This is a genomic window from Demequina soli (assembly GCF_000971195.1).
GTDB lineage: Bacteria > Actinomycetota > Actinomycetes > Actinomycetales > Demequinaceae > Demequina > Demequina soli.
On sequence record NZ_BBLZ01000004.1, the window covers coordinates 282,153 to 396,279 of the forward strand.

Annotated in this window: 106 protein-coding genes, 2 tRNA genes and 1 pseudogene (2 of these 109 only partly in view); 37 read left to right on the forward strand and 72 right to left on the reverse strand. The window is 71.7% G+C overall.

Annotation, left to right across the window (positions count from 1 at the left end; translation table 11 throughout):
* Nucleotides 1-288: the 5' portion of a hypothetical protein gene (locus tag AOM04_RS14985; RefSeq protein ID WP_062464716.1), read on the reverse strand. It extends 150 nt beyond the left edge of the window; 288 of the gene's 438 nt are visible here — the first part of the coding sequence; it begins with the start codon at nt 286-288; its stop codon lies beyond the left edge, outside the window.
* A 151-nt stretch (nt 289-439) separates the two neighbouring features.
* Here AOM04_RS14985 and AOM04_RS10405 point away from each other — a divergent pair, with 151 nt between their 5' ends.
* On the forward strand, nt 440-2,788 hold the full coding sequence (locus tag AOM04_RS10405; protein WP_062464717.1) for an ATP-binding protein: 2,349 nt from the start codon (nt 440-442) through the stop codon (nt 2,786-2,788).
* On the opposite strand, the gene AOM04_RS10410 is transcribed toward AOM04_RS10405, so the two are convergent.
* Nucleotides 2,754-3,419, reverse strand: coding sequence for a hemerythrin domain-containing protein (locus AOM04_RS10410; protein ID WP_062464718.1), 666 nt, complete (start codon nt 3,417-3,419; stop codon nt 2,754-2,756). The genes AOM04_RS10405 and AOM04_RS10410 overlap by 35 nt on opposite strands.
* Nucleotides 3,420-3,574: 155 nt before the next feature.
* Between AOM04_RS10410 and AOM04_RS10415 the strand changes: the two genes are divergently transcribed.
* Together AOM04_RS10415 and AOM04_RS10420 are read left to right on the forward strand one after the other, a co-directional pair.
* Nucleotides 3,575-4,420, forward strand: coding sequence for a Sir2 family NAD-dependent protein deacetylase (locus AOM04_RS10415; RefSeq protein WP_062464719.1), 846 nt, complete (start codon nt 3,575-3,577; stop codon nt 4,418-4,420).
* 36 nt (nt 4,421-4,456) lie between these two features.
* Nucleotides 4,457-5,410: a hypothetical protein gene (locus tag AOM04_RS10420; protein WP_062464720.1), complete on the forward strand. Its 954-nt coding sequence runs from the start codon at nt 4,457-4,459 to the stop codon at nt 5,408-5,410.
* A 13-nt stretch (nt 5,411-5,423) separates the two neighbouring features.
* Here the strand turns inward: AOM04_RS10420 and AOM04_RS10425 are convergent, their stop codons facing one another.
* Nucleotides 5,424-5,867 (reverse strand): MarR family winged helix-turn-helix transcriptional regulator, encoded by a 444-nt coding sequence (locus AOM04_RS10425; protein WP_062464721.1) that lies wholly within the window; start codon nt 5,865-5,867, stop codon nt 5,424-5,426.
* A gap of 70 nt (nt 5,868-5,937) precedes the next feature.
* Here AOM04_RS10425 and AOM04_RS10430 point away from each other — a divergent pair, with 70 nt between their 5' ends.
* Together AOM04_RS10430 and AOM04_RS10435 are read left to right on the forward strand one after the other, a co-directional pair.
* Nucleotides 5,938-6,315 carry a VOC family protein gene (locus tag AOM04_RS10430; RefSeq protein WP_062464722.1) on the forward strand — a complete coding sequence of 126 codons (378 nt, stop codon included), beginning with the start codon at nt 5,938-5,940 and terminating at the stop codon, nt 6,313-6,315.
* 123 nt (nt 6,316-6,438) lie between these two features.
* Nucleotides 6,439-7,557, forward strand: a complete 1,119-nt coding sequence (locus AOM04_RS10435; protein ID WP_062464723.1) for a class I SAM-dependent methyltransferase — start codon at nt 6,439-6,441, stop codon at nt 7,555-7,557.
* 11 nt (nt 7,558-7,568) lie between these two features.
* Here AOM04_RS10435 and AOM04_RS10440 read toward each other — a convergent pair whose 3' ends face one another.
* Nucleotides 7,569-8,288 (reverse strand): SDR family oxidoreductase, encoded by a 720-nt coding sequence (locus AOM04_RS10440; protein WP_062464724.1) that lies wholly within the window; start codon nt 8,286-8,288, stop codon nt 7,569-7,571.
* Nucleotides 8,289-8,418: 130 nt separating this feature from the next.
* Between AOM04_RS10440 and AOM04_RS10445 the strand changes: the two genes are divergently transcribed.
* Nucleotides 8,419-8,778, forward strand: a complete 360-nt coding sequence (locus AOM04_RS10445; protein ID WP_062464725.1) for a winged helix-turn-helix transcriptional regulator — start codon at nt 8,419-8,421, stop codon at nt 8,776-8,778.
* A 69-nt stretch (nt 8,779-8,847) separates the two neighbouring features.
* On the opposite strand, the gene AOM04_RS10450 is transcribed toward AOM04_RS10445, so the two are convergent.
* Nucleotides 8,848-9,207, reverse strand: coding sequence for a UBP-type zinc finger domain-containing protein (locus AOM04_RS10450; RefSeq protein ID WP_062464879.1), 360 nt, complete (start codon nt 9,205-9,207; stop codon nt 8,848-8,850).
* 362 nt (nt 9,208-9,569) lie between these two features.
* On the opposite strand from AOM04_RS10450, the gene AOM04_RS14610 reads away from it, so the two are divergent.
* From AOM04_RS14610 to AOM04_RS10465, 3 genes are read left to right on the forward strand one after another with little or no spacing between them, the layout of a single operon-like run.
* Entirely contained in the window at nt 9,570-10,058 is a 489-nt protein-coding gene (locus AOM04_RS14610; RefSeq protein WP_156160694.1) for a GNAT family N-acetyltransferase, read from the forward strand.
* Nucleotides 10,059-10,091: 33 nt separating this feature from the next.
* Nucleotides 10,092-10,508 (forward strand): MarR family winged helix-turn-helix transcriptional regulator, encoded by a 417-nt coding sequence (locus AOM04_RS10460; RefSeq protein WP_062464727.1) that lies wholly within the window; start codon nt 10,092-10,094, stop codon nt 10,506-10,508.
* 12 nt (nt 10,509-10,520) lie between these two features.
* The gene (locus tag AOM04_RS10465) at nt 10,521-11,090 is read left to right on the forward strand and encodes a YbhB/YbcL family Raf kinase inhibitor-like protein (RefSeq protein ID WP_062464728.1); all 570 of its coding nucleotides are present in this window, start codon (nt 10,521-10,523) and stop codon (nt 11,088-11,090) included.
* 99 nt (nt 11,091-11,189) lie between these two features.
* Here the strand turns inward: AOM04_RS10465 and AOM04_RS10470 are convergent, their stop codons facing one another.
* From AOM04_RS10470 to AOM04_RS10490, 5 genes are all read right to left on the reverse strand, one after another.
* Complete coding sequence (locus AOM04_RS10470) at nt 11,190-13,955, reverse strand: ATP-binding protein (RefSeq protein ID WP_156160695.1); 2,766 nt, start codon at nt 13,953-13,955, stop codon at nt 11,190-11,192.
* 38 nt (nt 13,956-13,993) lie between these two features.
* Complete coding sequence (locus tag AOM04_RS10475; protein ID WP_062464730.1) at nt 13,994-16,573, reverse strand: AAA family ATPase; 2,580 nt, start codon at nt 16,571-16,573, stop codon at nt 13,994-13,996.
* Nucleotides 16,570-17,913: an NAD(P)/FAD-dependent oxidoreductase gene (locus tag AOM04_RS10480; RefSeq protein ID WP_062464731.1), complete on the reverse strand. Its 1,344-nt coding sequence runs from the start codon at nt 17,911-17,913 to the stop codon at nt 16,570-16,572. Before AOM04_RS10480 ends, AOM04_RS10475 begins: the two co-directional genes overlap by 4 nt.
* Nucleotides 17,913-18,728 carry an alpha/beta hydrolase gene (locus AOM04_RS10485; protein WP_062464732.1) on the reverse strand — a complete coding sequence of 272 codons (816 nt, stop codon included), beginning with the start codon at nt 18,726-18,728 and terminating at the stop codon, nt 17,913-17,915. Before AOM04_RS10485 ends, AOM04_RS10480 begins: the two co-directional genes overlap by 1 nt.
* 110 nt (nt 18,729-18,838) lie before the next feature.
* Nucleotides 18,839-19,804 carry an NADP-dependent oxidoreductase gene (locus AOM04_RS10490; protein ID WP_228373683.1) on the reverse strand — a complete coding sequence of 322 codons (966 nt, stop codon included), beginning with the start codon at nt 19,802-19,804 and terminating at the stop codon, nt 18,839-18,841.
* A 193-nt stretch (nt 19,805-19,997) separates the two neighbouring features.
* Here AOM04_RS10490 and AOM04_RS10495 point away from each other — a divergent pair, with 193 nt between their 5' ends.
* The 3 genes and pseudogenes from AOM04_RS10495 to AOM04_RS10505 all read left to right on the forward strand — a co-directional run.
* On the forward strand, nt 19,998-20,777 hold the full coding sequence (locus AOM04_RS10495) for an SDR family NAD(P)-dependent oxidoreductase (protein WP_062464733.1): 780 nt from the start codon (nt 19,998-20,000) through the stop codon (nt 20,775-20,777).
* Nucleotides 20,778-21,126: 349 nt separating this feature from the next.
* Entirely contained in the window at nt 21,127-23,358 is a 2,232-nt protein-coding gene (locus AOM04_RS10500; protein WP_062464734.1) for a hypothetical protein, read from the forward strand.
* A gap of 191 nt (nt 23,359-23,549) precedes the next feature.
* Nucleotides 23,550-24,737 (forward strand): annotated as a pseudogene (locus AOM04_RS10505) (ISL3 family transposase); the annotation flags it as partial.
* 128 nt (nt 24,738-24,865) lie between these two features.
* Here AOM04_RS10505 and AOM04_RS10510 read toward each other — a convergent pair.
* Nucleotides 24,866-25,264 (reverse strand): hypothetical protein, encoded by a 399-nt coding sequence (locus tag AOM04_RS10510; RefSeq protein WP_062464736.1) that lies wholly within the window; start codon nt 25,262-25,264, stop codon nt 24,866-24,868.
* A 244-nt stretch (nt 25,265-25,508) separates the two neighbouring features.
* Here AOM04_RS10510 and AOM04_RS10515 point away from each other — a divergent pair, with 244 nt between their 5' ends.
* The gene (locus tag AOM04_RS10515; RefSeq protein WP_062464737.1) at nt 25,509-25,940 is read left to right on the forward strand and encodes a single-stranded DNA-binding protein; all 432 of its coding nucleotides are present in this window, start codon (nt 25,509-25,511) and stop codon (nt 25,938-25,940) included.
* 20 nt (nt 25,941-25,960) lie between these two features.
* Here the strand turns inward: AOM04_RS10515 and AOM04_RS10520 are convergent, their stop codons facing one another.
* From AOM04_RS10520 to AOM04_RS10530, 3 genes are all read right to left on the reverse strand, one after another.
* Entirely contained in the window at nt 25,961-27,142 is a 1,182-nt protein-coding gene (locus tag AOM04_RS10520; protein ID WP_062464738.1) for a tyrosine-type recombinase/integrase, read from the reverse strand.
* Between the two features lie 4 nt (nt 27,143-27,146).
* A complete protein-coding gene (locus tag AOM04_RS10525; RefSeq protein WP_062464739.1) occupies nt 27,147-27,377 on the reverse strand; it encodes a helix-turn-helix domain-containing protein in 231 nt (76 codons plus the stop codon).
* Between the two features lie 192 nt (nt 27,378-27,569).
* Nucleotides 27,570-27,643, reverse strand: a tRNA-Pro gene (locus AOM04_RS10530).
* A 175-nt stretch (nt 27,644-27,818) separates the two neighbouring features.
* On the opposite strand from AOM04_RS10530, the gene AOM04_RS10535 reads away from it, so the two are divergent.
* From AOM04_RS10535 to AOM04_RS10550, 4 genes are read left to right on the forward strand one after another with little or no spacing between them, the layout of a single operon-like run.
* Nucleotides 27,819-29,099 (forward strand): flavin-containing monooxygenase, encoded by a 1,281-nt coding sequence (locus tag AOM04_RS10535; RefSeq protein WP_228373684.1) that lies wholly within the window; start codon nt 27,819-27,821, stop codon nt 29,097-29,099.
* Nucleotides 29,096-29,983: an SDR family NAD(P)-dependent oxidoreductase gene (locus tag AOM04_RS10540; RefSeq protein ID WP_062464740.1), complete on the forward strand. Its 888-nt coding sequence runs from the start codon at nt 29,096-29,098 to the stop codon at nt 29,981-29,983. Before AOM04_RS10535 ends, AOM04_RS10540 begins: the two co-directional genes overlap by 4 nt.
* 42 nt (nt 29,984-30,025) lie before the next feature.
* Nucleotides 30,026-31,003: a pyroglutamyl-peptidase I gene (locus AOM04_RS10545; RefSeq protein ID WP_062464741.1), complete on the forward strand. Its 978-nt coding sequence runs from the start codon at nt 30,026-30,028 to the stop codon at nt 31,001-31,003.
* A 26-nt stretch (nt 31,004-31,029) separates the two neighbouring features.
* Nucleotides 31,030-31,638, forward strand: coding sequence for a nucleoside deaminase (locus tag AOM04_RS10550; protein WP_062464742.1), 609 nt, complete (start codon nt 31,030-31,032; stop codon nt 31,636-31,638).
* Nucleotides 31,639-31,803: 165 nt separating this feature from the next.
* Here the strand turns inward: AOM04_RS10550 and AOM04_RS10555 are convergent, their stop codons facing one another.
* Nucleotides 31,804-33,156 carry an MFS transporter gene (locus AOM04_RS10555; RefSeq protein WP_062464743.1) on the reverse strand — a complete coding sequence of 451 codons (1,353 nt, stop codon included), beginning with the start codon at nt 33,154-33,156 and terminating at the stop codon, nt 31,804-31,806.
* A gap of 89 nt (nt 33,157-33,245) precedes the next feature.
* On the opposite strand from AOM04_RS10555, the gene AOM04_RS10560 reads away from it, so the two are divergent.
* Nucleotides 33,246-34,172: an alpha/beta hydrolase gene (locus tag AOM04_RS10560; RefSeq protein WP_062464744.1), complete on the forward strand. Its 927-nt coding sequence runs from the start codon at nt 33,246-33,248 to the stop codon at nt 34,170-34,172.
* Nucleotides 34,169-34,948 carry a glycerophosphodiester phosphodiesterase family protein gene (locus AOM04_RS10565; RefSeq protein ID WP_062464745.1) on the forward strand — a complete coding sequence of 260 codons (780 nt, stop codon included), beginning with the start codon at nt 34,169-34,171 and terminating at the stop codon, nt 34,946-34,948. Before AOM04_RS10560 ends, AOM04_RS10565 begins: the two co-directional genes overlap by 4 nt.
* Before the next feature lie 180 nt (nt 34,949-35,128).
* Here AOM04_RS10565 and der read toward each other — a convergent pair whose 3' ends face one another.
* The 11 genes from der to AOM04_RS10620 are packed head-to-tail and all read right to left on the reverse strand — an operon-like array spanning nt 35,129 to nt 44,368.
* A complete protein-coding gene (der, locus tag AOM04_RS10570) occupies nt 35,129-36,610 on the reverse strand; it encodes a ribosome biogenesis GTPase Der (RefSeq protein WP_062464746.1) in 1,482 nt (493 codons plus the stop codon).
* The gene (locus AOM04_RS10575; protein WP_228373685.1) at nt 36,607-37,305 is read right to left on the reverse strand and encodes a lysophospholipid acyltransferase family protein; all 699 of its coding nucleotides are present in this window, start codon (nt 37,303-37,305) and stop codon (nt 36,607-36,609) included. Before AOM04_RS10575 ends, der begins: the two co-directional genes overlap by 4 nt.
* Nucleotides 37,302-38,030 carry a (d)CMP kinase gene (cmk, locus tag AOM04_RS10580; RefSeq protein WP_062464748.1) on the reverse strand — a complete coding sequence of 243 codons (729 nt, stop codon included), beginning with the start codon at nt 38,028-38,030 and terminating at the stop codon, nt 37,302-37,304. Before cmk ends, AOM04_RS10575 begins: the two co-directional genes overlap by 4 nt.
* Nucleotides 38,027-39,073 (reverse strand): prephenate dehydrogenase, encoded by a 1,047-nt coding sequence (locus AOM04_RS10585; RefSeq protein WP_062464749.1) that lies wholly within the window; start codon nt 39,071-39,073, stop codon nt 38,027-38,029. The genes cmk and AOM04_RS10585 overlap by 4 nt, the downstream gene beginning before the upstream one ends.
* Nucleotides 39,074-39,081: 8 nt before the next feature.
* Complete coding sequence (gene aroH, locus AOM04_RS10590; RefSeq protein ID WP_062464750.1) at nt 39,082-39,444, reverse strand: chorismate mutase; 363 nt, start codon at nt 39,442-39,444, stop codon at nt 39,082-39,084.
* Nucleotides 39,445-39,492: 48 nt separating this feature from the next.
* Nucleotides 39,493-40,242: a pseudouridine synthase gene (locus AOM04_RS10595; protein WP_062464751.1), complete on the reverse strand. Its 750-nt coding sequence runs from the start codon at nt 40,240-40,242 to the stop codon at nt 39,493-39,495.
* The gene (scpB, locus tag AOM04_RS10600; RefSeq protein ID WP_174447674.1) at nt 40,242-40,778 is read right to left on the reverse strand and encodes an SMC-Scp complex subunit ScpB; all 537 of its coding nucleotides are present in this window, start codon (nt 40,776-40,778) and stop codon (nt 40,242-40,244) included. The genes AOM04_RS10595 and scpB overlap by 1 nt, the downstream gene beginning before the upstream one ends.
* 5 nt (nt 40,779-40,783) lie before the next feature.
* Nucleotides 40,784-41,644 carry a segregation and condensation protein A gene (locus AOM04_RS10605; protein WP_062464753.1) on the reverse strand — a complete coding sequence of 287 codons (861 nt, stop codon included), beginning with the start codon at nt 41,642-41,644 and terminating at the stop codon, nt 40,784-40,786.
* A 1-nt stretch (nt 41,645) separates the two neighbouring features.
* A complete protein-coding gene (locus AOM04_RS10610; protein WP_062464754.1) occupies nt 41,646-42,461 on the reverse strand; it encodes a ParA family protein in 816 nt (271 codons plus the stop codon).
* A 32-nt stretch (nt 42,462-42,493) separates the two neighbouring features.
* Nucleotides 42,494-43,411, reverse strand: a complete 918-nt coding sequence (gene xerD, locus AOM04_RS10615; RefSeq protein ID WP_062464755.1) for a site-specific tyrosine recombinase XerD — start codon at nt 43,409-43,411, stop codon at nt 42,494-42,496.
* Nucleotides 43,412-43,414: 3 nt separating this feature from the next.
* Nucleotides 43,415-44,368, reverse strand: a complete 954-nt coding sequence (locus AOM04_RS10620; RefSeq protein WP_082104576.1) for a heme o synthase — start codon at nt 44,366-44,368, stop codon at nt 43,415-43,417.
* 156 nt (nt 44,369-44,524) lie between these two features.
* Between AOM04_RS10620 and tkt the strand changes: the two genes are divergently transcribed.
* From tkt to pgl, 4 genes are all read left to right on the forward strand, one after another.
* Entirely contained in the window at nt 44,525-46,588 is a 2,064-nt protein-coding gene (gene tkt, locus AOM04_RS10625; RefSeq protein ID WP_228373686.1) for a transketolase, read from the forward strand.
* A 280-nt stretch (nt 46,589-46,868) separates the two neighbouring features.
* A complete protein-coding gene (zwf, locus tag AOM04_RS10630; RefSeq protein ID WP_228373687.1) occupies nt 46,869-48,386 on the forward strand; it encodes a glucose-6-phosphate dehydrogenase in 1,518 nt (505 codons plus the stop codon).
* A complete protein-coding gene (locus AOM04_RS14990) occupies nt 48,383-49,303 on the forward strand; it encodes a glucose-6-phosphate dehydrogenase assembly protein OpcA (RefSeq protein ID WP_062464758.1) in 921 nt (306 codons plus the stop codon). Before zwf ends, AOM04_RS14990 begins: the two co-directional genes overlap by 4 nt.
* Complete coding sequence (pgl, locus tag AOM04_RS10640) at nt 49,300-50,043, forward strand: 6-phosphogluconolactonase (RefSeq protein WP_228373688.1); 744 nt, start codon at nt 49,300-49,302, stop codon at nt 50,041-50,043. The genes AOM04_RS14990 and pgl overlap by 4 nt, the downstream gene beginning before the upstream one ends.
* Nucleotides 50,044-50,178: 135 nt before the next feature.
* Here pgl and AOM04_RS10645 read toward each other — a convergent pair whose 3' ends face one another.
* The 11 genes from AOM04_RS10645 to uvrA all read right to left on the reverse strand — a co-directional run bounded on the left by AOM04_RS10645 (nt 50,179) and on the right by uvrA (nt 62,211).
* Nucleotides 50,179-50,460 (reverse strand): SelT/SelW/SelH family protein, encoded by a 282-nt coding sequence (locus AOM04_RS10645; protein ID WP_062464759.1) that lies wholly within the window; start codon nt 50,458-50,460, stop codon nt 50,179-50,181.
* Between the two features lie 157 nt (nt 50,461-50,617).
* Nucleotides 50,618-50,980: an RNA polymerase-binding protein RbpA gene (locus tag AOM04_RS10650; protein WP_062464760.1), complete on the reverse strand. Its 363-nt coding sequence runs from the start codon at nt 50,978-50,980 to the stop codon at nt 50,618-50,620.
* A 19-nt stretch (nt 50,981-50,999) separates the two neighbouring features.
* Nucleotides 51,000-51,245, reverse strand: a complete 246-nt coding sequence (gene secG / locus AOM04_RS10655; protein WP_062464761.1) for a preprotein translocase subunit SecG — start codon at nt 51,243-51,245, stop codon at nt 51,000-51,002.
* Nucleotides 51,246-51,335: 90 nt separating this feature from the next.
* Entirely contained in the window at nt 51,336-52,124 is a 789-nt protein-coding gene (tpiA, locus tag AOM04_RS10660) for a triose-phosphate isomerase (protein ID WP_062464762.1), read from the reverse strand.
* A gap of 5 nt (nt 52,125-52,129) precedes the next feature.
* A complete protein-coding gene (locus AOM04_RS10665; RefSeq protein WP_062464763.1) occupies nt 52,130-53,320 on the reverse strand; it encodes a phosphoglycerate kinase in 1,191 nt (396 codons plus the stop codon).
* A 106-nt stretch (nt 53,321-53,426) separates the two neighbouring features.
* Nucleotides 53,427-54,431, reverse strand: a complete 1,005-nt coding sequence (gene gap, locus AOM04_RS10670) for a type I glyceraldehyde-3-phosphate dehydrogenase (RefSeq protein WP_062464764.1) — start codon at nt 54,429-54,431, stop codon at nt 53,427-53,429.
* Nucleotides 54,432-54,601: 170 nt separating this feature from the next.
* On the reverse strand, nt 54,602-55,585 hold the full coding sequence (gene whiA, locus AOM04_RS10675) for a DNA-binding protein WhiA (protein ID WP_062464765.1): 984 nt from the start codon (nt 55,583-55,585) through the stop codon (nt 54,602-54,604).
* Between the two features lie 20 nt (nt 55,586-55,605).
* Entirely contained in the window at nt 55,606-56,553 is a 948-nt protein-coding gene (locus AOM04_RS10680; RefSeq protein ID WP_062464766.1) for a gluconeogenesis factor YvcK family protein, read from the reverse strand.
* Nucleotides 56,550-57,470 (reverse strand): RNase adapter RapZ, encoded by a 921-nt coding sequence (gene rapZ / locus AOM04_RS10685; RefSeq protein WP_082104578.1) that lies wholly within the window; start codon nt 57,468-57,470, stop codon nt 56,550-56,552. The genes AOM04_RS10680 and rapZ overlap by 4 nt, the downstream gene beginning before the upstream one ends.
* Nucleotides 57,467-59,350, reverse strand: a complete 1,884-nt coding sequence (uvrC, locus tag AOM04_RS10690; protein ID WP_062464767.1) for an excinuclease ABC subunit UvrC — start codon at nt 59,348-59,350, stop codon at nt 57,467-57,469. The genes rapZ and uvrC overlap by 4 nt, the downstream gene beginning before the upstream one ends.
* A gap of 20 nt (nt 59,351-59,370) precedes the next feature.
* Nucleotides 59,371-62,211, reverse strand: a complete 2,841-nt coding sequence (gene uvrA / locus AOM04_RS10695; protein ID WP_062464768.1) for an excinuclease ABC subunit UvrA — start codon at nt 62,209-62,211, stop codon at nt 59,371-59,373.
* On the opposite strand from uvrA, the gene AOM04_RS14615 reads away from it, so the two are divergent.
* From AOM04_RS14615 to AOM04_RS10710, 3 genes are read left to right on the forward strand one after another with little or no spacing between them, the layout of a single operon-like run.
* Complete coding sequence (locus tag AOM04_RS14615; RefSeq protein ID WP_156160698.1) at nt 62,173-62,907, forward strand: hypothetical protein; 735 nt, start codon at nt 62,173-62,175, stop codon at nt 62,905-62,907. The genes uvrA and AOM04_RS14615 overlap by 39 nt on opposite strands.
* Nucleotides 62,904-63,230, forward strand: coding sequence for a transcriptional regulator (locus tag AOM04_RS10705; protein ID WP_062464770.1), 327 nt, complete (start codon nt 62,904-62,906; stop codon nt 63,228-63,230). The genes AOM04_RS14615 and AOM04_RS10705 overlap by 4 nt, the downstream gene beginning before the upstream one ends.
* A gap of 4 nt (nt 63,231-63,234) precedes the next feature.
* On the forward strand, nt 63,235-63,519 hold the full coding sequence (locus AOM04_RS10710; RefSeq protein ID WP_062464771.1) for a YciI family protein: 285 nt from the start codon (nt 63,235-63,237) through the stop codon (nt 63,517-63,519).
* Nucleotides 63,520-63,670: 151 nt separating this feature from the next.
* Here AOM04_RS10710 and AOM04_RS10715 read toward each other — a convergent pair whose 3' ends face one another.
* From AOM04_RS10715 to polA, 6 genes are all read right to left on the reverse strand, one after another.
* The gene (locus tag AOM04_RS10715) at nt 63,671-64,666 is read right to left on the reverse strand and encodes a TerC/Alx family metal homeostasis membrane protein (RefSeq protein ID WP_062464772.1); all 996 of its coding nucleotides are present in this window, start codon (nt 64,664-64,666) and stop codon (nt 63,671-63,673) included.
* 56 nt (nt 64,667-64,722) lie between these two features.
* Complete coding sequence (gene uvrB, locus AOM04_RS10720) at nt 64,723-66,783, reverse strand: excinuclease ABC subunit UvrB (protein ID WP_174447671.1); 2,061 nt, start codon at nt 66,781-66,783, stop codon at nt 64,723-64,725.
* 61 nt (nt 66,784-66,844) lie between these two features.
* Entirely contained in the window at nt 66,845-67,438 is a 594-nt protein-coding gene (gene coaE, locus AOM04_RS10725) for a dephospho-CoA kinase (protein ID WP_062464774.1), read from the reverse strand.
* A gap of 100 nt (nt 67,439-67,538) precedes the next feature.
* On the reverse strand, nt 67,539-69,044 hold the full coding sequence (gene rpsA / locus AOM04_RS10730; protein WP_062464775.1) for a 30S ribosomal protein S1: 1,506 nt from the start codon (nt 69,042-69,044) through the stop codon (nt 67,539-67,541).
* A 163-nt stretch (nt 69,045-69,207) separates the two neighbouring features.
* A complete protein-coding gene (locus AOM04_RS10735) occupies nt 69,208-70,287 on the reverse strand; it encodes a 6-phosphofructokinase (protein WP_369401363.1) in 1,080 nt (359 codons plus the stop codon).
* Nucleotides 70,241-72,901 (reverse strand): DNA polymerase I, encoded by a 2,661-nt coding sequence (gene polA, locus AOM04_RS10740; protein ID WP_082104579.1) that lies wholly within the window; start codon nt 72,899-72,901, stop codon nt 70,241-70,243. The genes AOM04_RS10735 and polA overlap by 47 nt, the downstream gene beginning before the upstream one ends.
* Before the next feature lie 18 nt (nt 72,902-72,919).
* Between polA and AOM04_RS10745 the strand changes: the two genes are divergently transcribed.
* From AOM04_RS10745 to AOM04_RS10765, 5 genes are all read left to right on the forward strand, one after another.
* Complete coding sequence (locus AOM04_RS10745) at nt 72,920-73,336, forward strand: PaaI family thioesterase (protein WP_062464777.1); 417 nt, start codon at nt 72,920-72,922, stop codon at nt 73,334-73,336.
* A 159-nt stretch (nt 73,337-73,495) separates the two neighbouring features.
* A complete protein-coding gene (locus AOM04_RS10750) occupies nt 73,496-74,566 on the forward strand; it encodes a branched-chain amino acid ABC transporter permease (protein ID WP_062464778.1) in 1,071 nt (356 codons plus the stop codon).
* A 1-nt stretch (nt 74,567) separates the two neighbouring features.
* On the forward strand, nt 74,568-75,542 hold the full coding sequence (locus AOM04_RS10755) for a branched-chain amino acid ABC transporter permease (protein ID WP_062464779.1): 975 nt from the start codon (nt 74,568-74,570) through the stop codon (nt 75,540-75,542).
* Entirely contained in the window at nt 75,535-76,374 is an 840-nt protein-coding gene (locus AOM04_RS10760; RefSeq protein WP_062464780.1) for an ABC transporter ATP-binding protein, read from the forward strand. The genes AOM04_RS10755 and AOM04_RS10760 overlap by 8 nt, the downstream gene beginning before the upstream one ends.
* Nucleotides 76,374-77,105 (forward strand): ABC transporter ATP-binding protein, encoded by a 732-nt coding sequence (locus AOM04_RS10765; protein WP_062464781.1) that lies wholly within the window; start codon nt 76,374-76,376, stop codon nt 77,103-77,105. Before AOM04_RS10760 ends, AOM04_RS10765 begins: the two co-directional genes overlap by 1 nt.
* A 375-nt stretch (nt 77,106-77,480) precedes the next feature.
* Here AOM04_RS10765 and AOM04_RS10770 read toward each other — a convergent pair whose 3' ends face one another.
* Both AOM04_RS10770 and AOM04_RS10775 read right to left on the reverse strand, forming a co-directional pair.
* Nucleotides 77,481-78,755, reverse strand: coding sequence for an ABC transporter substrate-binding protein (locus AOM04_RS10770; protein WP_062464782.1), 1,275 nt, complete (start codon nt 78,753-78,755; stop codon nt 77,481-77,483).
* Nucleotides 78,756-78,915: 160 nt separating this feature from the next.
* Complete coding sequence (locus tag AOM04_RS10775; RefSeq protein ID WP_062464783.1) at nt 78,916-79,545, reverse strand: ANTAR domain-containing response regulator; 630 nt, start codon at nt 79,543-79,545, stop codon at nt 78,916-78,918.
* Between the two features lie 21 nt (nt 79,546-79,566).
* Here AOM04_RS10775 and AOM04_RS10780 point away from each other — a divergent pair.
* Nucleotides 79,567-79,640 (forward strand) — tRNA-Leu (locus AOM04_RS10780).
* A gap of 64 nt (nt 79,641-79,704) precedes the next feature.
* A complete protein-coding gene (locus AOM04_RS10785) occupies nt 79,705-80,175 on the forward strand; it encodes a methylglyoxal synthase (RefSeq protein WP_062464784.1) in 471 nt (156 codons plus the stop codon).
* Between the two features lie 73 nt (nt 80,176-80,248).
* Here AOM04_RS10785 and pyk read toward each other — a convergent pair whose 3' ends face one another.
* From pyk to AOM04_RS10890, 21 genes are all read right to left on the reverse strand, one after another.
* Nucleotides 80,249-81,670: a pyruvate kinase gene (gene pyk / locus AOM04_RS10790; protein ID WP_062464785.1), complete on the reverse strand. Its 1,422-nt coding sequence runs from the start codon at nt 81,668-81,670 to the stop codon at nt 80,249-80,251.
* Between the two features lie 15 nt (nt 81,671-81,685).
* Nucleotides 81,686-83,152 (reverse strand): glutamate synthase subunit beta, encoded by a 1,467-nt coding sequence (locus AOM04_RS10795; RefSeq protein ID WP_062464786.1) that lies wholly within the window; start codon nt 83,150-83,152, stop codon nt 81,686-81,688.
* Entirely contained in the window at nt 83,145-87,680 is a 4,536-nt protein-coding gene (gltB, locus tag AOM04_RS10800) for a glutamate synthase large subunit (protein ID WP_062464787.1), read from the reverse strand. Before gltB ends, AOM04_RS10795 begins: the two co-directional genes overlap by 8 nt.
* Nucleotides 87,681-87,802: 122 nt before the next feature.
* The gene (gene lgt / locus AOM04_RS14620; protein WP_062464788.1) at nt 87,803-88,732 is read right to left on the reverse strand and encodes a prolipoprotein diacylglyceryl transferase; all 930 of its coding nucleotides are present in this window, start codon (nt 88,730-88,732) and stop codon (nt 87,803-87,805) included.
* Nucleotides 88,729-89,517 carry a tryptophan synthase subunit alpha gene (gene trpA / locus AOM04_RS14625; RefSeq protein WP_062464789.1) on the reverse strand — a complete coding sequence of 263 codons (789 nt, stop codon included), beginning with the start codon at nt 89,515-89,517 and terminating at the stop codon, nt 88,729-88,731. Before trpA ends, lgt begins: the two co-directional genes overlap by 4 nt.
* Entirely contained in the window at nt 89,514-90,722 is a 1,209-nt protein-coding gene (gene trpB, locus AOM04_RS14995; RefSeq protein ID WP_062464790.1) for a tryptophan synthase subunit beta, read from the reverse strand. The genes trpA and trpB overlap by 4 nt, the downstream gene beginning before the upstream one ends.
* Nucleotides 90,719-91,528, reverse strand: coding sequence for an indole-3-glycerol phosphate synthase TrpC (trpC, locus tag AOM04_RS10820; protein ID WP_062464791.1), 810 nt, complete (start codon nt 91,526-91,528; stop codon nt 90,719-90,721). Before trpC ends, trpB begins: the two co-directional genes overlap by 4 nt.
* 78 nt (nt 91,529-91,606) lie before the next feature.
* Nucleotides 91,607-91,843 carry an HGxxPAAW family protein gene (locus AOM04_RS10825; protein ID WP_062464792.1) on the reverse strand — a complete coding sequence of 79 codons (237 nt, stop codon included), beginning with the start codon at nt 91,841-91,843 and terminating at the stop codon, nt 91,607-91,609.
* 32 nt (nt 91,844-91,875) lie between these two features.
* Nucleotides 91,876-93,423 (reverse strand): anthranilate synthase component I, encoded by a 1,548-nt coding sequence (locus AOM04_RS10830; RefSeq protein WP_062464793.1) that lies wholly within the window; start codon nt 93,421-93,423, stop codon nt 91,876-91,878.
* Nucleotides 93,420-93,785 (reverse strand): phosphoribosyl-AMP cyclohydrolase, encoded by a 366-nt coding sequence (hisI, locus tag AOM04_RS10835; protein ID WP_062464794.1) that lies wholly within the window; start codon nt 93,783-93,785, stop codon nt 93,420-93,422. Before hisI ends, AOM04_RS10830 begins: the two co-directional genes overlap by 4 nt.
* 156 nt (nt 93,786-93,941) lie before the next feature.
* Nucleotides 93,942-94,331: a hypothetical protein gene (locus tag AOM04_RS10840; RefSeq protein ID WP_156160701.1), complete on the reverse strand. Its 390-nt coding sequence runs from the start codon at nt 94,329-94,331 to the stop codon at nt 93,942-93,944.
* 135 nt (nt 94,332-94,466) lie between these two features.
* The gene (locus AOM04_RS10845; protein ID WP_062464796.1) at nt 94,467-96,242 is read right to left on the reverse strand and encodes an ABC transporter ATP-binding protein; all 1,776 of its coding nucleotides are present in this window, start codon (nt 96,240-96,242) and stop codon (nt 94,467-94,469) included.
* Nucleotides 96,239-98,107 carry an ABC transporter ATP-binding protein gene (locus AOM04_RS10850; RefSeq protein WP_062464797.1) on the reverse strand — a complete coding sequence of 623 codons (1,869 nt, stop codon included), beginning with the start codon at nt 98,105-98,107 and terminating at the stop codon, nt 96,239-96,241. The genes AOM04_RS10845 and AOM04_RS10850 overlap by 4 nt, the downstream gene beginning before the upstream one ends.
* Complete coding sequence (hisF, locus tag AOM04_RS10855) at nt 98,104-98,874, reverse strand: imidazole glycerol phosphate synthase subunit HisF (RefSeq protein WP_062464798.1); 771 nt, start codon at nt 98,872-98,874, stop codon at nt 98,104-98,106. The genes AOM04_RS10850 and hisF overlap by 4 nt, the downstream gene beginning before the upstream one ends.
* Nucleotides 98,874-99,797: an FKBP-type peptidyl-prolyl cis-trans isomerase gene (locus AOM04_RS10860; protein ID WP_062464799.1), complete on the reverse strand. Its 924-nt coding sequence runs from the start codon at nt 99,795-99,797 to the stop codon at nt 98,874-98,876. The genes hisF and AOM04_RS10860 overlap by 1 nt, the downstream gene beginning before the upstream one ends.
* Nucleotides 99,798-99,838: 41 nt before the next feature.
* Nucleotides 99,839-101,248, reverse strand: a complete 1,410-nt coding sequence (gene pafA / locus AOM04_RS10865; protein WP_062464800.1) for a Pup--protein ligase — start codon at nt 101,246-101,248, stop codon at nt 99,839-99,841.
* Between the two features lie 19 nt (nt 101,249-101,267).
* Nucleotides 101,268-101,456: a ubiquitin-like protein Pup gene (locus tag AOM04_RS10870; protein WP_062464801.1), complete on the reverse strand. Its 189-nt coding sequence runs from the start codon at nt 101,454-101,456 to the stop codon at nt 101,268-101,270.
* 10 nt (nt 101,457-101,466) lie between these two features.
* Nucleotides 101,467-102,981 (reverse strand): depupylase/deamidase Dop, encoded by a 1,515-nt coding sequence (gene dop, locus AOM04_RS10875; RefSeq protein WP_062464802.1) that lies wholly within the window; start codon nt 102,979-102,981, stop codon nt 101,467-101,469.
* Nucleotide 102,982: 1 nt separating this feature from the next.
* Nucleotides 102,983-104,392, reverse strand: coding sequence for a proteasome ATPase (gene arc, locus AOM04_RS10880; protein WP_062464803.1), 1,410 nt, complete (start codon nt 104,390-104,392; stop codon nt 102,983-102,985).
* Complete coding sequence (locus AOM04_RS10885) at nt 104,392-105,387, reverse strand: tRNA (adenine-N1)-methyltransferase (protein ID WP_062464804.1); 996 nt, start codon at nt 105,385-105,387, stop codon at nt 104,392-104,394. Before AOM04_RS10885 ends, arc begins: the two co-directional genes overlap by 1 nt.
* Before the next feature lie 67 nt (nt 105,388-105,454).
* The gene (locus tag AOM04_RS10890; RefSeq protein WP_062464805.1) at nt 105,455-106,555 is read right to left on the reverse strand and encodes a M50 family metallopeptidase; all 1,101 of its coding nucleotides are present in this window, start codon (nt 106,553-106,555) and stop codon (nt 105,455-105,457) included.
* A 111-nt stretch (nt 106,556-106,666) separates the two neighbouring features.
* Between AOM04_RS10890 and AOM04_RS10895 the strand changes: the two genes are divergently transcribed.
* On the forward strand, nt 106,667-107,500 hold the full coding sequence (locus tag AOM04_RS10895; protein ID WP_062464806.1) for a RecB family exonuclease: 834 nt from the start codon (nt 106,667-106,669) through the stop codon (nt 107,498-107,500).
* Nucleotides 107,501-107,514: 14 nt separating this feature from the next.
* Here AOM04_RS10895 and AOM04_RS10900 read toward each other — a convergent pair whose 3' ends face one another.
* On the reverse strand, nt 107,515-108,204 hold the full coding sequence (locus AOM04_RS10900; protein WP_062464807.1) for an HAD family hydrolase: 690 nt from the start codon (nt 108,202-108,204) through the stop codon (nt 107,515-107,517).
* Nucleotides 108,205-108,228: 24 nt separating this feature from the next.
* Between AOM04_RS10900 and AOM04_RS10905 the strand changes: the two genes are divergently transcribed.
* Nucleotides 108,229-109,095, forward strand: a complete 867-nt coding sequence (locus tag AOM04_RS10905) for a PAC2 family protein (protein ID WP_062464808.1) — start codon at nt 108,229-108,231, stop codon at nt 109,093-109,095.
* 59 nt (nt 109,096-109,154) lie between these two features.
* On the opposite strand, the gene AOM04_RS10910 is transcribed toward AOM04_RS10905, so the two are convergent.
* Complete coding sequence (locus AOM04_RS10910; RefSeq protein WP_062464809.1) at nt 109,155-110,015, reverse strand: undecaprenyl-diphosphate phosphatase; 861 nt, start codon at nt 110,013-110,015, stop codon at nt 109,155-109,157.
* Nucleotides 110,016-110,082: 67 nt separating this feature from the next.
* Here AOM04_RS10910 and AOM04_RS10915 point away from each other — a divergent pair, with 67 nt between their 5' ends.
* Nucleotides 110,083-111,045: an aldo/keto reductase gene (locus AOM04_RS10915; protein ID WP_062464810.1), complete on the forward strand. Its 963-nt coding sequence runs from the start codon at nt 110,083-110,085 to the stop codon at nt 111,043-111,045.
* A gap of 70 nt (nt 111,046-111,115) precedes the next feature.
* On the opposite strand, the gene AOM04_RS10920 is transcribed toward AOM04_RS10915, so the two are convergent.
* Nucleotides 111,116-111,436 carry a hypothetical protein gene (locus AOM04_RS10920; protein WP_062464811.1) on the reverse strand — a complete coding sequence of 107 codons (321 nt, stop codon included), beginning with the start codon at nt 111,434-111,436 and terminating at the stop codon, nt 111,116-111,118.
* A gap of 42 nt (nt 111,437-111,478) precedes the next feature.
* Here AOM04_RS10920 and AOM04_RS10925 point away from each other — a divergent pair, with 42 nt between their 5' ends.
* Nucleotides 111,479-111,736 carry a DUF5703 family protein gene (locus AOM04_RS10925; RefSeq protein ID WP_228373689.1) on the forward strand — a complete coding sequence of 86 codons (258 nt, stop codon included), beginning with the start codon at nt 111,479-111,481 and terminating at the stop codon, nt 111,734-111,736.
* Between the two features lie 113 nt (nt 111,737-111,849).
* On the opposite strand, the gene AOM04_RS10930 is transcribed toward AOM04_RS10925, so the two are convergent.
* The 3 genes from AOM04_RS10930 to AOM04_RS10940 form a co-directional block, all read right to left on the reverse strand.
* A complete protein-coding gene (locus tag AOM04_RS10930; RefSeq protein ID WP_062464812.1) occupies nt 111,850-112,437 on the reverse strand; it encodes a GNAT family N-acetyltransferase in 588 nt (195 codons plus the stop codon).
* Nucleotides 112,434-112,916, reverse strand: coding sequence for a hypothetical protein (locus tag AOM04_RS10935; protein ID WP_156160702.1), 483 nt, complete (start codon nt 112,914-112,916; stop codon nt 112,434-112,436). The genes AOM04_RS10930 and AOM04_RS10935 overlap by 4 nt, the downstream gene beginning before the upstream one ends.
* A 101-nt stretch (nt 112,917-113,017) precedes the next feature.
* Nucleotides 113,018-114,127 carry the 3' portion of a M20/M25/M40 family metallo-hydrolase gene (locus AOM04_RS10940; protein WP_062464814.1) on the reverse strand. The gene runs 189 nt beyond the window's last position, so only the last 1,110 of its 1,299 coding nucleotides appear in the window; its start codon lies beyond the right edge, outside the window; the stop codon is at nt 113,018-113,020.

Below are 114,127 nucleotides of genomic sequence, written 5' to 3' on the forward strand. Positions count from 1 at the left end.
CCCGAGCAGGAGCGTAAGGTAGCCGAGCACGGTCGCCTGCGCCCAGCGGGCCCGACGGCCCGCGAGCCACGCGATGGCGAACGCTACGGCGTAGAACGCCCAGGTGAGCGGCGTGGTCACCGTGAACGTGGGGTCCTCGATCCCCGCGGCCCATGCGTAGACCGTGTGGCCGGCGGACAGGGTGAACGCAACGAGCAGGATGCCGCGGAGGTGGCGAGCGTAGGCGGCGGTGCGGCGGGCGCCGGGTGCGGCGTGAGCCTGGGCGGCCGGTGTGGAGACGGCGGACATGATGGGTTCCTCTCGTATGACGGCGGCACCGTGCCGCTCGGATCCCAGCCTTCGCGTCGGGCCGGGGACAGCACACCCACAGCGCACCCACACCGCAACCACACGGCCGCCGGCCCTCGCCGCGGGACGTCCGCCCTGTTAGCGTGCCGACGTGGGCCACGACTACACGGCCGAGGGGGTCGGCGCCGTCCTGCGACGCCTGCGGGAGTCGCGCGCCCTCACCCAGGAGGAGCTGGCGGAGCTCTCCGGCATCACCGCGAAGGCGATCGGGGCGCTCGAGCGGGGCGAGCGCCGGCGGCCCTACCCTCACACCGTTCGCGCGCTCGCCGAGGGCCTCGGGCTGACCGCGGACGAGCGGGCCGTCCTCGTCGCCGCAGTCCCCGCCCGCGCCGAGGCGGCGCCCGCGCCCGATCCGGACGTCGTCGCGGCCACGCCGCTCGTCGCCGGCGGCGACCTGATCGGCCGGGAGCCCGAGCGCGCGGAGCTCCGCGCGCTGGTCGCCGACGGACACCACCGCCTGGTCACGCTCACCGGTCCCGGAGGCATCGGCAAGACGCGGCTCGCGCTCGACGTGCTCGCGTCCGAGGCGCACCGGTTCGACGGCGGCGCGGTCGCGGTCGACCTCGCCCCCGTCCGTCAGGCCGTGCACGCGCTCCCCCGCATCGCGGCGGCTCTCGGCCGGCCGGACCTGGTGGCCGAGGACGCCCTCGGCGAGCTGGCGCGCCACCTCACCGGTGCCCCGGTGCTGCTGGTCCTCGACAACCTCGAGCAGGTCGCGGGCGTCGCACCCGTCCTCGCGGAGCTCCTCGCACGGTGCCGCGGACTGGTGGTGCTCGCCACCAGCCGCGCCGCTCTGAGGATCCGCGTCGAGTTCGAGTACGCGGTGCCGCCCCTGCCGCTCCCCGCCGCCACGACGATCGACGCCGTGACGTCCTCGCCGGCCGTGCGCCTCCTGCTGGACCGCGCCGGGGCCGCGGCGCGCGGCCTGCCCCGCACCCCCGAGGACGCCGACGCGCTCGCCTCCATCGCACGACGGCTGGACGGGATCCCGCTCGCGCTCGAGCTCGCGGCGTCGGGCCTGAGGCTCCTCACGCCTACCGCGCTGGCCGCCATGCTCGGCCGCGTCGACCTCGGCGGAGCGCCCCAGGACCTCCCCGCGCGGCACCGGACCATGGGGAGCGTGCTCGACTGGAGCATGGACCTGCTCGAGCCCGAGGAGATCGCCCTCTTCGCGAGGCTGTCGGTCTTCGTCGGCGGCTTCTCGCTCGACGCGGTGGACGAGGTCGCAGGAGATGCCGTCTCGGGGGGCGCGTCGTCATGGCCGATGCTCGCGACGCTCGTCGAGCAGTCGCTGGTGATGCGTGCCGACGCGCCCGTCGGCGAGCCGCGCTTCCGGATGCTCGAGCCCGTGCGTCAGCACGCGAGGGCGCGGCTGCACGTCACGGGAGGCGCGCAGGCCGCCGCGGATGCGCACGCCGCACACTTCCTCGCGCTCGGGGTCGCCGCCGCCGGTGCGCTCGAGGGCGCGGGCCTGGTCGCCACGCTCGATCGGCTCGACGCGGACCACGGCAACCTGCGCGCCGCGTTCCTGCGCCTGGTGGAGCTCGATCGCGACAACGATGCGGGCGAGCTGGCGGCGCGCCTGTGGCCGTACCTCGCGCTCCGCGGCCACGCCCGCGAGGGCCTCGAGTGGCTTGACCGGATCGGTGTGGGCGTGCCGGATGCCACCCGCTGCCGGGTCCTCACGGCACGGCTGGGCCTGCTGCTGCTCACCGGCGAGCGCGTCGCCATGGCGCGCGAGGCGGACCGCGCCGCCGCCGCATGCAGGCGTGTCACGGATCCGGCGATCACGTGCGCGACACTGACGCTGCTCGCGCAGGCGGCCGTGTTCGCGGGTCGCCTCGACGAGGCCGCGGGCGCGCTCGGCGAGGCCGAGGCCCGCGCACGGGAGGCGGAGAACCGTTGGGTGCAGGCGCACGCCCGGATCGCGCGGGCTCAGCTGGCGCTCGCATCGGGCGATCTCGCGGCCGCGGACGCAGTGATCCTCGACGCGGTCCGGCTCGCGCGCGACCTCGGCAACCCGTTCACGCTCGCGACCGCGCTCAACGTGCATGCGACGCTCGCGGAGGTGCGCGGCGACGACGGCGCCGCGGCTGCGCTTCTCGGCGAGTCCGTGGCGATCTCGGCCGCGGGTCGGCTGAGCTGGACGCTCGGCTATGCCCTGCCCGCGCTCGCGGGCGTCGCGCTGCGCGTCAGCGACCCGGAGACGGCAGCCTGGCTGTTCGGCGCGGGTGCCGCGATCTCGGTGGCCGATGCGGTGGACCCGACGTTCCCCGTCGCGCGCACCCTTGCCGACCGCGGGCTCGAGCGGACGCGGGCGACGCTGGGACCGGCGGCGTTCTCGCGCGCATGGGCCGCCGGTCGCGCCGCCGACGCGGCGGCGATCACGGCACGAAGCGCGGCCGTCATCGACCGCGCAGGCGCCGCACGTACCGGCTGAACTGCCACGCGCCGACGGTGCGCAGCAGCAGACGGACGGGCACCGGCAGGGTCGCGAGCATGCGGGCACGCTCGTCGGCGTCCGCGTCCTCGAGGACCAGGCCGAACATGATCGGCAGCTCGCTCCTCGACATCACCTCGGTGCCGTGCTGGCCCATCTGCCGCCACTCCGCATCGGTCACGTGGCGGTACGCCAGCGGCAGGATCTCGCGCTCCTCGAGGTCGAGGTGCTCGAACAGCGCGGTGCTGAAGCCCTCGACGAGCATGGCGAGCCGTTCGCCGCCGGCCGCGGTGGGGTGCTCCTCCCAGGCCGCGAGGGCGGGCTGGACGGCCTCGATGTGCGCATCCACCCCGTGGTGCTGCGCCTGCATGGTCTCGACCAGGCCGGTCGACGGCGCGGCGCGCTCGAGCAGCAGCGGCCACAGCACGATGTCCTCGCCCGTGTGATGCATCTCCAGCCCGGCCATGCACAGGCGCAGGTGCCGCGCGACCACGGACGCGCGGGCCGTGTCGCCGTCGGCGGTGGCGCGGATGTAGGCGGGGACGATGCCGAACTCGCGCCGGAACGCGCGGTGGATCACCACCATCTCCTGGATGTCGGGGCGCTGGTCGGGAGGGACGGTGGCGGTCATGGCGGCTTCTCCTTGAGAGGTGTGCGGGTGCCACCAGGCTCACGCGCCCCGCCGGCGCACCCCACCCACACCGCACCCACGCATCGTCCACACCCACGCGGGCGTGCGACCATCGTGTGCACAGCATCGTCCGACGGACCGCCAGGAGGAGCCGCGTGACAACCGTGGGCGCACAGGATCCCGATCTCGAGGCGCCGGCGACCTCGCGCGCGGTCGAGCTGCTCGCGGGCCGCACCATCGCCGTCCTCACGGGCGCGGGCCTGTCGACGGACTCCGGGATTCCCGACTATCGGGGCGCGAGCTCCCCGCGTCGCACGCCCATGACCTTCCAGGACTTCGTCGGCGACGAGGCCAAGCGAAGGCGCTACTGGGTCGGCTCCCACCTGGGCTGGAAGGCGTTCTCCGCCACGCAGCCGAACGCGGGGCATCGCGCGCTCGCCGCGCTCGAGGCCGCCGGCGCGGTCTCCGGCTTGGTCACGCAGAACGTCGACGGGCTCCACCTGCGCGCGGGCTCACGCGAGGTGGTCGAGCTCCACGGCCACATGCGCGCCGTCGCATGCCTCACCTGCGGCACCAGCTTCGCCCGCGAGGAGGTCGCCGCGCGGCTCGAGCGCGACAACCCGGAGCTGGCGCTCCCCGACGGCGTGCGGCTCGGGCCCGACGGAGACGTGCTGCCGGAGTCCTGGGAGAGCGTCGCCGTGCCCGACTGCACCGCGTGCGGCGGGCTCCTCAAGCCCGAGGTCGTGTTCTTCGGGGAGCTCGTGCCCGCCGCTCGCACCCGGGCGGCCGAGCGCATCGTCGACGACGCCGCGGCGATGCTGGTCGCCGGCTCGTCGCTCGCCGTGAACTCGGGGCTGCGTCTCGTGGAGCGCGCGCACCGCCGAGGCCTGCCGATCGTGATCGTCAACCGGGGCGCCACCAAGGGCGATCGGCGCGCGGACGTCAAGATCGATGCAGGCACGTCGGAGACCCTCGCGGCGCTCGCGGCCGCGCTGACGTAGCGCGTCGCGCCCGGACACCTGTGGCACAGTGGTCGGGTGAGCGAGTCATCCCTGGTAGCGCACGCGGAAACCGTCCGGGCCGCCGCGGAGTCGCGAGCGCATCGGCGGCGGACGGCCGTCCAGCTCGAGACCACCGCGGCGCTCGTGGCGACCCGTCGGGACGAGCTGGCCTCGCTGGAGCGGGCGCTGGCGGAGGAGCAGGCGGGTGTCCGCCGGCTCGAGCAGCTGTCACCCACGAAGGTCTGGGCCGCGCTGCGCGGCAACACGGCCGATCGCCTCGCCACGGAGCGCGCGGAGGCGGATGCCGCCGCACTTGCGGTCACCGCGGCGCGGTCGCGCCTCGACAGCGCCGTCGCCGAGGACGCGCGGGTGCGGCGCGAGCACGATGCGCTGAGCGGCGCCGATCGCGCGTACGACGAGGCGCTCGTCTCCTACGAGGAGGCGATCCTCGCCTCCGGCGGCCCCGACGCGGCCGAGCTGACGGAGCTCGCGGAGCGGTGGGGCGTCGCCCAGGCCCGTCGACGCGAGATCGGGGAGGCCGTCGAGGCGCTGCGCGGCGCGAGGAGCGCGCTCGACGGCGCTCTCGACAAGCTGGACAGCGCGGGCGGCTGGTCGACGTACGACACGTTCTTCGGCGGCGGCCTCATCGCCGACATGGTCAAGCACTCGAGGATCGACGACGCCACCGAGGCCTTCACCGCGGTCAACCGGGCGCTCGAGCGGCTGTCGGTCGAGCTCGCCGACATCGGTGGTGCGGCGATCGACGGTGTCGACGTGTCGCAGACGCTGGCCGTCTTCGACGTGCTGTTCGACAACATCGTCAGCGACTGGATGGTGCGGGACCGCATCGCCGAGGCCCAGGGACGCGCAGAGGCACTTCGGCGTCGGCTCTCCGAGCTCGCCGCGGAGCTCGACACCGAGGCCGCCGAGGGCGCGGCGCGGATCACCGAGCTGCAGCGACGGCGCGAAGCGATCCTCACCACGCCCTGAGCAGTGGGCGCCGTCACCCGTCCAGCAGCGCGTCGCGGCACGCCGCGAGCAGCCGCGCGAGCGTGTCGCGCTCGGACTGCGGCAACGGTGCGACCATCCGGCCCACCACCTCGGACACGGCGCGGTCGGCGTCGTGAAGCGCGGCCTCGGCCCGGGGCGTGAGCGACATGGCGCGCTCGCGCCGTGGTCCCTGCTCCTCCGCCCGGGCCACCAGGCCCTGCCGCTCGAGCCCCTGCAGAAGCACGCTCATGGCCTGCCTGCTCACGAACGCTCGCCGCGCGAGGTCGGAGGCGGTGATCCCGGGCGCCTGGTGGAGGTGATGCAGGCACGCGTACTGGGAGACGCTCAGCCCGAGGGGACGCAGGCACTCGTCCATCCGCAGGTGCAGGACGGACTGCGCACCCTTGAGGAGGACTCCGAGCTCCTCAGGGCTGGCCGGGGACGTCGCGACGTTCATGTCAAGAGTTTGACACACAGCGGCGCGAAGTGTCAGTATGTTGACACTTGATTCGCGAAAGGACCCCACCATGACCGCCCCCACCTCCGGCCCGGACTTCGTCTCGATCCAGGTCCGCGACATCGCCGCCTCCGCGGACTTCTACGAGCACGTGGTCGGCATGCGACGCCTCCCGGCCCCGAACCCCCACGCGCAGATCTTCTCCGCCGGCGGCGCCACGTTCGGCGTCCGCACGCCGCTGCCGGGCGTCGACCTCGACGCCATCCCCGAGCTGGGGACCGGCATCGCCCTGTGGTTCCATCGCGAGGACGCTCTCACCGTGCACGATGCGCTGGTGGCCCACGGCGCCACCGTCACGCAGGCGCCGTTCGACGGCCCGTTCGGCACCACCTTCGCCTTCCGCGACCCCGACGGCTACACGATCACCCTCCACTCGCGCGCCGCCTGACGCGTCGCGTCCGGACGCGATCGCGGGGATCGCCCTCGCGACCCGCGACTAGGCTCGCTTCGTGACCGTCCCCCACCCGCGCATCGTCCCCAGGCGCCCCCTCCCCCGCGTCCCGGCAGACCGATGAGCGCGATCTTCGATGCGCTGCGGCGCTGGCCCGACGTCGAGGCACCCGACCTTGTCGCCGTCGACGCGGCCGATCGCCTGATCCTGGACGAGTCGGCATCGTTGCGCGCGACCGCGGTGCCGGGCGACATCGCGGTGATCAACGACGCCTACGGCGCGCTCACCCTCGGGGCCGCCGAGGACGGCGCGAGCGGGATCCGCACGCACATCGACGCGATCACCGGGGAGCGCGCACTTACGACGAATGCCGCGCGCGCGGGGCTCACCGGCCACTTCCGCCCGCTCCCCCTCGACGCGGGCCTGGTGAGAGGGGCGCGCATCGTCCTGCTCCGCCTGCCCCGCACCCGCGACGCGCTGCGCGACATCGCCGGCCTGATCGCGGCGCACGCCGACCCCGCCGTGGTCGTGGTCGCGGGCGGGCGGCTCAAGCACATGTCGGTGTCGATGAACGCGGTGCTGAGCGAGCACTTCGGGCCGCTCGACATCAGCCATGCCCGCCAGAAGTCACGAGTGCTGATCGCCCGTGCGCCTCGGGATGGTCGCGACCCCGTGCCTGCCGCCGCGCGGGTCGAGGGCCTCGAGGTGCGGGCCTACGGCGGGGCGTTCGCGGGCGCCAAGCTCGACATCGGCACCCGCCTGCTGCTCCAGAACCTTCCCGGCGCCCCGGCCGGCGGGACGCCGAGCGATCCCTTGATCGATCTGGCCTGCGGCACGGGGATCATCGGCGCACGGATGGCGACGAAGTTTGGCGGCGCGCACGTGTACGCCTGCGATCAGTCGGCGATCGCGGTCGCGTCGGCGCGGGCGACGATGCGCGCCAACGGCCTCGAGGAGCGCGTCACCGTGGCGCGGGACGACATGCTCGGCGCGAGGCCCTCCGCGAGCGCATCGTTCATCACGCTGAACCCGCCGTTCCACTCGGCCGCTGCCGTGACCGACCTGCTCGCGCCGCGGATGTTCGCCGACGTGGCGAGGGTCCTGCGGCCCGGGGGTCAGTTGTGGTGCGTGTGGAACTCCGGGCTCAGGTATCGGCCGCTGCTCGAGCGTGCGATCGGCCCCACCGAGCAGGTCGCACGCAACACCAAGTTCACCGTCACCGTGTCGACGCGTCGCTGATGTAGCAGCACCTATGCGAGTCGCGCTCCGCCCTCGACGTGGATCGTCTCGCCCGTGACGAAGCCCGCGCCGAGGAGCCAGAGCGCCGCATCGACGATGTCGTCGCTCGCACCGGCTCGGCCCGCGAGGTTCGATGCCGCCACGCCCTCGAGGAATCGCCGCTTGCCCTCCGCTCCCAGTCCATCCCAGCTCCCGGAGTCGACTATGCCCGGCGAGATGGCGTTCACCCGCACCGGCGCGAGCTCATGCGCGAGGTGGCTCGCCAGGAAGGAGACGGCACCGTTCGAGACGCCCATGACGGAGTAGGGCGCCCCCGGCGACCAGGCGGCGATCCCCGCGAACAGCGTGATCGAACCGGTCGACGGAAGCAGCGCCCCGAAGTGCTTCGCGACCAGCAGCGGCCCGACCACCTTCGCATCGAAGGCGGCGAGGACCCCATCCTTCTCGAGCTGCGCGACGGGCACGTTGTGATGGGCCGATGCGGTGATCACGATGTGGTCGACGGCGGTGAGCGTGGTCGCCGCCTCCGCGATGGTCGCCTCGTCCGTGATGTCGAGGCGCAGTGCGCGGCCGTCCGGAAGCGAGCCGACTACCCGCTCGGCGTGCTCCAGGTCCCGCGCCCCGATCACGACCTGCGCACCGGCCGCGGCGAGCCGGCGGGCGATCGCCTCGCCGAGGAACTTCGAGCCGCCGATGATGAGCACGGTCCGCCCGTTCAGGGTCTCGTTCATGATGGTGTGGTCCTTTCCAGTGGCGTCACCACCCACGGGTGATCGCGGTGAGCATCGCGCCGTTCGCGAGCCCACGATGGGAACGGTATGGTTTTGATACCGGTCACTTCAACGAAACTGGGGACCCTCGATGGGCAAGGCCTACGACGTGATGGCGGCGACGTGCCCGAGCCGGACCGTGCTGCACCGGATCGGCGCACGGTGGACGGTGTTCGTGGTCACCGCGCTGGAGGAGCGCCCGATGCGCTTCGTGGAGCTCAAGACCCGCATCCAGGGCATCACGCCCAAGGTCCTCACGGAGACCCTTCGCGCGCTCGAGACCGATGGCCTCGTGAAGCGCATCGACCGCAGCGGCAAGCTCCCGCACGTCGAGTATGAGCTCACGGATCTGGGACGCTCGCTCGGGGTACCGCTGCAGGCGGTGAGGGAATGGGCCGAGAGCCACGTGCCCGAGATTACCGAGGCGCAGGAGCGCGCGGCACGGTCGTAGGTGCCCGTGCCGCGAGGAGCGCCGCGACCCAGGTGAGGCGGCTCGGCGCAGCGATCCGCGGCATCGCGGCTATCGGCGCGCGAGGATGTCCCACCAGTCGTCCGGGACGCGTCCCGCGGGTCCGGGCGCCGGCTGATCCTGCGGGTGGCTCGTGGGTTCGGCGAGCGGCGGCCCCTCGAGGAACGTCTCGCCCGCATAGTCCCAGTACCAGTCCTCCCCCGGCTCGTAACTCTGGATCACGGGGTGGCCCGTCGCGGCGGCGTGGCGGCGGGCGTGGGTGCTCAGCGATCCGTCGCAGCACCCGACATGTCCGCACCGCGCACAGCGACGCAGGTGCCACCACCAGCCGCCGGTCTGCTCGCACTCGAGGCAACCGGACCCGCTCGGCGGCACGGCGGTGTCGAAGGCATCGTCTCCTGCGGCCAGCATCGCTACCTCCATATCGAGCGGCGACCAGGGCATCGCACGGAGGTGCCCACCGTGCGGGCGTGAAGGCGGGCGGACCGCTCATGGCGAGCGTAGCCAGTCACGCCCTCCCTCGGGCGGCGGGCGGGTCTGCCCCGTTGCTGGTTGACGTCAACCGACGCTGGGGCAGACCCGCTCATTCCGCCTGTACCCGGTCGTTTCCGGTTGGTCGCGGTTGAATCTGATCGGTTCTCGAAGCGTTCAGCCCCGAGCTCAACGTCAGGCTGCACAAGCATGCGCGCGGATCTCACAACGGTGGTCATACCCGCGTCGCCGTCGTCACGGAAGCCGATAGCCAGACGGTGGTCGCGTATCACGCGATCACGATGGGTTCCGTCGCACCGGCGAACGCCACCGCTCGCATGAGCGCCGACGGCGGTCGCCACCCCGTCCCGTTCATCGTGCTGGCGCGTCTCGCGGTCGACGAGCGCCACACCGGACAGCGCCTCGGCCGAGCGCTGCTGCTCGACGCCATCCGCCGCTCCATCGCGGCCTCGAGCGACATCGGCGCCCGCGCGATCATCGTCCCCTGCAAGGACGCCGCAGCCAAGAACTTCCACCTCAACACCATCCCCGAGTTCGACGAGCCCCCACGACCTGATGATGCTCACGTCGCCGCTCAAGGACGCGCGGGCCTCGCTCGGTATCGGCTGACCCCACCCACGGCAATGTACCGGGGCTGCCAGTCCCGCGCCCCGTGGACGTCGACCATCGCCGAGGCGAACCCCACCGCGCAGCCGAGGCTGCCGAAGTTCGGGGCGCAAGAATGTCCGCCGAGGCCGCCTCAATCCTTAGTAATACTAAGCATCTGCTAAAGTCGAGCGCGTATCCACCAGGGAGGCCGACCCATGACGGACAACGCGAGCACCGAGCTACGCCAGGCGGTCGTTCGGCTCTACAGCCGCTTCCGATCCGAACGCGCGGAGGGCGAGGTCCCCGATGCGGCACTGCTTGTGCTGCTGGCCCTGGACAAGAAGGACCAGATGAGCCTGAGCGATCTGGCGGACTCGGCACGAGTCACACTCGGATCGATGAGCCAAACGGTCCGCCGCCTGGAACAACTCGCCTACGTCGCCAAGTCCCGATCCGAACACGACCGCCGCAAGGTCGTATTCGCCCTGACCCGTGAGGGCCGCGCGGCCGCAGCCGCCTCCCGCAAGCATCGCCGCGACTGGCTCGACACCAAGCTTGCCGACCTCACACCGACCGAACGAGCGGACATCGCTCGCGCCGCTCCAATCCTGCTCCGCATCGCGAACTCATAACCAGGAGAACCCATGCATCCCATCGACATCGTGCTGCGCCCCCTCGGCTGGGCCTTCAGCAGTCGCCGCGCCGGGGAAACGAACAGCCTCGCCAACGCCCCCGCATTCGCCACAACAGGGCGTCTCACCCTCACCTCGCCCAACTTCCTCGAGGGCGAAGAGATCCCTGCGAAGCACTGCGGAAAGTTCATCGGACAGAACGTCTCGCCCGCCCTCGACTGGAGCGCGCTTCCCGACGAAGCCTCCAGCCTGCTGCTCATCGTCGAGGATCTCGACAGCCCCGGCACCAGCCCCCGCCTCCATGCCGCCGCCGCATTCCCGGCCACCGTCGAGAGGCTCACCGAGGGGGCACTGACCCCGGACGCGACCGACGTCCAATTCTTGGCCGGGAAGCGCGGACCCTTGACCTACGCCGGCCCGCGCCCGCTCCCAGGACACGGCCCGCACCACTACCGCTTCCACCTCTACGCCCTCGACGCTCAGGTCGACCTGGCGACAATCCCAGCTGCCGAGCACCTTGCCCCGCAGCTCTCTGGGCACGTCCTGGCGTCCGGTACGCTCACCGGCACTCGGACCGCCTAAGGCCGACCGACAACTACGAGGCGCCAGCCACGTGCAGCGAGCCGCGCTGGTGGCCACGTTGAGCTCGACCAGGATCGCGCGCCTCGTCCGGCGCGCGCTTCACGCGGGCCGGCCCGCATCCGCGTCGGTCGTGGCAAGCCGGGAGGCGAGCTGGGCCCTCGAGGTGACGCCGAGCTTGGGGAAGATCCGGTACAGGTGGGAGCCGACCGTGCGTGGCGACAGGTAGAGCCGCGCGCCGATCTCACGGTTGGACAACCCGTCCGCGGCCAGGGTCGCGATCTCCCATTCCTGGGGCGACAGCGCCGCGTGCCGCTCACGGTCGGGGCCTTCTGCGGCGCGGCTGCCAGCGGCTCGCAGCTCGACCGCGGCGCGTTCCGCCCAGGCCGACGCACCCATCGCGTCCAGCGCGGCGTGCGCGTTGCGGAGCGGGTTGCGCGACTCCCCCACCCGGCGGTGGCGGCGCAGCCATGAGCCGTAGGCCAGCTCGAGGCGTGCCCGCAGCAGCGGCCACCGCACGAGGCCATGGCCGAGCGCCTGCCGGAACAGCTCCTCAGCCGCGTCGTCGGCGGCGAGCACGGCGCGCGCGTAGAGCAGCTGATGCGTGAGCATCGGCGAGTCGATCCGCGCGTCGAGCCGCTCGAGGTCGGCGACGATGCGTCGGGCATCGTCCTCCTCGCCGCAGTGCGCCGCGGCCTCGGCGAGATACATCAGTCCGTGGAACCGCTCCATGGGGTGGAAGGCGACGTCGTCGGGGTCGAAGACCCTGCGGAGCGCGCCGTAGGCCTCGTCGTAGGCGCCCTGGCTGCAGCTCGCGATGCCGCGCGCGAGCTGCACGCACGCCAGGAGGTTGTTGAGGCTGCGCCCGTTGGCGAGCTGCTCGGCGCGCGCGGCGGCCGCGTGCGCCGACTCCGCCTCGCCCAGCACGCCGAGCAGCATCGCGTGCTGGGAGAGGTTCCCGATGTCCCAGATCGGCTGGCCCGTGTCGCGCGCGATCTGTTGCCCTTCGCGCGAGGACTCCCGCGCACGTGCGAGGTCACCTACCTCCAGCCTGTCGCCGATCGCCATGGTGATGACATGGGACAGCAGCCCCAGCCTCCCCTGGTCACGCAGCCTCACCTCGGCGCGCTCGAGGAGGTCGATCGCGAGCACGGGGTCCCCGATCGCGTGCGCGGCCATCCCGAGCAGCCGCAGCTGGTCGGCGTCGGTGGCGGTCTCGAGCACCACCGCCGTGAGGGCGCGTCGGACGCGGGCGCTCTGGCGATTCGGCTCGGCCACCGCGAGGGTGGCGACGAATCGCGGGTCGTCCCCGCATGCCGCGGGAAGATCGTTCGCAGCGGCGACGACGGCCGCGGACGCCTCCTCTCCGGCGTGTGCCCACCAGCACCTCAGCGCCGCGCCGAGCAGCAGGTCGAGGGCCAGCGCGGGGTCACCTTGCTCGGCGGACCGCCGCGCGATGGTGCACAGCTCGAGGACGCGCGCCGCGTCCCCTGGCACGCCGTCGTTGAAGATCTCGCGCAGCCATTCCATCCGCGCGCGCTCGAGCTCGCTCAGCGGGGTGAGCGCCGCCTGAGCGAGCAGCGCATCGACGGTGTCGGCCCGGCCGAGCCCGAACGCGAGCTCCGCGGCGAGCAGCAGCCTCCGGCCGCGCACGCCGGCATCGGTGGTGAGGTCCGCCGCCCGCTCGAGCGCCGCGATCGCCGAGGCCACCGACCCCCGCCTCAGGCCCACCAGGTGGTGGCGTTCGAGCGCGTCCGCCACCGCATCGTCCTTGCCGAGGATGGACTCGGCGCGATGCCACACCGAGCGGAACGGCTCGTCGGTGAGGACCTCGGCGAGCGCGAGGTGCGCCGCCTGCCGCCGGGGCAACGGCTCCGCCTGCACGACCCCCGAGCGCACGAGGGGGTGACGGAACACCACGTCACCGCCATCGACGCGGATCAGGCGTGCCGCGATCGCCGCGGCCACCGCATCGGCGGTGGCGGCCCCGGAGCCCAGCAGGGTGGACGCCGCGAGGATCTCGCGCAACGAGGCACCGTCGTCGACGGCGGCGACGAGGAGCACGTCGCGCGCCTCCGGTGGGAGGTCGCCCAACCGTGCGGCGAAGGTGCGCTCGAGACGCGCGCTGAGCGTGATCGGCGGCATCGGCAGACCCGGCACCGGCGTCGTGTCCGCCGGTTGGCTGGCGGGCAGCTCCACGAGCGCGAGCGCGTTCCCCTGCGCGTGGCGCAGGATCCGTTCGCGCGCGGCCGCGCCCAGATGGGGGCCGTGGCGCTCCACCAGCTGGCGCGCCACCGGGTCGGCCAGGGCGCCCACGTCGAGCTGGGCCAGGCCCGCAGCCGCAAGCACCGCGTCGTGACCGTCGCGCAGGACGGCCACCATGCCGACCGGCGCATCGCCCAGGCGCCGCGCCACGAACGCGAGCGCCTCGTGCGACGGATCGTCGAGCCACTGGACGTCGTCGACGGCAACGAGGACCGGCGCCGTGGCGCTCGCCGCGACGAGCAGGTTGAGAGCGCCGAGCGCGATGAGGAACGGTTCGGGCGGTCGCCCCAGCTCGGCCTCGCCGAATGCCGCCAGCAGCGCCGCACGCTGCGGCGGGGCGAGCTCGCCCGCCAGATGCAGGACGGGCCGCAGCGCCTCGTACAGGCCGGAGTACGGCAGGTAGGCCTCGGCCTCGAGTCCCGTCGCGGCCACCACCGTCATCCCCGACCGCCGGGCGTGGTCACGCGCGGCCGCCAGCAGGACGGTCTTGCCCATGCCGGCCTCGCCGCGCATGAGCAACGCACCGCCGGCATCGGGCAGCCCGTCGATGAGGGCGCGCAGCCGCGCAAGCTCGACCGCGCGGCCCACGATGCTCTCGTCCACGTCACCAGTGTCCACGGCGCGACGCTTGTAGGGACGGGTCATCGCGCCACCACGCGTGGCGCCTGAGGATCGACGGACCTCGCGTCGCCCTCGACTCGCGTCCCCTCGAAGCCGTCGCGGGCGGCGGCGAGGTGCGCGGCTGCTTCGTGCGAGCGGCCGCGAGCCTCGAGCCAGGTTCCGTACGAGGCGTGCGTCTGCGCCCGGACCCACCGCCACTCGCCGCCCACGCGGGCGAGCGCCTCCCGGTACAGGCGCTCCTGGTCCGGCTCCTCCGCGAGCGCGGCGCGCGCATAGGCCAGGTGGGCGTGAAGCAGCGGTGACGGGGTGACGCGCGCCGTCCGCTCGAGGTCGCCGATCAGGTCGACGATCTCGTGTCGCGTGCCGGCGAGCGCGGCCGCGCGTGCGAGCGGCATCACCCCGTCGAACCGCTCCCGCTGGTGGAACGCGGGGCTGCCCGGCATGAACATGGCGCGCAACGCGTCGTAGGCGGTCCGCGGCTCGCCCGCGTCGAGCGCGGCGAGGCCCCGCACCATCTGGACGCACGCGAGGAGGTCGTTGAGCCCGGCCCGGCCCGCGGTGACCTCGACCCGTGCTGCCATGTCGAGCGCCGCTGCGGCGTGCCCCGCCATGACCTCGGCACGGGCGGCGCACACGAGAGTCCCCGCGCTCCAGATGGGCTGGCCGGTCAGCTCTGCGAGGCGCAGACCCTCGTCGACCGCACCCCGCGCGCGGGGAAGGTCCCCGAGCTCGAGGCGCACGATGACCAGCATGCTCAGGACGTGGGCGAGCAGCCCCTGGCGTCCATGGAGCCGCAGGTCCTCGGCGGACCTGTCGAGCAGTGCGACCGCGCTCACGCTGTCTCCGATCGCGTGCGCCGCCATCCCGAGCAGGCGCCACGCCTCCCCGCCCGTCGGGCCGGAATCGGCGCCCCCTGGATGCGCGACTGCGTGCAGGAGGCCCGTCACCTGGCGCGCCCTCAGCACGGGCTCGGTCACCGCGAGCGCGGCGATGTAGGCAGGCTCGCGCATCAACGCACGCCGCGCGTCCCCGTGCGCCTGAACGCGGAGCGAGTCGAGCGCGTCGATGACGGCGCCACGGGCGCGCCGACCCGTGTCGGCCCACCAGCAGCGCAGGCCGGCGGCGAGGAGCAGGTCGACCGCAAGGCGCGTGTCGCCGGCTTGGCCCGCGTGGCCCGCGGCGTCGACGAGGTCGTGCACGCGGCCCGCGTCGGCGGCGTCGGTGTCGCGGAAGGTCTCGGCGACTCCCTGGAGGCGTGCCGCGTCGACGGTGGAGAGGTTCTCCCGGCGCGCACGATCCACCAGGGCGCGCACGCCGTCGGTCGCACCCATCTCGGAGGCGTGCTGCGCCGCGACGAGCAGCCGACGCCCTCGCAGCGCCGACGTGGTCGTGAGGTCCGCGGCGCGTTCGAGCGCGGCGACGGCCGACGCCAGCGCCCCCCGCGCGAGCGCGACCTCGGCGGCCGCCTCGAGCCGGTCGGCGACCGCATCGTCCGGCCCGAGGATCGACTGCGAGAGGTGCCACGCCTGTCGCACGGGGTCCGCGACGATGCGCGCGAGGGATGCGCTCGCGACCTTGCGGCGCGCCAGTGCGGCGTCGGCGAGGATCCCCGAGCGTACGAGCGGGTGACGCATCACGGGGACGTCGCCGTCGAGCGTCACGAGTCCCGCATCGACGGCCGGCGCGAGGACCACGGTCCTGGCGGGTTCGTGGCGCATCATGGCGACGGCTTCGCCGAGGGCGTCGATACCGACCATCGGGTCGAGGGCGGCGAGGAGAAGCGCGTCGCGGGTCCATGCGGGCAGCTCGTGGAGGTGCGCGGTGAACGCGGCCTCGAGCCGTGCGGGTAGCGGGACAGCTGGGGACGATGCGCCGCCGGCGGCCCGCACGACGTCGAGCGCGTGGGGCAGCTCGACAAGGGCGAGCGGGTTCCCTCCGGCGCTTGCGAGCACCGCCGCGGTGTCGGGCGCCGACAGGCCCGGGGCCGATGCGGCGAGCAGTGCTCGTGCGTCGTGCTCGTCGACAGGGCCGACCTTGCGCACCTCGGCCGACAGGTCCGCAGCCGGGTACCCCGGCCGAGTCGCTGCGACCAGGACGACCGGCGCGTGACCGATCCGACGCGCCACCATGGCGAGCACGTCGCGCGTCGGCTCATCCCACCAGTGAAGGTCGTCGACGAGCACCGCGACGGGCTCCGCGGTGGCGGCGAGCAACCGCCACACCGCCCGCGCGATGAGGAACGGGTCGGGGCGCGGGCCTTCCGCGAGGCCGAGCGCCACCCGAAGCGCGTCGCGCTCCGCCATGCCGTTGGCTCCCGCGCCGGACCAGCCCGTCTCCCACGCCTGGCCCGCGAGCAGCTGCTGCAGCCCCGCGAACGGGAGGTGCGCCTCTGCCTCGGTCCCGACGGCGCTCAGCACCCGCATGCGCGCCGCGTGGGCTGCGGTGCTGGCGACCGCGAGCAGGCGCGACTTCCCGATACCCGGATCCCCCTCGAGCAGGAGCACCCGTGGCGCGCTGCCCTGGCGCGCGATCACACGGCCGATCGCGTCGAGGTGATCGGCGCGTCCGACAAGCGTGGACGCACCGTGGGGTGCGGTCACCGGCGCCCTCCGGCGAGGCTCGGCTCCATGGCCGCAAGGACCGGGACCGGAGCGGCGGCCGCATGGCGTGCCTGGACGGCGGTGGCGGCCCGCTCGGCGCGTGCGCCGGCGAGGAAGGTCGCCGCCCAGTGCATGGTCACGGTGACGCGGTTGCGGTACCCGTTGAGGGTGACGAGGTGCACGCCGAGCCACGCCGCCCACGCGACCGGCCCCACGAGGCGGATGCGTCCGGTCTGGACCACCGCACGCAGGCGGGCGATGGTCGCAAGGTTGCCCTTGTCGCGGTACCGGAAAGGGGCGGGCGGCTCCCTGCCGTCCACGCGTGCGGCCACGACACGCGCGGCGTAGCGTCCGGCCTGGATCGCGGCCTGCGCGAGGCCGGGCACGCCTGGCATGCTCGCCAGGTCGCCCAGGACGAACACCTCGGGGTGCCCAGGGAGAGTGAGGTCGGGTGCGACCTCGACGCGGCCCCCACGCGCGGCCTGCGCGCCGGCGAGCGTCGCGAGGGCGCCTCCCAGCGGCGACGCCGCGACGCCCGCAGCCCAGACCTTGGTGGTCGCAGCCATCCGCACGTCCTGGCCGTCCGCGGTGTAGCGCACCTCGGTGGCGTCGATGCCCGTGACGCGGGCACCGAGCAGCACCTCCACCCCGACAGCCTCGAGGTCGCGGCGAGCCCGGGCCGACAGCACCGGCCCGAAGGCGGGCAGCAGGGCCGGTCCGGCCTCGAGGAGCACGACTCTCGCGTCCGCCGGGTCGATGCTGCGGAAGTTGCGGCGCAGGCTGCGCGCGGACAGCTCCGCGATCTGTCCGGCGACCTCGACGCCGGTCGGGCCGCCGCCCACCACCACGAAGGTGAGGTGACGGCATCGTTCGGCGTGGTCGGTCGCGGACTCGGCACGCTCGAACGCCTCGTAGATGCGTGCACGGATGGCGAGCGCATCGTCCACCGTCTTGAGTCCCGGCGCATGCTCGCGAAAGGTCTCGTTGCCGAAGTAGGAGTGCGTCGCCCCCGTGGCGACCATGAGCGTGTCGTACGGGGTGACGGTGACTGCGCCGAAGGCCGACGAGGTGACGGTCCGCGCGACGAGGTCGACGTCCTGCACCTCACCCAACAGGAGCCTGGCGTTGCGCTGCCGGCGCAGCACCTCCCGGAGCGGCCGCGCGATCTCGCCCTGCGACAGGATGCCCGTAGCCACCTGGTAGAGGAGCGGCTGGAACAGGTGGAAGCCGGTCCGGTCGATGAGCACCACCTCGACCGCGGCCCGACGCAGCCCGCGCGCCGCGAACAGCCCGGCGAACCCGCCGCCCACGATGACGACGCGGTGCGCGGTCCCGGCCATCACGCAGCCTCGGCGAGCGCGCGCTCGCCCAGCCACGCGAGGCAGCGGTCCGCGATCTCACGCCAGCCGTGGTCGATGGTGAGCGAGTGCCCGCGGTCCTCGAACTCCATGAGCTCGGTGCTCGCGTACGAGTGCTTGTACTGCTTGAGCGTCGATCGGGTGATCGCCTCGGGGACCGTGTGGTCCTGACCGCCCATGATGAGCAGCAGCGGGCCGCGCGCATCGTTCCTGGTGTCGACCTTCGCGGGCGAGTGGAGCGAGAAGTTGGCCGCCGCGGCCTCGAACAGGGGCTTGCCCGGGGCGGGGATGGCCCACCGGTCGTAGAGCTCGTCGGACTCCTCGGGGCTCACGGCGTTGCCGAAGGCGTACCGGAACTGCTCGGCGGTGAGCGAGACCGCCTTGCCCTTGTTCGCCGGGTTCTTGAACACGGGCAGCGTCGCACGCAGCGACGACAGCGGCAGGGGCAGGACGCCCTTGATCTGGGCGGCGTCGATGGCGATCGCCGCGCGCGCCAGGTCCATGCCTAGCAGCTTCTCCGCGATCATGCCTCCAAAGGAGTGGCCGACGAGGATGGGCTTCGCGGGAAGCCGTTCGATCACCTGCCGGTAGCGCTCGACCACGTCGTCGATCCCGACGCCGGCGATGAGGGACTCGTGCGCGCGGGCGGCGTCGACGGTCGCGGGGACGCCGGGCCAGCCGGGCGCCTCCGCGGCGTAGCCGGCGTCGGTGAAGAGGTCGACCCAGGGCTGCCAGGAGGACGGGTGGAGCCACAGGCCGTGGATGAAGAGGACGGGGGTGGCGGGGTGGGTGGACATGATCGGCTCTCCTTCTTATGGGGCGGTGAGGGGCGCGGCCCGGACGGGTCCGCGGGGACGATGCGCCGGTCAGGTTCGGCGCGCATCGTCACGGGGGGCGAGTGGTGCGCTCATCGGACGATCAGCACCGTCTTCCCCGGCGGTCGGGGCGAGCGCGCCCCGGACGCGTAGGCGGCCCGTCCATCGGCGAGCGGGAACGTGGCCGCGATGGGGATGACGAGCCGGCCGGTCTCGGCGAGTGCCGCGACGGCCCCGAGCGCCTCGGGATCGGGGCCGACCACGAAGAACAGCGGCTCGACGTCGTGTGCGGTGGCGAGCTCGGGATCGGGTGGCGCCTGGAGCGACACGAGGCGACCGCGCGGACGCAGGACGCCGAACGAGCGCACCAGGACGTCGCCGCCGACGGTGTCGAGCACCACGTCGTACGCACGGCCATCGCCGTCGAAGTCCTCCGCGGAGGCGTCGATGACGCGGTGGGCGCCCAGGCCGGCCACGAATCCCCTCTGAGGCTCGAGGACGGTGGCGGTCACGTCGGCGCCGAGGGCGGCCGCGATCTGCACGGCGAACGCTCCCACGCCGCCCGCGCCGCCGTGGATCAGGACGCGCTCGGCGCTCCGTACCCGCGCGTGCCGCACGAGGGCTTGCCAGGCGGTCGCGGCTGCGAGGGGCAGCGCCGCGGCTTGGACGTGACCGACGCCGACGGGCTTGCGGCCGAGGTTCGCCAGGGGCACGGCCACGTACTGGGCCGCGGCGCCGTCACGGTCGAAGGGCACCAGCCCGTACACCTCGTCCCCGAGCTGGAACGTGCCGTCCGCGTCGGGGCCGAGCGCCGCGACGGTGCCTGAGAATTCGTGCGACGGGATGACGGGGGTGCGGTCCGCGCCGTCCCGCGTCCAGCTGAGGTCCCAGTCGAGCTCGGCGAAGGTGATCGCGGCGGCGTGCACCTCGACCAGCACCTCCCCCTCGCCAGGCTCGGGCACGGGCGCCTCCTCGAGCTCGAACTGCTCGGGGCCACCGCGGAGGTGCGCCCTCAACGCGGTCATCGTGGGCGGCGCGGCTGTCGGCTGGGCTGTCATGGCGGCGCTCCTTCTCAGGGTGGTGGCGCTTCGTGCTGACACCGCCACCGTAGGAACGGCGCCTGCGCGCCGTCTTGAGTCGATCGACTGCGATGCGGCGCTCCCCTGGCCTCCCTCCTGGGTCGTGATGCCGCCGCCAAGCGCAGTCGTCGGACTCAGGACGCGGCGCCCGTCACGCTCCTACGGTGGAGACATGGATCTTCAGCTGCAGGACGCCACCGTCGTGGTCACCGGAGCGGGCAAGGGCATCGGTCTCGCCGTATGCGAGGCGCTGGCCGCCGAAGGCGCCCGGGTGATCGCCAACGTACGCACGCCGAGCACCGCGCTCTCGGCGCTCGCCGACCGTGCCTCGGTCACGCTCGTCGCCGGTGACATCACCGCAACCGACACGCGTGCACGGCTCGTCGAGGCCGCAGGCGGCGCACCCCATGCGCTGGTCAACAACGCAGGTATCGCGCCCGCCCGGCCGGAAGGCTTCCTCGCCGTCCCGCCGGATGACTGGGCGCACACGTTCGCGCTCGACCTCTTCGCGGGCATCGAGATGATCCGCGCGGTGCTGCCGGGCATGCTCGCACGGGGCTCGGGTTGCGTCGTCAACGTCGGTTCGCTCAACGCGCGCCTGCCCGACCCCTTGGTGATCGACTACTCCGCCGCGAAGGCCGCCTTCGGCAACGTGGCCAAGAGCCTCTCGAAGGCCTACGGACCCCAGGGCATCCGCTTCACCAGCGTCGACCCCGGACCGGTGGCGACCGACCTGTGGAACGGGGCCGGAGGCGTGGCCGCGACGGTGAGCGCTGCCGCGGGGATCGACCCGGCCGAGGTCCGGACCGGCGCCGCCGGCCAGATGCCCACCGGACGCTTCTCCACCCCCGCCGAGGTCGCCGTGCTCGTGACCCTCCTGTGCAGCCCCCGGGTCTCGAACGTCACCGGGTCGAGCTTCGTCATCGACGGCGGCATGGCGCCGATGCTCTGAGCACGGCGCCCGTCACGGGCGCGCCCGGTTACGTGCCTTGCGGGCGGGACATCGCCAGTGTCTGCCCCAGCATCAGCTGACTCGAACGGTCACAAAGATGGGTTCTCGATGGGCGCACGGGCCTCAGCGTGGCGACGCCGACCCGCTTGTCCACACCCATGGCACTGCCTTTCCGGTCGGTGGCTGATCAGGCCGGCGGATGGTCTGTCGAACCCGGGGCGCAACACGCCCATGGAAACGGGTCCGCCTACGCAAGATGCCAACGCGGGCCGAGGCGCGTGTGTCGACACGCACCGGTCCGATGGCTAGACGTCGACGCCCCGTGGCACTCCATCTGTAGCCTCGTCGCGTGACTCAGATCGACAGCTATGAGCGTCTCGCTTCCGTCGCCGAACTGAAGGCGATGCTGACAACTTGGGGTGTCGCCGGGACACCACCAGAGCGCGACGACGTCGGCCTTCACTTGCCTGGCGGCGTGTGGCCCACGCGTGCGAACGCGAGTGATGTGGCACTCACTCTCGCAATGCTCGCGCAAGGACACCACGAAGACGAGATCTCATTGCGCGCGCTCTCGATCGAGGGACCTCTTGTCCTCGCGGGGGCGACCCTGCCATTCGACGTGAGTTTCCACAATTGCGCGATGGAGGAGCTAGACCTTCAACGGGCCACACTTGGCTCGGTGCGCCTTGGAGGGTGCACTGTGGGCAGGCTTGACGTGAGTGCGTCGCGAATCGAGAATCTCCAACTTGCCGCCACTGCGCTCGGCAATCTCGTTGGCTGCGGAGCCCAATTGGGTTACCTGGGCGCGGTGGCTGTCAAGGTAGGCCCCCGCTACGTGGGCGAGACTTGGTGCAGGGGCTCGGAGTGTCTTCATGTCAACCTCGCCGACACAACTGTTGGCGGTCTTGCTATCAGTGGAACGTTCGCAGGGAGTGTCGAGGCGGGCCGCATCCAGGTACAGGAGTCAAGCAACTGGTATGCCGACCTCGAGAGTTGCTTGTCGATGCCAAGCGCCCAGAAGAGCGTCAGGTTGCCCAATCACATGTGGATGGATTCAGCGATCTTCAACAGCAGCATGAGCGTCAAGGCGAACTACACGATCATTTCGATGAACCACGCGGCCGTCCGGGGCAACTTATATGTTGGGGACAGCAGTGACTCAGGCCCTGGCGACCGGTCCCTGATGCTTGCCGACAGCGAGGTCAGCAAGAAGCTGCTTATCACCATGCACCATGGGTACGCACTGGACCTCACGCGGTCGACCGTGGGCCTCGACGTCACCATCAGTGAGTCGCGGTTTGGCGACGGCGTCTTCGCCCGCGGCATTCGCATCGGCGGAAATCTGCACTTGCACAAGACCGCGATCCGCGCATTGCGCCTGGATGATGCAGAGATTCGCGGATCCATTTCCCCGGAGTGCGGGGATCCCCGTGAGACCGTCTCCCAGACACAATGCGAGCCGACTCCTGTCGAACTTCTCGACTTCACCGGCGCAGCCATTCAGGGCAGCCTCGATCTCGGCCCAACTGTCTTGGTCAATCGAACGACACAGGTTCGCACCCGGTTTGGCATCTTCACTGCCGGCGGCGATGCCCCACAGGGCTTTCGGTTTGAGCGAATGCGCGTTGGCGGCGCATGGTGCGTGCCTAACCTCAGGTCCGCGTCGGGCACGGTGGCGCTGTCCGCGCGTGGCGCCGAGATTGGCACCCTATTCCTAGACGCCGACGAGTCTCACCCAGCAAGCGATGAAGCGAACATTCGTGCATACGAAGTTCACGGCGTAGCGTCGGGTCGGAAGCGCGCATCGCGTCCACCCGCCGGGCGACCCACGAGCCGTCGACAGACTAGTTCGGGAGCATGGAATTCCAGCGCTCCACCCCAGCTCGTGCTCGACCTAAGCGAAGCAGAGGTCGGGAGGCTCGAAACAGCAAGGCCGACGACCCGTGTCGGCGTCGCCCCCGTGACAATCGGACCAACGTCCAACCTGAAGCTTCGCGCTCTAAGCCAAGATATGACGCGAGACCCGGAGAGGCTCATCGGCTGGCTGGACTACGCTACCGATGGCCCGCACGCTTTTCCTCTAGGAACGTGGCTCGCCTTCGCCACTCATCTGGAACAGGTGGGCCACGAGGCGACCGCGCGCAGGGTCCGCTTTGAGGCCACCGAGCGCTACCTCAAGCAGGACCGAGCGCTGCTGAGACGCGTGTGGAGGTCTATAAAGCGATACACGATCGGGCATGGCTACTATCCGGCCCGCGCCTTAGTGGGACTCGGCATCGTGTGGCTCGTAGCGCTTGTGACCCTCAGGTTCTCCGGGCAGTTCATGACGCCCACGGATTCCGCGCTTGCGTCCGGTGGTACGACGGCAAGCGACCCGTCGCAAGTTGGATATCCCGGATTCTGGGCCGGGCTCTATGCGTTCGATGTGGTCCTCGCGCCCGTAGGCTCGGGCCAGGCCGAGGCCTGGCAAGTCTCCGGAAACGAGTGGCTGGCAGGCTTCATCACAGCGTTGAGGCTCGCCGCATACGGGCTACTTGGCATGTTTGTCACAGGAGTGTCGGGGGTCCTTTCCAAGCGCTAGGTGTGGTGCCCACGGACGATTCCTGCATCTCGGACGATGACGAGAACTGAATCGGTTGTAAGTCGGGTCTGCCCTAATGTGGCTCTTCACAGATGAGGCTGTAGCGGCCGCTCGACGATGAGTGGTCGGGGGTAGGGGTCGAGGTCCCCCAGGATGGAAGTTCTCACGCTCACCATCTGAAAGACCTCGACTTGCTCAACGCTACCTTCGGCGCGCCCGACCTCACGACCTTCGCGGGCCTCGAGGCCCTCGGCCCGATCGTCACCGGGCAGCGCATCGCAGCCGACCGCGCGGTGCTCGAGTGCCGCGTGGCCGTGATCGACGACGTCTGCCGCGACTGCGGGGACCGGGGCCGCTCCCTCGGCACTCAGTCCCGCTACCTGGCTCACGAGCCCTTCGGCTGTCGACCTATGACGCTGCTGGTGCGGGTCCGCCGCTATCGGTGCGACCCGTGCGACCGGTTCTGGCTCGACGACCTCCGCGCCGCCGCGGATCCACGGGCGAAGCTCTCCCGCGGCGGACTCGCGTGGGCGCTTCGCGCTCTCGTCGTGGACCACCTGTCGGTCTCTCGCATCGCGGCGGGGCTCGGGGTTGCGTGGAACACCGCCAACGACGCCGTCCTGACCGAGGGACACCGCCAGTTGATCAACGACCCGGCCCGGTTCGACGGCGTCGCGGTCATCGGTGTCGACGAGCACGTGTGGCGACACACCCGCTTCGGCGACAAGTACGTCACCGTCATCATCGACCTCACGCCCGTACGCGACAGGGTCGGCCCGGCCCGGCTGCTCGACATGGTCCCCGGCCGGTCGAAGGCCGTGTTCAAGACGTGGCTGTCCGAGCGCCACCCTTCGTGGAGCCAGCGCATCGAGGTCGTCGCGATGGACAGCTTCTCAGGCTTCAAGACCGCCGCCGCCGAGGAACTCCCGACCGCGACCGCGGTGATGGATCCGTTCCACGTCGTGAAGCTCGCCGGCGACGCCCTCGACCAGTGCCGACGCCGCATCCAGCAGGCCATCCACGGTCACCGCGGCCACGCCGGCGACCCGCTCTACATGTCCCGTCGAGTCCTGCACACCGGGCTCGAGCTCCTCACCGACCGCCAGTGGGACCGACTCGACGCCCTCTTCGACGCCGACGACCATGCTGAGGTCGAGGTCACCTGGGGCGTCTACCAGCGGATGATCACCGCGTACCGCAACCCCAACCGGGCGATCGCGAAGGCCGACTTCGCGGCGCTCATCGAGTCGCTGCGAACCGGCGTCCCGGCCACACTCGTCGAACTGCGACGACTCGGCCGGACCCTGAACAACCGGGCACACGACATCCTTGCGTTCTTCGACCGCCCCGGAACATCGAACGGACCGACCGAGGCCATCTGTGAGTCTGGCGGTGGCTGGTCTGGGACCGGCTGGTCAGGATGGAAGTCGGGGCAGACCCCCAGGATGTCAGCGGCGAGTTCGCGTCGCGGAACGCCGGACCGCGGATCCGGCCTTGCCTGTACCTCCTAGGCCGAACTGACCTTGAGCTGCACCGACTCGCTGACCGCGTTTGCGAAGAACTTTGGAAGCGGCGACTGGTCGTTCTCAGAAGTGAGCCAGTAGGTCCCAGTAAGCCTTCCGTAGTCATTGAAGTCGGCCTCGGCAGTCCAAGTCGACACTCCGGAGTTGGATTCGACAAGCAACGTCACTGCTAGACCGCTGATGCTGAAGGACTTGAGACGTGGCACCTTCGCAGCTGCCTCCTCCACCATCATCTCGAAGTCGCGATGCGTGAGGCGCTCATCGAACTCGATCGGAGTGTTCCGGCGTCGTCGAGTCTCTGCTGCATCCTTGAGCACTAGCGCGGCGACCGTGCCAGCGGCCGCAACCACACCGCCGACAAAGAGCTTGTCCAGAAAACCCATGCCAACCTCCTTCGAGTCCCTTACCAGGGAGCCTAGTGGGCACCCATGACACATACCTCTCGCCATCCGCGAAAACTGCGGGACGCTGAACGCGCCAGCGGAGGGGCTGATCACGTAGCACTCAGCATCGGGGCATGTCCGCGCGAGTGACTACACCCCGGCGGGAACCTATCGGGCCCCAGCCGCGCACCTGATCGGTACAGGCGTCACCACGACGCCGACCACCGAGAAGGAGGGCGGCATCATGTTCCGCACCCGTGCATCACTGTCCGGCTTCATCGTGAGCGAGCCAGCACTCACCGCCACCGAGCGGGGCGACGCACGTCTCTACGTCCGCGTCGGCCAGGAGCACTTCCATCGCGGCGAGGACGGCTCCTTCACCCCGCTCGAGCCGACGTTCCACGACCTGGTCGTCTTCGGTCGAACCGCAGAGCGAGCCGCCGAGCACCTCGCCAAGGGCGATCGGTTCATCGCGGAGGGGCGCATCCGGCGGTTCACCCGCGTCGGCACTGACGGCGTCGAGACCGACGCGGAGGAGTTCGTCGCCGCGCGGATCGGGCACGACGTCGCCCGCACGAGCTACACCGTCGAGCGCGCGCGCCGCGCCAAGCAGGAGGCGCCGGCCGCGCCCGAGGAGACGGCCACGCAGCCCACTCCCCCGACGTTGACGGCCTGACGGGCCCGGCAAGCCGACGATCAGTCGTCCTTCGCGAACACCCGATCGAGCATCGCTGCCGTCGCCGGATTCACCATCTCTGGCGGCTTGATGTAGTGCTGAATCGTGATCCGCGGGTCGGTGTGCCCCAGCAGCTCCGCTGCAAGCTCCACCCCGCCCTCGTCGTTGATCGCAGTGGCGACGGTACGTCGGAACATGTGCGGCGTGACTCCAGTGATGCCCGCACGCTCGAGCACCATCCGGAACTGACGGCGCACGTTGTTCGTGGTCAGCGGCGTCCCGTCGCGCGTGCAGAACAGCAGCGCGTCGAGCGAGTGGTCCTCCAACCGTGCCAGCCGGCGCCGTACCGCCTCTGCGGTGAACGACGGGATCGCCACGGTCCGCACGGACCTCGCCGTCTTCGGGTGGTCCTGCCGCTTCGTCGGCTCACCATGGAGGCTGACGATGGTCCCGGCGATCCGGATCGACGGCGTCTTGCTCGTGACGTCGACATCGCGGCGACGGATGGCCAGGACCTCGCCGATGCGGGCGGAGGTGCCGAGCATGACCTCGACGATCGCGCCGAGCTGCCCGTCCGGTCGTGGGCCGGAGTAGGAGCCGCCCATCTCCCAGAAGGCGATCGCCGCGCGCACCGCGTTGACCTCGGTGGCGGTGAGCGCGTTCGGTCGCGATGCGGGGCGCCGCAGCGGCGAGACGTGAGCCATGGGATTGCGCGGCAGCACCTCGTGTCGCACCGCGAGCTCGAGCGCGAGCCTGAGCACCGCCCGTGCGTGCTTGGCACGGCTGTAGCTCTGCTTTGCGAGCACCTTGAGGTACTGGTCGCAACGGGCCACCCCGATCTCCCGCAGCGTGAGGCCCTTGAACACCGGAAGCACGAGCGTGCGCATGTCCCGCTCGTAGAGCTCCAAGGTGCGCTTCGAGATCCGCCCCTCGAGCTCGAGGTCCTCGAGCCAATACGCGACCAGGTCCGGGAAGGGGCTGTCGGGCGACAGGACCGAGCTGGCGGGCTGGAACAGGCTCCGATCAGCGAGCTTCGCCTTCAACGCCTGCTCCGCCTGGCTGCGCGTGTTGGCAGTGGCCTGCACGAGTCGGTTCTTGCCGTCCCAGTCGCGGTACCGGGTCCGCGCGACCACGCGACCGCGAGCCGCGTCGAGGTAGGCGATGTCACCGAAGGTGCCGATGGTCAGCCGCGCGCGAGCCACGGTGTCACCTCCCCTCCGCAGGAGAGGCGTCGCGCTGCTGCTCGACCCAGGTCCGCACATCCGAGACCGAGAACTTCAGGTGCTTGCCGAAGCGGTACCCGCGCGGCCCGACGCCGCGAGTCCGCCAGTCGTAGACCGTGGAGACTGGCACGCCGAGGTATGCGGCGAGCTCGCTCACGTCGAGCAGGGGCTCGAGGCCCCAGTCGTTGTCCACAGTGTCGCGTTCGGCGCTCATGCCGCATAGGTGCGGAGCGCGCACCCCAGGCGTTCGGGACCAACCGGCACCAACGCCGCCCTGCCGTAGCGCGGCCGGCGGAGGGCGCGTCAGCGAGCCCAAAGTGATGAGTAAATGATGACCGGGTCATGTCACTCCATGCAAAAAGTCCTGGCAACCCGTGAGTTACCAGGACTTTCCGCTTGCTACACGTCGGGCTGACAGGATTTGAACCTGCGACCCCCTGACCCCCAGTCAGGTGCGCTACCAAGCTGCGCCACAGCCCGTGACAGCGGTTAACTATATCGGAATCCGGAGCCCGCAAAGACCACCTCGCGCCGCGGATGCCCAAACAGCCGCAGATAACTTGGTCACCCCAGGCAGCGCCGACACGGCCCGGAACCCCCGCATCGTCCCTGGCACCCCCTATGCTCGCGGTACTGCTCAACGACGAGGAGAACCGTGCTCGACACCGCCATCATCGGCGCAGGCCCCGCGGGCCTCGCCGCCGCCTTCGCGCTCCAGCAGCGCGGCCTGCCCTACACGCATCTCGAGCGCAACCGTGGGGTGGGCGGCCTGTGGGACATCGACGCCCCGGGCAGCCCGATGTACGAGTCGGCGCACTTCATCTCCTCGAAGACCTTGTCGGGCTTCCCGTCCTTCCCCATGCCGGACGACTACCCGGACTACCCCAGCTACAAGCAGATCTACGCGTACCTCAACGCGTTCGCGGAACACAACGGCCTCGACAAGGCCATCGAGTTCGACACCGCCGTCGAGAAGGTCGAGAAGATCGAAGGCGGCTACCGCGTCACCCGCACCAACGGGACCAGCACCGACCACGCGCACGTGATCGTCGCTTCCGGCGTCCAGTGGATCCCCAACGTCATCGACCTCCCCGGGAACTACACGGGCGAGGTCCGCCACACCGTCACCTACCGCTCCCCCAAGGAGCTGGAAGGCCGAAGGGTCCTGGTGATCGGCGCCGGCAACTCGGGCGCCGACATCGCCTGCGACGCCGCCCGCTCCGCCGACCACGCCGTCATCAGCCTGCGCCGCGGCTACCACTTCATCCCCAAGCACGTGTTCGGCAAGCCCGCCGACGTGTTCGCCGACGAGGGCCCCACCATGCCCATGTGGCTCGAGCAGCGCGTCTTCGGCGTCCTGCTGAGGATCCTCAACGGCGACCCGACGCGCCTGGGCCTGCCCAAGCCCGACCACAAGGTGTTCGCGACCCACCCGCTCATGAACACCCAGCTGCTCCACCACCTCGGGCACGGCGACGTCACCGCGCGGCCGGCCATCGCGACCACGAGCGGCACCACGGTCACCTTCGCCGACGGCACCACCGAGGACGTCGACCTCATCCTCCTCGCGACCGGCTACCACCACGCCGTGCCGTACGCCCAGGATCTCGTGGGCGACGGCCCGCACCCCGACTTCTACCTCACCGCCTTCTCCAGGAACCCCGGCCTCTACGGCCTCGGCTTCGTCGAGACCAACGGCGCCGCGTACGTCCTCATGGAGCAGCTCGCCGCGATGATCGCGCAGCACATCGACGACCGCTTGAGGCGCCCCGAGCGCTGGGCGGAGTTCGAGAGGACGATCGCCACGGACACCCCCGACCTCACGCGCGGCATCAGGTTCGTCGACTCCACGCGCCACGCCGGCTACGTCGACGGCGTCGCCATCACGAGGTACCTGCACAGGACCGCGAAGCGCATGGGCTGGACCATCCCGTGAGCCGCGCGCGCCTCGACCTCACCGACCGCGTCGTCGTGGTCACCGGCGGCGCCGGGGGCATCGGCCGCGCGGTCAGCGCCCTCGCGGCGCAGCGCGGCGCCCGCATCGTCGTGGCGGACATGAGGGACGATGCGGCGCGCGCCGCCGTCGACCGCCTCCCGGGCGGCACGGACCGCCACACCGCCGAGGTCGCCGACCTCACCGACCGCGCCCAGGTCGAGGCGATGCTCGCCCGCATCGGCGGCCGCCACGGCCGCATCGACGTCCTCATCAACAACGCCGGCATGACCAGCGCCGAGCGCTTCGACGTGCGCAGCGTCGAGTCCATCGAGCACGAGCTCGCCGTCAACCTCACCGCGCCGCTCATCTTGACGCGCCTCGCGGTCCCGCTCCTTCGCGCCGCACCGGACCCGCGCGTCATCACCACCGTCTCGCTGGGCGGGATCTTCCCGCTGGGCGAGACCCCGATCTATACGGCGAGCAAGTTCGGCCTGCGCGGCGCGATGCTGTCGATCGCTCTCGACCTGCGCGACAAGGGCATCACCGTGAGCTCGGTGCTGCCGTCCGCGACGGACACCCGCATGCTGCGTCAGGAGGCGCTCGACGGCGGCAACGCGCTCCAGTTCCAGGATCCGCCGCAGTCCCCCGAGCACGTCGCCCGCACCATGATGCGCCTGCTCGACAAGCCCCGGCTCGAGGCGTACCCGCGTCCCAGCGAGTCGTGGCTGGTGCGCGCGGCGATGCTGATGCCGAACGCGCTGCCCCGCCTCATGCCCCTGTTCCGCGGCAAGGGCGAGCGCGGCCAGGCGCGCTACATCAGGCAGCTGCGCGAGCGCGGCCTCATCGCCACGGTCGACGGGGTGGAGACCGCGGTCGACGCCTGAGCGTCGTCGGCCCGCGCGCCCGCCACCGCCTACCCTGGAGCCATGGCCCGCGTACTGATCACCGCCTTCGAACCGCTCCCCGGCAGCGCCGCCGAGGCCTCGTCCGACGCCGCACGCATCCTCGCCGAGACCTGGCACGGCCGCGCCGAGATCGTCCACCGCGACCTCGTGCCCGCGTATGCCGAGTCGTCGCGCCGCCTGCGCGCCTCGATCGCCAAGCACCTGCCCGACGCCGTCATCGTGGTCGCCACCGCGCCCGGCGCCTCCGCCGTCACGGTCGAGCGCCTCGCGGTCAACCTCGACGACACTCACGCGCCGGACGCCCACGGCGAGCAGCCGGTCGACCGGCCCATCGTCGAGGGCGCGGCCGCGGCCCTGTGGGGCACGCTGCCCGCCAAGGAGGTGGTCGCGGCCCTCGAGGCGCACGGCCTCCCGGCCACGGTGTCGCTCAACGCCGGCAGCGGGCTCGCGAACCACGTCTTCTACGTCATGCAGCGCGAGCTCGCCGAGTGGGGCGTGCCCAGCGGCCTCGTGCAGGTCCCCGCGACGCCCGCGATGGGCCTGGACGGCGCGGCGCTGCCCGCCGAGGTGCTCGCCGAGGCGCTGCGCATCGTCGTCGCGACGGTCGTCGGCGAGGACGACGAGCCCGCCGCGCCGGCACCGGTCGAGGACGATGCGGAGGCCACGCAGGCGTACCTGCTCCCCATCCGCGAGCCCATCCCGGGCGACACCCCCGCGTTCGGCCTGCCCGTCGCCGACGAGCCGGCCGCCCCCGCGGCGCTCAGCCCCGCGGCGTGGAGCCCCGAGCCGGAGGCCGAGACGGTCGCGACGCCCACGTGGGAGCCGGAGCCGGAGCCGGAGCCTGCGCCGGAGCCGGAGCCCGCACGCGAGGCGACCCCGGAGCCGGAGCCGGAGCCGGAGCCGGAGCCGGAGCCTGCCGCCGGCCAACCTGACGCCGCCCCGCAGACCCCCCGCCTTCCCACCTGGGACGAGATCATCTCGGGCAAGAGCCAGGCCTGACCCCCGCATCGTCCCCCGGAGGAGCCATGGCCGACGGCCTCGCGACCAGCGTCACCCTGTCCCTGCCCGAGTGGCTGATCGCCGAGATCTCGGCGCTGCCCGACGCGCTCGCGACGCCCGAGGAGCAGATGGCGCTCGTGCATCGGCTCGCGGACCGCAACTGGCGCGAGGGCGGCGGCGGGCCGTTCGCCGCGATCGTCGTGGACTCGGCGACCGGCGCGCTCGTGTCCGTGGGCGTCAACGTGGTGCTCGACACGGGCATCAGCGCCGGCCACGCCGAGGTGATGGCGCTCGCGCTCGCGCAGCGACGGCTCGGCACGTGGGACCTGGGCGACGGGCGCGACCTCACGCTCGTGGTCAACTGGCGGCCCTGCGTGCAGTGCTACGGCGCGACGCTGTGGTCGGGCGTGCGCCGGCTCGTGGTCGCGGGCGAGGGCCCGGAGCTCGAGGAGCTCACGCGCTTCGACGAGGGTCCCGTGGTGGACGACTGGGCCGCGCAGTTCGAGGCCCGCGGCATCGCGGTCACATCGGACGTCCTGCGCGACGAGGCCCTCGCGGTCTACCGGGCGTACGGCGACTCGACCTCGACGGTCTACAACGCGCGCGGCACGGGACCGGTCGAGTCGCGCCCGTGACCCCCGGTTCGGGACGCTCTGTCCTCAGGAATCGGCGTAGCCGACGATCTCGGGACGCTTAGTCCTCATCGGTCAGAGAGAGCGTCAACCGGGGGGTCGAGGACTGAGCGTCCCGAAACGCGCCGCGTCCCGCGAATCCGAGGACTGAGTGTCCCGACCCGTCGGTCAGCGCGTCGGGAGCTTGACCAGCAGCATCGCGCCGAGCCCGAGCGCCAGCACCACCACGATGCCGACCACGCCCCAGATGGTCGCGCCCGTCAGCGCGATCGTGAGCGTCCACATGAGCGGCGCGAGGAACGACACGGCGCGGCCCGTGGTCGCGTAGAGCCCGAAGATCTCCCCCTGCTTGCCCGGCGGGCTCACGCGGGCCAGCAGTGACCGCGACGCCGACTGCACGGGCCCCACGAACAGGCACAGGACCAGGCCGGCGACCCAGAACACCACGGGACCGAGCGGGTGCAGCACCGCGACCGCGAGCCCCGACACCACCATGAGCGCGAGCGACCACAGGATCAGTCGGCGCGGACCGAAGCGGTCGTCGACGAACCCGGACAGCATCGTCGCGACGCCCGCGACCAGGTTCGCGGCCACGCCGAAGTAGATGACCTGGTCGCCCGAGAAGCCGTAGGCGACCGACGCGATGATCGCGCCGAACGTGAACACCCCCGCGAGGCCGTCGCGGTAGATGGCGCTCGCGACCAGGAACCACAGGGTCGCGCGCGAGTCGTGCCACAGGCGCACCAGGTCGCGCCACAGCCGCGCGTAGCCCGCGACAAAGGAGACGGGCTCGCGGCCCGTCGCCGTCGACTCCGGCACCCACCGGAACAGCGGCCATGCGAACGCCAGGCACCACACCGCACAGCCCACCGCGATGAGCCGATACGCCATGCCGTTGGACGTGTCGAGCCCGAACCAGTCGGCGGACTGCGCCACCACCACGAGCACGAGCGCCACGATGCCGCCCGTGTACCCGAAGCCCCACCCCAGGCCCGACACCCGCCCGACGTTCGCGGGGGTGCTCACCTGCGTGATGAGGGCGTTGTAGTTCACCCCGCCGATCTCGGAGAAGATCGAGCCGATCGCGATGAGCCCGACGCCCAGCACGAAGTACGGGGGCGCCGCCTGCACGAACGCGAGCCCCAGCATCGACAGCACGAGCAGCCCCGTCATCCAGCCGAGCCACAGCTTGCGCCTGCCCGCGGTGTCGGCGCGCTGGCCCAGCACCGGCGCGAGCACGGCCACGATGATCCCGGCGACCGTCATCGCGGCGCCGAACCCGCTCGACAGGCTCGCCAGCGCGAGCTCGTAGGCGGCGTTGCCCTCCCCCAGCTTGGCGATCTCGGGGTCCATGAAGTCGTCGCCCACCAGGTACAACGCCGCGAACACGAACGTGATGATCACCGAGTTGAACGGCTGCGTCGCCCAGTCCCACAGCGCCCACGCGAGCACGCGGCCGCGGCTCACGGGTCGGTCGGCCAGGTCGAGCGAGGGCGACGGCGTCGTCGCGTCGGAAGTCATGGGGCAAGCGTGCCGGTCACGCGTGAACGATGCGCGTCCAACACGCCAACACGCGCTGAACGATGCCCGAAGGTGGCACCATCGGGGGTATGGACGAGGCCCGCACCTGGGAGGACGATGCGCTGGCCGGCTTCGAGCGCAGCCCGCTCGGCCCGGCGACGCTCGTGAGGTCGCGCACGTCGCCCGAGCTGCCGCGCGCCGCGGTGCTCCACGTGCACGGCTACAACGACTACTTCTTCCAGGCGCACCTCGCGCGGTTCTTCGAGGAGCAGGGCCTCGCGTTCTTCGCGGTCGACATGCGACGCGCCGGCAGGTCGCTACGCGAGAACGACACCCCGCACCTCATCGCGGACATCGCGGAGCTGGGCGACGACATCGACGCCGCGGTCGCCGCGATCGCCGAGGAGCTGCCCGCACTGCCCGTGGTCGTCCACGCGCACTCGAACGGCGGCCTCGCGGCGGCCATCTGGGCCTCCGACCGGCCCTCCCCCGCCCTCGCCGGGCTGGTCCTGGACAGCCCGTTCTTCGCGCCGTTGACCACGCGCGTCCAGCGCCTCGGCACGCGCGCCCTGCCGGCGCTCGCGCGGTTCAGCCCGATGACGGTGATGCACCGCGCCCCGTCGCACTACGCCGCGCGGCTGCTGCGCCCGGAGGGCGGCGGCTGGGAGTTCGACGTCGCGTGGAAGAACCCCGGCGGCGTGCCCGCGCGCGCCTCCTGGCTCGCAGCCGTCACCCGCGCGCAGGCCCGCGTCGCGCGCGGCCTCGACATCCGGGTGCCCGTGCTGGCGGCGCGCTCGCACAGCTCCGGCCCCGACAGCCCGACCAACCCGCTGCTCGGCCTCCAGGACACGGCGGTGGACGTGGGCGCGATCGCCCGACACGCGCATCGTCTGGGCCCCGATGTCACCGAGGCCGTGGTCACGGGCGGCCTCCACGAGCTGTCCCTGTCCTCCCCCGTCCCCCGCGCCGCGTACCTCGCGGCGATCCGCACCTGGCTCCCGAAGGCGATCCCATGACCCGACGCCCCACGCACCCGTACTTCGACGCCCCGTTCGCCGCGCTGGCCCACCGGGGCTTCTCGCGCGACGGGCTGGAGAACTCGATGGCGGCCTTCCAGGCGGCGGTCGACCTGGGCTTCCGCTACGTCGAGACCGACGCGCACGGCACCGCCGACGGTGTCGCCGTCGCGCTGCACGACTCGTCGCTGGACCGCACCACCGACGCCGAGGGCGAGGTGTCCGCGCTGCCCTGGGCACGGGTGAAGGAGGCGAGGATCGGCGGCGTCGAGCCGGTGCCGCTGCTCGAGGACCTGCTGGGGACCTTCCCCGGCCTGCGGGTGAACATCGACGTCAAGGCCGAGTCGGGCATCGTCCCCGTCGCGGACGCGATCGAGCGCACCTCCGCCCACGACCGCGTGTGCGTCGCGTCGTTCTCGACGGCGCGCCGCGAGGCGACCGTCGCGCGCCTGTCGCGCCCGGTCGCCACGAGCGCGGGCACGTCCGAGGCCGGACGGTTCTTCGCGGGGGGCCTGCTGGGGCTGGGCACGCTGCGCTCGCTCGAGCGGGTCGACGGGCTGCAGATCCCGTGGCGCGTGGGCGCGGTGCCCGTGCTCACGCAGCGGCACGTGCGGATCGCGCACGAGGCGGGGCGCGTGATCCACGTGTGGACCGTCAACCGGGCCGAGGAGATGGAGTCGCTGATCGACGCCGGCGTCGACGGCATCGTGTCGGATCGCGCCGACGTGCTGCGCGAGGTGCTCGAGAAGCGCGGCCTCTGGTCCGACTCCCAATGACAGATGTGACGGAAGCGACGGGTGAGACTTGGGTGGCCGCATCGGCCGGGTGATCGACCACCGGGCGCGTCGCGCGCCCGAACCTCGGGCCCGGTTGAAGTGCCGGGCGACCAGACACGAGTCCGTCAGCGAGCGGCGACGCCCGCAGTCACATGCGTCACATCTGTCATTGCCAATCGCCTACCTGCGCTTGGAGCCTCGCTTCTCGCGCACGCGCACCGAGATCTGGATCGGGGTGCCCTCGAAGCCGAAGTTCTCGCGCAGGCGACGCTCGATGAAGCGGCGGTACTGCGGGTCGAGGAAGCCCGACGCGAAGATGACGAAGCGCGGCGGACGGGTCGACGCCTGGGTCGCGAACAGGATCTTGGGCTGCTTGCCGCCGCGGACCGGGTGCGGGTGCTCCGCGACGAGCTCGCCGAGGAACGCGTTGAGGCGGCCGGTCGAGACGCGCTGGTCCCAGCTGGACAGCGCGAGGTCGATCGCGGGCAGCAGGCGGTTGGTGTGCCAGCCCGTCATCGCGGACAGGTTCACGCGAGGCACCCACGAGTGCTGGACCATGTCCTTCTCGATGGAGCGCTCGAGCAGGAACCGCTCGTCCTCGCCCACCAGGTCCCACTTGTTGAACACGAAGATCATCGCGCGGCCGGCGTCCACGACCTGCTGGACCACCCGCAGGTCCTGGTCGGTGAGCGGCGCGGACGAGTCGAGCAGCACGAGGGCGACCTCGGCGCGCTCGATCGCGGTCTGCGTGCGCAGCGAGGCGTAGAAGTCCGCGCCCTTGGACATGTGGACGCGGCGGCGGATGCCGGCCGTGTCGACCAGCGTCCACGGGCGCCCGCCGATCTCGACGATCTCGTCGACCGGGTCGCGCGTGGTGCCGGCGATCTCGTTGACCACCACGCGCTCGGAGCCCGCCAGCTTGTTGAGCAGAGACGACTTGCCGACGTTGGGGCGCCCGACCAGCGCGATGCGGCGCGGCGCGTGCTCGTCGACCTCGACCTGGTGCATCTCGGTCGGGAGGATCGCCATCGCGGCGTCGAGCAGGTCGCCCGTGCCGCGGCCGTGCAGCGCGGACACCGGGTACGGCTCGCCCAGGCCCAGGTTCCACAGAGCCGCGGCCTCGAGCTCGCCCTGCGGGCCGTCGACCTTGTTGGCGGCGAGCACCACGGGCTTGTCGGCCTTGCGCAGCAGCCGCACCACCTGCTCGTCGGTCGCGGTCGGGCCGACCATCGCGTCGACGACGAAGAGGATGGCGTCGGCCATCTCGATCGCGGCCTCCGCGGCCTGCGCGACGGACAGGTCGATGCCGGTGACGTTCTTCTCCCAGCCGCCCGTGTCGAGCAGCGTGAAGTCGCGGCCCGCCCACTCGGCCTTGTACGCGACGCGGTCGCGCGTGACGCCGGGGGTGTCCTCGACGACGGCGAGGCGCTTGCCGATGATGCGGTTGACCAGCGTTGACTTGCCGACGTTGGGGCGGCCGACGATCGCGAGGATCGGCAGCGCCTCCTCGGTCTCGGGCAGCGGCTCCCCGGACAGCTCGGCGAGGTCCTCGTCGGTCAGGTCGTACGCCTCGAGGCCGGCGCGGAGCGCGGCCTCGCGGATCTCGTCGAGCGTCTCGGGCGCGTCCGAGGGATGGGGCGCGGGCAGCTGCTCGTCGTTCATGAATGGTCCTTCTCTGTGCGCGCATCACGGCGCGGGTCGTCGAGCGGAAGCTCGAGGTCTGTCGTGTCAAGGGTACGGGCCACCTGGTCGCGCAGCGCCTCGGCAAGCCTCTCGGCCGCCCACGCCTGCTTCGCGCGGCCGCCGCGTACCTCGTCCGGCGGCGTGAGCACCACCGGGGTGCCGAACGCCACCACGAGGCGGCGCCCGGGCTTGGGCCAGATGTTCACGGACTCGCCCGTGCGGCGCGAGCCGACGATCGCGGTGGGCACCACGGGCGCGCCCGACTGGATCGCGAGCCACGCCGCGCCGCCGTGGACCGCCTCCGCGGTGCCGACGCCGCGCGTGCCCTCGGGGAACACGCCCACGACGCCGCCCCGGCGCAGGACGCCCAGGCCGCGCGCGAGGGCGTCGCGGCCCGAGCCCTCCACCGTGATCTGCTGCGCGGCGCGCAGGATCGCTCCGAGCGGGCCGCTCATCATGCCCTCACGGATGAGGAAGTGCGAGCCGCGCGGGATCACGCCGTGCACCACGGGGCCGTCGATGAGGCCCACGTGGTTGCACACGACGATGACCGCGCCCTCCCGCGGCACGGACTCGCGCCCGCGCACCTCGGTGCGCCACAGGACGCGCGCGAGGAACCGTCCGACCCACCGGGACCAGCGCGGCCCCCACGGGCTGGGGACGGGTGCGCTCACTCGATACCCGGCTCTTCCAGGGACGATGCGCCACCCTCCCCGGCATCGTCCCCCCGCACCTCGGTCACCAGGTCGAGCACGGCCTGCACGGCCTCCTCGATGGTGAGGTCGGACGTGTCGAGGGTGTGGACGCCGTCCGCGGCGGTGTGGAACGACACGACGGTCGCGTCCTTCCTGTCCCGCCCGAGCACGGCCTCGCGCACGGTGGCGAGGTCGGCGCCCTCGCCGGCGCGGCGGGCGACGCGGATCTCCTCGTCGGCGGTCATGAGGATGCGCACGTCGGCGTCGGGGGCGATCACGGTGGTGATGTCGCGGCCCTCGGACACGATGCCGCGCCCCTCGGACGAGCCTCCGGCGACCTCCGAAGCGATGATCTCACGCTGCCAGCGGCCCAGCGCGGCGCGCGCCTCGAGGTTGGTCGCGACCTTGGAGACGGTCAGCGCGACGGAGTCGGTGCGGATGAGCGAGGACACGTCCTCGTCCTCGAGCACCACGCGCGGGTTCCGCGGGTCGAGCACCAGGCGGACGTTCATGGTCTCGACCATCGCCGTCACGTCGTCCTGGTTCGCCAGGTCGACGCCCTCGCGCATGCACCACAGGGTGGCGACGCGGTACGTGGCGCCGGTGTCGAAGTACGCGAGCCTGAGGCGGCGCGCGACCTCGCGGGCCACCGTGGACTTGCCGGTGCCCGCGGGCCCGTCGATCGCGATCGAGATTCCGGTCATGATGCAGCGATCTCCCAACCGTGCCGTTCGAGCGCCGCGACGAGGGCCGCGGCGTGCGTGGGCAGCACGTAGAGCGTGGTGAGTCCCACCGGCTGCCGCGGCGAGTGCTCGATGGCGATGTCCTCGACGTTGACGTCCTCCGCGGCGGTGTGCTGCAGCAGGCGCAGCAGCTGGCCGGGGGTGTCGGGCACGATGACGGTCACGGGCGTCCAGTCGCGCGTCGCGCCGCCGTGCTTGCCGGGGATGCGGGCGACCTCGAAGCGGCCGCGGTCGATGAGGTCGGTGAGGGCCTCGCCGATGTCGTCGGCCTCCCTCACCTCCTCGAGGTCCGCGATGATGTGGTCGAGGCTGTCGATGAGGTGCTTGCGGTTGAGGCGCGCGATGTCGGCCCACATGCCCGGCAGCGACGCCGCGATGCGGGTGACGTCGCGCAGCCCCTGGCCCGCGAGGGCGACGTCGTCGGCGTCGAGGATGCCCAGCGCCGCCGCGACGGCGGACGCCGCGACCTGCGGCGCATGCGAGACGCGAGCAACCGCCGCATCGTGCGCCGCCGCCTCCATGGTCACCACGTCGCACTGGAGGGCCTCGGGCACGAGCGCCACCGTCGCGATGGCCTCGGGTGTCGCCCCGTTGGGGCAGAGCACCCACGGGCGCGCCTTGAACAGGTCGCCCTGCGCGCCGAGCCCGCCGGAGACCTCGCGGCCGGCCATCGGGTGGGAGCCGACGTAGCGGGACGATGCGCCGGTCGCCTCGGCGGCGGCGGCGATGGGGGCCTTGACGCTCGCGACGTCGGTGACGACGGCGTCCGGGTAGCGCCCGAGCGCGGCCGCGACCACGGCCGCGGCGGCCGACGGCGGGACCGCGACGATGACGAGCTCGGGGGCGTCGCCGGTGGGGGTGCCGCCGGCGCCGATGGAGCGGGCGAGCCGCTCGGCCTCGGGGTCGTTGTCCTCGATGGTGACGGTCCAGCCCTCAGCGGCGAGGCCGATGCCGAGGCTGGCGCCGATCAGGCCGGCGCCGACGATGTGCGTGCGGGGTGCCATCGCGGCTCCTACTGGGCGAGGTCGCGGCGCAGGCTCACGGCGTCGCGGAGGTACACGTGCGAGATCTCGTCCCGCGGGCGGTCGAGGTGGGCGTGCATCATCACGCGCACGACGAGCGGCAGCGCCCCCGGCACGGCCATCTCCTGCGCGCACATGAGCGGGACGGCGCCGAAGCCGAGCGCGCGGGCCGCGGCGGCCGGGAAGTCGGCGTGGATGTCCGGGGTGCAGGTGAAGATGACCGAGATGAGGTCGTCGGTGGTGAGGGTGTTCTCCCGCATCAGCGCCTCGATCAGCTCGATGGTGCGCTCGTGCAGGTGGTCCTTCTCGTCGCGGTCCAGGGTGATGGCGCCACGGATCGCTCGGATCGTCATGGCGTCCATCGTATCGGCTGGCAGGGTGCCCGCCTGGCGCCCTGGGGGCTACAGCCCGGCGGCATCCATGAGCTTGCCGACCTCGGACGGCGACAGCTCGCGGATCTCCCCCGGCGCCATGGTGCCCAGGCGGATGGGACCGAACTGGGTGCGCACGAGCTCGAGCACCGGGTGGCCCACCTTGTCGAGCATGCGGCGGACGATGCGGTTGCGGCCCTCGTGCAGCTCCACCTGGACGAGCGACGAGTCGCCCTGGACGTCGAGGATGGTGCACGCGGTCGCACGGACCGGGCCGTCGTCGAGCTCGACGCCCTGCTTGAGCAGCGTCGGCAGGTTCTTCGACACGCGGCCCTTGACCTTCGCGACGTAGACCTTCGACACGCCGTGGGTGGGGTGCGCGAGGCGGTTCGCGAGCTCGCCGTCGTTGGTGAGGATGAGCAGGCCCGTGGTCTCCGCGTCGAGGCGGCCCACGTGGAACAGCCGCTCGGGGTAGCGCGCCACGAACGTGTCGAGCGCGGGCCGTCCCTGCGGGTCGGACATGGTGCTCACCACGCCGAACGGCTTGTTGAGGACCACCGTGAGGTGGCTCGAGTCGACCATGATGCGGTTGCCGTCGACCTCGATCGCGACGGACTCGGGGTCCACGCGGACGCCGAGCTGGTCGACGACCTCGCCGTTGACCTTCACCCGCCCGGCCTCGATGAGGTCCTCGCACTTGCGCCGCGAGCCGACGCCCGCCGAGGCGAGCACCTTCTGCAGGCGGATGCCCTCGGGGCGGTGGATCTCCAGCTCGGCCATCAGCGACCCTCTCCATCGATGTCGGCGAGGTCGGGCAGGTACGGCGCGAGCGGCGGGAGGTCGTCCAGCGTGGACATCCCCATCCGCTCGAGGAACTCCGTCGACGTGCCGTACTGCACGGCACCGCCGCTCTCCCCCACCTCGGTGACGAGCCCGCGCGCGGCGAGCGTCTTCATGACGGAGTCGACGTTGACCCCACGGATCTGCGACACCTGGCCGCGCGTGACCGGCTGGCGGTACGCGACCACGGCGAGCGTCTCGAGCGCGGCCTGCGACAGGCGCGCCGACTGGCCGTCCACGATGAACCGCCCGACCACATCGGCGTACAGGCGCGACGAGTAGATGCGCCACCCGCCGTCGACCTCGCGCAGCTCGAAGCCGCGGGGCGCGTCGGGGTCGGCGTACTCGTCGCGCAGCGCCTCGAGGGCAGCCTGGACGTCGGCGACGGGCAGCTCGATCGCGGCGGCGAGCTCGGCGGCGGGCACCGGCTCGTCGACGACCATGAGCACGGCCTCGAGCGCGCCGCGCAGCTCCATGACGTTCACTGCCCCTCCTCGTCTCGCACCACGGTCAGGCCCGCGGCCTCGGAGGCGACGCCCATCGCATCGTCCTCGTCGAACTCCGCCGACACCTCGACGGCGGACTCGCCGCCGGTCCAGCGGACCGTCAGCTCGCCGAGGGAGCGTACCTGATCGAACGCGACCACGGCCTCGCGGAACAGCTCGAGCAGCGCGAGGAAGCGCGCGACCACGACGGCGGTGCTGCCGGCGTCCCGCGTGAGCGAGCGGAAGGACACCGAGCCCTCGCGCTGCAGGCGATTCGTGATGACCGCGGCCTGCTCGCGCACGCTCACCGCGGGCGCGTGCAGGTGGGACAGGCTCACCGTGGGCGCCGACCTGGGCTCCAGGGCGTGCGCCGCGAGCTGCGCGAGCAGCTCGGGGGTCGCGGTCCACACGAGCTCCGGCAGCAGCATCGCGAACTGGGGCTCGAGCGCGACGTCGCGGGGCACGCGCCGGGGTGCCGCGAGCATCGTCCCGAAGGCGCCCGCCGCCTGCTTGAAGGCGCGGTACTGGAGCAGACGGGCGAACAGCAGGTCGCGCGCCTCGAGCAGCTCGAGGTCCTCCGCATCGTCGACCTCGCCCTGCGGCAGCAGGCGCGCGGCCTTGAGATCGAGCAGGGTCGCGGCGACCACCAGGAACTCGGAGGCCTGCGACAGGTCCCAGTCCCCCTCGCGCGCGGCGAGCACGCCGAGGAACTCGTCCGTGACCTGCGCGAGCGCGACCTCGGTGATCTCGAGCTGATGCTTCGAGATGAGGCTGAGCAGCAGGTCGAACGGCCCCTCGAAGTTGTCGAGGTGGACCTCGAAGCCCTTGGCGGGCTCGGTCGCGACCTCGGCCGTCACGCTAGGCGGCGACCCCGCGCGCCACGAGCTCGCGGGCGAGCTGACGGTAGGCCTCGGCGCCCGCGTGCGACGGGGCGAACGAGGTGATGGGCTCGGCGGCGACGGTGGCGTCGGGGAACTTCACCGTGCGGTGGATCATCGTGTCGGTGACCCGGTCCCCGAACGCGTCGCGCACGCGCTCGACGACCTCCTGGGCGTGCAGCGTGCGGCCGTCGTACAGCGTCGGGACGATCGCGTCGATGGTGAGGCGCGTGTTGAGGCGGTCCTGGACCTTGCCGATCGTGTCGACCAGCAGCTTGACGCCGCGCATCGCGAAGTACTCCGCGGCCAGCGGGATCACGACGCCGTGCGCGGCGACGAGGGCGTTGACGGTGAGGAGGCCGAGCGACGGCTGGCAGTCGATGAGGACCGCGTCGTAGTCGTCGAGCACGGGGCGCAGCGCGCGCGCGAGGGCGCTCTCGCGGGCGACCTCGCCGACGAGCTGCACCTCGGCGGCGGACAGGTCGATGTTCGCGGGCAGCAGGTCGAGGCCCGGCACCTTGGTCTCCAGGATGACGTCGCGCGTCGCGACGCCCGTCTCCATCAGGAGGTTGTAGACGGTGTTGTCGAGGCCGTCCGCGTTGATGCCGAGGGCGGCCGACGCGGCGCCCTGCGGGTCGAAGTCGATGAGGAGCACCCGGCGGCCGTACTCGGCGAGGGCCGCGGCGAGGTTGACCGACGTGGTGGTCTTGCCCACCCCGCCCTTCTGGTTGCACAGCGCGACGACGCGCGCGGGACCGTGGCTGGGAAGGGGTTCGGGTGCAGGGAAGTCGGACACGCGCCAACCTTACCGCCTGGTGACCAGGCCCCTCAGCGGGCGCGCGGGTGCGTCGCGGCGTACACCTCGCGCAGCGTGTCACGGGTCACGAGCGTGTAGATCTGGGTGGTCGTGACGGACGCGTGCCCCAGCAGCTCCTGCACCACGCGGACGTCCGCGCCGCCGTTGAGCAGGTGCGTCGCGAACGAGTGGCGCAGCGTGTGCGGCGAGACTTCCTCGACGCCCGCGCGCTCCGCCGCGGCCCGCAGGATGGTCCACGCGGACTGCCGCGACAGGCGCCCGCCGCGCGCGTTGAGGAACAGCGCCGGGGTGCCCTTGCCGGCATGCGCGAGCGGCGCGCGGGCGCGCACCAGGTACGCCTCGAGCGCCCCCACCGCGTACCCCCCGACGGGGACGATGCGCTCCTTGCGACCCTTGCCGCGCAGGAGCACCGCCTCCTCGCCCGGGGCGAGCTCCACATCGTCCACGTCGAGGCCCACGGCCTCGGAGATGCGCGCGCCGGTGGCGTACACGAGCTCCAGGAGGGCGCGGTCGCGCAGCGGCGCCGCGCCGTCGCCCAGGCCCGCCTGCGCGAGGATCCGGTCGACCTCGTCGGTGCTGATCGCCTTGGGCAGGCGCTTGGGGATGGCGCGCGGCTTGACCTGCGCGGACGGGTCGCCCTCGGTCCAGCCCTCGAGCACGGCGAAGCGGTGCCACCCGCGGATGGCGACCACCGTGCGGGAGGCCGATGCGGGGGCCAGGGCGCGCCCGCCGTCCTCCCCCGTGCTCACCCCCTGGGCGAACGCGGCGACCTCCTCGCGGGTGACGTCCTTGAGGTCGTCGAGGCCGCGGGTGGCGAGGAAGGTCGCGTAGCGGTCAAGGTCGCGGCGGTACGCCGCGACGGTGTTCGGGCTCAGGCCGCGCTCGACGGCGACGTGCGCGAGGTACGCGTCACGCTGCCGCTCGAGCATCGGTCAGCGGACCGACAGGACGTCGGTGAGGAAGGGGTCCACCATCACGGCGGCGAACACGATCGACAGGTACGTGATCGAGTCGTGGAAGAGGCGCATCTCGCGCAGCTTCGCCTCGCCCGCCTTGGAGCGGCGGTAGAGGCGGATGCAGCCGGCCAGGAACCACGCGCCGGTCACGGCGGCGACGCCGAGGTACACCCAGGTCATGTTCGCGACCCACGCGAGCGCGAGGCTGGTCGCCACCATCGCGGCCGCATACCCGACCATCTCGACGGCGACCTTGCGCACGGGCGCGACCACCGGGAGCATCGGCACGCGGGCCTGCTCGTAGTCGCCCTTGAACTTCATCGACAGCGGCCAGTAGTGCGGCGGCGTCCAGAAGAAGATGATGAGGAACAGCAGCACGGGGGTCCACGCGAGCGAGTGCGTGACGGCCGCCCAGCCGATGAGCACGGGCATGCAGCCCGCCATACCGCCCCACACGATGTTCTGCGCGGTGCGGCGCTTGAGGATCATCGTGTAGACGACGGCGTAGCCGACGATCGCGACCACGTTGAGCGCGGCGGCGAGCCACGAGCCCACCACCAGCCAGAACCACAGCGTCGACACGATCGACAGCACCCACGCGAAGATGAGCGCGCCGCGCGGGGAGGCGGCGCCGGTGACGAGCGGGCGCTTGCGGGTGCGCTTCATGACGGCGTCGATGTCGCGGTCGAGGTAGCTGTTGAAGACCTGGGCGCCTCCCGCGGACAGCGCGCCGCCGACCAGCGTCCCCAGGAGCAGGCCGAACGAGGGCCAGCCGTCGGCCGCGAGGACCATGGTGGGGATGGTGGTGACGAGCAGCAGCTCGATGATGCGGGGCTTGGTCAGCGCGACGTACGCGGCGACGACGGACACCACTCGGCGGGGAGCCGCGACGGGCACGGCGGCATGAGCCTCGGAGGTGGCGGTCGGCATGCGGACAAGTGTAGCCGCGCGGTACGGGACCAGGGTCCGTGGCGGGCACGTCTCACCGCGTGAGATGTGCCCGCTCCCAGCAATGTGAACGTCCTACAAGCGGGATTCGCCCCGGTAGGCTGACCCCGTATCCGCTACCTGTCGAGGGAGACACCTGTGACCATCAACTGGACCGACGTCGACCGCCGCGCGGTCGACACCCTGCGCGTGCTCGCCGCCGACGCCGTCGAGAAGGTCGGCAACGGCCACCCCGGCACCGCGATCTCGCTGGCGCCCGCCGCGTACCTGCTCTTCCAGAACGTGATGCGCCACGACCCGTCGGACTCGCACTGGCTCGGCCGCGACCGCTTCGTGCTGTCCGCGGGCCACTCGTCGCTGACGCTGTACCTGCAGCTGTTCGCGTCGGGCTACGACCTCACGCTCGACGACCTCAAGGCGCTGCGCACCGAGAACTCGCGCACTCCCGGCCACCCCGAGTACGGCCACACCGACGGCGTCGAGATCACCACCGGCCCCCTGGGCACCGGCATCGCGTCCTCCGTGGGCATGGCGATGGCCGCGCGCCGTGAGCGCGGCCTGCTCGACCCCGACGCCGCCCCGGGCGCCTCGCCGTTCGACCACTTCGTCTACGTGATCGCCGGCGACGGCGACCTGCAGGAGGGCGTGTCCCACGAGGCGAGCGCGCTCGCCGGCACGCAGGAGCTCGGCAACCTCATCGTCATCTGGGACGACAACCGCATCTCGATCGAGCACGAGACCGACATCTCCTTCACCGAGGACGTCGCCAAGCGCTACGAGGCGTACGGCTGGCACACCCAGCACGTGTCCTGGATCACCGAGGACGGCTACCAGGAGGACCCCGAGGCGCTCTACGACGCGATCCGCGCCGCGCAGGCCGAGACCTCGAAGCCCTCCTTCATCCGCCTCTCCACCATCATCGGCTGGCCGTCGCCCACCAAGCAGAACTCGGGCGGCGTGCACGGCTCGGCGCTCGGCGCCGCCGAGGTCGCGGGCCTCAAGGAGGTCCTCGGCTTCGACCCCGAGCAGTCCTTCGCCGTCGAGCCCGAGGTGCTCGCCCACACGCTCGAGGTCAAGGACCGCGGCCAGGCCGCGCACTCCGAGTGGAACGCGCAGTTCTCCCGGTGGGAGGCCGAGAACCCCGAGCGCGCCGCGCTGCTCGCCCGCCTCGTCAAGCGCGAGCTGCCCGAGGGCTGGGAGGACGCGCTCCCGACGTTCGAGGTCGGCGGCTCCGTCGCGACCCGCTCGGCGTCCGGCAAGGTCCTCACCGCCCTCGCCCCCGTGCTGCCCGAGCTGTGGGGCGGCTCGGCCGACCTCGCCGGCTCCAACAACACCACGATGGACGGCGAGCCGTCGTTCCTCCCGCCGAGCCGCGCCACCCACTCGTGGCCGAACGCCGACTGGTACGGCCGCACGCTGCACTTCGGCATCCGCGAGTTCGGCATGGGCACCATCCTCAACGGCATCACGCTGCACGGCCTGACCCGCGTCTACGGCGGCACCTTCCTGGTGTTCTCCGACTACATGCGCGCCTCGGTGCGCCTCGCCGCGCTCATGCGCATCCCCACCACGTTCGTGTGGACGCACGACTCGGTGGGCCTGGGCGAGGACGGCCCGACGCACCAGCCGATCGAGCACGTCGCCACGCTGCGCGCGATCCCCGGTCTCGACGTCATCCGCCCCGCGGACGCCAACGAGACCGCCTTCGCGTGGAAGTCGATCCTCGAGACCACCGACCGCCCGTCCGCGATCATCCTCACCCGCCAGAACGTCCCCACCCTCGAGGGCACCTCGGCGGAGGGCGTCGCGAAGGGCGCGTACGTGATCGCCGGTGCCGACGAGGACGCCGACGTCGTGATCCTCGCGACCGGCTCCGAGGTCTCCGTCGCCGTCGAGGCGCGCTCGCTGCTCGCCGCCGAGGGCGTCAAGGCCCGCGTCGTGTCGATGCCGTCGCGCGAGCGCTTCGAGCGTCAGGACGCCGAGTACCGCGAGTCGGTGCTCCCCGCCGCCCTCAAGGCGCGCGTGTCCGTCGAGGCGGGCTCCCCGCTCGGCTGGCGCGAGCTGGTCGGCGACGCCGGCCGCATCGTCGGCGTCGACCACTTCGGCGAGTCCGCCTCGGGCGGGCTGCTGCTCAAGAAGTACGGCTTCACCGCGGAGAACGTGGCCGCGCAGGCGCGCGAGTCCATCGCCGCCGCCGGCTGACGCGCCGCACCCCGGGGAGGCCTCGCATCGGACGATGCGGGGCCTCCTTCGCGTCTCGCCCCGCCTCGCGCCGCCACCCGATTCGCTCAGCACGGTTTCCGCTGCGACACGCCGAGCCGAACCCGGGCATCCTCCGTTCGACGCCGCGCGCCTCATCTCGAACCGTGCCGAGCGAACGAGGCGCTGCCGTCTCACGAGGTGGCGCCACCGCATCGTCCACCCGCAATAGGATGACAAGAGCAGCGTCGCCCCTTCGACGTCCCCCCTGGAAGGTCTCAGAGTGAACAATCCCTTGCGCGATCCGCGCGACCGTCGCCTGCCCCGCATCGCCGGCTCCTGTGGCCTCGTGATGTTCGGCGTCACCGGCGACCTCGCGCGCAAGAAGCTCATGCCCGCGGTCTACGACCTCGCCAACCGCGGCCTCCTCCCGCCCGCGTTCGCCCTCACCGGCTTCGCGCGCCGCGACTGGGACGAGCAGGACTTCGCGGAGGTGGTGCACGACTCGGTCAAGAAGTACGCGCGCACGCCGTTCCGCGAGGAGACGTGGCGCCAGCTGTCCGAGGGCATCCGCTTCGTGCAGGGCACGTTCGACGACCCGGAGGCCTTCCAGCGCCTGCGCGACACGGTCGAGACCCTCGACCGGGAGCGCGGCACCGGCGGCAACCACGCGTTCTACCTGTCGATCCCGCCGTCGGCGTTCCCGCAGGTGGTCACCCAGCTGCGCGAGTCGGGGCTGTCCGACCCGCGCGAGGGCACGTGGCGCCGCGTCGTCATCGAGAAGCCCTTCGGGCACAACCTCGAGTCGGCCGAGCAGCTCGACGAGGTCGTGTCGGCGGTCTTCCCGCCGGACTCGGTGTTCCGCATCGACCACTACCTGGGCAAGGAGACGGTGCAGAACCTGCTCGCGATCCGCTTCGCGAACCAGCTGTTCGAGCCGATCTGGAACTCCCAGTACATCGACCACGTGCAGATCACGATGGCCGAGGACATCGGCATCGGCTCGCGTGCCGGCTACTTCGACGGCATCGGCACGGCGCGCGACGTCATCCAGAACCACCTGCTGCAGCTCTTCGCGCTCACCGCGATGGAGGAGCCCGCGTCCTTCGAGGCGGACGACCTGCGCACCGAGAAGGAGAAGGTGCTGCGCTCCGTGCGGCTGCCCGCGGACCTGGGCGAGGGCACCGCGCGCGGCCAGTACGCGGCCGGCTGGCGCGGCGGCGAGCAGGTGGGCGGCTTCCTCGACGAGGACGGCATCTCCGCCGACTCCATCACAGAGACCTACGCGGCGATCCGCCTCGAGGTCCCCAACCGCCGGTGGGCGGGCACCCCGTTCTACCTCCGCGCGGGCAAGCGCCTGGGCCGTCGCGTCACCGAGATCGCGCTCGTGTTCAAGAAGGCGCCCTCGCCCTACTTCCAGGACATCTCCGGCGCCGACACCGGCACCAACGCCCTGGTCATCCGTGTCCAGCCCGACGAGGGCGTGACGCTGCGGTTCGGCTCCAAGGTGCCCGGCACCGCGATGGAGGTACGCGACGTCACGATGGACTTCGCGTACGGCAACGCGTTCACCGAGAGCTCGCCGGAGGCCTACGAACGCCTCATCCTCGACGTGCTCCTCGGCGACCCGCCGCTGTTCCCCCGCCAGGAGGAGGTCGCCCTCTCCTGGAAGATCCTCGACCCCATCACCTCGTTCTGGGAGACCCAGGGCCAGCCCGAGCCGTACCGCAGCGGCACGTGGGGCCCCGCGGGCGCCGACGACATGATGGCCCGCGACGGACGCGTCTGGAGGCGCCCATGATCATCGACCTGCCCCGCACCACGACCGGCGCCATCAACAAGCGCCTGGTCGACTCCCGCAAGGACGGCGGCGTCGTCACGCTCGCGCGCGTGATGACCCTCGTCATCGACGCCACCGGCGCCGACGCCGAGCAGGCGATCGCCACCGCGAACGTCGCCTCGCGCGAGCACCCGTGCCGCATCATCGTCATCGCGCCCGGCTCCGCCGAGGAGGCCCGCCTCGACGCCGAGATCCGCGTGGGCGGGGACGCCGGCGCGTCCGAGGTCGTGGTGCTGCGCCCGTCCGGCGCGCAGATCGGCCACGACGACACCCTCGTCACGCCGCTGCTGCTGCCCGACGCCCCCATCGTCGTCTGGTGGCCCGCCGCCGTGCCCGAGGACATGGGCTCGTGCCCGCTCGGCCGCATGGCGCAGCGCCGCATCACCGACAGCAAGGGCGAGACCGACCCCGTCGGCACCCTCCTGGGCCTCGGGCAGTGCTACCGCCCCGGCGACACCGACCTCGCGTGGACGCGCCTCACCCGCTGGCGCGCGCTCCTCGCCGCGGCGATGGACCAGGTCCGCCTGCCCGAGGTGTCGGTCGCGCGCCTGCACGGCGACACCAACAGCCCGTCGATCCTGCTGCTGGGCGCATGGCTGAAGAAGGCGCTCGGCTGCGAGGTCGAGGCCGCGTTCGACGACTCGGTGGCGGCGCTGCAGAGCATCGTCCTCGAGACCCCCGAGGGTCCCATCCGGATCGCGCGGCCCGATGGCCACAACGCCACCATCAGCCAGCCGGGCCAGCCCGACCACATCATCGCGCTGCCGGCCCGCACGCTCGAGGAGGCGCTCGCCGAGGAGCTGCGCCGGCTCGACGCCGACGCCGTCTACGGCGACGTGCTCGCGGAGTTCACCGCCGAGACCGTGGTGTCGCTGTGACGGGCACCGCCGACGCGGGGTCGCACGCGACCCGGGTGGTCGTGCACCCGTCGGCGGGCTCCGTCGCCGAGGCGACGGCGGCGCGCCTGCTGCTGACGCTGATCGACACGCTGTCGGTCCAGGCCCGTGCCGACGTGGTGCTCACCGGCGGGACCGTCGGGATCGCGACCCTGGCCGCGGTGGCGCGCTCTCCCCTGGCGACCGACGTCGACTGGACGAGCGTCCACGTGTGGTGGGGCGACGAGCGGTTCGTGCCGGCGGGCGACGCCGACCGCAACGAGGGCCAGGCCCAGGAGGCGCTGCTGGGCGCCCTGCCGCTTCCGGAGGACAACATCCACCGCATGGGCGCCTCGTCCGCGTTCGCCACCGTCGAGGAGGCCGCCGCCGCGTACGCCGCCGACATCGAGGCGGCCGGCACGCCCGCGTGGGACGTGCTCATGCTGGGCATGGGACCCGACGGCCACGTCGCCTCGCTGTTCCCCGGGCACCCGGGCTACGAGGCGCGCGACGCCGAGGCGATCGCGGTGCACTCCTCCCCCAAGCCGCCGCCCATGCGCGTCAGCCTCACGCTCGAGTCGATCCGCCGCGCACGCCGCGTGTGGGTCGTCGCCGCGGGAGCCGCAAAGGCCGACGTGGTCGCCCGATCGCTGCACGGGGACCTCGAGCTGCCCGCCGCCGCGGTGCGCGGCACGCTCGAGACGCTGTGGCTCGTGGACGCCGAGGCAGTCGCGAAGGTCTGACGCCACCCTGATTCGCTCCGCACGGATCCCGTGCCGACACGCCGATGGCCGGCCCCCAGAGGGGCCGGCCATCGGCGTGTCACGGTCGGAACCGTGCTGAGCGAACTGCGTGTGCGGAGCGAAGCACGGGAACGCTCAGTGGCGCTTGCCCATGAGCAGGTCGCGGCCCTCGGGGGTGACGCCGGCGGGCTCGGGCAGGCGCTCGCGCACGGTCGCGACGATCGAGTCGATGTCGAACTCGGCGGGCTTGGCGTAGATCTCCTCGCCGTCCGCACGGAACGTGAACACGCCCTTGCGGCCGGTCTTGAGGGTCACGCCGGCGATCGCGTTGCCGAACTCCTCCAGCAGGCGGGTCTGCGCCTCGGTGGCGCGCGGCAGGTAGCCGCAGGGCACGCAGTACTCGATCTCGATCTGCATCGGTTCTCCTTGGTGAGATGGTTGGCGGGTCCACTATCCCCGACGCCCGACGCGCCCCGGACATTCCCGGCGCCGCGCACGCGCGCATCGTCCACGCGCCCCACGAACGCGCGAGGGCCGCTCCCCCGAAGGGGAACGGCCCGGGATCACACGGTGATCAGTCCGCGACGGCGAGGTCGCCGCGGCGGATGCGAAGCGAGGTGAGCGCCTCGTCGAGGAGGGCGGCGCCCTCCTCGTCGCTGCGACGCTCCTTCACGTACGCGAGGTGCGTCTTGTACGGCTCGTTGCGGATCGGCTCCGGAGGGTTCTCCGGGTCCAGCCCCGCGGGAAGCCCGCAGCGCGGGCAGTCCCACTCGACCGGGATCTCCTGATCGTCGCCGATCGCGAAGCTCGGCGAGTTCACGTGCCCGCGCGCACAGTAGTAGGAGACGACCTGACGCGGCGCGGACTCGCCCCGCTCGTCCTCTCCCATGGGCCCGGCGCCTACGCGCGAGCCTCGGATGGCGTTGCCCCCTGCCATGGGACGTCCTCCGTTGCTGCTAGAGGGAGAAGCGGGACACGAGGCCCAGCAGGACGACCGACGCGACCCAGACGATGGAGACGCCCCACGTGATACGCGTGAGGTTCCTCTCGCCTACGGCCGACGACTGGACGCCGGAGGCGAGGCCGCCGCCGAACATGTCCGTGATGCCGCCGCCCCGACCGCGGTGGATGAGCACCAGCGCGATGATGAGCAGCGAGGTCACGACCAGCATGACCCACAGGATGGTGTTCAGGATGTCCACGTCTCTCCCAGATGATGGATGGCGGGTACAAGAATACCCGCCGCGGGACGCAGGCCCGGCCCATTCTCGGGCCGGGCCTGCATCACGGCGTCAGCCCACCTGGTGGGACTTGAAACGCGCGATCTTCGAGAACTCCTCGGGGTCGAGCGACGCGCCGCCGACGAGGCCGCCGTCGACGTCCTCCTCGGCCATCAGCTGCGCGATCGACGAGGACTTCACCGAGCCGCCGTAGAGGACGCGGACGCCGTCCGCGAGCTCGGCGTCGTACAGCTCCGCGAGGCGGCCGCGGATGGCCGCGCAGACCTCCTGCGCGTCCGCCGGGGTCGCGACCTCGCCGGTGCCGATGGCCCACACGGGCTCGTACGCGATGACGACGTCCTTCGCGAGATCGGCGGACAGGCCCTCGAGGGCGCCGTCGACCTGCGCGAGCGTGTACTCGACGTGCGTGCCCTCCTTGCGGATGTCGAGGCCCTCGCCCACGCACACGATCGGCACGATGCCGTGCTCGAACGCCGCCTTGGTCTTGGCCGCGACGACCGCGTCGGTCTCGCCGTGGTACTGACGGCGCTCGGAGTGGCCCACGGCCACGTAGGAGACGCCGAGCTTCGACAGCTGGGTGCCGGACACCTCGCCGGTGTAGGCGCCCGAGACGTGCTCGGAGATGTCCTGCGCGCCGTACTTCAGCTCGAGCTGGTCGGCGTCCACGAGCGTCTGCACGGAGCGCAGCGACGTGAAGGACGGGAGGACCGCGACCTCGACCTCGGAGAAGTCGTGCTTCGCGTCACGGAGCAGCCACGCGAGCTTCTGGACGGTGTGCGTGGCCTCGAGGTGGTCGAGGTTGAGCTTCCAGTTGCCGGCGATCAGGGGGGTACGTGCCATGGGTATCAGTCCTCCAGAACGGCGAGGCCCGGCAGGACCTTGCCCTCGAGCAGCTCGAGCGACGCGCCGCCGCCCGTAGAGATGTGGCCGAAGCCGGCCTCGTCGAAGCCGAGCAGGCGCACGGCCGCGGCGGAGTCGCCGCCGCCGACGACCGAGAAGCCGTCGGAGTCGATCATGGCCTGCGCGACGGCCTTGGTGCCGGCCGCGAAGGCCTCCATCTCGAACACGCCCATCGGACCGTTCCAGACGATGGTCTTGGCGTCGGCGAGCTTCGACGCGAACAGCGCGGCGGAGTCGGGGCCGATGTCGAGACCCAGGCGGTCCTCGGGGATCGCGTCGGCGGCGACCACGATGTGGTCGGCGTCCGCGGCGAACGCGGTCGCGGCGACGATGTCCGTCGGCAGCACGATCTCGACGCCGTTCGCCTTGGCGGTCTCAAGGTAGCCCTTGACGGTGTCGATCTGGTCCTCCTCGAGGAGCGACTTGCCGACGCCGTGGCCCTGGGCCGCGAGGAACGTGAAGACCATGCCGCCGCCGATGAGGAGGCGGTCGGCCTTGGTGAGGAGGTTCGCGATGACGCCGAGCTTGTCGGAGACCTTCGAGCCGCCGAGCACGACCGCGTAGGGGCGGGCGGGGTCGGTGACGGCCTTCGACAGCGACTCGACCTCGTTCTGGACGAGCAGGCCGGCGGCGGCGGGCAGGATCTGCGCGACGTCGTACACGGACGCCTGCTTGCGGTGCACGACGCCGAAGCCGTCGGACACGAACACGTCGGCGAACGCCGCGAGCTCGGCGGCGAGCGCCTGGCGCTCCTCATCGACCTTGGAGGTCTCGCGGGCGTCGAAGCGCACGTTCTCGAGCATCGCGACCTGGCCGGGCTCGAGGGCGTCGGTGACGGCCTTGGCCGACGGGCCCACGAGGTCCTCGGCGAGGGTGACCGGCTTGCCGAGCAGCTCCGCGAGGCGGGCCGCGGCGGGCGCGAGCGAGTACTTGGCCTCGGGCTCGCCCTTGGGGCGGCCCAGGTGGGCGGTGACGATGACGGAGGCGCCGGCGGCGAGCAGCCTCTCGATCGTGGGGACCGAGGCGCGGACGCGGCCGTCATCCGTGATGGTGGTGCCGTCGAGCGGGACGTTGAGGTCCGAGCGGACGAGCACCTTCTTGCCGGCGAGGTCGCCGAGCGAGTCGATGGTCTTCATGGGTGTTCCGTTCCTGCGAGATGGGAAGGGTGAAACCGGGGTGACGCGACGACGGCCGCACACGCCAGAGCGTGCACGGCCGTCGAAGCGATCACATCGGGAACGCTTAGAGGCGCTCGCCGACGTAGTTCGTGAGCTTCGCGAGCGAGGCGGAGTAGCCCCACTCGTTGTCGTACCAGGACACGACCTTGACCGTCGAGCCGTTCACCTTGGTGAGCTTGGCGTCGAAGATCGACTGGTGCGAGTCGCCGATGATGTCGGAGGAGACGATGTCGTCCTCGACGTAGGACAGCGTGCCGGCCATCGGGCCCTCGGCGGCAGCCTTGATCGCGGCGTTGACCTCCTCGATGGTGGTCTCGCGCGAGGCCTCGAAGGTGAGGTCGGTGGCCGAGCCGGTGATCGTGGGGACGCGCATCGCGAAGCCGTCGAGCTTGCCCTTGAGCTCGGGGAGGACGAGGGCGACAGCCTTCGCCGCACCGGTCGAGGTGGGGACGATGTTCTGGGCGGCGGCGCGTGCACGGCGGAGGTCCTTGTGCGGGCCGTCCTGGAGGTTCTGGTCACCGGTGTAGGCGTGGATCGTGGTCATGAGGCCACGCTCGATGCCGATGGCGTCGTTGAGCGCCTTGGCGAACGGCGCGAGGCAGTTCGTGGTGCAGGAGGCGTTCGAGATGACGTGGTGGTTGGCCGGGTCGTAGTCGGTGTGGTTCACACCGATGACGAAGGTGGCGTCCTCGTTCTTCGCGGGGGCGGAGATGATGACCTTCTTGGCGCCCGCGGCGATGTGCGCCTTGGCCTTCTCGGCGTCGGTGAAGAAGCCGGTCGACTCGATGACGATGTCGGCACCCAGCTCGCCCCAGGGGAGGTTGGCGGGGTCGCGCTCGGCCAGAGCCTTGATCGCCTTGCCGTCCACGTAGAGGTTCTCGTCGTCGTAGGTCACCTCGCCCGGGAACTTGCCCAGGACGGTGTCGTACTTGAGGAGGTGCGCGAGCGTGTGGTTGTCGGTGAGGTCGTTCACGCCGACGATCTCGAAGTCGAAGCCGAGCTCACGCGCGGCGCGGAAGAAGTTACGTCCGATGCGGCCGAAGCCGTTGATGCCGACCTTGATGGTCACTGTGTGTCTCCTCCGGTGCGTCGCCGGGGCGACGCGATAGTGGATGGTGGGATGCGCACCTCGACGTGCGCCGGACGCCGCTGTGGAGCGGGCCACTGATGTGAAGCCTACTACTTCGACCTTGGGCGTTCAGCCGGACAGAAGTCCCAGGTCCGACCCCTGCCGGGGCCCTAATCGTCCTCGAGGAGCTCCTGGTTGATGCCCGCCTCGGTGTCCGGGATGCCCAGGTCCTCGGCCCGCTTGTCGGCGGTCGCGAGGAGGCGTCGGATGCGCCCGGCGACGGCGTCCTTGGTCAGCGGCGGGTCCGCCAGCTTGCCCAGCTCCTCGAGGGACGCCTCGCGGTTGGCGAGGCGCAGCTCGCCCGCCTCGCGCAGGTGCTCCGGGAGGTCGTCGCCGAGGATCTCGAAGGCGCGGGCGACGCGGGCGCCCGCCGCGACGGCGGCCCTGGCGCTGCGGCGCAGGTTGGCGTCGTCGAAGTTCGCGAGGCGGTTGGCGGTGCCGCGCACCTCGCGGCGGGTCCGCTTCTCCTCCCACGCGAGGACGGAGTCGTGGGCGCCGAGGCGCGCGAGCAGCGTCGCGATGGCGTCGCCGTCGCGGATCACCACGCGGTCGACGCCGCGCACCTCGCGGGACTTGGCGCCGATGCCGAGGCGGCGGGCCGCGCCGACGAGCGCGAGGGCGGCCTCGGGGCCGGGCGACGTCACCTCGAGCGCGGACGAGCGGCCGGGCTCGGTGAGCGAGCCGTGCGCGAGGAACGCGCCGCGCCACGCGGCGACGGTGTCCTCGAGCGCGCCGCCGACCACGTGCGGCGGGAGGCCGCGCACGGGCCGGCCGCGGTGGTCGAGCAGCCCGGTCTGGCGGGCGAGCGACTCGCCCTCCTTGACCACGCGCACCACGTAGCGGTTGCCCTTCTTGAGGGCGCCGCCGGAGACCACGATGATCTCCGAGCCGAGCCCGTACGTCTCGTGGATGAAGCCGCGCAGGCGGCGTGCCGCGGCGGCCGTGTCCAGCTCCGCCTCGATCACGATGCGTCCCGACACGATGTGCAGCCCGCCTGCGAACCTGAGGGTCGCGGCGATCTCCGCCTTGCGTGCGGAGACCTTCTCGAGGGGGACGCGGGCGAGCTCGTCCTTCACCTGTGCCGTCAAAGCCATGGCGACAATCCTGCCATCTGTCAGCGCACCGGCGTGCCGCCGGAGCGGACCCACGTCACGAGCGCCTGATACTGCTCGCGCAGCAGCGCCGCGTCGTGGCGGTCGAGCGTCCCGGGCTCGCGCATCGGCGCCGCGACGTAGCGCGCGCCCCACGCCTCGACGGCGGCCCGGAGCGCCGCATCGTCCTCCGACGCGTCGACGAGCACGGCCGCCGGCACGAATCCGGGCGCCGCGGCACGCAGCGCCGCGATGTCGTCGACGCGGTCGGTGCCGGCGGTCTCCTCGTCCTCGTCGGCGATGTTGAGCGTGAGGATGGTGCGCGGGCCGGCGTCGACGAGCGCGGCCGCGACGCGCGGCACCAGGAAGTGCGTGAGCACCGAGGTGTACCAGCTGCCGGGGCCCAGGATGATCGCGTCCGAGGAGGCGAGCGCCTCGAGCGTGCCCGCCGGGACCGCGGGGTCGACGGGATCGATCGCGAGCGACCTCACCCGTCCGGGCGCCGTCGCGACCGCCACCTGGCCGACCACGCGGCGCGGGCCCTCCGCGCAGTCGACGACGGCGCTCACCGTGATGGGCTCCGTGGACACGGGCAGCACGCGGCCTTCGGCACGCAGCAGCCGGCCCACCCAGTCGAGACCCTCGACGATCCCGCCGGTGCGGTCCCACAGGCCCGCGATGAGCAGGTTGCCGACGGCGTGCCCGTCGAGCGGACCCGCCGTCGCGAAGCGCCACTGGAGGACGTCGCGCCAGGTCCTCCCCCACTCGGTGTCCTCGCACAGCGCGGACAGCGCCATGCGCAGGTCGCCGGGCGGCGGGACGGGCATCTCCGCGCGGATGCGGCCGGACGAGCCGCCGTCGTCGGCGACCGTCACGACGGCGGTGATGGACTCGCACGCGCCCCGCAGCGCGGTGAGCGTCGCGTAGAGGCCGTGTCCGCCTCCGAGGGCGACCACGTGCGGCCCGGTCATCGGGGCTCCCGGTCACGATGCGTGACGCGCACCTGGTAGCCGCGGTCGCCGAGGACGCGACCCAGCTCCTCGGCGATCGCGACCGACCGGTGCTTGCCGCCGGTGCAGCCGACGCCGATGGTGACGGAGTGCTTGTCGTGCGCGCGGTAGCGGTCGAGCACGCCCGCGATCACGTCCGCGTAGCCGTCGACGAACTCCCGCGCGCCGTCGGACGCGAGCACGTAGTCGCGCACCGGGGCGTCGAGCCCGGTGAGGGGGCGCAGCTCGGGCTCCCAGTGGGGGTTCTGGAGGAAGCGGACGTCGGCGACGAAGTCCGCGTCGCGCGGCGACCCGTTCTTGAAGCCGAAGGACTGCACGTTGACCTGGAGGGGTCGCTCGGTCTCCCCCGCCACCTCGGTCATGACGTCGCGCAGCTGGTGGACGTTGAGGTGCGAGGTGTCGACCACCTCGGTGGAGCGCTCGCGCACGGCGGCCAGCGCGGCGCGCTCCCGGGCGATGCCCTCGAGGATGGTGCCGTCGCCCTGCAGCGGGTGGGGCCGGCGGGCCTCCTCGAAGCGGTGCACCAGCGTCGCGTCGGACGCGTCGAGGAACACGAGCCGGACGGTGATGCCGCGCTCCTCGAGCTCGTCGAGGACCGCGTCGACGTCCTGGAAGAAGTCACCCCCGCGGACGTCGACCACGGCCGCGAGGCGGTGGTGGCGCCCGCGGCCCACCATCTCGACCAGGCCGGCGAGCAGCTGCGGCGGCAGGTTGTCGACCACGTACCAGCCCAGGTCTGCCAGGGCCGCGGCGGCCTTGGTGCGGCCCGCGCCGGACATGCCGGTGAGCACCATGACCTCGGCGTCGACGCCCGTCATGTCGAAGGTCGGGCGCGGGATGCCCGACGGGTAGGTGACCGGGGGGACCTCGTCCATCATGCGTCCAGCATGCCAGCCTTGCCCCGGAGGGCCTGGTAGACGGTCCGCGCGGTGCCCGATCCCACGCCGGGCACGAGCGCGATCTGCTCGATCGACGCCTCCTTGAGGCGCGCGAGCGACCCGAAGTGCGTGAGCAGCGCCTTGGCCCGCGTCGGGCCCACGCCGGGGACCTCGTCGAGCTGCGAGACCTTCATGGCCTTGGTGCGCTTGGCGCGGTGGTGCTTGATCGCGAACCGGTGGGCCTCGTCGCGGACGCGCTGGAGCAGGTAGAGGGCCTCGGAGCCGCGCGGCAGGATCACCGGGAAGTCGTCGCCCGGCACCCACACCTCCTCGAGGCGCTTCGCGAGCCCCACCACGGCGATGTCGGGCACGCCGACCTCGTCGAGCGTGCGCCGCGCGGCGTTGACCTGGGGCAGGCCGCCGTCGACCACCACGAGCTGCGGCGGGTAGGCGAAGCGCGCGGACTCGCGCTCCTCGGGGGGCAGCCGCGACTCCTCGAGGTAGCGCGTGAAGCGCCGCGACAGCACCTCGTGCATCGCCTCGGTGTCGTCGACCGCGTCCGCGATGGAGAACTGGCGGTACTCCGGCTTGCGCGCGATCGCGTCCTCGAACACCACCATCGAGCCCACCTGGTTGGTGCCCTGGGTGTGGGAGATGTCGTAGCACTCGATCCGGAGCGGCGCCTCGGTGAGCCCGAGCGCCTCCTGCAGCTCCTGCAGCGCCGCCGACCGCGTGGTGATGTCCGACGCGCGCTTGAGCCGGTGCTGCTCGAGCACCTGGACCGCGTTGCCGTGGCCCGTGGTCGCGAGCTCGGCCTTCTTCCCCCGCGCAGGCACGCGCATCGTCACCTTGGAGCCTCGCAGGCCCGACAGCCACTCCGTGAGGGACGATGCGTCGCCGGGCAGGTGCGGCACCAGCACCTCGGGCGGCACGTCCTCCGCATCCACGGACCCGTAGGCCTCCTCGAGCAGGCGGCTCACCATCGCGGGGCCGTCGAGCGGCTCGGGCTTGTCGACCACCCAGCCGCGCTCGCCGGCGATGCGCCCGTCGCGGACGTGGAACACGTGGGCGGCGGCCTCGAGCTCGTCGTCCTCGAGGGAGAAGATGTCGGTGTCGACGCCCGGGTCGAGCACGATCGCGTTGCGGGCCATCACCGCGTCGAGCGCGCGGAGCCGGTCCCTCGCGCGCGCCGCGGACTCGAAGTCCTCGCGCTCCGCCGCCGCGTGCATCGTCTCCGTGAGGTCGCGTACCAGGGGCTTCGCGTCACCCGCGAGCACGTGGCACACGCGATCGGCGAGCTCGCGGTGATCCTCGGGCGAGATCCGGCCCACGCACGGCGCGGAGCACTTGTCGATGTATCCGAGCAGGCACGGCCGGCCCTGCCGCTCGGCCTTGCGGAACACGCCGGGCGCGCATGTGCGGACCGGGAGCGCGGTGAGCAGCGTGTCGACCGTCTCGCGGATCGCCCACGCCTTGGCGTACGGCCCGAAGTAGCGGACGCCCTTCTTGCGGTCGCCACGCATCACCTGGATGCGCGGGAAGCGCTCGTTCATGGTGACCGCGAGGTACGGGTAGGACTTGTCGTCGCGGAAGACCACGTTGAACCGCGGGTCGTACTGCTTGATCCAGGTGTGCTCGAGGATGAGCGCCTCGACCTCGTTGCGCACCACCGTCCATTCGACGGACGATGCGGTGGTCACCATGGCGCGCGTGCGCGGGTGGAGCTGGGAGAGGTCCTGGAAGTAGTTGGCCAGGCGGGCGCGCAGGCTCTTCGCCTTGCCCACGTAGACCACGCGGCCGTGCGGGTCGCGGAACCGGTACACGCCGGGCTGCGTCGGGATGGTGCCCGGCGCGGGGCGGTACGAGGCGGGGTCGGTCACGTCGCCAGCCTACGCACGCCTCACGCGGGCGCCGGGGCGCCCAGGATCTCCGCGAGGAAGAGGCCCGTGTGGGAGCCCTCCGCGCGCGCGATCTCCTCGGGCGTGCCTTCCGCGATCACCATGCCGCCGCCGGAACCGCCCTCGGGACCCATGTCGATCACCCAGTCCGAGGACTTGATGACGTCGAGGTTGTGCTCGATCACGATCACCGTGTTGCCCTTGTCGACGAGGCCCTGGAGCACGCCGAGGAGCTTGCGGACGTCCTCGAAATGCAGGCCGGTGGTGGGCTCGTCGAGGACGTAGATGGTGCGGCCGGTGGAGCGGCGCTGGAGCTCGGAGGCGAGCTTGACGCGCTGCGCCTCGCCGCCCGACAGGGTGGGGGCGGGCTGGCCGAGGCGGACGTAGCCGAGCCCCACCTCGACGAGCGTGGTGAGGTGGCGCGCGATCGACGGGATCGCCTCGAAGAAGTGGGCGGCCTCCTCGATCGGCATGTCGAGCACGTCGGACACGTTCTTGCCCTTGAAGTGCACCTCGAGCGTCTCGCGGTTGTAGCGGGCGCCCTTGCACACCTCGCACGGGACGTACACGTCCGGCAGGAAGTTCATCTCGATCTTGAGCGTGCCGTCACCCGCGCACGCCTCGCATCGTCCGCCCTTGACGTTGAAGGAGAACCGGCCGGGCCCGTAGCCGCGGACCTTCGCCTCCTGGGTGTCCGCGAAGAGCTTGCGGACCTTGTCCCACACGCCGGTGTAGGTCGCGGGGTTGGAGCGCGGGGTGCGGCCGATGGGCCCCTGGTCGACGTGGACGATCTTGTCGAGCTGGTCGACGCCCGTGATGCGGGTGTGGCGGCCCGCGACCTGGCGCGCGCCGTTGAGGGTGTTGGCGAGCGACGTGTAGAGGATGCCGTTGACCAGGGTCGACTTGCCGGAGCCGGACACGCCGGTCACCGCGGTGAGGACGCCGAGCGGGAAGTCCACGTCGATGCCGCGCAGGTTGTTCTCGCGCGCGCCGACCACGGTGACCTTGCGCTTCCGATCGATCGGGCGGCGGCTCTCGGGCAGCGCGATCGAGCGGCGGCCCGACACGTAGGCGCCCGTCATGGAGCGCTCGTTGACCAGCAGCTCCTCGTAGGTGCCCGAGTGGACCACCTCTCCCCCGTGCTCGCCGGCGCCGGGGCCGATGTCGACCACCCAGTCGGCGGTGCGGATGGTGTCCTCGTCGTGCTCGACGACGATGAGCGTGTTGCCCAGGTCGCGCAGGCGCGTGAGGGTGTCGATGAGGCGGCGGTTGTCGCGCTGGTGGAGGCCGATCGACGGCTCGTCGAGGACGTAGAGCACGCCCACGAGGCCCGAGCCGATCTGCGTGGCCAGGCGGATGCGCTGCGCCTCACCGCCCGACAACGTGCCCGCGGCGCGCGAGAGCGTGAGGTAGTCGAGACCCACGTCGAGCAGGAAGCCCAGGCGCGCGTCGATCTCCTTGAGGACCTGGACGGCGATCTGGCGGCCGCGCTCGTCGAGGTCCGCCTCCTGGAGGAAGCTGCGGGCCTCGGCGATGGACAGCTCGGCGAGCTCCGCGATGGAGCGGCCGCCGATGGTGACGGCGAGCACCTCGGGCTTGAGGCGCGCCCCACCGCACACGGGGCACGGGACCTCGCGCATGTACGCCTCGTAGCGGTCGCGCGAGAACTCGGACTCGGTCTGCTCGTGGAGGCGCTCGATCCACGTGATCGCGCCCTCGAAGCCGGTGGTGTACTGCCGCTCGCGGCCGTAGCGGTTCTTGAAGCGGACGTGGACCTTGTAGTCCTTGCCCGTGAGGATCGCGGACTGGACGTCCTTGGGCAGGTCCCTCCACGGGGTGTCCATCGAGAAGCCCAGGTCGTCGGCGAGCGCGGTGAGCGTGCGCGCGAAGTAGTCGCTCGACGTGGAGGCCCACGGCGCGACGGCGCCGCCGGCGAGCGACAGGTCGCGGTCGGGGACCACCAGGTCGGGGTCCACCTCGAGGCGGATGCCGATGCCGGTGCACTCGGGGCACGCGCCGTACGGGGCGTTGAAGGAGAAGGTGCGCGGCTCCATCTCCTCGAGCGTGAGGACGTGGTCGTTGGGGCACGCACGCTTCTCGGAGTAGCGGCGCGGCTCGATGTCGCCGTCGACCGGGTCGATCACGACGAGGCCGTCGGCGATGCGCAGCGCGGTCTCGACGGAGTCGGTGAGGCGCTGGCGGACGCCGTCGCGCGCCACCAGGCGGTCGACGACCACCTCGATGTCGTGCTTGAGCTTCTTCTCGAGCTGGGGCGGCTCGGTGAGCTGGACGGTCTCGCCGTCGACGCGGGCGCGCGCGAAGCCCTGCTGCTGGAGGTCCTCGAACAGGTCCTGGTACTCGCCCTTGCGGCCGCGGATGACGGGCGCGAGCACCTGGTAGCGCGTGCCCTCGGGCAGCGCGAGCACGGAGTCGACGATCTGCTGCGGCGTCTGCGCCTGGATGATCTCGCCGCACACCGGGCAGTGCGGGGTGCCGACGCGCGCGTAGAGCAGGCGCAGGTAGTCGTAGACCTCGGTGATGGTGCCGACCGTCGAGCGCGGGTTGCGGTTGGTCGACTTCTGGTCGATCGACACCGCCGGGCTGAGGCCCTCGATGAAGTCGACGTCGGGCTTGTCCATCTGCCCGAGGAACTGTCGCGCGTACGCGCTCAGCGACTCGACGTAGCGGCGCTGCCCCTCCGCGAAGATCGTGTCGAACGCGAGGGACGACTTGCCGGAGCCGGACAGGCCGGAGAAGACGATGAGTGCGTCGCGGGGAAGGTCGAGGTCGACACCCTTGAGGTTGTGCTCACGCGCACCGCGGACGAGGAGACGGTCGTTCACCCGGCCATGCTACGCGGAAACGCCTTCGAACACACGTTCGACTCGCGCGTGTCGCGGCCCGGAGGCGCCACCTCGACGCACCGCGCCTGGCGCCCGAGCACCGCGCCCGCTTCCTGGGAGGTGCTCAGTGCGCAAGATCGCAAGAATCGGGCACTGAGCACCTCGAAGCGCGACGGCCCGTCGCACGCGGCAACCCACACCACTGCGCCGCACGGTGGACTTTCCAGATCGGCAAGTCATAGGGTTGCCGATATGGAAAGTCACGAGATGGCCGGCGCGGAGCTTGCCGCGGTCGAGGCCACGCGACGGCGCGCAGCCACACGCACCACACCATCGCCATGGTTCAGCGCGGCCTCCAGCACCCTTGTCGCCGCGTACGTCCTCACCATCCTGATCCCGGATGGCCTGCCGAAGTTCGCGAGCACCGCGGTGCTCGGGGGGCTCACGGTCGCGCTCGCGTTCGGTCAAGCTCGGCGGACCGGCGTGCGTCGGTACTCATGGTCGAAGCGCCAGGCCGCGGCCCTCGCAGCGGGCATCGCGACCCTGCTCGGGATCCTCTGCTTCGCCGTGTGGCTCCACGTCGCGCATCCGCTCACATGGGCGACCGTGGCATGCGCGACCGCGGCGTGGGCCACGACGTTCACGTGGCACCGGTGGATCTACCGGTTGCGCAACGACGTGGTTCTTGCGACATGACGGCCCAACCGCCGTTCGACGAGCTCATCCATGCTCCCCACCGCCTGCGGATCATGGCGACGCTCGTGGCGGTCGGCACGGACGTCGAGTTCCAGGCGTTGCAGGACATCCTGGAAGTCGCCGCTCCTGTGGTGAGCAAGCATCTGCGCTTGCTTGCCGACGCGGGCTACGTCCGTATCCTCAAGCCTCGCGGACTAGGGCGGGCGCGTACCTGGGTTGAGGCGACGCCGGCGGGCCGCGACGCCTACATCAGCCACGTCGCCGCACTGCGCACAATCCTCGAGCAGGTCGGACCCGAGACACGCACCAGTGGTGAAGGATGAGCACATGAGCCTCTACGCCGTCCACTACTCCTACGACGAGCGCTCCGCCGAGCGCGAGGACATGCGTCCGGTCCACCGCGAGTGGATCATGACGCTCGTCGACGAGGGGGTCGCCAAGGCGTTCTCGCGCTACGAGGACGGCGGCGAGCCCGGCGCCCTGTTGATCTTCGAGGCCGACAGCGCCGATGACATCGAGGCGATGCTCGCGGACGACCCGTACCAGCGCGCGGGCCTCGTGGTCTCGCACTCGGTGCGGACATGGCCGGCCGGCGGCCCCTGGACCGCCTGACGCCTCAGCCCGGCCCTTGCGGCAGCGGATCCTGTCGCCCATGCCCCGCTCGGCGGCCTTGTGGCAGCGGATCCTGTCGCGTCGGGGAAGGGCTAGGGCGCCGCGTCCTCGTAGCGGTGCTCCCGCGGGAGCCCCTCCCTCAGTGCGCGCATCAGTCCTCCGCGGGTGCCTCGGCCTCGCGCCGCCCCGACACGACGATCGACACCAGCGCCGCTCCCCCGATCGCGACCACGATCACCCCGAGCGACAGCCACGTGGGGATCTCGGGCACCGCCTCGACCGGGTGGCCGCCGTTGATGAACGGCAGCGTGTTCTGGTGCAGCGCCTCGAACACGAGCTTGACGCCGATGAACGCGAGCACGATCGCGAGCCCGACATTGAGGTAGATGAGCCTGCTCAGCAGACCCTCGACCACGAAGAACAGCTGCCGCAGGCCCATGAGCGCGAACGCGTTCGCTGTGAAGACGATGTACGGGTCGTCGGTGAGCCCGAAGATCGCCGGGATCGAGTCGAGGGCGAACAGCACGTCCGTCGAGCCGATCGCGATCATCACGATGAGCAGCGGCGTGACCATGCGCCGGCCGGCCTCACGCACGAAGGCCCTGCCGTCGCGGTAGCCGTCGGTGGTCGGCAGCACGCGCCGCGCGTACGCGACCAGGCGGTTCTCGCGGTACTCCTCCTCGCCGTCGCCTCCCCCGCTCTCACGGGCGACGTGCACCGCGGTGTAGAGGAGGAACGCGCCGAAGATGTAGAAGACCCACGAGAACGCGCTGAGCGCGGCCGCGCCGGCCGCGATGAACAGGCCGCGCAGCACGAGCGCGAGCGCGACGCCGAACAGCAGCACCTTCTGGCGATGCTCCGGCGGCACCTGGAAGCGCGCGAGGATCACCAGGAACACGAAGAGGTTGTCGACCGAGAGGGACCACTCGGTCAGCCATCCCGCGAAGAACTCGGTCGAGCTCTGGGCGCTGTCCCACGCGATCATCGACACGCCGAACACTGCGGCGAGCCCCACGTAGAAGAGCGTCCAGGTCACCGACTCACGGAACGTGGGCTGGTGAGGCCTGCGCACGACGACGTAGAAGTCGAACGCGATGATGGCGATGACGCCGATGATGGTGACAGCCCAGACGAGTCCCGATTCCACCGGTTCATCCTAGGGGCCGCGACCCCACCGCCGGCCCGCATGGGGACGGGAACGCCTCAGCCGGCGTCGATCATCTGCCGGAGCTCCTTCTTCAGCTCGCCGATCTCGTCGCGCAGCCGCGCCGCGATCTCGAACTGCAGCTCCGCGGCGGCCTCGCGCATCTGCGCCGACAGGTCCTCGATGAGCTGCGACAGCTCCTCGGCGGGTCGCTGCGCCAGCAGGGTCTTCTTCCCGCCGCCGGGCGTGGGCGCCTTCTTGGCGAGCTCGAGCGCCTGCGCGGTGTCCGCCTCCTCGCGCGCGAGCATCTCGGTGATGTCGCCGATGCGCTTGCGCAGCGGCTGCGGGTCGATGCCCTTCTCCGTGTTGTAGGCGACCTGGATCTCGCGACGGCGGTTGGTCTCGTCGATCGCGGACGCCATCGAGTCCGTGATCGAGTCCGCATACATGTGCACCTCGCCCGACACGTTGCGGGCCGCGCGGCCGATGGTCTGGATGAGCGACGTGCCGGACCGGAGGAAGCCCTCCTTGTCGGCGTCGAGGATCGACACGAGGGACACCTCGGGAAGGTCGAGACCCTCGCGCAGGAGGTTGATGCCGACGAGCACGTCGAAGCGGCCCATGCGCAGCTCGCGCAGCAGCTCGACGCGTCGCAGCGTGTCGACGTCCGAGTGCAGGTACTCGACGCGGACGCCGCGGTCCCCCAGGTACTCGGTGAGGTCCTCGGCCATCTTCTTGGTCAGCGTGGTGACGAGGACGCGCTCGTCCTTCTCGACCCGCTCCCGGATGCACTCCAACAGGTCGTCGATCTGGCCCTCGGTCGGCTTGACGACGATCTTCGGGTCGACGAGGCCCGTGGGACGGATGATCTGCTCGACGACGCCGTCGGCGCGCTCGAGCTCGTACCTGCCGGGCGTCGCGGACAGGTAGACCGTCTGGCCGACGCGCTCCTGGAACTCGGGCCACTTGAGCGGCCGGTTGTCCAGTGCGGAGGGCAGGCGGAAGCCGTGCTCGACGAGCGTGCGCTTGCGCGACGAGTCGCCCTCGTACATCGCGCCGATCTGCGGCACCGTGACGTGGGACTCGTCGATGACGAGCAGGAAGTCCTCCGGGAAGTAGTCGAGCAGCGTGTGCGGCGGCGTGCCCGCCGCGCGCTGCTCGATGTGCCGCGAGTAGTTCTCGATGCCCGAGCAGGTCCCGACCGAGCGCATCATCTCGAGGTCGAACGTGGTGCGCATCTTCAGGCGCTGCGCCTCGAGCAGCTTGTTCTGCCGCTCGAGCTCCTGCAGGCGCTCCTCGAGCTCCTTCTCGATGGTCGAGATGGCGGCGTTCATGCGCTGCTCGGACGCCACATAGTGCGATGCCGGGAAGATGTGCGCCTGCGTGCGCTTCTCCACCACCTGGCCGGTGAGGGGGTGGAGCGTGTAGAGCGCCTCGACCTCGTCCCCGAACATCTCGATGCGGATCGCGAGCTCCTCGTAGACCGGGATGATCTCGATGGTGTCGCCGCGCACGCGGAAGGTGCCGCGCGTGAACGCGAGGTCGTTGCGCGAGTACTGCATCTGCACGAACTCGCGCAGCAGCGAGTCCCTGTCGAGCACGTCCCCGATCGCGAGCGTCACCATGCCCTGGATGTACTCCTCGGGCGTGCCGAGGCCGTAGATGCACGACACCGACGACACCACGATCACGTCGCGCCTGGTCAGCAGCGAGTTGGTGGCCGAGTAGCGGAGCCGCTCGACCTCCTCGTTGATGGACGAGTCCTTCTCGATGAACGTGTCCGTCTGCGGGACGTACGCCTCGGGCTGGTAGTAGTCGTAGTAGCTGACGAAGTACTCGACCGCGTTGTTCGGCAGCAGGTCGCGGAACTCGTTCGCGAGCTGCGCCGCGAGGGTCTTGTTGTGCGCCATCACCAGCGTGGGCCGCTGGAGCCGCTCCACCAGCCACGCCGTGGTGGCGGACTTGCCGGTGCCGGTCGCGCCGAGGAGGACGACGTCCCGCTCCCCCGCCTGGATCCGGCGCGCGAGCTCGTCGATGGCCTTCGGCTGGTCGCCTGACGGCTGGTACTCGGAGATCACCTGGAACGGTGCCTCGCTGCGGCGGAGGTCGGGGCTGCTCATGGGGTCCACGGTACGCCGGGCCTCCGACAGGACGATGCGGCGGCCGCCCGCCGCGGCGGCGTCACCGGGGGACGTTCAACGACCAGAACGCGTCGACCTGCGCGTCGAGGTCCTCGACCGCGCCCGAGCCGTCGAGCACCACGTCCGCGATCGCGGCCCGCTGCTCGTCCGTCGCCTGCGCGCGGATCCGGGCCCGCGCATCGTCCGCCGTCATGCCGCGCGTCTCGACCATGCGCCGCACGCGCACGTCCTCGGGCGCAGCGACCGTGACGACCAGGTCGAAGTCGGGGCCCTGGCCGCTCTCGAGCAGCAGCGGGATGTCGTGCACGATCACGCCGACGCCCTCGCGCCGCGCCTGCCGGTCCGCCGCGGATCCCATCGCGATGACGTACGGGTGGACGATCGCGTTGAGGCGCAGCCGCGCGCCCTCGTCGCGGAACACGATCGCGGCGAGCGCGAAGCGGTCGAGCGCGCCGTCCGCGATCACGCGGTCGCCGAACTCCGAGGCGATGTCGACGAGCGCGGCCGAACCGGGCTCCACCGCCCGCCGCGCCAGCTGGTCGTGGTCGATGACGCGCGCCCCGAGCGCACCGAAGCGCGCGGAGGCGGTGGACTTGCCCGAGGCGATCCCCCCGGTGAGGCCGATGCGAAGCACGGGGGCAGTCAAGCATGCCCCTCCGACGGGCGCCAATCCAGGCCGGATGCGACGAAGGCCGCCACCCCGGAGGGTGACGGCCTTCGATCGAGCTTGGGGCTTAGTTGCCGCCGGTGAGCTTCTCGCGCAGAGCGGCGAGGCGCTCGTCGGAGGCGAGGGTGCCCATGTCCGACGACGACTCGTCCTGCGACGAGTACGAGGTCGGGCCGTCGGCCTTGCGGCCGCCCTTGCGGGGAGCGGACGACGACGACGATGCCGCGGGAGCGGTGGCCTCGGCCTCGGCGGCCTGAGCGTCCTGCTTCGCGACGAACGCCTTGTGCGCCTCCCAGCGCTCGTGCGCCTTGGCGTACTCGGCCTCCCAGGCCTCGCGCTTCTCCTCGAAGCCCTCGCGCCACTCCTGCGTCTCGGGGTCGAAGCCCTCGGGGTACAGGTAGTTGCCCTGGGCGTCGTACTCTGCGGTCATGCCGTAGAGCGCGGGGTCGAAGTCCTCGCCCTGCGGGTCGACACCCTCGTTGGCCTGCTTGATGGACAGCGAGATGCGGCGACGCTCGAGGTCGATGTCGATGATCTTGACGAAGACGTCCTCGTCGGCCGACACGACCTGCTCGGGCAGCTCGACGTGGCGGGTCGCCAGCTCCGAGATGTGCACGAGGCCCTCGATGCCCTCGTAGACGCGGACGAACGCGCCGAACGGGACGAGCTTGGTGACCTTGCCCGGGACGATCTGGCCGATCGCGTGGGTGCGGGCGTAGACCGCCCACGGGTCCTCCTGGGTCGCCTTGAGCGACAGCGAGACGCGCTCGCGGTCCATCTCGACGGTGAGGACCTCGACCTCGACCTCCTGGCCGACCGAGACGACCTCGGACGGGTGGTCGATGTGCTTCCACGACAGCTCGGAGACGTGCACGAGGCCGTCCACGCCGCCGAGGTCGACGAACGCGCCGAAGTTGACGATCGAGGAGACGACACCCTTGCGGACCTGGCCCGGCGCGAGCGCGGTGAGGAACGACGAGCGCACCTCGGACTGCGTCTGCTCGAGGAAGGCACGGCGCGACAGGACCACGTTGTTGCGGTTCTTGTCGAGCTCGATGATCTTCGCCTCGATGGACTGGCCGATGTAGGGCGCGAGGTCGCGCACGCGGCGCATCTCGACGAGCGAGGCCGGGAGGAAGCCGCGGAGACCGATGTCCACGATGAGGCCGCCCTTGACGACCTCGATGACGGTGCCGGAGACGACGCCGTCCTCTTCCTTGATCTTCTCGATCGAGCCCCACGCGCGCTCGTACTGCGCACGCTTCTTCGAGAGGATCAGGCGACCCTCCTTGTCCTCCTTGGTGAGGACGAGCGCCTCGATGGTGTCGCCGACGTTGACGACCTCATCCGGGTTGGCGTCGTGGCGGATGGAGAGCTCGCGCGAGGGGATCACACCCTCGGTCTTGTAACCGATGTCGAGGAGGACCTCGTCACGGTCGACCTTGACGATGGTGCCCTCAACGAGGTCACCGTCGTCGAAGTTCTTGATGGTCGCGTCGACGGCAGCGAGGAAGTCCTCAGCGGTGCCGATGTCGTTGACAGCGATCTGGGAGTCGGGGGTGGAAACGGACATTAAGGAGTAGCTCCGGTGGACAGGGATCGTATGGATGGTTGTGGACCGGCACGCGGGCGCGCCAGACCATCGGACATACTACCCCGTCGGGCGCCCCCGGGGCAATGCGACGGCCCGGGGGCGGCGCGCGATCGCGCCTGCTCCCCGGGCCGGTCGGACTGCCTCAGAGGCCGCGGGCCGCCATGAGCAGCTCCTCGGGCACCCACTTGGTCTTGCCCATCATGGTGTCGAACGGCTCGAGCACGATGTGGTCGCCCTGCAGCGCGGTGAACTTGTGGCTCTCCCCCGCGACGATGCCGTCGATCGCCGCGACGCCCATGCGGGTGCCGAGCAGGCGGTCCGCCGCGGTGGGCACGCCGCCGCGCTGCACGTAGCCGAGCACCGTGAGGCGCGACGTGAAGCCCGTGGCCGCCTCGATCGCCTTGGTGACCTCGTGGCCGATCGAGCCGGCGATGGGGTTGCCCTTCTCGTCGATCGTGGCCTTGCCCGTCCAGTTGGAGCCCTCGGCCGGGAGCGCGCCCTCGGCGACGGCCACGATCGAGAAGTTCTTGTAGCGGTGACGGTGCTTGATGCGCTTGGCGATCACGTCGATGTCGAACGGCTCCTCGGGGGCGAGGATGATGTCGGCGCCACCCGCGATGCCCGCGGTGACGGCGATCCAGCCGCTGTGGCGGCCCATGAGCTCGACGACCATGACGCGGTTGTGCGACTCGGCGGTCGAGTGGAGGCGGTCGATCGCCTCGGTCGCGATCGACACCGCGGTGTCGAAGCCGATCGCGGCGTCCGTGCCGACCACGTCGTTGTCGATGGTCTTCGGGATGCCGATGACCGGCACGCCGAGCTCCTTCGAGACCTTGCCCGCCGCCTTGAGCGTGCCGTCGCCGCCGATGCAGATGAACCCGTCGAGCTTCTCGTTCTCGAACGTCTCCTTGACGGCCTCCATGCCGCCCTCGACCTTGTGCGGGTGGCACCGGGCGGTGCCCAGCATCGTCCCGCCGTGCACGAGGATCCCCGACACGTCGTCCCTGGTGAGCGGCTTCGCGTCGCCGTCGATCACGCCCTGCCAGCCGTTGTTGAACCCGACGATCGAGCAGCCCAGCTCCGAGGTCCCCCTCTTCACCACCGCCCGGATCGCAGCATTCAGGCCGGGGCAGTCTCCGCCGCCCGTGAGAAGTCCGATTCGCATGGCACCAACCCTAGTGTCCAGCGGTGCGCCAGTCACCGCCCGTTCCGACGTTGACATCGAGAGGGACGCTGAGATCGCCGGCGGCGCGCATCTCCTCCCGGAGGATGGCCTCGACCGCCGCGCGTTCACCCGGGGCTGTCTCGACCACGAGCTCATCATGCACCTGGAGTACCTGCCTGGATGCCAGACCTTCGTCCCTCAGGCGGCGGTCCACGCCCAGCATCGCGCGCTTGATGAGGTCCGCCGCGGAGCCCTGGATGGGGGCGTTGAGCGCGACCCGCTCGGCGATGTCGCGGCGCTGCCGGTTGGTCGACGTGAGGTCGGGGATGTAGCGGCGACGGCCGAACAGCGTCTCGGTGTAGCCGTCCTTGCGCGCCTGCTCGACCACGGCCTGGAGGTAGTCGCGCACGCCGCCGAAGCGGGAGAAGTAGTCGTCCATGAGCGCCTGGGCCGCCCCGACGGGCAGGCTCAGCTGCCGCGCGAGTCCGAACGACGACAGCCCGTACGCGAGTCCGTAGGACATCGCCTTGACGTGGGAGCGCATCTCCGGGGTGACGTCCTCGGGCGCGACGCCGTAGACCCGGGAGCCCACGAACCGGTGCAGGTCCTCCCCCGCCGCGAACGCCTCGATGAGGCCCGCGTCGCCCGACAGGTGCGCCATGATGCGCATCTCGATCTGCGAGTAGTCGGCCGTCACGAGCGTCTCGAAGCCGCCACCTACGGTGAACGCCTCGCGGATGCGGTGGCCCTCGGGGGTGCGGATCGGGATGTTCTGGAGGTTCGGGTCCTTGGAGCTGAGGCGCCCCGTGGCCGCGACGACCTGCGAGAAGGTGGTGTGGATGCGGCCGTCCGGCTGCACGGCCTGCGCGAGCGTCTCGATGATCTGCGACAGCTTGGTCGCGTCCCGGTGCGCGAGCAGCGCGGTGAGGAACGGGTGCGGCGCCTTCTCGTTGAGGTCGTGGAGGGACGATGCGTCGGTCGTGTAGCCCGTCTTGATCTTCTTGGTCTTGGGCATGCCGAGGCGGTCGAACAGCACCTCCTGGAGCTGCTTCGGCGAGCCGAGGTTGACCCGGTCCCCGCCGATCGCGGCGTACGCGTCCTCGGCCGCGCGGTCGGCGCGGGCGCGGGTCTCGTCGGCCAGGCCGGCCAGGGTGGACCTGTCGACGGCCATGCCGGCGTGCTCCATCCACGCCAGGACCGTGACCAGCGGGATCTCGAGGTCGCGGTAGAGGTCGGCCATGCCGCGCTCCGCGACCATCGGGTCGAGCACCGCCGCGAGGGCGCGCACGTGGGCCGCACGCTCGCCGGCGGTCTCGGCGGCCGAGCCTCCGAGGCCGAGGTCCAGCTCGCCCGCGGCGGGCCCGGCGTCGAGGCTGACGCCCATGTGACGCTGCAGGATCTGCTCGAGGTCGAAGCCGCGCTGGTCGGGGTTGACCAGGAACGCCGCGATCTGGGTGTCGCCGACGATGCCCGCCAGCTCCCAGCCGCGCGCCCGGAGGGCGTGCCAGCCGTCCTTCGCGGCGTGGAGGACCTTGGGGACCGATGCGTCCGCGAGCCACGCGCCGAGCGTCGCCTCGTCCGCGGGCGACAGGGCGGCGAGGTCCACGCCCCACGCGGCGTCGGCGGCGTCGGCGACGCCCAGGGCCCACGCGTCGGCGTCCACGCCGCCCCTGCCCTCGACGTGCAGCGCGACCGGGCCGGTCATCGCGGTGATGGCCGCGACCGCGCCCTCCGAGCGGACCACCACGGCCACGGTCTCGACGGCCGTCTCCCCCGCATCGTCCCCCTTGACGAACGGCATGAGGCGGTCGCGCAGCGTGCGGAACTGGAGCGCGTCGCACATGCGGTGGATCTCGGCGGCGTCGCCGCCGCCGAACTCGAGGTCCGCGAGCGGGACCGCGACGTCGAGGTCGGTCAGCAGGTGGTTGAGCTCACGGTTGAGCCGCACCTGATCGAGGTGGTCGCGCAGCGACTGGCCGGCCTTGCCCGGGACGTCGTCGGCGGCGTCGAGGATGCCGGGCAGCCCGCCGTACGTGGTGATCCACTTGGCGGCGGTCTTGGGCCCCACGCCGGGCACGCCCGGCAGGTTGTCGCTGGTCTCACCGACCAGCGCGGCCATGTCGGGGTACTGCTCGGGCCGCACGCCGTACTTCTCCACGACGGCGTCGGGAGTGAAGCGGACCAGGTCCGAGACGCCCTTGCGCGGGTAGAGCAGCGTGACGTCGTCGTTGACGAGCTGGATGGTGTCGCGGTCGCCCGACACGACGAGGACGCGCATGCCGGCCTCGCGGCCCAGGCGCGCGTAGGTGGCCAGCAGGTCGTCGGCCTCGAAGTTGGCCTTGTCGACCGCCGCGACGCCGAGCGCGCCGAGCATCTCGCGGATGAGCGGCACCTGCGGCTCGAACTCCGGCGGGGTCGCGTCGCGCGTGCCCTTGTAGGACGGCAGGCGCTCGGTGCGGAACGTGCCGCCCGGCAGGTCGAAGGCCACGGCGACGTGGGTGGGGTCGTTGTCCTTGAGCAGCGTCGCCAGCATCGTCGTGAAGCCGTACACGGCGTTCGTCGACACGCCGGTCGAGGTCGCGAAGTTCTCGACCGGAAGCCCGAAGAAGGCTCGGAAGGCCATCGACAGTCCGTCGACGAGCAGGAGGGTTCCCTTGGTGGATTCGGTCACGGGTGCCAACCTATCTTCATGTCAGACGCCGACGACCCCCGCCCGTACCCCCCGCTCGAGGTCGGGCTGATCGCCCGCATGGGCATCTCCATCATGACGGTCACCCCCGACAGCGCGGTGGGGACGATGCCCGTCGAGGGCAACACCCAGCCGGCCGGCCTGCTTCACGGCGGGGCCTCCGGAGTCCTCGCCGAGACCCTCGCGTCGGTGGCCGCCGACGCGCACGCGAAGTCGATTCACCCCGATGGCGTCGCGATGGGCGTCGACCTCAACATCACGCACGTGCGCGGCGCGCGCGAGGGGATCGTCACGGGCACCGCCACCGCGCTCCACCTCGGCCGCACCATCGCGGCCTACAGGATCGACGTCACCGACGAGGACGGCGCGCTGCTCGCCTCGGCGCGGCTCACCTGCGCGGTGCGCACGCCGCGCTGACCCCGCCGCGCACCCCTCCCCCAGCCCCGCGAGACCCGGGACGCCCGATATGTCCCGCATCGTCAGGGCTGGAACACGCCTAGAAACGCCGACAAAGCATGTCCACAACACGCCGTTAACACGCCGGGTCTAGGGTGTCGCCCAATCGGAGGGAGAACGGTGATCACCAAACCCGACACACGGCTGCTCAAAGCGGTCGCACTGCTGCTGGTCGCGGCCACAGCATTCGTCATCGCGTCGCTGGTGCTGGGGGGTGATCACGCGGCCGCGACCACGGTCGACCCGGTGGTCGCCCCGGCCAACACGCCCAAGTCCCAGCTGGTCGTCCAGGGCCTCATCAACGGCACCGTGTTCGGCATCCTGCTCGCGCTCGCCGCGGTGGGCCTGTCGCTGATCTACGGCACGACCGGCCTGAGCAACTTCGCCCACGGTGAGCAGGTGACGTTCGGCGCGGTGCTGACGTACTTCCTCACCACCAAGAGCGACGTGTCGCTGCCGCTGATCCCGGCGCAGTTCAACATCGGGCTGCCGCTGCCGATCGCCGCGATCGTGGCGATCATCATCGCGGGCGGCACCGGATGGCTGCAGGACAAGCTCCTGTGGGGCCCGCTGCGCCGGCGCCGGATCGCCGCGCTGCAGCAGATGATCGTGAGCATCGGCCTCTCGCTCGCGCTGGTGAACCTGTTCCAGTGGTGGGTCGGCGGCGAGCGCTACCGCCTCACCACGTCGATCGACTCGCGCCTCACCTTCGGCGACTACTACATCGGCCGGCAGACGCTGCTGTCCGTCGTGATCGCGCTCATCGCGCTCGCCGGCGTCGCCTTCTTCCTGCTGCGCACCCGCCTCGGACGCGCGACCCGCGCGATCGCCGACAACCCGGCGCTCGCCTCCGCGTCCGGCATCCGCGTCGACGGCATCATCCGTCTCGTCTGGGTGATGGCGGCGGCGCTCGCCGCGCTCGGCGGCATCCTGCTCGCGCTGTACGAGAACGGCCTGTCGTTCGACCAGGGCGCGCGCCTGCTGCTGCTCATGTTCGCGGCCGTCACGCTCGGCGGCCTGGGTCAGGCCTTCGGCGCGCTCGTCGGCGCGCTCGTCATCGGCATCGTCACGGAGGTCTCCACCGTCGTGGTCGCCCCGGACATGAAGTACGCGTCGGCACTCGTGATCCTGATCGTGGTGCTGCTGATCCGGCCGCAGGGAATCCTGGGCCGCGCGGAGAGGGTGGGCTGACATGGATCTCCTCATCGACGCGCTGGGCGAGAGCTTCGCCCCCGCGACCGCCGCCTTCGCCATCGCGGCGATCGGCCTCAACTTCCACTTCGGACTCACCGGCCTCCTCAACATGGGCCAGGCGGGCTTCATGCTCCTGGGCATGTACGGCTACGCGATCTCGATCCGCAACGGGCTGCCGATCTGGGCCGCGATCCTCATCGCGATGGGCACCGCCATCGTCTTCGGCGCCATCCTGGGCTGGCCCACGCTCAAGCTCAAGGGCGACTACCTGTCGATCGTCACCATCGCCGCGGCCGAGATCGTGAGATACGCCGGACGCTCGCAGACGTTCGTCAACCTCACCGGCGCGTCCGTCGGCATCCGCGGCAACGAGTACAAGGGCCCCTTCGAGGACCTGTCGCCGTTCCCAGACGAGCGCATCACCGTGCTGTGGTGGACCTATCACGGCTCCGCGTCCAACTCGTGGTGGCTGCGCCTGGTCGCGTGGACCTTCGTCGGGCTCATGCTCCTGGTCTTCTGGCGCCTGTCGCGCTCCCCGTGGGGACGCGTGCTCAAGGGCATCCGCGAGGACGAGGACGCCGTGCGCTCGCTCGGCAAGAACGTCTACTGGTACAAGATGCAGGCCCTCATCATCGGCGGCGTCATCGGCGCCCTCGGCGGCGTGATCTGGTCGCTCGGCAACTCGGTCCAGCCGGACTCGATGGGCCGCGCCACCACGTTCTGGATCTGGACCCTGCTGCTGCTCGGCGGCGCCGCGACGGTCTTCGGCCCGGTGGTCGGGTCGATCGTGTTCTGGACGGCGCTGAGCCTGGTCAAGGGCCTCGCCAAGCTGTTCATCCCGGAGTCGATCATGCCGTCGACCGTCATCGAGCCGTTCGCGCTCATGCTGGTCGGTGTGACGCTCATGCTGCTCGTGATCTTCAGGCCGCAGGGCCTGCTCGGCAACAAGAAGGAGCTGGCCTTCCATGCCTGATCCCACCATCGTCGCCGGCATCGATCCGGTACCGGGCGTCGCCAAGCCCGACGCGATCCTCGTCGCCGACGGCGTCAAGCGCCGCTTCGGCGGCCTCACCGCCGTGGACGTCGCTCACTTCGAGGTGCAGCGCAACACCATCACGGCGCTCATCGGCCCGAACGGCGCCGGCAAGTCGACGTTCTTCAACCTGTTGACCGGCTTCGACCAGGCGCAGGAGGGCACGGGCACGTTCGACGGCCAGCCGCTACGCGGGATGCCGCCGGCCAAGGTCGCGCGCGCCGGCATGGTCCGCACGTTCCAGCTGACCAAGGCTCTCGAGGGCATGTCGGTCATGGAGAACATGCGCCTGGGCGCGCAGGACCAGCCCGGCGAGAACTTCTTCACCGCGTTCGTGCCGCCGCTCTGGCGCGCCCGCGAGCGGGAGATCACCGAGCAGGCCCACGAGCTCCTCCACCGCTTCAAGCTCTACGAGAAGCGTGACGACTCGGCCGGCTCCCTGTCCGGCGGCCAGCGCAAGCTCCTCGAGATGGCGCGCGCGCTCATGTCGAAGCCGACGATGGTCATGCTCGACGAGCCGATGGCGGGCGTCAACCCGGCGCTCACCGAGTCGCTGCTCGACCACATCATCGAGCTCAAGGAGGAGGGCATGACCGTCCTCTTCGTCGAGCACGACATGCACATGGTGCGCCGCATCTCCGACTGGGTGGCCGTCATGGCGCAGGGCAAGCTCATCGCCGAGGGTCCCGCCGGCTCGGTCATGCAGAACGAGGCCGTCCAGGACGCCTACCTCGGCGCGCATCACGACACCGACCTCGGGGAGGACCTCTGATGACCGACACGAACGACGTCCTCATCACCGCGGACGACGTCTGGGCCGGCTACATCCCCGGCGTCTCCATCCTCAACGGCTGCACGCTCGAGGTGAAGCGCGGCGAGCTGGTCGGGATCATCGGCCCCAACGGAGCCGGCAAGTCGACGTTCCTCAAGGCGCTGTTCGGGCTGGTGCCCGTCACCGGCGGCTCGTTCAACCTCGACGGCGACGACATCACGAACCTCCGCGCCGACCAGCTCGTGCGCCGCGGCATCGGCTTCGTCCCCCAGACGAACAACGTGTTCCCGTCGCTGACGATCGCGGAGAACCTCGAGATGGGCGCCTTCCAGGCCCCCAAGACGTACAAGCAGCGCCTCGAGGTGGTCGGCGACCTGTTCCCCGTGCTCATCGACCGCAAGGACCAGCGGGCGGGCTCGCTCTCGGGTGGCGAGCGCCAGATGGTCGCCATGGCGCGCGCGCTCATGATGGACCCGAAGGTGCTGCTGCTCGACGAGCCCAGCGCCGGCCTCTCCCCCGCCCGCCAGGACGAGACCTTCGTCCGCACGCGTGCGATCAACCAGACCGGCGTCACCGTCATCATGGTCGAGCAGAACGCCCGCCGCTGCCTGCAGATCTGCGACCGCGGCTACGTCCTCGACCAGGGCACGGCCGCCTACTCGGCGACCGGCCGCGAGCTGCTCAAGGACCCCAAGGTCATCGAGCTGTACCTCGGCACGCTCGGCGCGTAGCGCCTCGTCCCTCGCCCGCAGGCCCCGGCTCCACCCCCACGGTGGGCCGGGGCCTTCCGCTTGCCCGGGGACGATGCGGGGGGCGCGGGGTGCACCTCCCCGCGACGCTCTCCGTTTTCACGGGGTTGCGAATCGGCCGCGGCGGATCATTGCGTCCATCGGGACGATGCGCGGGTTCCGTGCGCGTCTGGCGCCCCTCTGAGGGTGCCAGGCCGGCATGGCGGCCCTCATCGCGGCCCTCCCGCGTTCGCAACCACGTGAATTCGGAGAGCGCGCGGAACGGATCCCCGGGAGCCGCTCACCGCGCGGCGTGGCGCCCGGGAACGCGGGAAGGGCCCCGGCCGAAGCCGGGGCCCTTCCGTGAGGATCCGTCGATCAGGAGGCGGACCAGGCGACCTCGTCCACGCGGTGCGGGACGTTGTTCTCGTCGTACTGGTACACGCCGATGATGGCGGTCGTGGGGTCGTTCTGGTCGTTGAACGAGCCGGCACCCGAGATCGACTTGTACGCGATCTCCGAGCCGTCGTTGATCAGACCCGAGCACTCGACCCAGCCGGTGCACTCGGTGCCGCCGGTCGAGCCCGACACCGCGGCCATGTTGGCCTGGATGTCGTCGGGGGCCGAGGAGCCGCCCTTGAGCGCGGCCAGCGCGACGAGCATGACGGCGTCGTACGACTCGGGGCCGTAGGAGTAGTCGCTCAGCGTGCTGCCGTTGGCCTCGTCGAGACGCTTCTTGAAGGCGTCGTCGGCGGCGGCGCCGGGGATGGTGCCCTTGCCGCCCTCGAGCGTGCCCGGGTCGAAGGTCTCGGACCAGTCGGCCGTGTTGCCGTCCGTCATGTAGATCTTCGTCGCGTCGTAGCCGGAGCTGACGAGGGCGGGGATGATCTGCGCGGTCTGGTTGAACGCGATCATGAGGATGGCGTCGGGGTTGGTCGCGAGGGCGTTCTGGACGTCCGCCTCGTAGTTGGTCGCCTTGGGGTCGATCTCCTGGCCCGAGGTGCCGTAGGTGATCGTGCCGCCGGCGGCCTCGACCGTCTCCTGGACCACGTTCCGGAAGGAGGTGCCGTAGTCGTCGTTCTGGACGAGGACCGCGATGTTCTTCGCGCCGTCGGTCATCATCAGGTCGGCGACCGCCGCGCCCTGAGCCGTGTCCGGCGGGGCGGTGCGGAAGTAGTACGGCGAGTAGCCGGACAGCGACGTCGAGGTGTTGGCGGGCGACACCATGACGATGCCGGCCGCGTCGACGTCGTCGATCACGTTGAGCGTCACCGAGGAGGACGCCGCGCCGATGATCGCGGACACGTTGTCCGAGATCAGGTCGTTGATCGACTGGGAGCCGATGGTCGGGTTGTCGGCGTCGGACGAGTCCGTCTCCTTGAGCGACACGTCCGCGCCGAAGATGCCGCCCGCCTCGTTGATCTCCGAGATGGCGAGCTTGACGCCGGCGATCTCCGGCGGGCCGAGGAACGCGAGCGAACCCGTGACCGGCAGGAACGTGCCGACCTTCAGGGGCTCACCCGACGCACCACCACCGGTGCTGGCGTCCGCGCTCGAGTCTCCGCTGCTGGAGTCCGTCGAGCACGCGGCGAGGGACAGGGTCGCGACGGCGGCGAATGCCGCGCCTCGCGCGATGGAGTTCCATCGTGCCATGTTGTTTCCTCCCACTCGGCGAGATGATCTCGCCTCGGTTGACTCGCCACCGGCGATATCCGGTGGCGGTAAGCGTCAACCTAGCGTGGGAAGATTTCACGTTCGCGTCGTGTCTATCACGATTCCGTGACAGAAAACGCCGTCCCCCGAACGGTTTGGGCTACTTTCCACCCATCTGCTCGATCACGGCCTCCGCGACCTCTCGCATCGTGAGACGGCGGTCCATCGAGGTCTTCTGGATCCAGCGGAAGGACTCGGGCTCGTTGAGCTTCATCTTCTCCATGAGCAGGCCCTTCGCGCGCTCGACCTTCTTGCGGGTCTCCATGCGCTCGGTGATGTCCGCGATCTCGTTCTCGAGCGCACGGATCTCGACGTAGCGCGACGCGGCGATCTCGACGGCGGGCAGCAGGTCTCCCGGCGTGAAGGGCTTGACCACGTACGCCATGGCGCCGGCGTCGCGCGCGCGCTCGACCAGCTCGGTCTGCGAGAAGGCGGTGAGCAGGACCACGGGCGCGATGCGCTCCTTCGCGATCTGCTCGGCCGCGGTGATGCCGTCCATCACGGGCATCTTCACGTCCATGACGACCACGTCGGGCTTGTGCTCGCGCGCGAGCGCGACGCCCTCCTCGCCGTTGGCGCCCTCGCCGACGACGTCGTAGCCGCCCTCGCGCAGGGTCTCGACGATGTCCATGCGGATCAGCGCCTCGTCCTCCGCGACAACGGCGCGACGCGCGCGCGTGGTGGCCGGGATCGCCGGCTCGGCCTGGGTGGTGTCGTTCGCATCAGTCACAGGCGATAGCCTAGTGCCCCCGCCCCGGTAGCCCAACTGGCAGAGGCACGCGGCTCAAACCCGCGGTGTTGTGGGTTCGAATCCCACCCGGGGTACGCATCGTTCCTGGGACGACGGTCCCGGTGACGCGCACGTCGCGGCCCGTGGGATGCTCGGAGCATGACCACCACCGACACGCCCGCGGCGCACGCGCCGATGCACATCGCGCTCGTGGCGCACGACAACAAGAAGGCCGAGCTGCTCGAGTGGGCCTCGTTCAACAAGGGCTCGCTCTCCCCGCACCACCTCTATGCGACGGGCACCACGGGCACGATGCTCGAGTACGAGCTGGGCCTCAGGATCCACCGGTTCCTGTCGGGTCCTGTGGGAGGCGACCAGCAGATCGGTGCGCGCATCGCCGAGGGCCGGCTCGACATGCTCATCTTCTTCTGGGACCCGTTGGAGCCGCAGCCGCATGACCCGGACGTCAAGGCGCTGCTGCGCCTGGGCGCGCTGTGGAACATCCCGATGGCCTCCAACGTCTCGACCGCGGACTTCCTCATCTCCTCGCCCCTGTTCGCGCAGGGCTACGAGCGCAAGGTGCCCGACCTGGGCCCGCGCGACTGGGAGGAGATGCGCGAGGGCGACTGACGCATCGTCCCGTGAACGACGAGGACCCCGCCGGCCGAGGCCGACGGGGTCCTGTCGTGTGCAGGCGTGGCGCTTAGCCGCGGACCTGACCGACCTTGTGCACGAAGATCGAGTTCGTGGTGCCGGGCACGCCCACCGGGGTGCCGGACACGACGACCACGTAGTCGCCGTCCACCGCGCGGCCCGACTCCTTGAGGTAGGTGTCGACCAGCGTCACCATCTCGTCGGTCGAGTCGACCTTGTTGACGAGCTCGGCGTGGATGCCCCAGGAGAGCGCGAGGCGCTTCTGGGTGGCCGCGTCGGGCGTGAACGCCAGCATCGGGGTCGAAGGACGCAGGCGCGACATGCGCAGCGCCGAGTCGCCCGACTGGGTGAACGTCACGATGTACTTGATGTCGAGGTTCTCGGCGATCTCGGCCGCGGCGTGGGTGACGGCGCCACCGCGCGTGTGCGGGGTCGAGAGGTACGGCGCGATGCGCGAGTAGCCCTTCTCCTCCGTGTTCTTCACGATGCGGGCCATGGTCTCGACCGTGACGATCGGGAAGTCGCCGACCGAGGTCTCGCCGGAGAGCATGACCGCGTCGGTGCCGTCGAGGATCGCGTTGGCGCAGTCCGAGGTCTCGGCGCGCGTGGGGACCGGCGAGTGCGTCATCGACTCGAGGACCTGCGTGGCGACGATGACCGGCTTGGCCTGCGAGCGGCACAGCTCGATGGCGCGCTTCTGGACGAGCGGCACCTCCTCGAGCGGGAGCTCGACGCCGAGGTCGCCGCGGGCGACCATGACGCCGTCGAACGCGTCGACGATCTCGGCGAGGTTCTCGACGGCCTGCGGCTTCTCGACCTTCGCGATGACCGGGCGGACGATGCCCTCCTCGGCCATGATGCGGGCGACGTCGTCGTAGTCCTTGGCGGAGCGGACGAACGACAGGGCGATGAAGTCGGCGCCGAGGTGGAGGCCCCAGCGGAGGTCCTCCTCGTCCTTCTCCGACATCGCGGGGACCGACACGGCGACGCCCGGGAGGTTGATGCCCTTGTTGTTGGACACGGGGCCCGGGACGACGACCTTCGTCACGACGTCGGTGCCGTCGACGACCTCGGTCACCTCGAGGCGGACCTTGCCGTCGTCGATGAGGAGGATGTCGCCGGGCTTGCAGTCGCCCGGGAGGCCCTTGAACGTGGTGCCGCAGATGTCCTTGGTGCCCACCACGTCGCGCGTGGTGATCGTGAAGACGTCGTCGACGGCGAGCTCGTGCGGGCCGTCCGCGAACTTCTCGAGACGGATCTTCGGGCCCTGGAGGTCCACGAGGACGGCGACGTTGCGACCGAGCTCCTCGGCAGCCTGGCGGATGTTGCGGTAGACGTTCTCGTGCTCCTCGAAGGAGCCGTGGCTGCGGTTGATACGGGCGACATCCATGCCCGCCCCCACCAGCTTGCGCATCTGGTCGATCGGCGACGTGGCCGGTCCGATCGTGCAGACAATCTTCGCGTTACGCATGTTCTCCAACCTCGTTCAGGCGCGAAGCGCCGTCGTGTGCGCCGTCACCGGCGCCGGGAGCTCGGTGCTCCCTGACAAGTATTCATCTATGGCGGCCGCGGCCGCTCGTCCTTCCGCGATCGCCCAGACGACGAGGGACGCTCCGCGACCGGCATCGCCGGCCACGTACACGCCCTCCTGGGTGGTCGCGTAGTCGTGCGCGCGCTCGATCTGACCGCGCGTTGTCAACGCTACCTGGGACTGTGCCTGGAGGTTCGTGACCTCTGGCCCAGTGAAGCCCATCGCGATGAGGACCAGGTCCGCCGGGATCTCGCGCTCGGTCCCCGGGGTCGGGGTGCGGGATCCGTCGGGGTTGTACTGCGTCACGGCGACGCGGAGCGACCGCACGTGACCGTTCTCGTCGCCGAGGAACTCGACGGTGGACGCGAGGTAGTCGCGCTCTCCGCCCTCCTCGTGGCTCGAGGACACTTCGAAGAGCCGCGGGTCGGTGGGCCACGGCTGGCTGTCGGGACGCTCCGTCGGGGGCTTCTTGCCGATGGCGAGCGTGGTGACGCTCGCGGCGCCCTGGCGCAGGGCCGTGCCGATGCAGTCGGAGCCCGTGTCGCCGCCGCCGATGACGATGACGTGCTTGCCCTGGGCGTGGATCTGGTGCACGACCTCGTCGCCCGCGGCGGCCTGATTGCCCTGGTGCAGGTACGGCATCGCGAAGTGGATGCCGTCGAGCTCGCGGCCCGGGATCGGCAGGTCGCGCTCGACCGGGGCGCCCGTGGCGATGAGCACGGCGTCGTAGCGGGCGCGCAGGTCGTCCCAGGTGATGTCGGTGCCGATCGTCACGCCCGTGCGGAAGCGGGTGCCCTCGCGGTCCATCTGCGCCACGCGGCGGTCGATGACGTGCTTCTCCATCTTGAAGTCCGGCACGCCGTAGCGGAGCAGGCCGCCGATGCGGTCGTCCTTCTCGTACACCGCGACCGTGTGGCCGGCGCGCGTGAGCTGCTGGGCGGCCGCCATGCCGGCGGGGCCCGAGCCGACCACGGCCACCGTCTTGCCGGTGTGGCGCTGCGCGATGTGCGGCGTGACGTTGCCGTCCTCGAACGCGCGCTCGATGATCTCGACCTCGACGTTCTTGATGGTGACGGCGGGCTGGTTGATGCCCAGCACGCACGACGTCTCGCACGGCGCCGGGCAGATGCGGCCCGTGAACTCCGGGAAGTTGTTGGTCGCGTGGAGCCGCTCGATGGCGTCGGCGTACTGGCCGCGCCACACGAGGTCGTTCCACTCGGGGATGAGGTTGCCCAGCGGGCAGCCCTGGTGGCAGAAGGGGATGCCGCAGTCCATGCATCGTCCGGCCTGGCGCTTGAGGACCACCTCGTCGCGCCCCAGCTCGTCCTTGACCTCGCTCCAGTCGCGCAGGCGGACGGGAACGGGACGGTACGGCGGGACCTCCCGCTCGCGCACCTTCAGGAATCCACGCGGGTCAGCCACCGGTCACCTCCAGGAACTCGGCCCACGCACCGGGGGCGGTGAGATCGCCGCCACGGGCGTCGAGCTCGGACAGCGCCTCGCGGACGCGTGCGTACTGTGCGGGCAGGATGCGCGTGAACCGCGCAACCGTCATCGGCCAGTCGGCGAGCAGCTCGCGCGCCACCGGCGAGTGGGTCTCGGCCTCGAACCGCTCGACGAGCGTGCGGACGATGACCTGGTCCTCGGGGTCGAGCGGGCTCAGCGTGAGCTCCCCCGAGGCCACGGACTGCGCGTTGACGCGCTCGGGCCGCAGGTCGAGCACGTAGGCCGTGCCTCCCGACATGCCTGCGCCCAGGTTGCGGCCCGTGCGGCCGAGGATCACGGCCGTGCCGCCGGTCATGTACTCGAGGCCGTGGTCGCCCACGCCCGACACGACCGCGGTCACGCCCGAGTTGCGGACGAGGAAGCGCTCGCCGACCTGGCCGCGCAGAAGGATCTCTCCCCCGGTGGCGCCGTAGCCGACCACGTTGCCCGCGATGACGTCGCGCGTCTCGTCGAGCATGGACTCGCGGGCGGGACGCACGACGATGCGGCCGCCGGACAGGCCCTTCGCGACGTAGTCGTTCGCGTCGCCCTCGAGGCGCAGCGTGATGCCGCGCGGGACGAACGCGCCGAACGACTGGCCGGCGCTGCCGCGGAACGTCACGTCGATCGTGTCGTCCGCGAGGCCCTCGCCGCGGTAGCGGCGCGTGACCTCGTAGCCGAGCATCGTGCCGACGGTGCGGTTGATGTTGCGCACGTCGCTGACGATGCGGACGGGCTCGCCGCGCTCGAGCGCGGGCTGGGCCTGCGCGATGAGCGTGTTGTCGAGCGCCTCGTCGAGGCCGTGGTCCTGCGTCGTCGAGTTCATGAGCGCCGCGCCGGCCTTGGGACGCGCGAGGATCGGCGCGAGGTCGAGACCCTGCGCCTTCCAGTGCGCGATCGCGGCGCGGGTCTCGAGCGCCTCGACGTGGCCCACGGCCTCCGCGATGGAGCGGAAGCCGAGCGCCGCGAGGTGCTCGCGGACCTGCGTCGCGATGAACTCGAAGAAGGTCTCGACGAACTCCGGCTTGCCCGAGAAGCGCGAGCGCAGCTCGGGGTTCTGGGTGGCGACGCCCACCGGGCAGGTGTCGAGGTGGCAGACGCGCATCATGATGCAGCCCTCGACCACCAGCGGGGCGGTCGCGAAGCCGAACTCCTCGGCGCCCAGCAGGGCGGCGATGACGACGTCGCGGCCGGTCTTCATCTGGCCGTCGACCTGGACCACGATGCGGTCGCGGAGGTCGTTGAGCACGAGCGTCTGCTGGGTGTCGGCGAGGCCGATCTCCCACGGGGCGCCGGCGTGCTTGAGCGAGTTCAGCGGGCTCGCGCCGGTGCCGCCGTCGTGTCCCGAGATGAGGACCACGTCGGACTTGCACTTGGCGACGCCCGCGGCGATGGTGCCGACGCCGACCTCGGCCACCAGCTTGACGTGGACGCGCGCCTTGGGGTTGGCGTTCTTCGCGTCGTGGATCAGCTGCTTGAGGTCCTCGATCGAGTAGATGTCGTGGTGCGGCGGCGGGGAGATGAGGCCCACGCCGGGGGTCGCGTGGCGGGTCTCGGCCACCCACGGGTAGACCTTGTTGCCCGGCAGCTGGCCGCCCTCGCCGGGCTTGGCGCCCTGCGCGAGCTTGATCTGGATGTCGTCCGCGTTGACCAGGTACTCGCTCGTGACGCCGAAGCGGCCCGACGCGATCTGCTTGATCGCGGAGCGGCGCTCGGGGTCGTACAGGCGCTCGACGGGCTCGCCGCCCTCGCCGGTGTTGGAGCGGCCGCCGAGGCGGTTCATCGCGATCGCGAGCGTCTCGTGCGCCTCCTGCGAGATGGAGCCGTACGACATGGCGCCCGTGTTGAAGCGCTTGACGATCTCGCTGATCGGCTCGACCTCGTCGATGTCGACGGCGGGCAGGCCCGAGTTGAGCTCGAGCAGGCCGCGCAGCGTCATGAGGCGCTTGGACTGCTCGTCGACGCGGTCCGTGTACTCCTGGAACACGTCGTAGCGGCGGGTGCGCGTCGAGTGCTGGAGCTTGAACACCGTCTCCGGGTCGAACAGGTGCTCCTCGCCGTCGCGGCGCCACTGGTACTCGCCGCCGGTGCGCAGGCGCTGGTGCGGCGGCAGCTCGCCGGACGCCGGGTACGCGTCGGCGTGGCGGGCCGCGACCTCCGCGGCGACCACGTCGAGCCCGACGCCGTCGATCTGGCTGGGGGTGCCGTTGAAGTGAAGGTCGACGAGCTCCTTGGACAGGCCGATCGCCTCGAACACCTGCGCGCCGCGGTAGGACGCCATGGTGGAGATGCCCATCTTGGACATGATCTTGAGGACGCCCTTGCCGAGCGCCTTGATGAGGTTCCGCGTCGCCTTCTCGGGGGTGACGTCGCCGAGGTAGCCGCGGTTGGCGAGGTCCTCGACCGTCTCCATCGCGAGGTACGGGTTGACGCAGCCCGCGCCGTAGCCGATGAGGAGCGCGACGTGGTGGACCTCGCGGACGTCGCCGGCCTCGACGACCATCGACAGCTGAGTGCGGCGGTGCGTGCGCACGAGGTAGTGGTGCACGGCCGACGTGAGCAGCAGCGACGGGATGGGCGCGAGGTCCGGGTTCGCGTCGCGGTCGGACAGCACGAGGAAGGACACGCCGTCCTCGATCGCCTCGTCGACCTCGCGGAAGATCTCCGACAGGCGCTGGTCGAGCGCCTCGGCGCCGCCCTTGACCGGGTACAGGCCGCGGATCTTGCGCGCCGAGAACACCCCGCGACGCTTGGGGTCGCGGTCGATGTGCAGGATCTTCGCGAGCTCGTCGTTGTCGATCACCGGGAAGTCGATGATGATCTTGCGCGCGTGCTCGGGGGTCGCGTCGAGCAGGTTCGGCTCGGGGCCGAGCGCGCCGCCGATCGCAGTGACGATCTCCTCGCGGATGGAGTCCAGCGGCGGGTTGGTCACCTGCGCGAACATCTGCACGAAGTAGTCGAACAGCAGGCGCGGCCGCTGCGACAGGACCGCGATCGGGGTGTCGGAGCCCATCGCGCCGATCGGCTCGACACCCTCGCGGGCCATCGGTGCGAGCAGGATCTTGAGCTCCTCCTCGCTGTAGCCGAAGGCGCGCTGACGGCGCTGGACCGAGCGGGCCGAGTGGGAGATGTGCTCGCGGTCGGGCACCTCGGACAGGCGGATCGCGTTGTCGGCGACCCACTGCTCGTACGGCTGCTCCTCCGCGAGGGCGGACTTGATCTCCTCGTCCTCGACGATGCGGCCCGCGCCGGTGTCGACGAGGAACATGCGGCCCGGCTGGAGGCGGCCCTTGCGGATCACCTTCGCGGGGTCGAGGTCGAGCAGGCCGGCCTCGGAGCCGCACACGACGAGGCCGTCGTCGGTCACCCAGAAGCGTCCGGGGCGCAGGCCGTTGCGGTCGAGCGTGGCGCCGATGACGGTGCCGTCGGTGAAGTGCAGCGCGGCGGGGCCGTCCCACGGCTCCATGAGCGCCGAGTGGTACTCGTAGAAGGCGCGGCGGGCGGGGTCCATCGCCTCGTTGTTCTCCCACGCCTCGGGGATCATCATGAGCAGCGCGTGCTGGATGGGCCGGCCGCCCAGGTGCAGCAGCTCGAGGACCTCGTCGAAGGACGCGGTGTCGGACGCGGAGGGCGTGCACACCGGCATGAGCGGCGCGAGGTCGCCCAGCAGCTCGGAGCGCAGCATGCCCTCGCGCGCGGCCATCCAGTTGCGGTTGCCGCGGACGGTGTTGATCTCGCCGTTGTGCGCGATGCCGCGCAGCGGCTGCGCGAGCGGCCACGACGGGAACGTGTTGGTCGAGAAGCGCGAGTGCACGAGCGCGAGCTCGGACGCGAACAGCGGGTGCGTGACGTCCGGGAAGACCTGCTCGAGCTGGTAGGTCGTGAGCATGCCCTTGTACGTGAGGGTGCGCGACGACAGCGACGCGAAGAAGGGGCCGCCAGCGTTCTCGGCGCGCTTGCGCACACGGTAGGCGCGGCGGTCGAGGTCGATCCCGGACACCCCGTCGACCGCGAGGAAGACCTGGCGGAACGTCGGCATGGCGCCGCGGGCGCTCGGGCCGAGCGGCTCGGGGTTGGTGGGCACGTCGCGCCAGCCGAGGACGGTCACGCCCTCCTGGTCCGCGGCGGACTCGAACGCGGCCACCTCGGCGGCCTCGGAGCCGGGCGTGAGGAACGCGATGCCGACGGCGTACTCCCCCGCCTCGGGCAGCTCGAACGGGGCGACCTCGCGCAGGAACGCATCGGGCACCTGGGTGAGGAGGCCCGCGCCGTCGCCGGTCTCCGTCTCGGCGCCGACGGCGCCGCGGTGCTCGAGGTTCTTCAGCGCGGTGAGGCCGGCATCGACGATGTCCCGGCCCGCCGTCCCGCGCAGGGTCGCCACGAAGGCGACGCCGCACGCGTCGTGCTCGTACGCGGGGTCGTAGAGCCCCGTCGCAGGCTGGGGAGCGCCAAGATGCGCGACCATCACACCGTCCTTAAGCGTCCCCGGGAGTACGGGGACATTCGTAGATTTCGGGGCGCCGTCGACCCGGTGTTGACACGGGCGTTCAGCCTACCGCGAACGACGGCAGGCGCGGAATCCCGTGCTCAGGCCCCGGTGGGGCCGTCACCCTGGGTGTCGGCGACATCAGACGTTCCATCGACGCCAGGCGCAGCATCGTCCTCGGGGTGGGAGGCGGGCGCCGCGAGCAGCGACCGGTCCGGTCGCTCGGGCGCCTTGCGCTGCCGCCATCCTAGGCCCACGAACGCGCCGATGGCGCCGAGCAGCACGACGACCGACACCCACTCGTTGATCCGGAGACCCAGGACCGTGACCGCCTCGTCGATGCGCAGGTGCTCGATCCAGATGCGTCCCGACACGTACACGATGACGTACAGCCAGAACACGCGGCCGCCGTACAGCTTGAGACGGCGGTCGAGGTAGATGATGAGCGCCGCGCCGGCGAGGTTCCACAGCAGCTCGTAGAGGAACGTCGGGTGGAACGTCGCGAACTGCGCGTAGCCGTCCGGGCGGAAGGCGGGGTCGATCTCGAGGCCCCACGGCAGCGTGGTGGGGCCGCCGAAGAGCTCCTGGTTGAAGTAGTTGCCCATGCGGCCGATCGCCTGTGCGATGAGCACGCCGGGCGCCGCGGAGTCCGCGAAGGCCGTGAAGCTCACGCCCGCACGCCGGGCGCCGATGTACGCGCCGAGCGCCCCGAGCGCGATCGCGCCCCAGATGCCCAGGCCGCCGTTCCAGATCTTGAGCGCGTCCCACGGGTGCCCGTTCGGCCCCCAGTACGGGGCCGGCGTGCTGATGACGTGGTAGATCCGCCCGCCGACGATCCCGAACGGGATCGCCCAGAACGCGATGTCGTAGACGGCCTCGGGGTCGCCGCCGCGCTCGACCCAGCGCCGCGTGGTGAGCCACACGGCCACCACGATGCCGAGCATGATCCAGAGCGCGTAGGCGTGGATGGTGAGCGGGCCGATCGAGAACGAGCTCCACTCGATGGGCGGGCTGGGGATGAAGGTCCTCACGCGGCCGACCTCACGCCCGCCGCGAGCTCGGCCACCTTGGCGCGCAGGCGCTCGAGGTCGCCCTCGTCGCCCAGGGCGCGGACGAAGGCCGTGCCGACGATGACGCCGTCGGCGAAGCCGGCGACCTCGGCCGCCTGCTCGCCGGTGGACACGCCCACGCCGATGCAGACGCGCTCGGCACCGGCCTCGCGTGCCTCGCGGACCACCCGCTCGGCCGCGTCGCCCAGCGCGGCGCGCTCGCCCGTCACGCCCATGAGCGGGGTGGCGTACACGAAGCCGCGCGTGGCGTCGCACGTGAGCCGCATGCGCTCGCGCGTCGTGGACGGGGCGACCAGGAAGATCGTGTCGACCTCCGCCGCGCGCGCCGCGTCCACCCACTCGGGGGCGGCGTCCGGGGTGAGGTCGGGCGTGATGACGCCCGCGCCCCCGGCGGCCCTGAGGTCGGCGGCGAAGCGGTCCCAACCACGCTGGAGCATGAGGTTCGCGTAGCTCATCACGACCGGCACCGCGCCCGCCTCCGCGACCGCGCGCACGGCGACGAACGCATCGTCCACCGTGACGCCGCGCTCGAGCGCGACCGCGGCCGCGTGCTGGATCACGGGGCCGTCGAGCACCGGGTCGGAGTACGGGGGGCCGACTTCGACCACATCGCAGCCGGCCTCCACCAGCACGCGCATGGCGGCGATCGACGTCTCGACGTCGGGGTAGCCGACGGGCAGGTAGCCGACGAGCGCGGCGCGCCCCTCGGCCTTGCACGCGTCGAGGCGGTCGGTCAGGGCGCTCACGCGTCCTCCTCCGGGAGCATGTCGAACCAGCGGGCGGCCTGCTCCACATCCTTGTCGCCGCGCCCCGACAGGGTCACGAGCAGCGTGGCGCCGGGACCCAGCTCCTTGCCGAGCCGGATCGCCCCGGCGAGGGCGTGCGCGGACTCGATGGCGGGCAGGATGCCCTCGGTGCGGGTGAGCAGGCGGAAGGCCTCCATGGCCTCGGCATCGGTGACGGGCCAGTACTCGGCGCGGCCGATGCTCGACAGCCATGTGTGCTCGGGGCCGACGCCCGGGTAGTCCAGGCCGGCCGAGATCGAGTGGGAGGGCTGCGTCTGGCCGTCGGCGTCCTGGAGGATGTACGACAGCGAGCCGTGGAGGATGCCGGGGCGGCCGCCCGTCAGGGTCGCCGCGTGGCGTCCCGTCTCGACCCCATCGCCCGCGGCCTCGCAGCCGATAAGCCGGACCGATGCATCGTCCAGGAAGGCGTCGAACGAGCCGATCGCGTTGGAGCCGCCGCCCACGCACGCGAGGACGGCGTCGGGCAGTCCGCCGAGGGCGAGCATCTGCTCGCGCGCCTCGACCGAGATGACGCGCTGGAAGTCGCGCACCATCGCCGGGAAGGGGTGCGGGCCGGCCGCGGTGCCGAACACGTAGTTGGTGGTGTCGACGTTGGCGACCCAGTCGCGGAACGCCTCGTTGATGGCGTCGCGCAGGGTGCGGGTGCCGGTCGCGACGGGGATCACCTCGGCGCCGAGCAGGCGCATGCGGGCGACGTTGAGCGACTGGCGCTCGGTGTCCTCCTCGCCCATGTAGATGACGCACTCGAGGTCCATGAGCGCCGCCGCGGTCGCGGTCGCGACGCCGTGCTGGCCGGCGCCGGTCTCGGCGATCACGCGGGACTTGCCCAGGCGCTTGGTGAGCAGCGCCTGGCCGAGCACGTTGTTGATCTTGTGCGAGCCGGTGTGGTTGAGGTCCTCGCGCTTGAGGAACACGCGGGCGCCGCCGGCGTGGGCGGCGAAGCGGGGCACCTCGGTGACGATGCTGGGGCGGCCCGTGTAGTCGCGGGCGAGGCGCTCGAGCTCGCCGGTGAAGGCGGGGTCGATGCGCGCCTTGTCGTACGCGTCGGTGAGCTCGTCGAGGGCCGCCATGAGGGCCTCGGGCACGAAGCGCCCGCCGAACTCGCCGAAGAAGGGCCCCGGGGCCGACTGGAGCGAGCCCGTCACGGACGAACCGAACGCAGCGCGGGGTGGGCGCCGGCGGCGACCATCTCCGCCACGGTCGCGCGCGGGTCGCGGTCCTTGACCAGCGCCTCTCCGCACAGCACGGCGTCGGCGCCCAGGCGGGCGTACTCGACCACGTCGTGGCTGTCGCGGATGCCCGACTCGGCGATCTTGAGGATGCCGTCGGGGATGTGCGGGGCGACACGCGCGAACGTGGTGCGGTCGACCTCGAGCGTGCGCAGGTTGCGGGCGTTGACCCCGATGACCGTCGCGCCGGCGTCGGCGGCACGCTTGGCCTCCTCCGCATCGTGCACCTCGACGAGCGCGAGCATGCCGAGCGAGTGGACGCGCTCGACCAGGCTCTCGAGCGCGAGCTGCTCGAGCGCCGCGACGATGAGCAGGACGACGTCCGCGCCGTGGGCGCGCGCCTCCCACACCTGGTAGGGGGTGACGATGAAGTCCTTGCGCAGGATGGGGATGTCCACCTTCGCGCGGACCGCGTCGAGGTCCGTGAGCGAGCCGTTGAAGCGGCGCTGCTCGGTGAGCACGGAGATGACCGACGCGCCGCCGGCGGCGTACTCGGTGGCGAGCAGCGCCGGGTCGGCGATGTCGGCGAGCTCGCCCTTCGACGGGCTCGAGCGCTTCACCTCCGCGATGATGCCCACCTCGTCGCGGGCCAGCACGGCCCGGGCGTCGAGGGCGCTCGGGAGGCGCGCGGCGCGCTCCTTGAGCTGGTCCATGGAGGTGAGCTCCTGGCGGACCGCGAGGTCCTCGAGCACACCTCCCACGATGCTGTCGAGAACGCTCATTCCACCCTCTCCCATAGCGGTCATGCTACCGCCGTCAAGGGACGCCCAAGGACGCCCCAAGGTTCCGGCACAGGGTGCCTAGGCGAGCGGCTGACCGTGGCCGAGCGCGCGCAGGACGGCGCCGGCGGCGAGCGACACGACGGCGACCCCGATGCCGGCGAAGGTCAGCGGGTGGACCGGGATCGCGATGCCGACGGACATGATCAGGGCTGCGATCACGAGGCCCACGTTGGTGACCCAGGCGGCGCGCGTCTTGCCGTGGTTGTGCGGCGCGATCTCGGGAAGGTCCTGGGGCTCCAGGTGGATGCTCGACATTGTTGCTCCTCGGGGACTGGAAGGATTGCGCGTCAGTGTAGCGAAGCCGGGGACGTCGCCAGGCGCGTCGCTGTGGCGATCGCGCGGATGAGCGCGGCGGCCTTGTGGCGGGTCTCGGCGGCCTCGTTCGCGGGCACGGAGTCCGCGACCACGCCGGCGCCGGCCTGGACGTGGGCGGTGCCGTCCGCGATGAGCGCGGTGCGGATCGCGATGGCCATGTCCATGTTGCCGGCGAAGTCGAGGTAGCCGACCGCGCCGCCGTAGAAGGCGCGGCGCGTGGGCTCGATCTCGTCGATGAGCGCGATGGCGCGCGGCTTGGGTGCGCCCGAGAGCGTGCCGGCCGGGAACACCGCCTGGAACGCGTCGAGGGCGCCGTGGGGGCTCTCGAGGCTCCCGACGACGGTCGAGCAGATGTGCATGATGTGCGAGTAGCGGTTGACCTGCATGAACTCGACCACCTCGACGGAGGTGGGCTCGCACACCTTGACGAGGTCGTTGCGCGCGAGGTCGACGAGCATGACGTGCTCGGCGATCTCCTTGGGGTCGGCGAGGAGCTCCTCCTGGAGCGCCTTGTCCTCCGCCGGGGTCGCGCCGCGCGGGCGCGAGCCCGCGATCGGGAAGGTCGACACGCGGCCGTCCTTGACTGTGCACAGCGACTCGGGGCTCGAGCCGACGACCGCGAACTCGCGGCCCTGGTCGTCCTCGAGCTGGAAGTAGTACATGTACGGGCTGGGGTTGAGGGTGCGCAGCACGCGGTACACCTCGAGCGGGGTCGCGTCGCACGCGACGTCGAAGCGCTGGGAGGGCACCATCTGGAACACCTCGCCGTCGCGGATCGCCTCCTTGGCGAAGTCGACGGCCTTCTCGTACTCGCCCGGCGCGCTGCGCTGGGCGATCTCGGGCTCCGGGCCGTCGGTGAGGACGGACAGCGGTCCGGGGACGGCGGCGGCGAGCTCTCGCTCCATCCGGTCGAGACGCGCGACGGCGTCGGCGTACGCGTTCTCGATGCCCGTCTCCTGAGCATCGGCGTTCACCGCGTTGGCGATGAGCCACACCGAGCCGTCGCGGTGGTCGATCGCGGCGATGTCGGTCGCGAGCAGCAGCAGCACGTCGGGCACGTCGAGCTCGCGTGGCGCCTTCATGGGCAGGGTCGGCTCCCACTGGCGGATGATGTCCCAGCCGAGCACGCCGACCATGCCGCCCGTGAGCGGCGGGAGGCCCTCGATCGCCTCGGAGCGCATCTCGTCCAGCACGTGCGCGATGGCCTGCAGGGGCGCGCCGTCGCTCAGGCCCACGGGGACGTCCCCGCTCCACCGCGCATCGTCCCCGTCCACGGTGAGCATCGCGCGGCTGCGCACGCCCACGAACGAGAAGCGCGCGCGGGAGCCGTCGGGCTCGGCGGACTCGAGGATGAACGTGCCGGGCCGCTCCTGCGCGAGGGCGCGGTAGACGGCGACGGGTGTGAGCGAGTCGGCGAGCAGGCGGCGGACCACGGGCACCACGCGGTGCGAGGCGCCGAGGTCGACGAAGCCCTCGAGCGTGGGCCAGGTCTGGCCCCACTCGACGGACACGGCGGTCATGCGGCGCCTTCCAGGCCGTTCACGGCGCCCAGGTCTCCCCCGGCCTCGAAGCACGTGCGGGTGCCCGTGTGGCAGGCCGGACCCTGCTGGTCGACCTCGAGCAGCAGCGCGTCGCCGTCGCAGTCGAGGCTCACGCGCACGACGCGCTGGACGTTGCCGGAGGTGTCGCCCTTGCGCCACAGCTCCTGGCGCGAACGGCTCCAGTAGACGGCGCGGCCGCTGGTGAGGGTCTCGTGCAGGGCGTCGTCGTTCATCCACGCCACCATGAGCACCTCGCGGGTGTCATGCTGCTGGACCACGGCGCAGACGAGTCCGGCGGGGTCGCGCTTGAGGCGCGCTGCGAGGTCGGCGTCGAGAGGCATGCAGCCCATCCTTCCACGGGTGACGCCTCGCACCGATGCACCCCTCCACACGAGCCGCCTGGTGGGAGCGCTCTGGGATGCAACTCGCGCGGCAAACGCCGAGTCGAGCGGCGCCGAATGCAGGATCCGTGTGGAACGCGGTCGGCGTGAACGGGCTCAGCGCCCGCCGTTGCGCTCCATCACGTACCGCCACGGCTCGGACAGCGTGAGGTGGATGTCGATCGACACGTCCGAGCCGAACAGCCGCGCGAGGCCCTGGCACGCGGCGACGTCGGCCGCGGCCGAGCAGATCGGGGGCAGCCCCTCGAGCCCGTGCTCGAGGCACACCCGCTGGACCAGGTCGTAGGCCGCCTTCCACGAGGCGTGCCAGTCGGACACCAGGTAGTCGGTGTCCGACAGCAGGTCGAACACCTCGGTCAGGCCCATCTTGCGCGCCTTCGACAGCGCCACGAGCTCGCGGACGGTGAGCGACTCGAGCCGGATGAGGTGCGCGTCGAACGCGGACAGGCGCAGGCCTCGCACGCTGGCCGCCAAGGACTCCGTCACGTCATGCTCCTCACCCGGGCGCCGCATCGTCCACGGCCCCGCGCCCATCCAACCATCGCCGCCCCGCGCGCGACCACGCCACGCCCGTCGCGCGGGACGTGATCCGCGTCACCTTTCCAGGGACGATGCGCGGGTTCAGTCGCGGGTCTGCGCCACCCAGGCCTCGTGGAGGCCGGCGTACGTGCCACCGGCCGCGACCAGCTCGTCGTGGTGGCCCAGCTCGATGAGCTCGCCGTGCTCCATCACGCCCACGATGTCGGCGCGCTCCGCGGTCGACAGGCGGTGCGCGATGACGACCGCCGTGCGGCCCTGCATGAGCGACTCGAGCGCGCGCGAGATGCGCACCTCGGTCGCAGGGTCCACGGCGGACGTTGCCTCGTCAAGGATGAGCAGGTCGGGGTCGCGCAAGTACGCCCGCGCGATCGACACCAGCTGACGTTCGCCGGCCGAGAGCAACTCGCCGCGCGGGCCGACGTGCGTGTCCAACCCGTGGGGAAGCGTCTTGACCCACCCCTCGAGCCCGAGCGACTCGAACGCCGCGTGGGCGCGGCTCTCGAGCTCCTCGTGGGGCGCGTCCGGGACCGCGTAATGCAGGTTGGACAGCACCGAGCCGTCGAACAGGAAGCCCTCCTGCGGCACCACCGCGACGGACCGGCGCAGCGAGCCCATGGGCACCTCGCGCAGGTCGACGCCGCCGACGTGCACGGTGCCCTCGGTGGGGTCGAAGAAGCGGGACATGAGGCGCGCGAGCGAGGTCTTGCCGGACCCGGTGGTGCCGACGAGCGCGAGTCGCTTGCCCGCGGGGAGGTGCAGGTCGATGCCCTTGAGCACCTCCGGGCCGCCGGGATAGGTGAGGCGGATGCCGTCCATGACGAGGTCGCCGCGGCCGTGCGGGATAGCGGTGCCGTCCTCGCCGGGATCGGGGATGGTGATCTTCTCGTCGACCAGCTCGACGACGCGGCGCCAGCCGACGAGGGCGCGCTGCATCTCCGCGAGCATCTCGATGATCCACATGAGCGGGCCCGCGAACATGTACACGAGGAACGCGAACGCGACGACGGTGCCGACGGAGATCTCCCCGGCGAGCGCGAGGTGCGTGCCGCCGACGAGCGCGATGCCGGTCGCGAGCGACTGGCCGAACGCGGTCGAGGAGAACGTCACGGACGCGAGCAGCGAGGCCCGCTTCTCGGCCGCGAGGATCGCGTCGATGTCGCCGCCGAGCTGGTCGCGCATGCGCTGCTGGACGCCGTAGGCGCGGATCGTCGAGACCCCGACGAGCTGCTCGGAGGTGCGGCCCATGAGGTCCGCCATGCGGCCGCGCACGCGCGAGAACGCCTCGCTGATGCGCGGCTGGATCCACACGAGCGTGAGCGACATCGGCACGAAGGCGACGAGCACGATGAGCGCGAGCTGCCACGAGTACGCGAGCATCACCACGAAGACCACGCAGGCCTCCATCGCGGAGATGATCATCGCGGCGCCGGTCCACTGCATGAGGTCGCGCATCGTCTCGACGTCACCCGTGACGCGTGACACGTACCGGCCGCGCTGCTCCTCGTTCTGCGTGAGCACGGACAGCTCGTGGACCTTGCCGAACGCGCGGATCCGCAGCGTCGCGAGGCCCGCCTCCGCGGCGGTCACCATGCGGCGACGCACGATGTACGACAGCGAGGCGGCCACGATCAGCACCACCGCGCCCGCGGCGGCGTAGCCGGCCACGAGGCCGATATCGACGCCGCCGGGCGCCATGAGGCCCAGGTCGGTCACGCGCTGCGTGAGGAACGGCGTGGCGGCACGGCCCGAGGCCGCGATCGCCGCGAGGGCGAGCGTCACCCCGAGCCCCTTGCGGAACTCCGGGCTCAGCTCCATGCCGCGCCTGAACAGCCGACGGAAGGTCATGTCCTCGCTCATCCCACGTATCCCGCCTGCTCCTCGGCCTGACGCCGGGAGTCCTCCTCGTAGGCGAGCACCAGCTCGCGGTAGCCGGGGTCGCGCGCGATCAGCTCGGCGTGGGACCCCGCGTCGACCACGCGGCCGCGGTCGACGTGGACGATGTGGTCGGCGAGCATGATCGACGCCAACCGGTACGCGATGACCAGGACGGTCGGGCCGTCCTCCCCCGCCAGGCCCGTGAGGATCTCGCGCTCCACGCGCGGGTCGACGGCGCTGGTCGCGTCGTCGAGCACGAGCACGCGCGGCTCGCGCACCAGCGCACGCGCGAGAGCCAGGCGCTGACGCTGGCCGCCGGACAGGTTCATGCCGCGCTCGGCGAGCACGGCATCGAGCCCCGTCCGGCCGTCGCGGCCGAGGCGCTCGACCACGTCGACCACGTTGGCGCGGCGCAGGGACTCCCACACCTCGTCGTCGGTGAAGTCGCCGCCGAGGGTGACGTTGTCGCGGACCGTGCCCGAGAACACGAACGCGGTCTGCGGCACGAGGGCGACGTGGTCGCCCAGGCGCGCGATCGCCTCGAGGTCGGTCTCGTCGAGCGTCACCGCGCCGGTCGAGGGGCGCGCGAGGCGCGCGGTCGCCAGCGCGACGGTGGACTTGCCCGAGCCGGTCGAGCCGACGAGCGCGGTCACGGTGCCCGGGCGCAGCTCGAGCGACACGTCGTGCAGGATCACGGCGAGCTCGCCGTCGCCGTCGTCGGCGGCGATGGAGGCGTTCTCGAAGCGCACCCCGCCGGCGCCGGCCGTCGCGATCTCGGTGTGGCCGGGCTCGTCGACCTCGGTCGCGGCCTTCGCGATGCCGCCGATGCGCGTGAACGCCACGAGCGCCTGCGGCATCTGGCCGAGCACCCAGCCGAGGCCGCGGATCGGCACCGCCATGAGCGTGACGAGGTAGATCGCGGAGACGACGTCGCCGACGGACACCGCCCCGACGGAGGCGCGCATCGCGCCCACGACCATGAGCGCGACCGCGCCGAGCGGCACGATGACGTCCATGAGCGGCTCGAACCACGCGGAGGTGTGGCCCACGCGGGTGTCGGCGTCGCGCAGGTCGTTGGCGACGCGCGCGAAGCGCTCCACCTCGCGGTCCTCGGCGCCCAGCGCCTTGACCACGGTGCCGCCCTCGAAGCTCTCGTGCGCGATGGTCGACACGTCGGCGCGCAGGCTCTGCCCGAGGTCCCAGCGCGGCGTGATGACCTTCTCGTACACGACGTTGATGGCGAAGATGATGGGCACCACGGCGAGGCCGGTGACCGCGAGCCACGGGTCCATGCGCCACATGGACCAGCCGGCCGCGAACATCATGACGAACGAGCCGATGGTGAAGGCGAACGGGTGCAGCGGCGACGTCGCGGTCTCCGAGTCGGAGGACATCGCGGACAGCATGCGGCCCGACGGGTTGGACCGGTGCCAGCCGAGCGGAAGCGACGCCAGCGCATCGGCCACCACCCGGCGGTGGCTCGCGCCCACGCCGGCGACGCCGAAGCCCTGCACGGTGCGGCGCGCGCCCACCAGGACCGCGTTCGCGAGGCCGATGAGCAGGAACGCGCCGCCGACCAGCCAGATGGCGACCTTCGGGTCCTGCGTGCGCTGGCCCCAGTAACCCTCGATCGGGTCGCCGGCGACCGCGGGGATGACCACCTGGTCGGTGACGTCGCCCAGCAGGGTGCCGAACAGCACGGTGAGCAGGCTGAACGCCGCGGCGGCGGCGACCGCGATGCCGAACTGCCAGGGCTGCTCGCGGACCGCGTGGGCGAGCAGTTGCACGGCCTTGCGGGTGAAGCGTCCGGACGTCTCGTAGCGGGTGGCGGCGGTCGGGGCCGTCATCGCACCTCGATCCCGGCGTCGCGCATGGCGTCCTTGACCTCCTGGATGGACAGCGTGCCGAAGTGGAAGACGGACGCGGCGAGCACCGCATCGGCCCCCGCCTTGGCGGCCTCGACGAAGTGCTCGACGGTGCCCGCGCCGCCCGAGGCGATGAGCGGCACGTCGACCACGGCGCGCACGGCGGCGAGCATCTCGAGGTCGAAGCCGTCGGTGGTGCCGTCGGCGTCCATGGAGTTGAGCAGGATCTCCCCCGCGCCGAGCTCCGCGCCGCGGCGCGCCCACTCGACCGCGTCGATGCCCGTGCCCTGGCGTCCGCCGTGCGTGGTCACCTCGAAGCCGGAGGGCGTGGAGGCGCCGTCGCGGCAGCGGCGGGCGTCGACGGACAGCACGAGCACCTGGTTGCCGAAGCGCTGGGCGATCTCGGAGATGAGCTCGGGGCGCGCGATGGCGGCGGTGTTGACGCCGACCTTGTCCGCGCCCGCGCGCAGCAGCCGGTCAACGTCCTCGGGCGAGCGCACGCCTCCGCCCACGGTCAGCGGCACGAACACCTGGTCCGCGGTGCGGCCCACGACGTCGTAGGTGGTCTCGCGGTTGCCGGACGATGCGGTGACGTCCAGGAAGGTGACCTCGTCGGCGCCGGCGGCGCCGTACGCGGCGGCGAGCTCGACGGGGTCGCCCGCGTCGCGCAGGTTCTCGAAGTTCACGCCCTTGACGACGCGGCCCGCGTCGACGTCGAGGCACGGGATGAGACGAACGGCGACTCCCATCAGGAGCTCCCCTCCGGGTTCCAGACGTCGAGGATGTCCACGACGAAGACGAGCGTGCCCTTGTCCGCGTAGCCGTAGCTCGGGGGCACCACGAGCATGACCTGCGAGCCGGCCGTCTGGTCGAGCAGCCCCTCGTCGAGGCCGCGGATCACCTGGCCGGACCCGATCTGCAGCTCGAAGGGCGCGGTGTCGACGGGCCAGGACGACTCCATCACGTCGCCCTTCTTCCACGCGCCGTCCTTGTCCTTGCCCTTGGCCCAGTACCAGGCCGTGTACTGCACGGTGAGGTAGGAGCCGTCCTTGACCTGCGCGCCGGAGCCCTGGATCAGGGTGGCGACCTGGAGGTCCGTGGGCGGGTCGCCCTGGGGGATCTCCACGGACGGCTCGCCGCTCCGCGCGCGCGTGACCGTCGGCAGGTCGGGGTTGGGCGCGACGTCCGTGCCGACGGCGTGGTCGGGCAGCACGTCGATCACCATGGCGATCGGCGGCTCCTCCGTGTCGGAGCCGAACGACGGCGGCGCGACCACCAGCACGCGCGCGCCCACCCGCACGTCGAGCAGCGTCTTGTACAGCTCCTCGCCCACCACCTCGGGGGCGAGCAGGAACGAGCGCGGCAGGCCGTCGTAGGTGTTGATGAGCGTCGTGCCGTCGTCGAGCGAGGCGCCGTAGATGTCGAGCAGCAGCGGCTGTCCGTCCTGCAGGTACTCGCCGTCGCCGTCCCACACGACCTTCGACTGCTCCTGCGCGTAGGTCAGGCCCGGGGTGAACTCGAGCGACGGCGCGAGCGTGTCGGAGCCGCCGATCGTGATGGTGGAGATGTCGCCCGACGGCGACACGCTCGGCGAGGCGTCCGTGGGCGCGGCGGTGCAGCCCGCCAGCGTCAGGGACGCGAGGGCGAGCGCGAGCACGACGAGTCGACGCATCGGGGAGAATTCCTTTCAGGACCGTAAGAGTCTACGGCCGGTCACGCCGGCTCAAGAGCCTCCAGGAGCGCGTCGACGCGCGCGTCCTCGGTGCGGAACGGGTCCTTGAGCAGCACCGTCGTGCCGGACGAGCCGGCGATCTTGAGGTGCACCCAGTCGACGGTGAAGTCGCGGCCGGACTCGAGCGCCTTCGTCACGAACGCGCCGCGCAGGCGCGCGCGCGTCGTCTGCGGGGCGGTGGTGATCGCCCGCTCGATGTCCGCATCGGAGACGATGCGCCGCACCAGGCCCTGCTGCTGCAGCCGGTAGAACACGCCCCGCTCGGGCGACACGTCGTGGAACGCGAGCTCGAGGCGCGCGAGGCGCGCGTCGGACAGGTCGCAGCCGAGCCGCTCGCGGTAGCGCATGACGAGGCGGTGCTTGATCGCCCAGTCGAGCTCCGACTCGACGCCGGAGAAGTCGCCGGTGCGGACGGCGTCGACGCCGCGCTGCCACAGGTCGAGGATCTGGTCGACCTCGGCGCTGGGCGCGATGACGCCGCCGAGGTGGCGGCGCACCAGGTCGATGTACTCCTGCTGGATCTGGACGGCGGTGAGGCGACGCCCGTCGGTGAGCTCGACGGTCGCGGCGCCCGTGAGGTCATGCGCGACGTCGCGGATGGCCTGCATCTCGCGCGCGAGCGTGAGCTCGGGCAGGACGACGCGGGCCTCCATGAGGCGCAGGATCAGGTCCGTGGCGCCCACCTTGAGCAGCGTGGTCGGCTCCGCCATGGTCGAGTCGCCGACGATGACGTGCATGCGCCGGTACAGCTCGGCGTTGGCGTGCGGCTCGTCGCGCGTGTTGATCATCGGGCGCGACCGGGTGGTCGCCGAGCTGAGGCCCTCCCACATGTGGTCGGCGCGCGGCGAGAAGCTGTAATGCGCGCCCGTGGGGGTGCGCGTGAGGGTGCCCGCGCCGGTGACGATCTGGCGGGTCACCAGGAACGGGAGCAGCGCCGACGCGAACGCCTTGAAGTCCGCGCGCCGGCGCACCAGGTAGTTCTCGTGGCAGCCGTAGCTGTTGCCCGCGGAGTCGGTGTTGTTCTTGTAGAGGTGGATGGTGCCCTCGACGCCCGCGTTGCGCAGGCGCTCCTCTCCCCCGGCGACGAGGTGGTGGACGATGCGCTCGCCCGCCTTGTCGAGGGCGATGAGGTCCGTGAGGGTGTCGCACTCGGCGGTCGCGTACTCGGGGTGCGCGCCGACGTCGATGTAGAGGCGTGACGCGTTCGGCAGGAACACGTTCGAGGACCGGCCCCACTGGACCACGGAGTGGAACAGGTGACCGGCGACCTCCTCGGGCGTCACGGGGCGCGCGGCGCCGGTGTCGAGGTGGAGGCCGAACTCGGTCTCGAGGCCGAGGATGCGCCGCGCCGGGTCGACGTCGAGGGGCGGCGGGATGTCGGTGGGAAGCATGGTGAGCGGCCCGCGGAGGCTACTGGCCGCCCTTCTGCACGAAGGACCGCACGAACTGCTCGGCGTTGACCTGGAGCGAGCCGTCGATCTCCGCGAGGAGGTCGTCGAGCGCGTCGTTCGAGGCCTGCGCCGCCGCGGCGGGCGCGGGAGCCTCGGGCTCGGGGGTCTCGTCCTCGTAGGGCTGTCCTTGCGCGTTGAGCTGGGCCATGCCCGCGAGTCTATCCGCCGATGAGCGCGTCGAGGAGGGGGTGTCGCGACGCGTGCGGCTCGTCCAGATGGACCACCTCGAGGTGCCCGTGGTCGGTCTCGCGGTCGAGCACCACGGTGGACCAGCCGGCCGCGTCGACGAGGTCGGGGCGGGCCGCGACGATGCCGCCGCGCAGGCGGGCGCGCGTGTCCTGCGGGGCGGCCGCGACGGCGGCCGCGACCTCCTCATCGGTGGCGAGGCGCTCGACCTGGCCGGCCTGCGCGAGCCGCGTCGCCCACCCGTCCCCCAGCCTGGACCACTGCAGGTCCATCGCGGCGAGCCGCGCATCGTCCCACGGCAGGCCGTCGGGGTGCGCGTCGGAGGCGTGGCGCGCGCGCAGGCGCCCGAGGAGCTGCAGCTTGGCCACCCACTCGACCTCGCGCGCGGCGCTGAACAGGTCGGCGGCGAGCCGCTCGAGGACGCCCTCCCAGCGGGCGATGATCGCCGCGTCGCCCGCGTCCGTGGCATAGGTGCGGCAGATCTCGAGCAGCGCGCGCTGGATCTCGAGCGCGGTGGCCTCCTCGCCGGAGGCGAGCTCGAGGCGCTCGCGCAGCGCGAGGTCCCGCGATACCGCCTGGACGGCGGCCACGGGGGCGGCGAGCTCGAGCGCGTCGAGGCGCTCGTCGTCGGCCTCGATCGCGGCCAGCACGAGGGACGTCGTGCCGACCTTGAGGTACGTCGCGACGTCGAACAGGTTGGCGTCGCCGATGATGACGTGGAGGCGACGGTAGCGGGCGCGCTCGGCGTGCGGCTCGTCGCGCGTGTTGATGATGGGGCGGCGCAGGGTGGTCTCGAGGCCCACCTCGGCCTCCATGTAGTCGGCGCGCTGAGAGATCTGGAAGCCGGCGGCCTCGCCGAACGGCCCGAGCCCGACCCGGCCCGCGCCGGTGAACACCTGGCGGGTGACGAGGTGCGGGGTGAGGCGGCGCGCGAGGTGCTCGAAGTCCGTGGCCCGGCTCACGAGGAAGTTCTCGTGGGTGCCGTAGCTGGCGCCCTTGCCGTCGACGTTGTTCTTGTAGAGGTGCACCGCGGAGCCCTCGTCGGCGGCGTACCGCTCGGCCGAGGCCAGCGCGATCGCGTCGCCCGCGCGATCCCAGATCACCGCGTCGCGCGCGGAGGTGACCTCGGGGCCCGAGTACTCGGGGTGCGCGTGGTCCACGTAGAAGCGCGCGCCGTTCGCGAGCACCGCGTTGAGGTGGGCGGGATCCTCCCACGAGCCGCGGCGGCGGCGCAGGGTGACGTGGCCGGCGGACTCGTCGTACTCGGGGGCGTCGGTCAGCAGGTCCGGGGTCGCCGACGCGCGCGAGCGGCGGAAGCCCCGCTGGTCCTGCAACGGGTCCTCGCCGCCGTAGTCCCAGCGCGTGGTGCGCTCCCCCGCCCAGCCGCGGCACGCCGCGACCAGGCGCGAGGACATCAGGATGGGGTTGGCGCGGGGCTCGTCGGGGTCGACGATGCCGTACTCCGTCTCGATGCCGACGACCCGCACGTCACTCCCCCGCGAGGGTGCCGGACGCGACGGCGCGCGCCTCCGCGAGCTCCTGGTCCGCGGCGAGCTCGAGGTGGCCGCGCGTGAGGCCCTTGGCCTGGCCCGCGACGACGCCCTTGATCGCGGCCGTCTTGGCGCGGTCGACCACGTTGCGCACCACGGCGCCCGACACGTGGCGCGAGGCGTCCGCATGGGCGAAGATGCGGCCCACGCCGGCCTCGATGAGCGCGCGCGCCGTGGCGGCGCGGTCGCCGCCGTGCGCGTCGAGCTCGGCCTGCGCGAGCGGCAGGTCCGCGGTGAGGTACTTGCCGAAGATGTCGGCGGTCGCCTCGGGGCTCGGCCGGGAGATCTCGATCTTCACGTCCAGGCGGCCGGGGCGCAGGATCGCGGGGTCGATCATGTCCTCGCGGTTGGAGGCGCCGATGACGATGACGTTGCCCAGCGCCTCGACGCCGTCGAGCTCGGTGAGCAGCTGCGGCACGATCGTGGTCTCCATGTCGGAGCTCACGCCGGAGCCGCGCGCGCGGAACAGCGCGTCCATCTCGTCGAAGAACACCACGACGGGCGCACCCGAGTGCGCCTTGGCGCGGGCGCGCTCGAAGATGGTGCGGATGTACCGCTCGGTCTCGCCCACGTACTTGTTGAGCAGCTCGGGACCCTTGACGCTGAGGAAGTAGGAGCGGTCCGCGCCCACGGCCTCGGCGAGCGAGTGCGCGACGGCCTTCGCGATGAGCGTCTTGCCGCATCCCGGCGGGCCGTACAGGAGGAGGCCGCGCGGCGGGCGCAGCGCGTGCTCGCGGTAGAGCTCGGGGTGGACCAGGGGCAGCTCGATGGCGTCGCGGATGCGCTCGATCTGCGGGGTGAGGCCGCCGATCGACGCGTAGTCGATGTCGGGCACCTCCTCGAGGAGCAGCGCCTCGACGCCCGTGCGCTCGACCTTCTCGGAGGCGAAGCCCGTGCGCGCGTCGAAGATGACGGTGTCGCCCTCGTGGACGCGGCGCGCGGCGTCGCCGCCGATGAGGGTGACGACGCGCTCGTCCTCGCCGCGCGAGACCACGAGCAGGCGGTCCGCGTCGACGACCTCGCGCACGATGGCCGCCTGGCCGGTGCGCTCGGGGCGCGCGACGTCGACCACGACGCTCATGGCGTTGAGGAGCACCTCGTCGCCCGGCGCGAGGTCGGCCTCGAGCGTGGGCAGCACCGCGACGCGCATGCGGCGCCCGGAGGCGACCACGTCGGCGTTGCGGCCCGACCACTCGACGAACGTCGCGAAGGACTGCGGCGGCTGCGAGGCCTCCGCGAGCTTCTCGCGCATCTCGCCGATCTGGTCGCGCGCGAGCGTGAGCAGGCGCTGCAGCTCCGCGTTCTGGCGCTCGAGGCGCCCGATGACGTCCTGGGCCTCCCCCACCATCAGTCCTCCTCGACGGCCTGGTCGCGCACGGCGGTCGCGTCGCGGCGCACCTTGCGGATCTTCTTCTCGCTCACGGGACGCTCGCCCAGGTCCTCGGGGCTCCAGTCCCCGTCCGTGGGGTACGAGCCCTTCGCGGGGCGGCGGGTGCGGCGCGGCGGCTCGACGCCCGGCGCCATGCGGCGCGCGGTGAGCAGGAAGCCCGTGTGGCCGATCATGCGGTGGTCGGGGCGCACGGCGAGGCCCTCGAGGTGCCACGTGCGCACCATCGACTCCCACGCGCGCGGCTCGGTGTAGCCGCCGTGCTCGCGCAGGTCCTCCGCGAGGCGGGACAGCTGCGTGGTGGTCGCGACGTAGGCGAGGAACACGCCGCCCGGGGTGAGCGCGGTGGCGGCCTCGTCGATGTTCTCCCACGGCGCGAGCATGTCGAGCACCACGCGGTCGACGGTGCCGGGCTCGAAGGCGTCGCCGACGCGGTCGGCGAAGTCGCCGATCTCGAGGCGCCACGCGGGGTGCGGGCCGCCGAAGTGCGACTCGACGTTCGCGCGGGCGATGTCCGCGAAGTCCTCACGGCGCTCGATGCTCACGAGCTGCCCCTGGTCGCCGACGGCGCGCAGCAGCGACATGGTGAGGGCACCGGAGCCGACGCCGGCCTCGACCACGCGCGCGCCCGGGAAGATGTCCGCCATCTGCACGATCTGCCCGGCGTCCTTGGGGTAGACCACCGCGGCGCCGCGCGGCATGGACAGCACGAAGTCGCTCAGCAGGGGGCGCAGCACCAGGTAGTCGAAGCCCGCGGTGTTGGTCACCACGCAGCCCTCGGGCTGGCCGATGACGTCGTCGTGGTGGAACAGCCCGCGGTGCGTGTGGAACTGCTTGCCCGGGGTCAGCACGATGGTGTGGTGGCGCCCCTTGGCGTCGGTCAGCTGGACGCGGTCGCCCGCGCGGAGCGGGCCCCGGCGCTCGGACGCGCCGACGGGCTCGGAAGTCTGGGTCATGCGGCCAGTCTAGGGCGCGGCCCGGACCCCTCCCGCGGCCCGCGAGCCGCGCATCGTCCCTGGCGCGTCAGCTGAGCGCGTCGCGCACCTTGTCGAGGTGGGCGATGCCCACGGGCATCCCGTCGCGGTCGGTGACGACCACCACGTCGGTGCGCCCGAACCACGGGACGACCGCCTCGACGAGGTCCTCGCCCGTGGCCGCGCCGGGGATCGCCGCGCCGCGCACGATCGGCATGGTGACGGACATGAGCGACGTGGTGGCGCGCAGCTCCTCGGGCACCGCCTCGGTGAGGGCGACCGGGAAGTGGCCGGCGGCCTGGCCGTCCGCGGCGAGCACCACGACCTCGGTGGCCCGTGCGGCCGACGCGAGCTCGCGGGCCTGCGCGACGGTCGCGTCGAACGTCACGCCCACCGCGGGCACCGCGAGCGACAGCGCGCTGACGCCCTGACGGCGGCCGAGCACGGTCGCCGCGCGCAGCTCGGCGCCGGCCGCGGGCCAGATGACGGAGAAGAGGAACATCGCCCACACGGCGGCGAGGAGGTCGACGCCGGTGCCGTTGACGAGCGGGATCCCGACGGCGAGCACGATCACGCCGATCGCGACGATGCGCCCGCCCTGGGCCGCCCACCGGTGGCCCTTCCACTGGTCGCCGGTGGCGCCCCACACGATCGCGTTGACCACGCGCCCGCCGTCGAGCGGCGTGCCGGGCAGCGCGTTGAACGCCGCGAGGATCAGGTTGAGGACGCCCGCGTAGTGGACGATGCGGCCCGGCGTCCCGTCGATCGCGCCGGCGGCGGCGAGGGCGACCACGCCGATGACGGCGTTGGCGAGCGGGCCCGAGGCGGCGATGACGCCGATCTCGAACGGCTTGGGGTCGCGGCTGCGGAACTGCGTGTGGCCGCCGAAGAACGTCAGCACGATCTCCTCGACCTCGCGGCCGAACGCGCGCGCCGCGGCGGTGTGGGCGAGCTCGTGGAGGAACACCGAGACGAACAGGAGCAGCGCGACGGACAGGCCGATCGCGAAGCCCTGCCGGTTCAGCCCGTCGCTGCCCGTGCCGTAGAACGCGGCGAGGATGAGCGCCATCACCAGCGTCGAGGGCATGAGCACGATGCGCGCGCCGAGGATGCGGCCGAGCGAGATGCCGCGGGTGCGGGGCTTGTCCATGGCTCCACGGTAGTGGGCGGCGCCGACGCCATCCGGCACCTCGCGCGCGGGGCCGGCGTCGCGTCCTGGGGACGACGGGGCGGTGTCGGCGGCAGCGCCTAGGGTGGTCGCATGCCTCGCCCGCCCGCCCTGTCCCCGTCCCGCGCCGGTGACTTCCAGCAGTGCCCGCTGATGTTCCGCTACCGGACCGTCGACCGCCTGCCCGAGCGGCCGTCGCCCGCCGCGACGCTCGGGACCCTCGTGCACGCGGTGCTCGAGCGGCTCTACGACCTGCCGGCGCGCGAACGCACCGTCGATTCCGCGCACGCGCGCCTCGAGCCGCAGTGGCGGGAGATGGTCGCGAAGCAGCCCGACCTGGCGGAGCTGCACGCCGACGAGGCCGCCGAGCAGGCGTGGCTGGCGGACGGCCGCCAGCGCCTCGCCACCTACTTCGAGCTCGAGAACCCGCAGCGTCTCGAGCCCGCCGCGCGCGAGGAGTTCATCGAGCTTCAGCTCGAGGACGGACCGCTGCTGCGCGGCATCATCGACCGCATCGACATCGCGCCCGACGGCTCCATCCGAATCGTGGACTACAAGACCGGCAAGACCCCCGACCCGCGCTACGGAGCCAAGAAGGAGCGCTTCCAGATGCGCTTCTACGCCCTGGTGATCGAGCGGATCCGCCAGCGGCGGCCCGCGCTGCTGCAGCTGCTGTTCCTCAAGGACGGCGGGCGCCTCGAGATCCGCCCGACGGGCGACGACATCGCGCAGGTCGAGCACGAGATCCGCGAGATCTGGAACGAGATCACGGCCGCGGCCTCCGCGGGCCGCTTCCGCACCCGCAAGAGCGCGCTGTGCGGCTGGTGCAGCTTCCAGGACCGCTGCCCCGAGTTCGGCGGGGTCGAGCCGCCGCTGGACCCGGACGCGGTCGAGCGTGCCTTCGGGGTGCGCCCGGTCACGGCCTGAGGCGGCGGTCGGCGCTACTCCGACTCGCCTAGCTGGTCGACGGCCTCGCCGCCGAGGATCCGGCCCAGCGCGGGCACGTCGATGCCGTCGAGCGAGCGCACGCGGCTGAGTCCCGGCCGCGCCTGGATCGGCACGAGCCGGCGCACGCCGATGGTCGCCGCGCCCGACGCGTACGCGGATCCCACGCCCGCCGACGAGTCCTCGAGCGCGACGCAGTCCCCGATGTCCACCCCGAGGCGCTCGGCGGCGGTGAGATAGGGCTCCGGATGGGGCTTGCCGTGCGTCACCTGGTCGCCCGACACCACCACGGCGAACGCGTCGGGCACCCGCGACACGAACGCGTCCGCGAGCATCGAGTAGGACATCGTCACGAGCGCGCACGGGATGCCCGCGGACACGACCGCGTCGAGCAGGGCCCGCGCATCGTCCATCCACGGCACCCGCTGGCGCACCTGTGCGGTGACGCGTCCCAGCAGGTAGGTGATGATCTCGTCGGGCTCGAGGGCGACGCCGCGCTCGATCATGATCTGCGCGGACACCGACAGCGGGTTGCCGACGAGCTGCAGCCCGTCCTCGTGCGTCCAGCCGACGCCGAACCTGCGGGCGAGCTCGATCTCGGCGCCGATCCAGTAGGGCTCGGAATCGATGAGGGTGCCGTCCATGTCCCAGAGCACCGCGGCCGGGAGCGTCGCCTTCTCATTCATATGGCGTGAGTCTAGGCTGGCGCAATGACCGCTGAGCACGACCCCGCGGCCCTTGCCGCCGACCAGTCCGTGATGATCGCGGCCTTCGAGGGCTGGAACGATGCGGGATCCGCCGCGTCGTCCGCGCTCGACCACCTGGCCTCGGAGTGGCAGGCCCGCGAGTACGCGGCGCTCGATCCGGAGGAGTACCACGACTTCCAGGTGAGCCGGCCGAGCATCCAGACCGTCAAGGGCGGCGACCGGGTGGTCTCGTGGCCGGGCACGGTCATCTCGACCGCGCAGGGCCCGTGGGTGGGCCACCGCGACATCGCCCTGGTGCGCGGCATCGAGCCGTCGATGCGGTGGCGCCGGTTCTGCCGCGAGATCGTCGACTACGCGGAGGACCTCGACGTCAAGACGCTCCTCACCTGCGGTGCGCTGCTCGTCGACGCCCCGCACACCCGTCCCCTGCCGACGTTCGTCACGAGCGAGGACGCCCGCGCGCGCGAGGCCTTCGACCTCGAGTCGTCCGACTACGAGGGGCCCACCGGCGTCCTCGGCGTGCTCGGCCACGAGGCGGCGCTGCGCGGCATCACGGTCATCTCCGTCTGGGTGGGCGTGCCCCATTACGTGGCGCACCCGCCGAGCCCCAAGGGCACCGTCGCGATCCTGTCGCAGCTCGAGCGCTTCCTGGGCGAGCCGATCGACCTGGGCGACCTTCCGGACGAGGTCGACGCGTGGCAGCGCGGCGCGGACGAGCTGACCGAGGAGGACGAGGAGGTCGCCGCCCACGTCGAGCAGCTCGAGTCCGTCATGGACGAGACGAGCCTGCCGGAGGCGTCGGGCGAGGCGATCGCCGCGGAGTTCGAGAAGTTCCTGCGCCGCCGCGACCTCGGGAACGGCAAGGCCTAGCCTCCCCGCGCATCGTCCCCGGACCGGGGACGATGCGCGGTGCCGCCGCCGTACCGACGTCAGGTCGCGCTGATCGCGCCGGCCGCCAGCAGGCCGACGATCACGCCGGAGAACGCGAACCGGTAGATCACGAACGGCGTGTAGCTGTGGTGCGAGATGAGCTTGAGGAACCAGACGATGACGGCGTAGCCGACGCCGAACGCGATGACGGTCGCGATCGCGGTGTTGACAAGGCCCGGCATGCCGGGGTCGCTGAGCGTGCTCCACTCGGTGGCGAGCTCGAAGAAGCCCGAGCCGAGCACCGCCGGGATCGCGAGCAGGAACGACACGCGCGCGGCAGCCTCGCGCGTCATGCCGAGCAGCAGGCCCACGGTGATGGTGCCGCCCGAGCGGGACACGCCGGGGATGAGGGCCATGGACTGCGCGAGGCCCAGCAGGACCGCGTCCTTGACGGTGAGGTCGTGCAGGTCGCGCCGCTTGGAGCCGATACGGTCCGCGAACCACAGGAGCGCCGCGAAGATCGCGAGCACGGCCGCGGTGATGTAGAGGTTGCGCAGGCTCGTCTCGATCGAGTTCTTGAACAGGACGCCGAGGATGACGATGGGGAACGAGCCGATGATCACCCACCAGCCCATGCGGGCGTCCGGGTCGGCCGCGCCGATCGTGCGCTCACGCCAGGACGCCTCCTTGGCCACCAGCGCGCGGAACCACGCCCCGATGATCCGGACGATGTCCTTCCAGAAGTAGACGAGCACGGCCGCCTCGGTGCCGATCTGGATGACGGCGGTGAACGCCGCGCCGGGGTCCGCGCCGTGCGGCAGCAGCGCGCCGATCACACGGATGTGCGCGCTGGACGAGATCGGCAGGAACTCCGTGAGTCCCTGCACCAGGCCGAGGATGACCGCTTCCCACCATTCCATGGGCGCAACACTAGCCGCCGCGCGTGGCGTTACCGCCCAAGCCCCCAGGTTCGGTAGCGTCCGTCCCATGCAGCGCGCTCGGATCGGCACCACCGGACTCGAGGTGTCGCGGCTCGCGCTGGGCACCATGACGTGGAGCCGCGACACGGACGCGCAGGAGGCGGGCGACCAGCTCGACGCCTTCCTCGACGCGGGTGGCACGCTCCTCGACACCGCGGCCTCGTACGCGGACGGCGGCTCGGAGGAGCTGATCGGACGCCTGCTCAGCGGCTCGATCTCGCGCACGGACGTCCAGATCTGCACCAAGGCCGGCATCCGCCGCACGCCCGGCGGCGGCGTCGTCGACGCCTCGCGCGACACGATGCTCGACACGCTCGACGCGTCGCTGCGGCGCCTGGGCACCGATCACGTCGACGTGTGGCTGGTCCACCAGCTCGACCACGGCACCCCGCTCGACGAGACCCTCCACGCGCTCGAGATCGCCGTCAACAGCGGCCGCGCGCGCTACGTGGGCGTGTCGAACTTCCCCGGCTGGGCGACGGCGCGCATCGCGACGCTCGCGGACCGGCGACCGGCGCTCGCCGCGACGCAGGTCGAGTACTCGCTGCTGCAGCGCGGCATCGAGCGCGAGGTGGTGCCCGCCGCGCAGGCGCTCGGGCTGGGCGTGATGGCGTGGAGCCCGCTAGGGCGCGGCGTCCTCACCGGCAAGTACCGCACGTCGATCCCCGCGGACTCGCGCGCCGCCTCCGAGCACCTGGCAGGGTTCGTCGAGCCGTACCTGGACGATCGCGCCGGCTCGATCGTCCAGGCGCTCGCGATCGCCTCGGAGGGCCTCGGCGTGACGCCCCAGGAGACGGCGCTCGCGTGGGTGATGGCACGTCCCTTCGTCGCGACCGCGGTGGTGGGCGCCCGGACCGTCGAGCAGCTCGTGCCGTCGCTCAGGGCGGCGTCGCTGAGGCTGCCGCCTGCGATCGTCGACGCGCTCGACGAGGTCTCCGCGATCGAGCTGGGATACCCGGAGCGCCGATGAGCGCGGCGCGCGCGGGCCTCACGGGAGTGGGCACGTGCGCGCCCGACGCGGCGGGGCCGACGGCCCGCGCTCACCTCAGCTGGAAGTCGTCGAGGTCGTCGTCGAGGACGTCCTCGTCCTCCTCGGCGTGGGCGTCGATCTCCTCGTCCTCGTCGTCGCCGTCCTCGTCCTCGTCCGGCTCCTCGAGCTCGACATCGTCCAGCAGCATGGGCAGCGTCTCGCCGTACTCGACGTCGAGGACGGCCTCATACCTGTCGAACGCGTCGGCGAGCGAGTCGTACGCGTCGTCGACGGCCACATCCTCGTCGCCTCGGCGGGCCAGGACCGCGGCGAGGTGCTCCTCGTATGCCGCGACCAAGAGCCTCAGCGCCTCATGCGCGTTCGAATCCATGGCTATGACGTTACCCGTGGAACAGGTTGAATGGGAGGCGAGATGAACCACGACACGCACCGGAACGCCCACGTGATCCACCCGCGTCGCATGTCCGCGCCGCCGGACTCGCGCTTCGACTGGCGCGTGGTCGACATCCCGCCGGACATCACCCGGGGCGAGGCGCGGGCGCTGCTGACCGAGCAGGCCGAGTACGGCCGCTGGGAGCTGTTCCGCTCCCAGATGTTCTTCGGTGGGGCGCGCCGCGTGTGGCTGCGCCGGCGCGTGATGAACGTGCGCCGCACCGACGACGCCGCGTAGCCGGTCCCCCGGCGAGGTTTCTCCCGTAGCGATTGGTACCAATCGCTACGAGGTGGACCGATCTCGTGCCGATCGGTACCACTGGCGCACCACGGGACGATGCACGGGCCGGGTCAGGCGGGCGGCGCGAGCGTCACCCAGCGCTCATCGACGCGGTAGCCGAGTCGCGTGTTGGCGGCGAGGCTCGCCGGGTTCTCAGCCGACCCTCCCGTGCGGAGGACCTCGACGCCCTCGTCCACGAGCGCCAGCACCGACACGGCCTTCACAGCCGTGCCGAGCCCTCTCCCCCGTCTCGCGCGGGCGACGACGGTGAAGTCCGTCTCGCCGCACGTGCCGTTCACGTCGACGTAGGTGACCGCGTGCACCTCTCCGGTGCCACCGACGATGGCCCACGCACGTCGTGTGGCTGTCGGGCGGGCACGCTCGCGGGTCAACGGCTCGTGGCGCGTCGCGACCCCGCCCGGGTAGTCGCCCGCCGTCGCGGCGTCGAGCGCCAGCACCGCGACGACATCGGACGCAGCGATCTCGCGCACCTCGCCCCAGGCCGACGCGCCGCGCACGAGGCGCTCGAGCCGCTCGAGCTCGGCCCGTTCCGCGATCAGCTCCGCCGCCCACGACTCCGCGACCACGCGCCAACCCCCGGCCAGGAGTCCGGCGACCCGCGCATCGTCCGCCCGAAGGACCACGGGGCCGTGGCTCACGACGCGAACCAAAGGTCGTCGTCGACGGTCACCGAGACGAGCACCCACCCACCGAAGAGGTGCGCGGCCCAGCTCTCCCACTCCACCTCGCGCACCTCCGGATGGGGAGGCATCTTGGCGCGCAGCAGGGTCGTGTCGCCGCCGCGGATCTCGACACCGAGCACCGCCGCCCGCCCGCGCGTGCGCCCGCCGCGGATCGGACCCCTGTCGTCGTGCAGCCGCACGGTGACGTCGGCGCGCGTGCCGACGAGCCCGCCGCGCCCGTGCACCCCGACCAGGAGCACGCCGAGGACGACGATCCTCACCGGTATGAGCCGGACGCCTTCCGGCCCGCGCGCCACGACCGCCACCGGCAGATGGCCCGACAGCTGGAGCAGCCGCGTGGAGAGCAGCACCATGACGAGGGCCAGGACCGCCAGGTAGACGGCGGGCCACGCCGTGTCGGCGAGGACGCCTCGTAGCGGGACCCAGACGCCCACGCCCGCGACCGTCGTCGCGAGGACGAGGAGACCCGGTCGCAGCGCGCTGCCCCCGTGCCGCGGCAGCCTGACCCAACGCGTCCCCGTGACCGGGACGTCCATCAGCAGTCGGTGAGGAACCGGACCATGACCTCGGTGCCGAACTCGAGCGAGTCGATCGGGACACGCTCGTCGATGCCGTGGAACAGGCCCGGGAAGTCCAGCTCGGGAGGCAGGCGCAGCGGGGCGAAGCCGTACCCGGCGATGCCGATGGTCGCGAGGTGCTTGTTGTCCGTGCCGCCCATCATCGTGTACGGCAGGACGATCGCTTCCGGGTCGTCGAACGTGACCGCCTCGATCGCCTTGTGGACGAGCGGCACGTCGAACGGCAGCTCGATCGACGCCTCGGTGATGTACTGCTCGACCTTGACGTGCGTGCCGGCCAGCTCCTCGATCTTCCGCAGCACCTGCTCCTGCTGGCCGTGGAGGAAGCGCGAGTCGACGAAGCCGCCCGCGGAGTCCGGGATGACGTTCACCTTGTACCCGGCGTCCATCATGGTCGGGTTCGAGGTGTTCCTCAGCGACGCCTCGACCATGCGGCCCACGGCGCCGAGGCCCGCGACGAGCGCGTCGATGGTGGCGGGGTCCTCGGAGTAGTCCACGCCGAGCAGGTCGGCGGTGCCGCGCAGCAGGTGCTCGGAGGTGGGCGAGATCTCCATGGGCCACTCGTAGGCGCCGATGCGCGCCATCGCGCCGCCGAGGTGCGCGACCGCGTTGTCGTGGTGGACCAGCGAGCCGTGGCCCTGGACGCCGGAGGCCGCGAGGCGCAGCCACTGCATGCCCTTCTCCCCCGTCTGGAAGAGGTAGACCCGCTTGCCGGCGACCTGGATGGAGAAGCCGCCGACCTCGGACACGGCCTCGGTGGCGCCGCGGAAGTCGTCGGGGTGGTTCTCGACCATCCACTTGGCGCCGCGGTGGCCGCCGTGCTCCTCGTCCGCGAAGAACGCGATGACGATGTCGCGCGCCGGCTTGACGCCGGCGGCGATCATGCGGCCGATCGCTGCCAGGTACATCGCGTCGACGCCCTTCATGTCGACCGCGCCTCGGCCCCAGATCATGCCGTCCTTGACCTCGGCGCCGAACGGGTCCACCGTCCAGTCCTCGGGGAACGCGGGCACCACGTCGAGGTGGCCGTGCAGCACGAGCGGCGGACGGGAGCGGTCGACGCCCTC

Coding starts and splice junctions, on each gene's coding strand:
- AOM04_RS10850 (WP_062464797.1), bottom strand. CDS start 98,107: ATGACGGCCCCGACCGCCGCCACCCGCTACGAGACGTCCGGACGCTTC.
- AOM04_RS10680 (WP_062464766.1), bottom strand. CDS start 56,553: ATGACCGGGCCGCACGTGGTCGCCCTCGGAGGCGGACACGGCCTCTAC.
- AOM04_RS10490 (WP_228373683.1), bottom strand. CDS start 19,804: ATGACAGCCCAGCCGACAGCCGCGCCGCCCACGATGACCGCGTTGAGG.
- AOM04_RS10495 (WP_062464733.1), top strand. CDS start 19,998: ATGGATCTTCAGCTGCAGGACGCCACCGTCGTGGTCACCGGAGCGGGC.
- scpB (WP_174447674.1), bottom strand. CDS start 40,778: ATGGAGCTGCGCGGCGCGCTCGAGGCCGTGCTCATGGTCGTCGACGAG.
- AOM04_RS10920 (WP_062464811.1), bottom strand. CDS start 111,436: ATGGATTCGAACGCGCATGAGGCGCTGAGGCTCTTGGTCGCGGCATAC.
- AOM04_RS10705 (WP_062464770.1), top strand. CDS start 62,904: ATGACGGCCCAACCGCCGTTCGACGAGCTCATCCATGCTCCCCACCGC.
- AOM04_RS10560 (WP_062464744.1), top strand. CDS start 33,246: ATGGACGAGGCCCGCACCTGGGAGGACGATGCGCTGGCCGGCTTCGAG.
- AOM04_RS10550 (WP_062464742.1), top strand. CDS start 31,030: ATGGCCGACGGCCTCGCGACCAGCGTCACCCTGTCCCTGCCCGAGTGG.
- pafA (WP_062464800.1), bottom strand. CDS start 101,248: ATGCTTCCCACCGACATCCCGCCGCCCCTCGACGTCGACCCGGCGCGG.
- AOM04_RS10515 (WP_062464737.1), top strand. CDS start 25,509: ATGTTCCGCACCCGTGCATCACTGTCCGGCTTCATCGTGAGCGAGCCA.
- hisI (WP_062464794.1), bottom strand. CDS start 93,785: ATGCCTCTCGACGCCGACCTCGCAGCGCGCCTCAAGCGCGACCCCGCC.
- AOM04_RS14990 (WP_062464758.1), top strand. CDS start 48,383: ATGATCATCGACCTGCCCCGCACCACGACCGGCGCCATCAACAAGCGC.
- der (WP_062464746.1), bottom strand. CDS start 36,610: ATGAACGACGAGCAGCTGCCCGCGCCCCATCCCTCGGACGCGCCCGAG.
- AOM04_RS10480 (WP_062464731.1), bottom strand. CDS start 17,913: ATGGCCGGGACCGCGCACCGCGTCGTCATCGTGGGCGGCGGGTTCGCC.
- AOM04_RS10710 (WP_062464771.1), top strand. CDS start 63,235: ATGAGCCTCTACGCCGTCCACTACTCCTACGACGAGCGCTCCGCCGAG.
- AOM04_RS10410 (WP_062464718.1), bottom strand. CDS start 3,419: ATGACCGCCACCGTCCCTCCCGACCAGCGCCCCGACATCCAGGAGATG.
- AOM04_RS10585 (WP_062464749.1), bottom strand. CDS start 39,073: ATGGCACCCCGCACGCACATCGTCGGCGCCGGCCTGATCGGCGCCAGC.
- AOM04_RS10900 (WP_062464807.1), bottom strand. CDS start 108,204: ATGAATGAGAAGGCGACGCTCCCGGCCGCGGTGCTCTGGGACATGGAC.
- AOM04_RS10650 (WP_062464760.1), bottom strand. CDS start 50,980: ATGGCAGGGGGCAACGCCATCCGAGGCTCGCGCGTAGGCGCCGGGCCC.
- hisF (WP_062464798.1), bottom strand. CDS start 98,874: ATGGGAGTCGCCGTTCGTCTCATCCCGTGCCTCGACGTCGACGCGGGC.
- AOM04_RS10545 (WP_062464741.1), top strand. CDS start 30,026: ATGGCCCGCGTACTGATCACCGCCTTCGAACCGCTCCCCGGCAGCGCC.
- AOM04_RS10745 (WP_062464777.1), top strand. CDS start 72,920: ATGTCAGACGCCGACGACCCCCGCCCGTACCCCCCGCTCGAGGTCGGG.
- rapZ (WP_082104578.1), bottom strand. CDS start 57,470: ATGATGGACGAGGTCCCCCCGGTCACCTACCCGTCGGGCATCCCGCGC.
- AOM04_RS10760 (WP_062464780.1), top strand. CDS start 75,535: ATGCCTGATCCCACCATCGTCGCCGGCATCGATCCGGTACCGGGCGTC.
- AOM04_RS10825 (WP_062464792.1), bottom strand. CDS start 91,843: ATGTCGAGCATCCACCTGGAGCCCCAGGACCTTCCCGAGATCGCGCCG.
- AOM04_RS10755 (WP_062464779.1), top strand. CDS start 74,568: ATGGATCTCCTCATCGACGCGCTGGGCGAGAGCTTCGCCCCCGCGACC.
- AOM04_RS10620 (WP_082104576.1), bottom strand. CDS start 44,368: ATGCCGACCGCCACCTCCGAGGCTCATGCCGCCGTGCCCGTCGCGGCT.
- AOM04_RS10425 (WP_062464721.1), bottom strand. CDS start 5,867: ATGAACGTCGCGACGTCCCCGGCCAGCCCTGAGGAGCTCGGAGTCCTC.
- cmk (WP_062464748.1), bottom strand. CDS start 38,030: ATGACCGGAATCTCGATCGCGATCGACGGGCCCGCGGGCACCGGCAAG.
- AOM04_RS10830 (WP_062464793.1), bottom strand. CDS start 93,423: ATGACCGCCGTGTCCGTCGAGTGGGGCCAGACCTGGCCCACGCTCGAG.
- AOM04_RS10905 (WP_062464808.1), top strand. CDS start 108,229: ATGACCGCTGAGCACGACCCCGCGGCCCTTGCCGCCGACCAGTCCGTG.
- AOM04_RS10925 (WP_228373689.1), top strand. CDS start 111,479: ATGAACCACGACACGCACCGGAACGCCCACGTGATCCACCCGCGTCGC.
- tpiA (WP_062464762.1), bottom strand. CDS start 52,124: ATGGCACGTACCCCCCTGATCGCCGGCAACTGGAAGCTCAACCTCGAC.
- AOM04_RS10595 (WP_062464751.1), bottom strand. CDS start 40,242: ATGGCCGAGCTGGAGATCCACCGCCCCGAGGGCATCCGCCTGCAGAAG.
- AOM04_RS10910 (WP_062464809.1), bottom strand. CDS start 110,015: ATGGAATGGTGGGAAGCGGTCATCCTCGGCCTGGTGCAGGGACTCACG.
- AOM04_RS10430 (WP_062464722.1), top strand. CDS start 5,938: ATGACCGCCCCCACCTCCGGCCCGGACTTCGTCTCGATCCAGGTCCGC.
- whiA (WP_062464765.1), bottom strand. CDS start 55,585: ATGGCTTTGACGGCACAGGTGAAGGACGAGCTCGCCCGCGTCCCCCTC.
- uvrB (WP_174447671.1), bottom strand. CDS start 66,783: ATGAGCAGCCCCGACCTCCGCCGCAGCGAGGCACCGTTCCAGGTGATC.
- AOM04_RS10890 (WP_062464805.1), bottom strand. CDS start 106,555: ATGGACAAGCCCCGCACCCGCGGCATCTCGCTCGGCCGCATCCTCGGC.
- AOM04_RS10665 (WP_062464763.1), bottom strand. CDS start 53,320: ATGAAGACCATCGACTCGCTCGGCGACCTCGCCGGCAAGAAGGTGCTC.
- AOM04_RS10460 (WP_062464727.1), top strand. CDS start 10,092: ATGACGGACAACGCGAGCACCGAGCTACGCCAGGCGGTCGTTCGGCTC.
- AOM04_RS10915 (WP_062464810.1), top strand. CDS start 110,083: ATGCAGCGCGCTCGGATCGGCACCACCGGACTCGAGGTGTCGCGGCTC.
- arc (WP_062464803.1), bottom strand. CDS start 104,392: ATGGTGGGGGAGGCCCAGGACGTCATCGGGCGCCTCGAGCGCCAGAAC.
- rpsA (WP_062464775.1), bottom strand. CDS start 69,044: ATGTCCGTTTCCACCCCCGACTCCCAGATCGCTGTCAACGACATCGGC.
- AOM04_RS10770 (WP_062464782.1), bottom strand. CDS start 78,755: ATGGCACGATGGAACTCCATCGCGCGAGGCGCGGCATTCGCCGCCGTC.
- AOM04_RS10735 (WP_369401363.1), bottom strand. CDS start 70,287: ATGTCAACGTCGGAACGGGCGGTGACTGGCGCACCGCTGGACACTAGG.
- AOM04_RS10445 (WP_062464725.1), top strand. CDS start 8,419: ATGGGCAAGGCCTACGACGTGATGGCGGCGACGTGCCCGAGCCGGACC.
- AOM04_RS10525 (WP_062464739.1), bottom strand. CDS start 27,377: ATGAGCGCCGAACGCGACACTGTGGACAACGACTGGGGCCTCGAGCCC.
- pyk (WP_062464785.1), bottom strand. CDS start 81,670: ATGCGTAACGCGAAGATTGTCTGCACGATCGGACCGGCCACGTCGCCG.
- AOM04_RS10565 (WP_062464745.1), top strand. CDS start 34,169: ATGACCCGACGCCCCACGCACCCGTACTTCGACGCCCCGTTCGCCGCG.
- AOM04_RS14610 (WP_156160694.1), top strand. CDS start 9,570: ATGGGTTCCGTCGCACCGGCGAACGCCACCGCTCGCATGAGCGCCGAC.
- AOM04_RS10435 (WP_062464723.1), top strand. CDS start 6,439: ATGAGCGCGATCTTCGATGCGCTGCGGCGCTGGCCCGACGTCGAGGCA.
- AOM04_RS10885 (WP_062464804.1), bottom strand. CDS start 105,387: ATGACCCAGACTTCCGAGCCCGTCGGCGCGTCCGAGCGCCGGGGCCCG.
- AOM04_RS10485 (WP_062464732.1), bottom strand. CDS start 18,728: ATGTCCACCCACCCCGCCACCCCCGTCCTCTTCATCCACGGCCTGTGG.
- trpC (WP_062464791.1), bottom strand. CDS start 91,528: ATGAGCGTTCTCGACAGCATCGTGGGAGGTGTGCTCGAGGACCTCGCG.
- AOM04_RS10860 (WP_062464799.1), bottom strand. CDS start 99,797: ATGCGTCGACTCGTCGTGCTCGCGCTCGCCCTCGCGTCCCTGACGCTG.
- AOM04_RS10440 (WP_062464724.1), bottom strand. CDS start 8,288: ATGAACGAGACCCTGAACGGGCGGACCGTGCTCATCATCGGCGGCTCG.
- AOM04_RS10845 (WP_062464796.1), bottom strand. CDS start 96,242: ATGAGCGAGGACATGACCTTCCGTCGGCTGTTCAGGCGCGGCATGGAG.
- AOM04_RS10465 (WP_062464728.1), top strand. CDS start 10,521: ATGCATCCCATCGACATCGTGCTGCGCCCCCTCGGCTGGGCCTTCAGC.
- AOM04_RS10645 (WP_062464759.1), bottom strand. CDS start 50,460: ATGCAGATCGAGATCGAGTACTGCGTGCCCTGCGGCTACCTGCCGCGC.
- AOM04_RS10450 (WP_062464879.1), bottom strand. CDS start 9,207: ATGCTGGCCGCAGGAGACGATGCCTTCGACACCGCCGTGCCGCCGAGC.
- AOM04_RS10870 (WP_062464801.1), bottom strand. CDS start 101,456: ATGGCCCAGCTCAACGCGCAAGGACAGCCCTACGAGGACGAGACCCCC.
- aroH (WP_062464750.1), bottom strand. CDS start 39,444: ATGACGATCCGAGCGATCCGTGGCGCCATCACCCTGGACCGCGACGAG.
- xerD (WP_062464755.1), bottom strand. CDS start 43,411: ATGCTCGAGCGGCAGCGTGACGCGTACCTCGCGCACGTCGCCGTCGAG.
- AOM04_RS10765 (WP_062464781.1), top strand. CDS start 76,374: ATGACCGACACGAACGACGTCCTCATCACCGCGGACGACGTCTGGGCC.
- AOM04_RS10785 (WP_062464784.1), top strand. CDS start 79,705: ATGACCACCACCGACACGCCCGCGGCGCACGCGCCGATGCACATCGCG.
- gltB (WP_062464787.1), bottom strand. CDS start 87,680: ATGGTCGCGCATCTTGGCGCTCCCCAGCCTGCGACGGGGCTCTACGAC.
- AOM04_RS10510 (WP_062464736.1), bottom strand. CDS start 25,264: ATGGGTTTTCTGGACAAGCTCTTTGTCGGCGGTGTGGTTGCGGCCGCT.
- AOM04_RS10895 (WP_062464806.1), top strand. CDS start 106,667: ATGCCTCGCCCGCCCGCCCTGTCCCCGTCCCGCGCCGGTGACTTCCAG.
- AOM04_RS10555 (WP_062464743.1), bottom strand. CDS start 33,156: ATGACTTCCGACGCGACGACGCCGTCGCCCTCGCTCGACCTGGCCGAC.